The organism is Psychrobacter sp. Cmf 22.2 (assembly GCF_001921745.1).
Lineage (GTDB): Bacteria > Pseudomonadota > Gammaproteobacteria > Pseudomonadales > Moraxellaceae > Psychrobacter.
Genome location: NZ_MRYA01000004.1, coordinates 57672 through 173014 on the forward strand (window position 1 = coordinate 57672; position 115343 = coordinate 173014).

At 43.0% G+C, this 115343-nt stretch carries 91 protein-coding genes, 1 tRNA gene and 1 other RNA gene (1 of these 93 only partly in view); 63 read left to right on the plus strand and 30 right to left on the minus strand.

Translation table 11 applies throughout. The features are described 5' to 3' along the window. The 4 genes from gltS to BTV98_RS08935 all read right to left on the minus strand — a co-directional run. Positions 1–9: the start of a sodium/glutamate symporter gene (gene gltS, locus BTV98_RS08920; RefSeq protein ID WP_058368084.1), read on the minus strand. 1266 nt of this gene lie to the left of the window's left edge; only the first 9 of its 1275 coding nucleotides appear in the window; its start codon is at positions 7–9; its stop codon lies off the left edge, out of view. A gap of 88 nt (positions 10–97) precedes the next feature. Next, positions 98–442, minus strand: a complete 345-nt coding sequence (locus tag BTV98_RS08925; RefSeq protein ID WP_058368085.1) for a barstar family protein — start codon at positions 440–442, stop codon at positions 98–100. Between the two features lies 1 nt (position 443). Further along, entirely contained in the window at positions 444–1208 is a 765-nt protein-coding gene (locus BTV98_RS08930; RefSeq protein WP_075103428.1) for a ribonuclease domain-containing protein, read from the minus strand. Positions 1209–1412: 204 nt separating this feature from the next. Continuing rightward, positions 1413–2714, minus strand: coding sequence for a glutamate-5-semialdehyde dehydrogenase (locus BTV98_RS08935; RefSeq protein WP_058368086.1), 1302 nt, complete (start codon positions 2712–2714; stop codon positions 1413–1415). Positions 2715–3167: 453 nt separating this feature from the next. On the opposite strand from BTV98_RS08935, the gene BTV98_RS08940 reads away from it, so the two are divergent. The 10 genes from BTV98_RS08940 (at position 3168) to BTV98_RS08985 (ending at position 14580) form a co-directional block, all read left to right on the plus strand. After that, positions 3168–3545 (plus strand): hypothetical protein, encoded by a 378-nt coding sequence (locus tag BTV98_RS08940; protein WP_143505728.1) that lies wholly within the window; start codon positions 3168–3170, stop codon positions 3543–3545. Positions 3546–3861: 316 nt separating this feature from the next. After that, positions 3862–4659 (plus strand): ABC transporter ATP-binding protein, encoded by a 798-nt coding sequence (locus BTV98_RS08945; RefSeq protein WP_058368088.1) that lies wholly within the window; start codon positions 3862–3864, stop codon positions 4657–4659. A 348-nt stretch (positions 4660–5007) separates the two neighbouring features. Beyond that, positions 5008–5808, plus strand: a complete 801-nt coding sequence (locus BTV98_RS08950; RefSeq protein ID WP_178379374.1) for a transporter substrate-binding domain-containing protein — start codon at positions 5008–5010, stop codon at positions 5806–5808. Between the two features lie 32 nt (positions 5809–5840). Then, entirely contained in the window at positions 5841–6770 is a 930-nt protein-coding gene (locus tag BTV98_RS08955; RefSeq protein WP_075103429.1) for a transporter substrate-binding domain-containing protein, read from the plus strand. Between the two features lie 59 nt (positions 6771–6829). Next, a complete protein-coding gene (locus tag BTV98_RS08960; protein ID WP_058368091.1) occupies positions 6830–7741 on the plus strand; it encodes an ABC transporter substrate-binding protein in 912 nt (303 codons plus the stop codon). A 425-nt stretch (positions 7742–8166) separates the two neighbouring features. Then, entirely contained in the window at positions 8167–8886 is a 720-nt protein-coding gene (locus BTV98_RS08965) for an ABC transporter permease (RefSeq protein WP_058368092.1), read from the plus strand. A 13-nt stretch (positions 8887–8899) separates the two neighbouring features. Further along, positions 8900–9625, plus strand: coding sequence for an ABC transporter permease (locus tag BTV98_RS08970; protein WP_058368093.1), 726 nt, complete (start codon positions 8900–8902; stop codon positions 9623–9625). Positions 9626–9771: 146 nt separating this feature from the next. Continuing rightward, positions 9772–10512 (plus strand): fumarylacetoacetate hydrolase family protein, encoded by a 741-nt coding sequence (locus BTV98_RS08975; protein ID WP_082637951.1) that lies wholly within the window; start codon positions 9772–9774, stop codon positions 10510–10512. Between the two features lie 226 nt (positions 10513–10738). Next, positions 10739–12961: a PhoX family phosphatase gene (locus BTV98_RS08980; RefSeq protein ID WP_075103430.1), complete on the plus strand. Its 2223-nt coding sequence runs from the start codon at positions 10739–10741 to the stop codon at positions 12959–12961. Between the two features lie 125 nt (positions 12962–13086). After that, on the plus strand, positions 13087–14580 hold the full coding sequence (locus BTV98_RS08985; protein ID WP_058368095.1) for an alpha/beta fold hydrolase: 1494 nt from the start codon (positions 13087–13089) through the stop codon (positions 14578–14580). A 106-nt stretch (positions 14581–14686) separates the two neighbouring features. On the opposite strand, the gene BTV98_RS08990 is transcribed toward BTV98_RS08985, so the two are convergent. Continuing rightward, positions 14687–15664 (minus strand): Hsp33 family molecular chaperone HslO, encoded by a 978-nt coding sequence (locus tag BTV98_RS08990; protein WP_058368096.1) that lies wholly within the window; start codon positions 15662–15664, stop codon positions 14687–14689. A gap of 333 nt (positions 15665–15997) precedes the next feature. Between BTV98_RS08990 and BTV98_RS08995 the strand changes: the two genes are divergently transcribed. The 12 genes from BTV98_RS08995 to BTV98_RS09050 all read left to right on the plus strand — a co-directional run bounded on the left by BTV98_RS08995 (position 15998) and on the right by BTV98_RS09050 (position 32385). Further along, a complete protein-coding gene (locus BTV98_RS08995; protein ID WP_058368097.1) occupies positions 15998–16975 on the plus strand; it encodes a glutamate/aspartate ABC transporter substrate-binding protein in 978 nt (325 codons plus the stop codon). 98 nt (positions 16976–17073) lie between these two features. Further along, positions 17074–17820, plus strand: a complete 747-nt coding sequence (locus BTV98_RS09000; protein ID WP_075103431.1) for an amino acid ABC transporter permease — start codon at positions 17074–17076, stop codon at positions 17818–17820. After that, positions 17817–18488: an ABC transporter permease subunit gene (locus BTV98_RS09005; protein ID WP_058368098.1), complete on the plus strand. Its 672-nt coding sequence runs from the start codon at positions 17817–17819 to the stop codon at positions 18486–18488. Before BTV98_RS09000 ends, BTV98_RS09005 begins: the two co-directional genes overlap by 4 nt. 113 nt (positions 18489–18601) lie before the next feature. Next, the gene (locus tag BTV98_RS09010; RefSeq protein ID WP_075103469.1) at positions 18602–19333 is read left to right on the plus strand and encodes an amino acid ABC transporter ATP-binding protein; all 732 of its coding nucleotides are present in this window, start codon (positions 18602–18604) and stop codon (positions 19331–19333) included. A gap of 208 nt (positions 19334–19541) precedes the next feature. After that, positions 19542–20789 carry an FAD-dependent oxidoreductase gene (locus BTV98_RS09015; RefSeq protein WP_058368099.1) on the plus strand — a complete coding sequence of 416 codons (1248 nt, stop codon included), beginning with the start codon at positions 19542–19544 and terminating at the stop codon, positions 20787–20789. Positions 20790–21102: 313 nt separating this feature from the next. Further along, entirely contained in the window at positions 21103–22860 is a 1758-nt protein-coding gene (locus tag BTV98_RS09020; RefSeq protein ID WP_075103432.1) for an AMP-binding protein, read from the plus strand. 383 nt (positions 22861–23243) lie between these two features. Further along, positions 23244–25001: an AMP-binding protein gene (locus BTV98_RS09025; protein ID WP_058368120.1), complete on the plus strand. Its 1758-nt coding sequence runs from the start codon at positions 23244–23246 to the stop codon at positions 24999–25001. Between the two features lie 138 nt (positions 25002–25139). Continuing rightward, entirely contained in the window at positions 25140–26750 is a 1611-nt protein-coding gene (locus tag BTV98_RS09030; protein ID WP_075103433.1) for a carboxyl transferase domain-containing protein, read from the plus strand. A 231-nt stretch (positions 26751–26981) separates the two neighbouring features. After that, positions 26982–27776: an enoyl-CoA hydratase/isomerase family protein gene (locus tag BTV98_RS09035; protein WP_058368121.1), complete on the plus strand. Its 795-nt coding sequence runs from the start codon at positions 26982–26984 to the stop codon at positions 27774–27776. A 56-nt stretch (positions 27777–27832) separates the two neighbouring features. Next, positions 27833–29938: an acetyl/propionyl/methylcrotonyl-CoA carboxylase subunit alpha gene (locus tag BTV98_RS09040; protein WP_058368122.1), complete on the plus strand. Its 2106-nt coding sequence runs from the start codon at positions 27833–27835 to the stop codon at positions 29936–29938. Between the two features lie 36 nt (positions 29939–29974). Further along, positions 29975–30895, plus strand: a complete 921-nt coding sequence (locus BTV98_RS09045) for a hydroxymethylglutaryl-CoA lyase (protein ID WP_058368123.1) — start codon at positions 29975–29977, stop codon at positions 30893–30895. Positions 30896–31197: 302 nt separating this feature from the next. Beyond that, on the plus strand, positions 31198–32385 hold the full coding sequence (locus tag BTV98_RS09050) for an isovaleryl-CoA dehydrogenase (protein ID WP_058368124.1): 1188 nt from the start codon (positions 31198–31200) through the stop codon (positions 32383–32385). A gap of 382 nt (positions 32386–32767) precedes the next feature. Here the strand turns inward: BTV98_RS09050 and BTV98_RS09055 are convergent, their stop codons facing one another. Further along, the gene (locus BTV98_RS09055; RefSeq protein WP_058368125.1) at positions 32768–33496 is read right to left on the minus strand and encodes a pantothenate kinase; all 729 of its coding nucleotides are present in this window, start codon (positions 33494–33496) and stop codon (positions 32768–32770) included. A gap of 37 nt (positions 33497–33533) precedes the next feature. Beyond that, positions 33534–34481, minus strand: coding sequence for a biotin--[acetyl-CoA-carboxylase] ligase (locus BTV98_RS09060; protein ID WP_058368126.1), 948 nt, complete (start codon positions 34479–34481; stop codon positions 33534–33536). Between the two features lie 340 nt (positions 34482–34821). Here BTV98_RS09060 and BTV98_RS09065 point away from each other — a divergent pair, with 340 nt between their 5' ends. Beyond that, positions 34822–35625, plus strand: coding sequence for a sulfite exporter TauE/SafE family protein (locus BTV98_RS09065; RefSeq protein ID WP_058368130.1), 804 nt, complete (start codon positions 34822–34824; stop codon positions 35623–35625). Positions 35626–35633: 8 nt separating this feature from the next. Here BTV98_RS09065 and BTV98_RS09070 read toward each other — a convergent pair whose 3' ends face one another. Next, entirely contained in the window at positions 35634–35933 is a 300-nt protein-coding gene (locus tag BTV98_RS09070; protein WP_058368127.1) for a DUF4298 domain-containing protein, read from the minus strand. A 278-nt stretch (positions 35934–36211) separates the two neighbouring features. Between BTV98_RS09070 and BTV98_RS09075 the strand changes: the two genes are divergently transcribed. The 4 genes from BTV98_RS09075 to BTV98_RS09090 all read left to right on the plus strand — a co-directional run bounded on the left by BTV98_RS09075 (position 36212) and on the right by BTV98_RS09090 (position 45201). Beyond that, positions 36212–40135 carry an AAA family ATPase gene (locus tag BTV98_RS09075; protein WP_075103434.1) on the plus strand — a complete coding sequence of 1308 codons (3924 nt, stop codon included), beginning with the start codon at positions 36212–36214 and terminating at the stop codon, positions 40133–40135. A 216-nt stretch (positions 40136–40351) separates the two neighbouring features. Beyond that, entirely contained in the window at positions 40352–41371 is a 1020-nt protein-coding gene (locus tag BTV98_RS09080) for a cell division protein ZipA C-terminal FtsZ-binding domain-containing protein (RefSeq protein ID WP_058368128.1), read from the plus strand. A gap of 182 nt (positions 41372–41553) precedes the next feature. Then, positions 41554–43659, plus strand: coding sequence for an NAD-dependent DNA ligase LigA (ligA, locus tag BTV98_RS09085; protein ID WP_075103435.1), 2106 nt, complete (start codon positions 41554–41556; stop codon positions 43657–43659). A 618-nt stretch (positions 43660–44277) separates the two neighbouring features. Continuing rightward, positions 44278–45201 (plus strand): MauE/DoxX family redox-associated membrane protein, encoded by a 924-nt coding sequence (locus tag BTV98_RS09090; protein ID WP_143505730.1) that lies wholly within the window; start codon positions 44278–44280, stop codon positions 45199–45201. Positions 45202–45371: 170 nt separating this feature from the next. Here BTV98_RS09090 and BTV98_RS09095 read toward each other — a convergent pair whose 3' ends face one another. From BTV98_RS09095 to BTV98_RS09110, 4 genes are all read right to left on the minus strand, one after another. Then, positions 45372–45914: a hypothetical protein gene (locus tag BTV98_RS09095; RefSeq protein ID WP_058368132.1), complete on the minus strand. Its 543-nt coding sequence runs from the start codon at positions 45912–45914 to the stop codon at positions 45372–45374. Between the two features lie 391 nt (positions 45915–46305). Beyond that, a complete protein-coding gene (locus tag BTV98_RS09100; RefSeq protein ID WP_058368133.1) occupies positions 46306–46746 on the minus strand; it encodes a hypothetical protein in 441 nt (146 codons plus the stop codon). A 456-nt stretch (positions 46747–47202) separates the two neighbouring features. Further along, positions 47203–49653, minus strand: a complete 2451-nt coding sequence (locus BTV98_RS09105; RefSeq protein ID WP_058368134.1) for a YgiQ family radical SAM protein — start codon at positions 49651–49653, stop codon at positions 47203–47205. A 226-nt stretch (positions 49654–49879) separates the two neighbouring features. Then, positions 49880–50347 (minus strand): Lrp/AsnC family transcriptional regulator, encoded by a 468-nt coding sequence (locus tag BTV98_RS09110; RefSeq protein WP_058368135.1) that lies wholly within the window; start codon positions 50345–50347, stop codon positions 49880–49882. A gap of 215 nt (positions 50348–50562) precedes the next feature. Here BTV98_RS09110 and rarD point away from each other — a divergent pair, with 215 nt between their 5' ends. After that, positions 50563–51585, plus strand: a complete 1023-nt coding sequence (rarD, locus tag BTV98_RS09115) for an EamA family transporter RarD (RefSeq protein WP_075103436.1) — start codon at positions 50563–50565, stop codon at positions 51583–51585. Positions 51586–51718: 133 nt separating this feature from the next. Here the strand turns inward: rarD and smpB are convergent, their stop codons facing one another. Then, positions 51719–52195: an SsrA-binding protein SmpB gene (smpB, locus tag BTV98_RS09120; protein WP_075103437.1), complete on the minus strand. Its 477-nt coding sequence runs from the start codon at positions 52193–52195 to the stop codon at positions 51719–51721. A gap of 281 nt (positions 52196–52476) precedes the next feature. Between smpB and coaD the strand changes: the two genes are divergently transcribed. From coaD to BTV98_RS09215, 19 genes are all read left to right on the plus strand, one after another. Further along, on the plus strand, positions 52477–53067 hold the full coding sequence (coaD, locus tag BTV98_RS09125; protein WP_256713882.1) for a pantetheine-phosphate adenylyltransferase: 591 nt from the start codon (positions 52477–52479) through the stop codon (positions 53065–53067). Between the two features lie 26 nt (positions 53068–53093). Further along, entirely contained in the window at positions 53094–53342 is a 249-nt protein-coding gene (locus BTV98_RS09130) for a YfhL family 4Fe-4S dicluster ferredoxin (RefSeq protein WP_058368137.1), read from the plus strand. Positions 53343–53589: 247 nt separating this feature from the next. Further along, a complete protein-coding gene (bioA, locus tag BTV98_RS09135) occupies positions 53590–54891 on the plus strand; it encodes an adenosylmethionine--8-amino-7-oxononanoate transaminase (RefSeq protein ID WP_075103438.1) in 1302 nt (433 codons plus the stop codon). 47 nt (positions 54892–54938) lie between these two features. Next, the gene (bioD, locus tag BTV98_RS09140) at positions 54939–55658 is read left to right on the plus strand and encodes a dethiobiotin synthase (RefSeq protein ID WP_075103439.1); all 720 of its coding nucleotides are present in this window, start codon (positions 54939–54941) and stop codon (positions 55656–55658) included. An 86-nt stretch (positions 55659–55744) separates the two neighbouring features. Continuing rightward, positions 55745–56106, plus strand: an RNA gene (rnpB, locus tag BTV98_RS09145) — RNase P RNA component class A. Between the two features lie 121 nt (positions 56107–56227). After that, positions 56228–56304 (plus strand) — tRNA-Met (locus BTV98_RS09150). A 250-nt stretch (positions 56305–56554) separates the two neighbouring features. Beyond that, positions 56555–57367, plus strand: coding sequence for an ABC transporter permease (locus tag BTV98_RS09155; RefSeq protein WP_075103440.1), 813 nt, complete (start codon positions 56555–56557; stop codon positions 57365–57367). A 95-nt stretch (positions 57368–57462) separates the two neighbouring features. Further along, complete coding sequence (locus BTV98_RS09160; RefSeq protein WP_256713883.1) at positions 57463–58101, plus strand: ABC transporter ATP-binding protein; 639 nt, start codon at positions 57463–57465, stop codon at positions 58099–58101. Then, complete coding sequence (locus BTV98_RS09165) at positions 58079–59185, plus strand: capsule biosynthesis protein (protein ID WP_256713884.1); 1107 nt, start codon at positions 58079–58081, stop codon at positions 59183–59185. Before BTV98_RS09160 ends, BTV98_RS09165 begins: the two co-directional genes overlap by 23 nt. Positions 59186–59338: 153 nt before the next feature. Then, entirely contained in the window at positions 59339–61120 is a 1782-nt protein-coding gene (locus BTV98_RS09170; protein WP_058368143.1) for a polysaccharide biosynthesis/export family protein, read from the plus strand. 56 nt (positions 61121–61176) lie between these two features. Further along, positions 61177–63624, plus strand: a complete 2448-nt coding sequence (locus tag BTV98_RS09175; RefSeq protein WP_058368144.1) for a capsular polysaccharide biosynthesis protein — start codon at positions 61177–61179, stop codon at positions 63622–63624. Positions 63625–63755: 131 nt separating this feature from the next. Beyond that, complete coding sequence (locus BTV98_RS09180; protein ID WP_058368145.1) at positions 63756–64985, plus strand: capsule biosynthesis protein; 1230 nt, start codon at positions 63756–63758, stop codon at positions 64983–64985. Positions 64986–65410: 425 nt separating this feature from the next. Beyond that, positions 65411–67210: a translation elongation factor 4 gene (lepA, locus tag BTV98_RS09185; protein WP_058368146.1), complete on the plus strand. Its 1800-nt coding sequence runs from the start codon at positions 65411–65413 to the stop codon at positions 67208–67210. A 114-nt stretch (positions 67211–67324) separates the two neighbouring features. Then, a complete protein-coding gene (lepB, locus tag BTV98_RS09190; RefSeq protein ID WP_058368147.1) occupies positions 67325–68227 on the plus strand; it encodes a signal peptidase I in 903 nt (300 codons plus the stop codon). 176 nt (positions 68228–68403) lie between these two features. After that, the gene (locus tag BTV98_RS09195) at positions 68404–68799 is read left to right on the plus strand and encodes a DUF4845 domain-containing protein (RefSeq protein ID WP_075103443.1); all 396 of its coding nucleotides are present in this window, start codon (positions 68404–68406) and stop codon (positions 68797–68799) included. A gap of 202 nt (positions 68800–69001) precedes the next feature. Further along, positions 69002–69796, plus strand: a complete 795-nt coding sequence (rnc, locus tag BTV98_RS09200; protein WP_075103444.1) for a ribonuclease III — start codon at positions 69002–69004, stop codon at positions 69794–69796. Between the two features lie 187 nt (positions 69797–69983). Further along, positions 69984–71156, plus strand: a complete 1173-nt coding sequence (era, locus tag BTV98_RS09205) for a GTPase Era (RefSeq protein ID WP_256713885.1) — start codon at positions 69984–69986, stop codon at positions 71154–71156. A gap of 46 nt (positions 71157–71202) precedes the next feature. Next, positions 71203–71949, plus strand: a complete 747-nt coding sequence (locus tag BTV98_RS09210; protein WP_075103445.1) for a DNA repair protein RecO — start codon at positions 71203–71205, stop codon at positions 71947–71949. A 125-nt stretch (positions 71950–72074) separates the two neighbouring features. Next, positions 72075–72848, plus strand: coding sequence for a pyridoxine 5'-phosphate synthase (locus BTV98_RS09215; RefSeq protein ID WP_075103446.1), 774 nt, complete (start codon positions 72075–72077; stop codon positions 72846–72848). A gap of 62 nt (positions 72849–72910) precedes the next feature. Here the strand turns inward: BTV98_RS09215 and BTV98_RS09220 are convergent, their stop codons facing one another. After that, the gene (locus BTV98_RS09220; protein ID WP_075103447.1) at positions 72911–73552 is read right to left on the minus strand and encodes a GspH/FimT family pseudopilin; all 642 of its coding nucleotides are present in this window, start codon (positions 73550–73552) and stop codon (positions 72911–72913) included. 627 nt (positions 73553–74179) lie between these two features. Here BTV98_RS09220 and BTV98_RS09225 point away from each other — a divergent pair. Then, a complete protein-coding gene (locus BTV98_RS09225; RefSeq protein WP_075103448.1) occupies positions 74180–75487 on the plus strand; it encodes an OmpA family protein in 1308 nt (435 codons plus the stop codon). A gap of 355 nt (positions 75488–75842) precedes the next feature. Further along, positions 75843–77693: a translational GTPase TypA gene (gene typA / locus BTV98_RS09230; protein WP_075103449.1), complete on the plus strand. Its 1851-nt coding sequence runs from the start codon at positions 75843–75845 to the stop codon at positions 77691–77693. 81 nt (positions 77694–77774) lie between these two features. On the opposite strand, the gene BTV98_RS09235 is transcribed toward typA, so the two are convergent. The 6 genes from BTV98_RS09235 to cysM all read right to left on the minus strand — a co-directional run bounded on the left by BTV98_RS09235 (position 77775) and on the right by cysM (position 85815). Next, a complete protein-coding gene (locus tag BTV98_RS09235; protein ID WP_058368154.1) occupies positions 77775–78215 on the minus strand; it encodes a hypothetical protein in 441 nt (146 codons plus the stop codon). A 178-nt stretch (positions 78216–78393) separates the two neighbouring features. After that, positions 78394–79305: a bifunctional DNA-formamidopyrimidine glycosylase/DNA-(apurinic or apyrimidinic site) lyase gene (gene mutM, locus BTV98_RS09240; protein ID WP_075103450.1), complete on the minus strand. Its 912-nt coding sequence runs from the start codon at positions 79303–79305 to the stop codon at positions 78394–78396. Positions 79306–79451: 146 nt separating this feature from the next. Beyond that, on the minus strand, positions 79452–82010 hold the full coding sequence (locus tag BTV98_RS09245) for a bifunctional (p)ppGpp synthetase/guanosine-3',5'-bis(diphosphate) 3'-pyrophosphohydrolase (RefSeq protein ID WP_075103451.1): 2559 nt from the start codon (positions 82008–82010) through the stop codon (positions 79452–79454). Positions 82011–82374: 364 nt separating this feature from the next. Next, a complete protein-coding gene (gene rlmD / locus BTV98_RS09250) occupies positions 82375–83910 on the minus strand; it encodes a 23S rRNA (uracil(1939)-C(5))-methyltransferase RlmD (RefSeq protein WP_058368156.1) in 1536 nt (511 codons plus the stop codon). 71 nt (positions 83911–83981) lie between these two features. Next, positions 83982–84806, minus strand: a complete 825-nt coding sequence (locus BTV98_RS09255) for a 3'-5' exonuclease (RefSeq protein WP_075103452.1) — start codon at positions 84804–84806, stop codon at positions 83982–83984. 55 nt (positions 84807–84861) lie between these two features. Further along, positions 84862–85815 carry a cysteine synthase CysM gene (gene cysM, locus BTV98_RS09260; RefSeq protein ID WP_256713886.1) on the minus strand — a complete coding sequence of 318 codons (954 nt, stop codon included), beginning with the start codon at positions 85813–85815 and terminating at the stop codon, positions 84862–84864. 453 nt (positions 85816–86268) lie between these two features. Between cysM and BTV98_RS09265 the strand changes: the two genes are divergently transcribed. The 11 genes from BTV98_RS09265 to tsf all read left to right on the plus strand — a co-directional run bounded on the left by BTV98_RS09265 (position 86269) and on the right by tsf (position 100939). Then, a complete protein-coding gene (locus BTV98_RS09265) occupies positions 86269–89856 on the plus strand; it encodes an ATP-binding protein (protein WP_058368159.1) in 3588 nt (1195 codons plus the stop codon). 241 nt (positions 89857–90097) lie between these two features. Continuing rightward, complete coding sequence (locus BTV98_RS09270; protein ID WP_058368160.1) at positions 90098–90910, plus strand: crotonase/enoyl-CoA hydratase family protein; 813 nt, start codon at positions 90098–90100, stop codon at positions 90908–90910. 266 nt (positions 90911–91176) lie between these two features. Beyond that, the gene (locus tag BTV98_RS09275) at positions 91177–92436 is read left to right on the plus strand and encodes a multidrug effflux MFS transporter (RefSeq protein WP_075103454.1); all 1260 of its coding nucleotides are present in this window, start codon (positions 91177–91179) and stop codon (positions 92434–92436) included. Between the two features lie 346 nt (positions 92437–92782). Then, positions 92783–93664 (plus strand): ABC transporter substrate-binding protein, encoded by an 882-nt coding sequence (locus BTV98_RS09280; RefSeq protein WP_075103455.1) that lies wholly within the window; start codon positions 92783–92785, stop codon positions 93662–93664. Between the two features lie 501 nt (positions 93665–94165). Next, positions 94166–95047 (plus strand): ABC transporter substrate-binding protein, encoded by an 882-nt coding sequence (locus BTV98_RS09285; protein WP_075103456.1) that lies wholly within the window; start codon positions 94166–94168, stop codon positions 95045–95047. Positions 95048–95059: 12 nt separating this feature from the next. Next, complete coding sequence (locus tag BTV98_RS09290) at positions 95060–97231, plus strand: ATP-binding protein (protein ID WP_058368166.1); 2172 nt, start codon at positions 95060–95062, stop codon at positions 97229–97231. 20 nt (positions 97232–97251) lie between these two features. After that, the gene (locus tag BTV98_RS09295; RefSeq protein WP_058368167.1) at positions 97252–97614 is read left to right on the plus strand and encodes a response regulator; all 363 of its coding nucleotides are present in this window, start codon (positions 97252–97254) and stop codon (positions 97612–97614) included. 30 nt (positions 97615–97644) lie between these two features. Further along, complete coding sequence (locus BTV98_RS09300) at positions 97645–98094, plus strand: chemotaxis protein CheX (protein WP_058368168.1); 450 nt, start codon at positions 97645–97647, stop codon at positions 98092–98094. Between the two features lie 41 nt (positions 98095–98135). Next, positions 98136–98585, plus strand: a complete 450-nt coding sequence (locus BTV98_RS09305; RefSeq protein ID WP_075103457.1) for a chemotaxis protein CheX — start codon at positions 98136–98138, stop codon at positions 98583–98585. Between the two features lie 412 nt (positions 98586–98997). Continuing rightward, positions 98998–99807, plus strand: coding sequence for a 30S ribosomal protein S2 (rpsB, locus tag BTV98_RS09310; RefSeq protein ID WP_058368170.1), 810 nt, complete (start codon positions 98998–99000; stop codon positions 99805–99807). A 250-nt stretch (positions 99808–100057) separates the two neighbouring features. Beyond that, positions 100058–100939 (plus strand): translation elongation factor Ts, encoded by an 882-nt coding sequence (tsf, locus tag BTV98_RS09315; RefSeq protein WP_058368171.1) that lies wholly within the window; start codon positions 100058–100060, stop codon positions 100937–100939. A 172-nt stretch (positions 100940–101111) separates the two neighbouring features. Here tsf and BTV98_RS09320 read toward each other — a convergent pair whose 3' ends face one another. From BTV98_RS09320 to hflX, 4 genes are all read right to left on the minus strand, one after another. Continuing rightward, a complete protein-coding gene (locus tag BTV98_RS09320) occupies positions 101112–101930 on the minus strand; it encodes a lytic transglycosylase domain-containing protein (RefSeq protein WP_058368172.1) in 819 nt (272 codons plus the stop codon). A gap of 480 nt (positions 101931–102410) precedes the next feature. Continuing rightward, positions 102411–103100, minus strand: coding sequence for an LrgB family protein (locus BTV98_RS09325; RefSeq protein WP_058368173.1), 690 nt, complete (start codon positions 103098–103100; stop codon positions 102411–102413). A 16-nt stretch (positions 103101–103116) separates the two neighbouring features. Continuing rightward, positions 103117–103551: a hypothetical protein gene (locus BTV98_RS09330; RefSeq protein ID WP_058368174.1), complete on the minus strand. Its 435-nt coding sequence runs from the start codon at positions 103549–103551 to the stop codon at positions 103117–103119. A 246-nt stretch (positions 103552–103797) separates the two neighbouring features. Next, positions 103798–105246: a ribosome rescue GTPase HflX gene (gene hflX / locus BTV98_RS09335; RefSeq protein ID WP_075103458.1), complete on the minus strand. Its 1449-nt coding sequence runs from the start codon at positions 105244–105246 to the stop codon at positions 103798–103800. Between the two features lie 491 nt (positions 105247–105737). Between hflX and BTV98_RS09340 the strand changes: the two genes are divergently transcribed. Further along, positions 105738–106538 (plus strand): 1-acyl-sn-glycerol-3-phosphate acyltransferase, encoded by an 801-nt coding sequence (locus BTV98_RS09340; RefSeq protein ID WP_058368175.1) that lies wholly within the window; start codon positions 105738–105740, stop codon positions 106536–106538. A 133-nt stretch (positions 106539–106671) separates the two neighbouring features. Here the strand turns inward: BTV98_RS09340 and BTV98_RS09345 are convergent, their stop codons facing one another. Both BTV98_RS09345 and BTV98_RS09350 read right to left on the minus strand, forming a co-directional pair. After that, the gene (locus tag BTV98_RS09345) at positions 106672–107712 is read right to left on the minus strand and encodes an aldo/keto reductase (RefSeq protein WP_058368176.1); all 1041 of its coding nucleotides are present in this window, start codon (positions 107710–107712) and stop codon (positions 106672–106674) included. A 50-nt stretch (positions 107713–107762) separates the two neighbouring features. Beyond that, positions 107763–108260: a peptidylprolyl isomerase gene (locus BTV98_RS09350; RefSeq protein ID WP_058368177.1), complete on the minus strand. Its 498-nt coding sequence runs from the start codon at positions 108258–108260 to the stop codon at positions 107763–107765. 151 nt (positions 108261–108411) lie between these two features. Between BTV98_RS09350 and BTV98_RS09355 the strand changes: the two genes are divergently transcribed. Then, entirely contained in the window at positions 108412–109071 is a 660-nt protein-coding gene (locus BTV98_RS09355) for a DUF1294 domain-containing protein (RefSeq protein ID WP_075103459.1), read from the plus strand. Between the two features lie 9 nt (positions 109072–109080). On the opposite strand, the gene BTV98_RS09360 is transcribed toward BTV98_RS09355, so the two are convergent. Continuing rightward, positions 109081–109698, minus strand: coding sequence for an O-acetyl-ADP-ribose deacetylase (locus BTV98_RS09360; protein ID WP_082637961.1), 618 nt, complete (start codon positions 109696–109698; stop codon positions 109081–109083). Between the two features lie 176 nt (positions 109699–109874). Here BTV98_RS09360 and BTV98_RS09365 point away from each other — a divergent pair, with 176 nt between their 5' ends. Beyond that, positions 109875–110486, plus strand: a complete 612-nt coding sequence (locus BTV98_RS09365; protein ID WP_058368178.1) for a glutathione S-transferase family protein — start codon at positions 109875–109877, stop codon at positions 110484–110486. A gap of 127 nt (positions 110487–110613) precedes the next feature. Here BTV98_RS09365 and lspA read toward each other — a convergent pair whose 3' ends face one another. The 3 genes from lspA to BTV98_RS09380 all read right to left on the minus strand — a co-directional run bounded on the left by lspA (position 110614) and on the right by BTV98_RS09380 (position 115185). Further along, positions 110614–111240, minus strand: coding sequence for a signal peptidase II (lspA, locus tag BTV98_RS09370; RefSeq protein WP_075103460.1), 627 nt, complete (start codon positions 111238–111240; stop codon positions 110614–110616). After that, entirely contained in the window at positions 111233–114052 is a 2820-nt protein-coding gene (gene ileS / locus BTV98_RS09375) for an isoleucine--tRNA ligase (RefSeq protein ID WP_058368179.1), read from the minus strand. Before ileS ends, lspA begins: the two co-directional genes overlap by 8 nt. A 461-nt stretch (positions 114053–114513) precedes the next feature. Then, complete coding sequence (locus tag BTV98_RS09380; protein WP_227511700.1) at positions 114514–115185, minus strand: GntR family transcriptional regulator; 672 nt, start codon at positions 115183–115185, stop codon at positions 114514–114516. Between the last annotated feature and the right edge of the window lie 158 nt (positions 115186–115343).

Genomic DNA, 115343 nt, shown 5'->3' on the forward strand with positions numbered 1-115343 from the left:
AATTTCCATAGATCAATCCTTTTTCTAAATATAAATTAACCTAAATTTGGGACAAAATTATATTTATCTTAAATTTAGGTTTTGTGATAATTAGCGACTAATCCTTGTCTCTTGTCGGCACAACCACCCAAAGTTGCGGCTTGCCGAAGTCCTTATAGGCATCTTCAACGATACCTTTAAAAACGTTAAAGTCCTCAGTGTTTATGTTCTCTACCTCAGCCAAATTAAGCTCTAGATACGCAACTTCACTATCTGTCAAACAATCCCACGCACTATCCCAGTTATGAGCAAAGTAGCTGGGAAAATCGCACGCTTTGGCTAAGCTGATCAAAAGGGTGTTTTTATCAAGCGTTTTACCGATTGGGATGCTAACAGCCTGCTTAGGAATGCTGTCACTTAGTGCTGCACTGCTTTGATCAATAAAATAAATGGCTTGGCTCATATTAATTTACCTTAAGCTTTCGAAAGCTGTCGTAATGGTCGATGGTCAAGTAATAGACGGTAGGAGGGTTGCCCCCAGTGACAATACGCCGCGCTCCTCGATGAGACACCCCAGGCGTGGGTACTGTGTACTCGCGGTAGTACCCTTGGGACTCGGCAGGCAGTCTGCCTTCACGATTATAAAAGGTAGTACCGTCTTTATTCGGATACGGAAAAGGCCCACCTTGTTGAATCAGCGCAATGGTTTGGTCTACCTGAGGGTCGCCTGTGATAGCGCTTGTATCTGTCTCAACATAAGAAGAGGTTGACGTAGTATTAGATGGAGCATCACCGAGTAACGCAGGCTTTAATTCAGTATAGCCAAAGAATATAACGGCAATAAGAATAAGTACGCTAAGAGCAGTTGATTTCCAGCTTTTATTGCCATGCCTCTGATGTTGATTGCTAGAGGTATGATGGCGGTTACGGCTACTCACGCTACTTGGTCTCCGGCCGTCGTTCTGATTACTTTGGTTTGAATGTACTGACGTATGTTTTGATCTTGACGTACTCTGCTCGATACTCAACGAAGCATCAGTCACCTTAGTTGCTCTCAATTGACTTTTATCGTTACGTTCACTATTAAAATAGACTCGTTGACCTATAGTGATTGGTTGTGACAACCTCACTTTACTGACATGAAAGAAGACATCTTCATTTTGCTCATCGACATCGATAAAGCCATAGCCTTTATCGATGTTATAGTGCTTGATTTTGCCACTTTGCATAAGGCCACGTTCCTATATGGTTTTTTCGTTATGTTGCAACCTGACTTTTATCTTGGTTTTTTATTGAGTAACTGATTTTTTATGGCCCATTTACCATTAATAAAAAAACGCCAGCAATTAAGCTGACGTTTTTTTGTGGATTATACTTGAGGTTACGCCATAAATGGTAGGTTAAGGGGTAATAAGTTAACAAGAGACAACAAGTTAAGCGCGCGTCTCGCCATGTCCATAGACAATCCACTTCTGTGAAGTTAAGCCTTCAAGACCTACAGGGCCACGCGCGTGAATCTTGTCGGTTGAGATACCAATCTCTGCGCCTAAGCCATACTCAAAACCATCTGCGAAACGGCTAGAAGCATTGATCATGACACTGGCTGAGTCCACTTCACGGATAAAGCGCTGCGACTTAGTATAGTTATCAGTAATGATGACATCGGTATGATGGCTGCCATGGGTGTTGATATGTTCAATGGCTTCATCAATGCCTGACACGATTTTAATCGCTAAAATAGGCGCTAGATATTCAGTATCCCAGTCCTCATCAGTTGCAGCCGATAGATGACCTTCGAGCTTAGCATTATCACTTAAGATAGCTTGCGCCTTGTCATCGAGACGTAGTTGCATGGCGTCATCAGCTTGGATAATGGCTTCAGCAATCTGCGGTAATAGCTCGTCTGCAACTGTATCATCGAGCAATAACGTCTCCATAGTATTGCACGTGCCATAGCGATGCGTTTTAGCGTTGACGCTGACATCGATGGCGATTTTTGGATCGGCATCGCTATCGATAAAGGTGTGGCAATTGCCATCTAGATGTTTGATTACAGGCACTTTGGCATCATTACTGATACGGGCAATCAGACCTTTGCCACCACGCGGTACAATGACATCGACATATTCAGTCATGGTAATAAGTTCACCAACAGCGGCGCGATCTGTGGTTTGTAATACTTGCACGCTATGCTCAGAGAGGCCAGCTTTTTTTAGGCCCTGATGAATACATTTCGCGATTGCTTGATTGGATTCAAATGCTTCTGAGCCGCCGCGTAGAATAATGGCGTTGCCTGATTTTAGAGCTAAAGAAGCAGCTTCTAAAGTAACGTTTGGACGCGACTCATAAATCATGCCAACGACGCCAAGTGGCACGCGCATTTTACCTAGATGAATACCAGATGGACGATAGGTCATGTCTGTGACTTCACCGATAGGATCAGGTAGTGCTGCGACATCTTTTAGGCCTTGGAGCATGCCCTCAAACCGATCTTCATTTAACTCTAGGCGATCTAGAAGCGCTGTTTCAAGGTTGTTTTTTTGACCGTTATCCATATCGATTTTGTTAGCAGATAAAATATCTTGTTTTGCATCAACTAATACATCATGAATCGCTAACAATGCTGAGTTTTTATCGCCAGTATTAGCAGCGGCAAGCGTACGCGACGCTGCACGTGCTTGTTTGCCGACTTGTTGCATATAAGTAGCGACGTCTGCGGTATTTGATTGACTCATAAAAGATTTTCCTTGTGTCTGTGGATGAGAGTTTTTCATTAATAATTGAGTATCGTTGGCCAGAGTTTACGTTTTATCGGACTCACAGCGTTATGCTATTTAACATAGAGGAGTTACAGTCGATAGTAAAGATGAATTTGTGAACAGTAACTGCCTTTACTCAGCAATTCTTGTCACTTATGCTGACTTTATCAGTTTTTATAAACATAAGAGTTAATTCAAAATACTATCTATTTGTAAGAGTGTTAACTCAAAATAATAATACAAAAAACTTAATACGTACGTGGTTACGCACTTTTAACATAACTGTGCTGTAACTACTAAGGTAGTGACAAGCGGTTATCAGTATAGTTGAGTACTAAATCACCAAGCATTTACTAAACTCAATAATCACTGAATGCGTTTAGAAAATTTTCGAATCCTACCAGTGCCAAAGAGCCGCGGAGAATTAAAATGAAGACCATGAAAAAAACCAACACAATAGAGACAACAATGCATAAACCAATGCTCAAAAAGTGGTTGTTTGCTTCGTTAGCAGCATCTGTTTTAGCCTTAGGCGCTTGTGCGGACAATGAGACACCAGTGAACGAAGATGAGACAGCTATGGATGCTCAAGCAGAAGTGGAGCAGGGTGTCACCAATGTAGACGATGACACTGCCATGGCCACCAGTGAAGATACAGCATACGCTTCGGATGATATGCCTAGCGACGCTGATAGTGATATGATGAACAATGACGTTGCCATTGCTACGGCTGATGAGTCTGAAGTAGCTGACGAATCTGAAATACTAGATGGTAGCGAATCAGAAGAACATGTCTCAACCTACTAATTTTAACCTATCAAGTCATGAGTAATAAGCTTATAGAGTGTCTATTACTTGAGCTAGTAGTTGAACTGACTATTACTACCTTTGTATAACAAACGCTACTAATAGATGTGAGCTCAGATATGCCAATGCTATCTGAGCTGTTTTTATGGGTAAAGAAGCAAGATGTATCAATCATAAAAAACAGATAGAAAGTTTGCCTTTTGGTCCTGTTTTAAGCGACAATGTGGCGCAATAGCCCTATAAAACTTATTAGTATCATTTTAAGTTATTATGACGCTTCTCCCTTTATTTATTTTTATTGGAAATCTGCTAACCCATGCTTGAGACTGCCGCAAACTCGACTCGCCCTATTGCCTTAGAGTTACAAGATCTTCATAAAAGCTTTGGCTCATTGGCTGTGCTCAAAGGTGTATCGTTGACTGCCTACGATGGCGATGTCATCTCTATCTTAGGATCTTCTGGCTCTGGTAAATCGACTTTACTACGATGTATTAATCTACTTGAAAAGCCCACGCAAGGACATATCAGTGTTGGCAATGAAGAGCTCATGCTAAAGCCAACCAAGTCCGGTGAGATGCAGGCGGTAGACAATAAGCAGCTCGACAGCTTACGTGCCCGTGTGGGTTTTGTCTTTCAAAATTTTAATTTGTGGCCACACAAGACAATTCTACAAAACATCATTGAAGGGCCAACGCAAGTATTAAAAATTAAAAAAGAGCAAGCCATCAGTGATGCAGAGAAACTGCTAGATAAAGTTGGTTTGCTTGACAAAAAAGACGCTTATCCTGCCAACTTGTCAGGTGGTCAGCGTCAGCGTGTTGCTATCGCTCGTGCACTTGCTATGCAGCCACGCGTATTGTTGTTTGATGAGCCAACTTCTGCGCTTGATCCTGAGCTGGTCAATGAAGTGCTGACCGTTATGCGAGACTTAGCAGAGGAGGGACGTACGATGTTAATTGTCACTCACGAAATGCGCTTTGCTCGTGAAGTCTCAAACAAAGTGGTGTTTTTACATCAAGGTGTGATAGAAGAGATAGGCACACCTGAGCAGGTATTTGATAATCCCACCTCAGAGCGAGTCAAAGAATTTATGGCATCGCACAATCAAAATTAATTATTAAAAATACCCGTCAACTATTATCTATCGCGCTATGTTTTAACCTTATGTGTTAACTTCTCAGACAATCAGTCACCTTACCACTATCTGACATTGACAAACTAACAACGTCAGATAGTGGCGATGTCAAACGAACATCGAGCATGTTTTTTATCCTCATTTGATGCTTTATTACTCGATAATGACAGTCAATATGCAAAACGTTTGTTTTTGATATTTGAGTGAGGTATTATCGAGTTGTCTATAAAATGTCAATACTTGTTATTGTATTTATATCTGGCAAGGATGTCAGACGTTAAAACAACACAAATTTTTATCGAAAATTTATTAAAAAATGAGGAACGTATGATGTCGAACTCTCGCCTATTGTGGTCGTCGATGACCATCACCGCGGCCATTGCGCTTAGTGCTTGTAGTCAACCTGCTAATGAAGCCGCTGATACTAGCGCTGATGCACCTGCGGCAGACGCGACTGGTAAGACTATTCGTATCGCGACTGAGGGCGCTTACCCTCCTTTTAACTATACCAACGCTGATGGCAGTTTGGCAGGTTTTGATGTCGATGTTGCCAATGCTTTGTGTGAGCAGATGCAAGCCAACTGTGAGATCGTCGCTCAAGACTGGGACGGTATCATTCCAGGTCTATTGGCGCAAAAGTACGATGCCGTGGTCGCAGGTATGTCAATTACTCCTGAGCGTCAAGAAAAGGTAGATTTTACTGAGCCTTACTTCGCTAATACCATGGTATGGCTAACTGATACTAATGGCAGTTTTGATCCAATGGCAATGGAAAACCTGACATTAGGTGGTCAACGCTCAACGACTCCAGGCGCTTATCTACAAGATAATTATGAAGGTAAAGACGGCAATACAGTTCAGTTATACGATAATTATGACAACGCCTATTTAGATCTAAAATCAGGCCGTAGCGATGCAGTATTGGCTGAAAAAGTATCGGCCAAATCGTGGTTGGCAGATAACCCTGAAGGCTTTGGTATTGTTGGTGATGAAATAGATAACAACGACAACATTGCCATCGCTGTACGTAAAAACGACTCTCTTAAAGATGACTTTAATAAGGCGTTAAGTGAGATCCGCAGCAACGGTGAGCTTGCTCGTCTTGAACAAGAAAACTTTGGTCAATAAAATTCTGTTTTAGAAATAAGAGAGTAGCAATTATGACAACATCTATCGTAAGTAAAGCCAAATGGTTGGCACCGCTTAGCGCTGCTATGCTGATGCTGGCTGGCTGTAACAATAGTACTGCACCAGAAGAGAATGCTGTGTCAGATACTGCAGCTTCTGATGCCCCTATCAATGTAAAAATCGCCACCGAATCAAGTTATAAGCCGTTTAGTTACACAGATGCTGATGGCAAACTTATCGGTTATGAGATTGAATTGGTCGATGCGCTATGTGCGCAAATGAAAGCTGAGTGTGAGGTAATCTCTCAAGATTGGGATGGTCTTATTCCTGGCCTTAATGCACAAAAATTCGATGCGATTATCGCTGGTATGTCAATCACGCCTGAGCGTAAAGAAGTGGTAGATTTTACGGATCCATACTTTCATACTGGCATTATCTTGATCGGTAAAAAGGGCGACGATATCAGCGTCGCTGATCTAAAAGGGCAGCCTGTAGCTTCGCAGCGCTCAACGGTCTCATCACAGTATTTGCAAGACGAATATCCCGATGCTGACATCAAGCTTTATGATACTCAAGACAACGCTTATCTAGATCTGACATCAGGTCGCTTACGTGCCATGATGTCAGATAAAGTGACAGGCATTGATTGGCTAAAGACTGAAGCTGGTCAAGACTATGAAGTCAAAGGTCAAGAGATTAGTACTGAAGAAGATGCCATGGGTATTGCCTTTCGTAAAGGTGATCCTCTAGTTGCCAGGTTCAATGAAGCTTTGGCTGAGCTAAAATCCAATGGTGTCTATGACCAGATTACTGGTAGCTACTTTGGTACCAGCACGACCGCTGCTGCTCAACAAGCGGCAGCAACCGATGGTGTTGAAAAGGTAGTCGTCGTGGACGAAGGAAATGTCGATGCCAATGCTATGATTGCTGAAGAAGAGCAAGCAGAAGCAGCGACTAACTAATAGCGCATGTAATAAGTAATATCTGAGCTGTTTGTCTTTAGTAAATACCAAGGATGATTATGAGCAACCATTTTGTCCCCGCGATCGCAATGGCGAATATGTCTATCGTTAGATCGATTAAAGTGAATCGTTTATCCACCCCTTTACTGGCGGTGGCTGCTGTCTTTGCATTAGCTGGTTGTAGCAATAGCCAAGACAGTACTGATAACGTTGATGCAACAGCTGCTGAGACAACATCAGCTGCCGAGTCAGGTGAGGTATTACGTATTGGTACTGAAGGCGCTTATGCACCTTTTAACTATACCAATGCAGACGGGACGCTCGGCGGTTTCGATGTCGATATGGCCAATGCTATCTGTGCTGATATGCAAGTCACATGTGAAATTACAGCGCAAGATTGGGACGGTATCATTCCTGGTCTAAAGGCTGGCAAGTATGATGCGATTGTAGCCGCAATGTCTATAACGCCAGAGCGCGCGCAACAAGTTAGCTTTACCGATCCCTATTTTAGCAATACCTTGGTATTTTTGGCCAAAAAAGACAGTAGCTTTGATCCAAGGCAGAGTAGTGATATCAATACTCACTCTATTGCCGCCCAGCGCTCGACCATCTCTTCACAGTGGTTAGAGGATGCTTATCCAAAAGCCAATATGAAGTTATATGATACGTTGAGCAATGCGTTTTTGGACTTAGGATCAGGTCGTGTTGATGCAATGATCTCCGATAAACTGCCAGCGCTAGAATGGTTAAGCTCACCATCAGGTAGCGGGTATGTGATCAAAGGTGATGAGATCGATATCGACGATAACTTTGCAATCGCTGTGCGTCCTGGCGATGCTTTGCAAGCAAAAATTAATCAATCATTGGCGAACCTAAAAGCTGATGGTACTTATGATAAGCTCAATCAAAAGTACTTTGCTATGCCAAGTGTGGTAACCGATGAACCTATCGTAGATACTGCTACTCAATAGAGGTATCTTGCTCTAATGATTTATAAGCCAACCTCAAAATACTTATCTTATTAGTCAAAAGGATATTGCCAGACCGGTGATATCCTTTTTATTTTGTCGATGGTCTTCTATCGTAATATGTGCAGAAACACCTGCCAGTTATTAAAGATAACTGTAAACTGACTGTGCAGTCTTGCCAATTTATCCTAGTAGTAGGGATTTTGACAGTAGGAATGTTCATTTATAGATAGGTTTTGCTTATGAGCAGTAACATAGAGCTTGCCGATTATGATAAAATCACGGCGCATTTCTACCGAGTCAATCAATCATCGTCTGTGCGCAAGTTTAAATGCATTGCTGCTCTAGAAAATATAAGACGATTGGTACTGATTCTTTTAACTAACATTCTGCTAACTTGCTAATATAAAGAGACTGAGTGGACAACTGTGTTTGACTTACAAGGATTTGGCGCGCTCTTATTGAGCGGCGCAACCGTCACTATCAAGCTTGCCTTGACCAGCTTAGTTATAGGCATGGTCCTCGGGCTTTTGGGTGCGACTGCTAAGCTGTCCAAGGTTTGGATACTACGCAAAATTGCGACTGTCTATACAGCCACGATGCGCGGTATTCCTGAGCTACTATTGGTGCTGTTTATATATTATGGCGGCTCTATACTGCTGATGAGTATACTCAAAAATTTTGGTTATAACGACTATATTGAGATCAGTGCGTTTTGGGGCGGGGTCATGGCCTTATCTATTGCCTTCGGTGCTTATGCGACCGAAATTTTACGGATGTCTATTCAGGAGATTCCAGTAGGTCAGAGTGAGGCAGCACAAGCAGTTGGGATGCGTCCTTTTCAGACGTTTTATCGGATTACTTTACCGCAAGTATGGCAAATTGCCCTACCGGGTTTGGGTAACTTATTTTTGGTACTGCTAAAAGATACTGCTTTGGTATCAGTCATTGGTCTTAAAGATATTATGTATCAGTCATCCCGAGCCGCTCAGTCAACCCAGCAGCCTTTTACGTTTTATATGGCAGCAGCGATAATTTATTTAGGGCTGACGATGCTCATCACAGGCTTTATGATGTGGCTTGAATGGCGTGCTAACCCAGCAGCACGCTATGCCAAAAAGCTTAGCCGTCAATCGACCACAGGGTAGAGGAGAGATACTCATGGATTGGAATTGGCAGGTTATTTTTGATCATATCCCAGATCTATTGGGCGGAGCGGTATTAACTGTACAACTGGTCGTAATTTCAGGCATCATTGGACTGTTTTTAGGTTTGATTTTAGCGTTATTAAGACTGTCCAAAAGCTGGATGGTGCAGATCATACCTTTTTTGTATATTTTCTTTTTTCGTGGTACGCCGCTGCTGGTACAGATATTTTTGATTTACTATGGTCTTGGCCAGTTCGAATCCATACGTGATTCATTCTTGTGGGAGCCAGTACTTAGCCAAGCTTATTGGTGTGCCATCATTGCCTTTACGATGAATACGAGTGCATATCTTGCCGAGATTATTCGTGGAGCCATTCAAGCTATTCCAGTTGGCGAGCTTGAAGCTGCTGATGCGATTGGTATGTCGAAATGGCAAAAGCTCACTCGTATTACTTTGCCGCGAGCATTTGGTATTGTGATTCCAGCGTATAGTAATGAAGTGATTTTTATGCTCAAAGGTAGTGCCTTAGCATCAACGATTGCGCTGATGGATATCACTGGGGTAGCCCGTACTATCAGTGCCCGTACTTATACTTTGATGGAATTATTCTTCGCTGCAGGTGTCGTCTACTTACTATTATCATGGGTGATTTTATTCGTTTTTGGCAGGTTTGAAAAACGCATGAATCGTCATACCAGCTACGTACCACCAGATGTCGTGACACGCACTATCCCATGATACAAAACCATGTTTTTATTACGTAGATGATTACACATTACGATAGAGCGATTGATTAACCACTATTAAAAGATAATAATAAAAAATAGTGAGGAAAGCTGCTTGGTAAATAATCGTACGACTTCCTTTTATAGTGAGAACGCATCATGACTGAATCCCCCCATGTTTCTTTGATTAATGACATCGTTAGAGAAGATAATGAGTTTAGTCTAGACGATGATACCAGCGCTAATAACAAGCGCAATTTGATAGGTAAAGTCGTCTGTGTCGGTCGTAATTACGCCGCCCACGCCACTGAGCTTGGCAATGCTGTTCCAACGCGTCCACTACTATTTATAAAGCCTGCTTCAAGTATCATCTCTTTATCAGACGCTATTCCTAGTAGTATCCGTGATGTGCCCCGCGAAAAAGTATATCCAGTACATTATGAAGCAGAGTTCTGTATTCGTTTGGGTCAGGATTTGAAGTCAGCTTCGTTAGAAGAGGTTGTCAGTACTACTGGTTTAATTGAAGCAGTCACGCTAGGGCTAGATTTGACCCTGCGAGACTTACAAAGTGAGCTCAAAGAACAAGGCCATCCATGGGAGCGTGCAAAGTGCTTTGATGGAGCATGTGTGCTCGCTGACTGGGTCGATCCGCTGGCATTTGGCGACTGTAGCGATGTGCATTATCAGCTTTATATTAATGATGAGCTTAAGCAAGATGGTAATAGCGCGCTGATGTTATTCCCCGTTTATGAGTTACTTGCCGAGATTAGCCATGCTTTTAGTTTGCAAGCAGGTGATGTGATTATGACTGGCACGCCAAGTGGGGTTGGTATACTGCATGCAAGCGATGATTTAAAGTTGGTATTGGGCGCGCACGAGTGGCAAGCGCGAGTGCAATAGCGTTACTTTAAATATAAGTTTAAATAAAAATTTGATGTCTGAAAATACAAAATCCTGAGCCAATGCTTGGGATTTTTTGTTTAAATAAAGCCTGTTATTTAAATGTCATCGTATCGTCATGAAAGTTCAATAGACTCAAGTGTAATCCGCATTTTCGTAGTGTTAATTATAAAGCTGCGACTGATCCCATTTATACTAATCCAGCCTAACAGCAAGGTGACTGACAATGACATTACTAAATGATAAGCAAAATCTTGCCCACGAAGTTGTTGAAGATTCCAATCCTACTCATAATACTGACTTTCAAAGCATTATTAATCGTCGTCTTAACCGCCGTAGTATTCTAAAAGGAGGTACAGGATTGACAGCTGCTGCTTTTTTTGGCGCACTTCCTTTAGTCGGATGTGCTGACGATGATGAAAGTAGTATTGGAAGACCGATTGTCAATAATAATGCTGCTATCCCTGCGCAAGGTGACTTAAAGCGTCCTGATACTTTAAAGTTTAAAGCAGTCGCACACTCCACTGCCGAAACAATGAGCGTGGCAGAAGGTTATAAGGCCGAAATTATTTTGCCACTAGGCACGCCATTAATTTCTGGCATTGATGATTGGAAAGACAATCGTGAGCAGTCCGCTGAGTCGTTTGATTGGCGCATGGGTGATAACCATGATGGCATGTGGTTCTTTGGCAAAAAGGGTCATGGATACGATGCCAAAGCATCAGAGAATGGTCTGCTAGTCATGAATCATGAGTACGTGAATAGTGAGGAGCTAAGCCCGTTTGGCTACCATGTAATCCAAGATAATAATGCTGCACCTATATTCAAAAATCGCCGTCTCGCCAGTGATGTGCGCCGTGAAGCCAATTGTCATGGTGTGGCGGTAGTTGAGATGACTCGCCGTGCGGATGGCATAGGATATGAGATGGTGCTCAATTCAAAATACAATCGCCGCATTACTAGTAGTACTCAATCGCAGTTAGCGGGGCCGGTTGCGGGCTCCGATTTGGTCAAGACCAAGTTTGATCCGACAGGCTTTCAGACTCGTGGAATCAATAATAATTGCGGTGCAGGGCTATCGCCTTGGGGTACGTATTTGACGACAGAAGAAAACTTCTTAGGCGTCTTTGCCCGTGGTCAAGATGCCAGTCGATTAACTGCCGCACAGAATTATGGTCGTAAGCGTTATGGTGCAACAGAAAACTTTGCCAGCTCAGGGTATTTATGGCATACCCCAGAAGCCAAAGACGCCAAAATCTCTGATGAATTTTCCCGCTGGGACATGACAGCTGTCGGTGCAACAGCGACTGACGATTATCGCAATGGTTTTAACACCTTTGGTTATATCACCGAAATTGACCCTTTTGACCAACATTCTATGCCACAAAAACGTACAGCGTTGGGTCGTTTTGCTCACGAAAACTGTGCCTATGCACCTGTTGAGCAAGGCAAACCAGTGGTTTTTTATATGGGTGATGATGCTCGTGGTGAATATATTTATAAGTTTGTCTCCAAAGCCTTGTGGTCAAATAAAGATATAGGGGCGGGCTTAAAAGCTGGTGACAAGTATATGAATGAGGGCACGCTATACGTTGCAATCTTTCATGACGATGGTAGTGGTGAGTGGCAGCCGCTGGTTCATGGTCAAAACGGACTAGATGCCTCTAATAGCGTGCTGCTCTTCAATGGACAGGATGACGTTTTAGTGTTTGCGCGTGCTGCTGCTGACACGTTAGGGGCAACCAAGATGGATCGTCCTGAATGGGTAACGGTCAGTCCCATTACTGGTGAAGTTTATGTGACGTTGACTAATAATAAATATCGCGGTGAACGTGATGATCAACCAGTGTCTGCAACCAACCCGCGCAGTTATCAGGCTCGTGGTAAAGCGCGCGGTAATGACAATGGTCATATTATTCGCTGGGCAGAAGCAGGAGGGGATCATGCGGCAATGAGCTTTGAGTGGGATATTTATCTATTTGCTGCGCCGAGTGCTTTGTCAGCAGAGAACTTATCGCAATTAAATGATAATAACGATTTTTCTTCGCCAGATGGTTTGTATTTCGACCCACGTGGGGTATTGTGGATTCAGACTGATGACGGTGCTTATACCGATACCAGCAGTTGCATGTTGCTCGCAGCACTACCGGGTAATGTCAGCGATGGCACGCTCAAAACTACCTCGGCAGGACAACAAACTCGTGTCGGTATGAGAGCAAATAATGATAATATCAAACGTTTTTTTGTCGGTCCTGAAGGCTGCGAGGTGACGGGTATTACCCTAACACCAGATTTCAAAACGTTATTTATTAACATTCAGCATCCTAGTAATACGTGGGGTGCAGTCGCTGGTGGCAGTACTCCGCGCTCAGCTACGGTCATGATTACTCGCGAGGACGGAGATGTGATACTGGCAGAGTCGTTTGCAACGGATGTGAGAACGACATAGAGGGTGAGTTGTTCGTATTTATTGAAGATGAGTATAGTAAGCTTATGTGACAGTATAGAGGTTTTGTTTATCTGACATAGCAGATACTATGAGTAGGTACTCTTATCACCAGATACATCAAAACTATGAACAATCTAGATTCTATCGATTCGATTCACAATTTATTTGCCAAAAATAGGCTTGAGCCCACTACAAGCTCTGGCTCCGACGTTAACACACGGTTCCAAGGTGACCTATATGAAGAGCTGGCTAAGCTTGAATATATCTATATCGATGATGCGATAGAATTACAGGCAAATGATAATAAGACCCTCACTTCACCTAAGCCCATATCTTTAAGCGATTTTTTTGAAGGGTTAGCGCAGCTTGCGACGATGGGAGTGGTTGAAGTAACGGATATCGTAGAAGCCATCCACCGTGAGATTGTTTTACGTCCTTTGGGGCGTTTTAATGAAGGCAATGTCAGTAAATGGCAACGTGGCCTTACCGGGCGGATATATGGTGCGGTACGTCAAGTGGCGTTGTTAGTAGGTAATAATCTAGCATTGGCACTGCGATTGTATAAAAACGTAATCAGTCAAAAAGATGCCCGCCCGCTACCAGAATCTTTTAAGCAGCTTATTAACGTCCTAAATGGCGTGATGGGCGATCATCTTGTCAAACATGATAATCCCCTTGCTATTCCAATGACTCTATACGACAGCGCTTCATGTCCAAGAAGTGGACAGTCACAAAACAAAGAGATATCAGGGCGCGTTATTATCTTATGCCACGGTCTTTGTATGAGCTATTTAAGCTGGCAACCAATTGCTCATAATAGTCTTGGTGCACGTATTAGTCGCAGTCTGCCAGAATCTACCGTTCTATATCTTGATTACAATACCGGATGGCGTATCTCACTTAGTGGTCGTAACTTTTCTAAAGTGCTACAAGAGTTAGTAGATAATAATCCAAGCATCAGTCAGATAGACTTGGTTGGGCATAGCATGGGCGGATTGGTCGCTCGTAGTGCGCTATTTTATGGTAAACAGCAAGGCTTTGATTGGGTAAAGCGAGTTGGTAACCTGATTACTCTTGGCTCACCGCACCATGGTGCAAGCCTAGAGCGTATTGGCTATTTTGTGCAAGATATGATCGCCAAGCTACCTTTTGCAGGGTCGCTTGCCAAACTGGGCGATTTACGTAGTACAGGCATCATCGATTTGCGTTATGGTAGTATTCGTGACGATGATTGGAAGTCTTTAGAAGGCCGTAGTGTACTCCCACAAGAGTTTCTTCATCCTGCGCGTTTGCCGCTGCATGTGAATACGTATTTTGTCGCAGCCACGCTGATTGAGGCTCATTATGACTCTAAAGCGACAAGCTTATTGGGTGATGGTCTGGTAACGATACAGTCTGCGCTAGGGGAGCATGATGGCGAGCATGCTTTGTCGGTACCTGAAGGGCATAAGGCCATTTTTTATGGCGTGAGTCACTACAATTTACTTTATAACGACAGGGTACACAAACAGGTTGTCGCATGGTTGTTGGATAATGGCCAGAGTAACGCCAATCAAGAAGGGGATATCTTAGGCACTTGCATACATTCTTATCCCGAAAATATCGAGGTGAGGGTTTAGGTTTTTAGCTCTTTAGTCTTACTTATCCAGTAAAACAAAACCCCCGAGCATCACACTCGGAGGTTCTCATTATCGCTACAAATAAAACACATCAGGCTAATAACAACTATTCAGCAAATATCGCTGCCACATCGTCTTTGTCAAATTTATAGACTTCACCGCAAAATCCGCAATCCATCTCGAAAGTACCGCCTTGCTCTTCGATGATATCCAAAGCTTCTGCTTCACCGATTTGCTCAATGGCCATCTCTGACTTTTTACGTGAACAAGTGCAGCCAAAGGCTAGCTCGATAGGGTCAGGCGCGACGACGTTTTCTTCATTATATAAGCGATATAAGATTTCGTTGGTGTCAAGTGTGGTCAGCTCTTCAGCTTTGACAGTACGAGTCAAAACGCTTAGACGCGTCCACAAATCATCATCGATACCCGCGTCTTCGTTTTGCTCTACTTCATAGGTTTCCTCAGCAGTACGAGGCAGCATTTGTACCAATATACCACCTGCTTGCAAACCGTCAGATGCCAAATTAATCAGCGTTGGAATTTGTGCAGATTGCTTTTGGTAATGTGCCAAGCAGTCAGCCAAATTGTCATGGCTGCGCTCGACGATACCTTGATACGCCTCACCGCCGTTAGGCTGAATATTAATAAATAACACACCTTGACCCATAGCGCCAAGCTCAGCGAAAGCTTCATTAGCACGGGTCATGTTTTCCCACGCTTGTACTTGTTCATCTGTATCAGCTTTCCAGCTGGCAAGCGCGCGAATGATACCGTTTTGATCACATTCAGCCATTGCCCAATTCAACAAGCTGTCACTGTCTGATGACTGCAATTGAATAGACAAGCGGCCGTCTATTTTAACAGTACCGATAAGCAAACTGGCCGCCGTTAGCATTTCGCCCAACAAGCGTTTAATCGCTTCAGGGTAGGGCTTTTGAGCGATAGTACTGGCATAACTACGTGATAGACGGACGACGTCACCACGTACAGGCGAGTCTTGAATAAAAAAGCGCTGACGTACGTCATTATTGGTAGAAGCCGTGGCAGCTGTCGTTACTTGAGTATTGTGATTGGTTTGAGTCATAAGTCGTTAGTATGGTTAAGAAGTTGCTAACTTTATGGGGATTATTGATGAATTATCAACGATGAAAAAGCAGTAACACACTCTTCAAGCTTTAACACTAATGGCCGCTTAAGTCTTTAGATGTCGTTTCTTATGTGGTAAGAGATATTATCAGCGTATATGAAATATTATGAATATACGTAAGAAAAATTACCAACCTAGGTAAAAGTGTTGTACAGTAACATTAAGTTGCTCTATGATAACTGAAAGTAACAGCAAGGATGCTGGACAGTAGTATAGAAAATGTCCAGAGTTTTCACTGATTTGTACTAATCTGATAAAAGGATGTAACTTATGGCTTACTCGCTCTCAAAACCTCTAACGCTAGCTGTCGTTATGGCGCTTGGCTTAGCTGGATGTAATAATAGCAATCAAACCACCAGCGAAGCACCAGCAAATGATACTGCAACGACAGAGACTGCGGCAAACTCTAATGGTACCCTACAAAAAATAAAAGATTCGGGCACTATTGTCGTCGGTTATCGTGACTCCTCAATTCCGTTTTCTTATATCGCTGACGATCCCAATCAGCCAATGGGCTACGCGCATGATCTAGAGATGAAAGTCGTCGAAGCGGTTAAGCAAAAGCTCAACATGCCAGATCTAAACGTCCGTTACAACCTTATCACCTCGCAAACTCGTATTCCACTGGTCCAGAATGGTACGGTAGACTTTGAATGTGGCTCAACGACCAACAATGAAGAGCGCCAAAAACAAGTTGCTTTTTCTAATGGCTTTTTTGAGATTGGTACGCGCTTATTAACTAAAACTGACTCTGGCATTCAAAACTTTGAAGATTTGAAAGGCAAAACCTTAGTTACTACGGCAGGTACAACTTCAGAGCGTTACATTCGTCAATATAATGATGAAAACAATATGGACACCAATATCATCTCTGCAAAGGATCATGGTGAAGGTTTCTTGATGCTAGAGAATGGCCGTGCCGATGCCTTTATGATGGATGATGTACTGCTCGCTGGCGAGAAAGCCAAGGCCAAAAATCCTGATGAATGGGTCATCGTTGGTGAACCGCAATCGTTTGAAATCTATGGCTGTATGATGCGTAAAGATGACCCTGAGTTTAAAGCAGTGGTCGATGAGGCGCTTGCCAACACCTTTAGCTCAGGTGAGATTAACAACATCTATGATAAGTGGTTCTTAAACCCTATTCCACCGAAAAATGTCAATCTAAACTTTGAGATGTCAGACAACTTAAAAGCTTTAATTGCTAATCCGCACGATAGTGCCCAGCCAAAAGACGCGGCACAATAAGACATTTGTCCCTCAATATAGCTGGCTCATGCGCTTAGGAAAATCATTTAGATTGGCCTAACGCATGAGTCTATTTTCCGCTGCTCGGAGAGACAAAGATGAATTATAGCTGGAACTGGGGTGTGCTCTTTGAGCAGACTGGTATCGGTAATGAGCTGTACATACATTGGATGATTACCGGCCTTGGCTGGTTGTTGTTAATTGGTAGTATTGCATGGGCGATAGCCATGGTTATTGGTACCATCTTCGGTATCATGCGCACCTTGCCAAGTAAAACTGCGCGCAGTATTGGCACCGCCTATGTCACTTTTTTTCGTAATATCCCTTTATTGGTTCAATTATTCTTTTGGTTTTATGTCGCCCCGGGCTGGCTGACACCGGCCTTACAAGAATGGTGGTATAAAGACTTATCTCCAAATACTTCAGCCATGCTCTCAGCAAGTATCGGGCTTGGCTTATTTACCGCTGCGCGTATCGTTGAGCAAGTGCGTACCGGTATTGAGTCATTACCACAAGGTCAAATCAATGCCGCTTACGCTCTTGGGTTTAGTGTTCCGCAAGCTTATAAACAAGTCTTATTACCCCAAGCCTTTCGTATCATCTTGCCGCCATTAAGCTCTGAGCTGACCAACTGCTTCAAAAACGCATCAGTGGCCTCTTTGGTGGGCGTGATGGAGCTCATTAGCCAGACCAAAACCATCAGCGAATATACGCAAAATAACATTGAGATCTATACTTACGCGACTGTGATTTATTTGGTATTCAATCTATCCTTAATCGCTATCATGGGTTTGATTGAACGCAAACTGCGCGTGCCTGGGCTTATTGCAGGGAGTCAGAAATGAGTATGATGACCGAACTTGCAACGGCCTATCCAGGTCTAATGGGTGGTATGCTGACCACCTTAAAAGTATTGTTTTTAGCCATCCTCGGTGGTATCAGTTTAGGAACGGTACTCGCCTTGATGCGTCTATCTGGTATCAAAGTGTTAGAAGTACCAGCCAAACTATACGTCAATTACTTTCGTTCTGTGCCGCTGCTGCTAGTATTGTTATGGTTTTATTTTGCCGTTCCGATGATCTATTTTTGGGTAGCTGGTAAATACTTGCAACTTGATGCCGCTTTTGCCTCATGCGTCGTTGCTTTTATGATGTTCGAAGCCGCTTATTTTTCAGAAGTGGTGCGGGCGGGTATTCAGTCTATCGGTAGCGGCCAAGTCAATGCTGCAAAAGCTTTGGGTATGACTTACGGGCAGACTATGCGCTTAGTCGTGTTACCGCAAGCCTTTCGTAAGATGCTGCCGCTTATTTTGCAGCAGTGTATTATTTTATTCCAAGATACGACATTGGTATTTGCTATCGGTTTGACAGACTTTTTCCGTGCAGCCTACGTACGTGGTGAGCTGATGGGTTTATTGACGCCTTATATTTTAGGCGCAGGAGCGGTGTATTTTATCATCAGCTTAAGCGCTTCTATCGGTGTACAACACGTGCAAAAACGTCTGAGGTTTTGAATTTTTTAATAATTTTAAAATAATGTGGTTAGGAGCCAGTGATGAGTAGTGCTGATACGTATACAAATGACTTTGGCGGACTGGTTACGAATAATGGTCATGCTAGCGATGAGATGGTCATTCAAATGACTGACGTCAGCAAGTGGTATGGTGACTTCCAAGTTTTGAGCGATTGTACTGCTCACGTACATAGGGGCGATGTGGTAGTGGTTTGTGGCCCATCGGGTAGTGGTAAATCTACCTTAATCAAGACTGTCAATGGGCTTGAACCTTTTCAAAAAGGTGAGATTATGGTCAATGGTATCTCAGTCGGTGCGCCAAAGACTGACTTACCTAAACTGCGTAGTAGCGTTGGCATGGTGTTTCAGCATTTTGAGCTGTTTCCGCATTTAACCATTATCGACAATCTGACCGTCGCACAAATCAAAGTATTAGGCCGTAAAGAGTCTGAGGCCAAAAAGAAAGCGATGGCGTATTTGGATCGGGTAGGACTGACAGCGCAAGCGGCGAAGTATCCAGCCGAGTTGTCTGGAGGTCAACAGCAGCGGGTCGCCATTGCCCGTGCGCTTGCAATGGATCCCGTAGCGATGCTGTTTGATGAGCCAACCTCAGCGCTTGATCCAGAGATGATTCAAGAAGTGCTCGATGTGATGGTCGAGCTGACTCGCGATGGTATGACGATGATGTGTGTGACTCATGAGATGGGCTTTGCCAGTCAGGTCGCTAACCGTATTATTTTTATGGATGAGGGCTATATCGTTGAGAATTGTAGTAAAGATGAATTCTTTGAAGGCGCGAAAAGTGAACGCGCGCAGATGTTCTTATCGAAGATTCTTAATCATTAATGTACAACACTATATTTCGAGTCATTTCTAAAGCGTCTATAAATAGGCGCTTTTTTGTGTGAGTAAATATATATCTTCAATATTGATGTTGATATGAGTGACTACATTATGGGCTACGTGGGAGAATAGATGAGTGCATGGCTGTTTACTGATACAATAAGAGCAATCATATTCAACAAACATAATAGTTAACTTAATGGGAGCTTGTATGAGTGCAGAACATTCATCTACATCGAAAGGTGTGGTCATTGTAGGGGCAGGGCTGGCGGGTTGGCATGTCATTGATGCGATTCGGGCGAAAGATAAAGACATTCCAATTACCTTGATTACTGCTGATAGTGGCGATCGTTATCACAAACCAATGTTAACCATGGCGATTAGTCAAAATAAACGCGCCTCAGATTTAGTACGGGCTACAGGTAGTGATGCAGCTAAGGCTGCAAACGTCAATTTACTCGCCAATACCCAAGTTAGTGACATTGATGCCGCCAGTCAGCAATTACATCTTGTCTCTGCTACGCGCTCAGATCCGGCCAATGTAGATTACGCCACTATTGGCTATGATAAATTAGTATTAGCAATGGGTGCTCATCCTATCTTTCCACAAAGCTTACCAGAAGATTTGGTTTGGCATGTCAATCATATTGAGCGTTTTGGTCAACTGCAAGAGAAGTTGGCAACTGGTAATCAGCATGTTGCCATTGTTGGGGCTGGCATGGTTGGGACAGAAATTGCTGAGGACTTGCTCAAGGCTGGGCATGAGGTGACGCTGATTGATTTAAATGATGCACCGCTTTCACAAATGCTACCGCCAAAAGCAACAGCGCGTATCGCTCAAGCAGTCAAATCGCAAGGGATTAACTTTTTGGGCGGTTATCAAGTGTCTGACGTTATGCGAATTAGTGACAGCGACAATGATAATGAAAGCACAAGCAGTCATGATAAATTACAAGTCGATTATAAGCCGATAGCAGGTGCCGATAGTACGGCTGATCAGCAACCTGAACCTTTAATCGTAGACCATGTGATAGCTAGTACAGGCCTCACTGTCGATGATAAATTGCCCGCCGCTGCTGGTGTTGAGTTCAATCGCCGTACCGGTATCGTGGTCGATGCGACGACATTACGTACCAATGCTTCTAATATTTATGCCATTGGTGACTGCATGTCTATCAATGGGGTTGCCTGCCGTTATGTCGCGCCACTGCGGGCGCAGGCTGCGACCATTGCCGATGATATTTTAGGTCATGAGCACGAAGGCTATGAGCATAAGCCGCCGATGATTCGTCTAAAAAATAAAGCCATCTCTGTCATGGCGACTGGTGTACCACAAGCGACTGGCAATTGGCAAGTAAAGACTGAAACGGATGACGAGTTAATCATGGATTTGCTAGATGATAACAATGACGTCAGTGCGACAGTGACTATTAAAGCGCCTGTCACGCCTAAAGGGTAGCTATTAAAAATATCTACATCATATACATCATAGCCAGTGTTGCTATCTAAATGCAGCACTGGCTTTTTTTATGGCTATCGCATCTTTTGCATTAGTTATCGACTTGATAGTACGTTGTATCAATCATAATCGATACGTGCTGTATCAGTTATGATTGACAGTCTTTTCTTTTAGGCGCTATATTGGTTAGGAGGCAACTAGAAAGCTATAAATATAGCGATAAAGAGTATTCAAGGAAGAATATTTACCTTAGCAGCGCATTAAATGCTCATAAAACAGTAATAAAACCAACAGCAAAACGAAAGGACTCGTTATGACTCAGCACACCGATTTCGACAATATTCTCAATAATGTTCCCAAAGTTAATATAGGTGCGCGCTCAGCGAATGCGCCACTCACCCAAAGCCATGACAAAGGACTTGATGTACCGCTGATTGAGGCGACCATCGGAGATTTTTTCGATGCCATTGTCAATAAATATCCTGAGCGTCAAGCCTTGGTTTCTCGCCATCAAAATATTCGCTGGACGTATCGTGAGTTACAGGAAAAAGTCAGTCAGTTAGCCAGTGCCATGATTGAGATGGGACTTGAGATAGGTGATCGTATCGCTATTTGGTCGCACAACAATAGCGAGTGGCTGCTGATGCAATTAGCAACAGCAAAAATTGGCGTTATCTTAGTCAATATTAATCCTGCCTACCGTACCTTTGAGCTGCAATATGCGCTGAATAAACTGGGCTGCTCGGCCTTGGTATTGATGCGTCATTTTAAAACCAGTGATTATACGCAAATGATTCGCGAGCTATGTCCTGAAATTTATCATAAAAGCTATAATCAGCTTGATTTGGTCGAGATTCCTACTATTGAGCGCATTATTTGGATTGATGAGCCAGAGAACAATGAGGACTTTAATTTTATGCAAAAGTTCTCTACGTGGATGGCAGAGGGTGATGCAAACGACCCTCGCGTAGCGGAACGCCAAGCTCAGCTTAAGAATACTGACGCTATTAGCGTACAGTTCACCAGTGGCACGACCGGCACACCGAAAGGCGCCACCTTAACGCATCGTAATATTCTCAATAACGGCTATTTTATGGGCGAAGGAATGAGGCTGACAGAGGAGGATAGGCTATGTATCCCACTGCCGCTTTATCATTGCTTTGGCATGGTGGGTGGCAATTTAGCCATTTTAACTCACGGTGGTTGCGCGGTGTATCCTAATGATGGCTTTGATCCGCTGACAGTATTGCAAACGGTGGAAGAAGAAAAATGTACTGCCTTACTTGGCGTGCCGACGATGTTTATCGCAGAGCTTGATCATCCAGACTTCGATAGCTTTGATTTGTCCAGTTTGCGCACGGGTATCATGGGCGGCTCGAGCTGTCCGATTGAGGTCATGCGCCGTGTCATGGATAAGATGCACATGAGCGAGGTCACGATTGCTTATGGCATGACCGAGACCAGTCCAGCTTCTTGTCAGACCAGTTCGCAAACGCCCCTTGAAAAAAGAGTGTCTACAGTAGGGATGGTGCTGCCAGCGCTTGAGATCAAAATCGTGGATACCGAAACGGGTGAGGTCGTCCCGATTGGAGAGACGGGCGAGCTACTCACATACGGCTATGCGGTCATGAAAGGCTATTGGGGTAGCCGCTTTAAAACCCGAAAAGCCATTCAGGATGGTTGGATGCATACGGGTGATTTGGCAAAGATGGATGAAGATGGTTATATCACGGTGGTTGGACGTAGTAAAGATATGATCATTCGTGGCGGCGAAAACATCTATCCAGTAGAAGTCGAAAACTATCTCTATCGCCATCCTAAGATTCGTGATGTACAAATCGTCGGCGTGCCTGATAAAAAGTATGGTGAAGTATTGGCAGCGTGGATTATTGCCAAAGAGCTTGGTAGCTTGGGCGAAGAAGAGGTAAGGCAATTTTGTCGTGACCATATCGCTCATTATAAAGTGCCGACCTACTTTCGCTTCGTTGATGAATACCCAATGACCGTGACTGGTAAAATTCAAAAATATAAAATCGTTGAGCAAATGATAGAAGAATTGAGTTTGGAGTAGGCTGTAGTAGATAGACGGTAACAAACATAAGTCATTCATTTATAAGCGTTAATTTATAAGTGCTATTGTTATAAAAACTTACAACTGAATGCTAAAGATATAAAGACAGAAGTGTTAAACACTGATAAAGTCAGTTTTATACTACTATGGTATAAAGCTGGCTTTTATGATTTAAGCCATATAAAAGACTCGTCGTTTAATAATCAATAATACATTTATTTTATGTTTTCTTTTTAAATGATACATATTGTATCGCTATCATTGACAGTCTTTCATTTGAAGCGGTATAGTAGATAATAATATATGATATATATTCAAGGATGAAAGATCAGCTTATATGCTGTTTTTATATAGAATAAAAAAGTAAAACGAAAGGACTCGTTATGACTCAAAATATTGATTTCGATACTATCTTAGCTAACATTCCTAGTGTCAATATGGGCGCAAAATCTGCCAACGCGCCCCTTAGTGAAAGCTATGACAAAGGCCCCGATGTGCCACTCATTGAAGCGACCATCGGTGATTTCTTTGACGCTATTGTCCATAAATATCCAGAGCGCATGGCGCTAGTCTCCCGTCATCAAAACATTCGCTGGACTTATAAACAGCTGCAACAAAAGGTCAATCAACTGGCAAGCGCTATTATAGAGATGGGGCTTGAGATTGGTGATCGCGTCGGTATCTGGTCTCATAACAATAGCGAGTGGTTACTCATGCAATTAGCGACCGCTAAAGTCGGCGTTATTCTCGTCAATATCAATCCTGCCTATCGTACCTTTGAGTTGCAGTATGCCTTGAATAAACTTGGTTGCTCGGCATTGGTGTTAATGCGTCACTTCAAGACCAGCGATTATACGCAAATGGTGCGTGAGCTGTGTCCGGAGATTTATCATAAAACTTACAATCAGCTGGATTTGGTCGAAATACCGACGATTGAGCGTATCATTTGGATTGATGAGCCAGGTAATGATGAAACCTTTAGTTATATGCAAAGGTTCTCTGACTGGATGAGCGAGGGTGACCCTAACGACCCACGCGTTGCTGAACGGCAAGCACAACTCAAAAACACTGACGCTATCAATGTTCAATTTACCAGTGGTACGACCGGCACGCCAAAAGGTGCGACCTTAACTCACCGTAATATCTTAAACAACGGCTATTTTATCGGTGAGGCGATGAATCTCACTGAAGAAGACATATTGTGTATTCCTGTGCCACTTTATCACTGTTTTGGTATGGTACTTGGTAATTTAGCCATCTTGACGCATGGCGGTTGTATCGTGTATCCCAATGATGGTTTTGAGCCATTAAGTGTCCTGCAAGCGGTCGAGGAAGAAAAATGTACTGGTTTGCATGGGGTGCCAACGATGTTTATCGCGATGCTTGATCATCCGGACTTTGACCAGTACGATTTGTCCACTTTGCGCACTGGTATTATGGCAGGCTCTAGTTGTCCGATTGAAGTCATGCGCCGCGTCATTGATAAGATGCATATGAGCGAGGTCACTATTGCTTATGGCATGACTGAGACCAGTCCAGTGTCTTGTCAGACCAACAAGCACACACCGCTTGAAAAGCAGGTTTCCACTGTCGGACTGGTGCAGCCAGCGCTTGAAGTCAAAATTATCGATACAGAAACGGGCGAGACTGTACCGCTAGGAGAAAAAGGCGAGCTACTCACGCGTGGCTATTCGGTGATGAAAGGCTATTGGGGTGATCGCTTCAAAACACGCGCGTCCATTCAAGATAATTGGATGCATACCGGGGATTTGGCAACCATGGATGAAGATGGGTATGTCAAAGTGGTCGGTCGTAGCAAAGACATGGTCATTCGCGGTGGCGAGAATATCTACCCAGTAGAGATTGAGAACTATCTTTATCGCCATCCCAAGATTCGCGATGTGCAAATCGTTGGCATACCTGACGCTAAGTATGGTGAAGTATTAGCGGCATGGATTATTCCTAAAGAGCCTGATTGCTTAACCGAAGAAGAGGTTAAGGAGTTTTGCCGTAATAACATTGCTCACTATAAAATACCCGCTTACTATCGTTTCGTCGAAGAGTACCCGATGACCATTACAGGCAAAATTCAAAAGTATAAAATCGTTGAAATGATGAAAGATGAGCTAGGCCTACAGTAAACTTGCTGCTTAGGTCTGAAACATTTAGGTTTTAAACATCACGGATTAATCATGTGAGTAACGCTTAATATAAATAGCAGTTAGAATAGTTTGCATAAAAAAGCTACTCGCATTTACGCATCAAAGAAAAGGGATATCATGAGCACTATCATAACCAGTAAACTGAGTCCAAACGCCAGCGACTTTCAGCAAAACCGTGCCGCCATGCAAGAGATAGTCGATGACTTATATGTGCACTTGCGTAAAGTCGCTCAGGGCGGCTCAGAGCGCGCGCGCACCAAGCATTTAGCGCGTGGCAAACTGCTGCCACGTGATCGTGTCGAGCGTTTGCTTGATGTGGGTACGCCATTTTTAGAAGTGGCTCCGATGGCCGCGCACGACATGTATGGCGAAGATATTCCAGCTGCTGGCGTGATTGCTGGTATCGGCCGTATTAACGGCACTGAGTGTATGATCGTTTGTAATGATGCCACGGTAAAAGGCGGCACTTACTACCCAATGACGGTCAAAAAGCACTTGCGCGCACAAGAAATCGCCCAAGAAAACAACTTGCCTTGTGTATATTTGGTGGATTCAGGCGGCGCAAACTTACCCAACCAAGATGACGTGTTCCCAGATAAAGAGCACTTCGGACGCATCTTTTTTAATCAGGCCAATATGAGTGCAGCGGGTATTCCGCAGATTGCTGTGGTTATGGGTAGCTGTACGGCAGGCGGTGCTTATGTACCAGCGATGAGTGATGAGTCAATCATCGTCAAAGAGCAAGGCACCATCTTTTTGGGTGGTCCGCCGCTGGTAAAAGCAGCTACGGGCGAAGAGGTCACGGCTGAAGATTTGGGCGGCGGTGATGTGCATACCCGTCTGTCAGGAGTCGTCGATCATTTGGCACAAAGCGACACGCATGCGTTGTCGATTGCGCGTGATATCGTCAGTCATCTTAACCGTCCTGCCAAGCAAATCCCCAATCAAATCAAGCCGCGACCACCGCGCTACGATGCCAAAGAGCTGTATGGCATCATCCCCACCGATAAGCGTAAACCCTTTGATATCAAGGAAATCATCGCTCGTATTGTCGATGACAGTGCCTTTGATGAGTTTAAAGCGCGCTTTGGTACCACACTGGTTTGTGGTTTTGCTCATATTGAAGGTATGCCAGTTGGCATCATCGCCAACAACGGCATCTTGTTTAGTGAGTCGGCACAAAAGGGCACGCACTTTATCGAGCTGTGCTGCAAACGTAAAATCCCATTGATATTCCTGCAAAACATCACCGGCTTTATGGTTGGTCGTAAATATGAAAACGAAGGTATTGCCCGTCATGGCGCCAAGATGGTGATGGCAGTGGCCAACGCAAAAGTGCCAAAATTTACCGTCATTGTCGGTGGTTCATTCGGTGCCGGTAACTACGGCATGTGTGGCCGTGCTTATAGTCCACGCTTCTTATGGATGTGGCCAAATGCGCGTATCTCAGTCATGGGCGGTGAGCAAGCGGCCTCGGTACTGGCTACCGTCAAGCGTGACAATTTTGACCGTAAAGGCGAAGAGTGGAGTGCGGAAGATGAGGCTGCCTTTAAAGCACCGATTCTTGATATGTACGAAGAGCAAGGCCATCCGTATTATGCCACCGCGCGCCTGTGGGATGATGGCGTCATCGATCCTGCCGATACTCGTAATGTGCTGGCGTTAGGATTGAGTACTGCCTACAATGCGCCGATTGAAGAGACGACTTATGGTGTCTTTAGAATGTAGATTGGTAGCGACTTGAAAAGATAGTAGGGTGGGTTAGCGTAAGCGTAACCCACCAATATTAAATAGTCACAACATTAAATAGTCATCATGCAAAATGGCGGGTTACGTTTTATCCGCACTCTCTGAGAGAGTTTGAAAAACTAACCCACCCTACAGTTTTTCTAAAATATAATGACGGCTTTAAAAGAAAAGACATGCAAAAGTTACTACAAAACATTGAGATAACCCTATATGAATAATTATAAAAGTCTATTGGTTGATATCGAACAGCACGTGGCGACGGTGATGCTAAACCGTCCCGAGATACGTAATGCCTTTAACGATGAAATGATTGCTGAGCTGATGGAAGTTTTTACCACGCTTGGCACGGATGATAATGTGCGAGTCATCGTGCTAGCAGCAGCAGGCAAAGCGTTCTGTGCGGGCGCCGATCTTAACTGGATGCGCGCCATGGCAGATTATAGCTATGAAGAAAATCTAGCCGACGCCGATAAACTGGCGCAAATGCTCAAAACCATTTACGAATGTCCTAAGCCAACCGTGGCTGCCATTCAAGGCGATGTCTATGCAGGTGGCATGGGTTTGGTCGCCGTCTGTGATGTCGCTATCGCGGTGAAGATTGCCAACTTTTGCTTGAGTGAAGTGCGTCTGGGATTAGCGCCTGCCACCATTAGTCCTTATGTCGTAAGAGCATTAGGGGCTAGAGCTTCACAGCGTTACTTTTTAAGCGCGGAAGTGTTCGATGCCAAAAAAGCACTTAAACTAGGCTTCATTCATGAGCGCGTCAGTGAGGAAGCGCTTGACGATGCGGTGGCAACGTTTTGTGCCAAAATGGTCAAAAACAGCCCTGATGCGGTTAAAACTTGCAAGCAGTTGTTGCATGATATCGCAGGCGCGCCTATTAGCGACGAGCTGATCGCCGATACGGTAAAAGGCATCGCTGATATTCGCTCATCCACACAAGGTAAGGAAGGCGTGCAAGCGTTTTTGCAAAAGCGTAAGCCTGATTGGCTGACGGCAGACTAGCGACAAAAAACGACAGCCAAGCTGACAAATAAAAACGACAAGACACAGGGATAGTTATGTTTTCTAAAATTTTAATCGCCAACCGTGGTGAAATTGCCTGCCGAGTTGCAGCGACTGCCAAGCGTCTGGGTGTAAATACCGTCGCTGTTTATTCTGATGCCGACCGCGGCGCCAAGCATGTCGCTGTCTGTGACGAAGCGGTTTATTTGGGTGGTTCAGCGCCGAAGGACAGCTATCTTAAAGGCGATGCAATCATTGCGATTGCTCTCGATGTTGGCGCGCAAGCAATCCATCCAGGCTATGGCTTTTTAAGCGAAAATGCAGATTTTGCGCAGGCCTGTCAAGATGCAGGACTGGTCTTTATTGGCCCATCCGCTGATGCTATTCGCGCTATGGGCGGCAAGTCTGAGTCCAAGCGTTTGATGGAAGCGGCTGGCGTGCCATTGATACCGGGTTATCATGGTGACAATCAAGATGCCCAGTTTTTAAAGCAGCAAGCAGACAGCATTGGCTATCCAGTACTGATTAAAGCCAGTGCGGGCGGCGGCGGTAAAGGCATGCGTATCGTCGAGCAAAGCAGCGATTTTATCGAAATGCTAGACTCTTGTCGCCGCGAAGCCATTACCAGCTTTGGTAATGATCAAGTACTCATCGAAAAATACGCGCTAAAGCCGCGCCATATCGAAATCCAAGTATTTGGTGATACGCATGGCAACTATGTGCATCTGTTTGAGCGTGATTGCTCGGTACAGCGCCGCCATCAAAAAGTGCTAGAAGAAGCGCCAGCCCCAGGCGTTGATGAGGCTATGCGTAAAGCGATGGGTACAGCAGCGATAGAAGCCGCGCGTGCGGTTAGCTATGTTGGTGCAGGTACGGTTGAATTCATCGTTGAACAGCGCGAAGGCACGATGAGCTTTTATTTTATGGAGATGAATACCCGCCTACAAGTTGAGCACCCAGTCAGTGAAGCCATTACTGGTGTCGATTTGGTCGAGTGGCAGCTCTTGGTCGCGGCCGGTCAGCCATTACCAAAGACGCAAGATGAGCTTGCGATCAATGGTCATGCGATTGAAGCGCGTATCTGTGCTGAAAATCCTGACAATGACTTCTTACCAGCGACAGGTACTTTATTTACTTATCAAAAGCCTGAGCACAGCACTTTTACCATTACTGATGTACGTATCGACGACGGGGTACGCGAGGACGATGTGATTAGCCCATTCTATGATTCTATGATTGCCAAGCTTATCGTGCATGCACCCACTCGCGAGCAGGCATTGGCCAAACTCGATCGCGCATTGGCACAAACGCGCATCGTGGGCTTGCCGACTAACGTGGCATTTTTGCGCTACATTCTCAACACTGAGTCGTTTAGCCAAGCCAATCTCGATACGGCGCTTATCGAGCGCGAGGCGGACGAGTTATTTGATCAGCATCCGCTTGATTTATCGACGCTGGTTGTGACTGCTATCGCCCAGCAGCTGGCTAGTGAAGGTATGGCACAAGACGCCGATCCGTTTAGTAAGCCGACTGGTTTCCGTGCTTATAATGATTATACACGCACGTTTAGCTTGGTTTATGATGAGCAAGCTTATAGCGCCCGTATTAAGAGTTGGAAAAATGCTAATGCCACTTATAGCAAAAAAGGCACAGATAATCTGAGCAGCTTTACACTAGTGATTGAAAAAGAAATCGCGAATGCTGACGAAAATACCAATGCCAATGTTGCCGCGCAAACCGAAACGGTATATGAAGGTGAAGTCAGCTACGCCAGTAGTGACGCCCACAATCATACTTTATGGCTCGATGGCGCACGTATTAGCGCTCAAAGTTGGGTACATAATGAGATAGTCTATGTGTTTACAGATAGCGGTCGTGACGAGATTACGCTGATTGATATCATGGCGCACGTAGGCGAAGAGTCTGCGGCAGTCGGTAGCTTAAAATCACCGATGCCGGGGCAGGTCGTTGCCTTCAAAGTGGCTGTCGGCGATAGTGTAAAAAAAGGTGAGCCACTCGCCGTCATCGAAGCGATGAAAATCGAGCACACCATTACTGCACCCACCGATGGCGTGGTGGCAGAATTATTGTTTGCGGCGGGTGATTCGGTTGCAGATGGTGATGAGCTGCTGCGTATTGATACAGAAGCTAGCGAAGCTTAAGAGCCGAAGTATAAGAACAATGAAAGGATAATAACCATGAGCCATTCGTATCCAGAGCACGTCACCATCGTGGATGTCAGCCCACGTGATGGCTTACAAAACGAATCGATGACGGTACCGACTGCGGTTAAGCAAACGCTTATTAACGATTTAATCGCAGCAGGCGTCAAGAAGCTTGAGGCGACCAGCTTTGTCTCGCCAAAATGGGTGCCGCAAATGGGCGACAACAGTGAGCTAATGACCGCGCTTGAAGATAATAGGCATGATGACGTTATGTATTCGGTACTCGTGCCAAATATGCGCGGTTTTGAAAATGCCATTGTACATCGTCCTGATGAAATAGTAATTTTTGGCTCAGCCAGTGAAACCTTTAGTCAAAAAAACATCAATTGCAGTATTGATGAAAGTATTGAACGTTTTGCACCCGTTGCCGCTGCTGCAAAAGAGCAGGGCATCAAGGTACGCGGTGTTATCTCTTGCACGGTCGGTTGCCCTTATGAAGGCGAGATCGACCCAAGCCAAGTGGCTTATGTGACTAAGCGCTTGGTTGAGATTGGTGCTGAGCAGATTGGTATTGCCGATACCATTGGCGTCGGCACCCCGCTAAAAGTACAGCGCGCGCTACAAGCCGCTCTCGAGTATGCCGACATCGCTATGCTATCAGGCCATTTTCATGATACTTATGGTCAAGCCGTTAGTAATACCTTGGCCGCCTTACAGATGGGCGTTAGCGAATTTGATACCTCAGTGGCTGGGCTTGGCGGCTGTCCGTATGCCAAAGGCGCAACGGGCAATGTCGCAACCGAAGATGTCGTCTATATGCTGCATGGTATGGGCATCAGTACTGGCATTGATTTAGATAAATTGGTCGTAGCAGGTGAGCGTATTAGTGAGTTTTTAGGTCGCCGCAATGGCTCAAGCGTGGCGCGTGCGCTGATTAATAAGCGTCAGCCTTAACCAATATAGTCAATCTACTATAAAAGTGTTACAGCGTTAACCTCGCTTGAAGTATTCAATATACATCTACACTCGGTTGCCTTGTAGCACTTTTAAATTGAATTGATTATGGCATTAAAAATACAGTTAGTCATAAGCTAAATGAATAGATAGATGGATTTATGGCTGGTACAAATTTTCTTCGCTTGCTGTGCGACTTCGTCACTCCAGAGGCTTCAAAAAATTTGTCCCAGCCCTATCATCCCTTTTTAAATTGACACAGCTCTAGTAAGAAACTAAACATCAAAATACAAGGAATGGTTATGAGTTTACCCGGATTGAATTTTCAGCTTGGCGAAGATATCGACGCGTTACGTGACGTGGTACAGCAGTTTGCGGCTAATGAAATCGCCCCGCGCGCAAGCGAAATCGACAGTAGCGATGAGTTCCCAATGGATTTGTGGCAAAAGATGGGTGACTTAGGTTTGCATGGTATCACTGTTCCTGAAGCGTACGGCGGTTCAGATATGGGCTACGTTGCTCATATGGTGGCGATGGAAGAGATTAGCCGCGCTTCTGCCTCTGTGGCGCTGAGCTACGGTGCGCACTCTAATCTGTGTATCAACCAAATCAAACGTAATGGTTCAGAGGAACAAAAGCAAAAATATCTGCCGAAACTCATCAGTGGTGAGTTCATCGGGGCGCTAGCGATGAGTGAGACAGGCGCTGGCTCAGATGTGGTCAGTATGAAGCTAAAAGCCGAAGAAAAAGGCGGCCATTATGTGTTAAACGGCAGCAAAATGTGGATTACCAATGGTCCTGATGCGGACGTAATGGTGGTTTATGCTAAGACTAATCCAGAAATGGGTGCGAAAGGCATGACCGCATTTATCGTTGAAAAAGGTATGGAAGGTTTTGGTACCGCGCAAAAGCTCGACAAGCTCGGCATGCGTGGTAGTCATACTGGTGAGATGACCTTTAACAACGTTGAAGTCCCCAAGGAAAACATCTTAGGCGGGTTAAATGAAGGCGTTAAAGTTTTAATGAGTGGTCTCGATTATGAGCGCGCGGTACTTGCCGCAGGTCCTATCGGAATTATGCAAGCAGTGATGGATAATGTCGTCCCTTACATTCATGATCGCAAGCAGTTTGGTCAAGCGATTGGTGAGTTCCAACTCATTCAAGGTAAAGTCGCGGACATGTATACCATCTTGCAAGCGGGACGTAGCTTTTTATATACCGTCGGCAAAAACCTCGATATGTTGGACGCGCGCGGTGCCGGTCATAGTCGAGAAGTGCGCAAAGATTGCGCCAGTGTGATTTTATGGTGCGCCGAAAAAGCCACTTGGATGGCAGGCGAAGGCATTCAAATCTTTGGCGGTAATGGCTATACCAACGAGTATCCGCTGGGTCGCTTTTGGCGTGATGCTAAGCTGTACGAGATTGGCGCGGGTACCAGTGAGATTCGCCGTATGCTGGTTGGGCGTGAGCTCTTTAACGAGACCAAGTAACACTATAAAATGTTCGTTAGATATTAATTTCAAAATAAGATTGATGCATTAATATCCTCGTGCTAATGAGCTAAATTTTTCTGGCTTGCTGTTCGCAGGCGTGACAGAGGCTGCGAAAAACTCATCTCATTAGCACTCTATAGTCAGCGAAAAGTAATATCGATACATCACGCGCTGCTGATATCACTTTTTCTTGCTTGCTGTGCCTACTCAGACAGAGGCTACAAAAAATTGATATCAGCAATACCGTAGCGTTTTTAGGGTATTTTGACTATATATCGGTTTTGAATCAAATAAGCCATAGCAAAAAAGCAGGTCGCTTAAAACGTCCTGCTTTTTTTATGTTTATTTTATATCTTATAAAAATCTTAGATTAAAATTGCTATGTCTGTTTACTATGATCAAAATAACGTGCCAAACCATTTAATAGTAAATCATCGCGTAGTCGTACTGGGCGATTGACATGTTGCGCAATAATGGCGGCATCACCACCCGTCATAATGACTTCAAAGTTGGGATGACGATGGCTAATCTCATTGATCGCACCAACGATGGATAATAATATCCCGCGATGTACTGCATCTTGCGTGGTGACACCCTGACTGACGCTATCAAAAGTACCGTTAGAGATGGTGATTTGCTTGGTACCTGAGAATAGTGACTCGCGTTGCAAGTAAATACTGGGGAAAATATAACCGCCTAAATGCTCAGCATGATCAATCAAATCAATCGTCACCGCTGTACCGCAACCAATCACACATTGACGTTTTTTCTTATCGACCGCGCCCAGCATCTGCAACCAACGATCACAGCCGAGCTGCTCATCGTTGTAGGCGCTACGCATCAATGGGTGCGCGGCATCGACATGGACAAACTCAAACGGAATATCTAGACGACTTAAAGTCTCTGATACTTTTACGTTGAGCTCATCACCTAGTACAGACGAGATACCGATAAAGTCAGGGGCGTAACGTTCAAAGCGATCGGTTAGACCCATGAGTAATTCGGCAGGCGCTTGCAAGTGTTGCTTGGCATCGTGCGTGACTATCTGCCCAATGTCATCGGTGAGCCAGTATTTGAGACGGGTGTTTCCAAGATCTAACCAGAGCATAAAAATCCCTTTATATGGTGCTCGTTAAGTATGTGGTCTATGCCTCACGAATTACATCAATACGACCAGTAAAAAGCGCAGAAATCTTACCGTTATCTTGGCGCAATTGCAAACATCCGTTTGTATCGATACTACAAGCACGCCCAGTCACCACATGCGCTTTATCATCGTGGTCTTGAGTCACACGTAAACGTAGACCTGTCAGAGCATTTATCGTCGCAAATTCTTGCAGAAAGCCATCTAGATAGTAGGTATGCCCAGTTGGTTTTTCTATATCGAAGTGCTCAAAGCGCGTCATTGCTGCTATCAATGCTTTACTCATCTGTTGATAAAGCGTTTGTAAGGTTGGTAGGCGTATATCGTTGGTAGCATTATTGGTATCTGTTTCCAGTATTCCATAAATATCTTGTAAGCTAATTGCCTCATAGCTCATGCCCTCACAAGTTTGCGCGGTGAGCTTTGGTGCAGTTTGTACATTAAGACCAACGCCCATGACCACACCAACCAATTTTCCAGCCTTCCACACCGGTTCAATTAAAATACCAGCAAGCTTATTAAATTGAATGATTTGCGTATCGGGTTCAGCTTTATCTGATTTAGGTGAGTTTTGATAAAAGCCCAAGTCATTGGCCCATTTGACGCCAATAGGAGTTAAACCTTGTGCGCGCAGCTGCTCATTTAACGTTTGGATAATAGGCATTTTTGCCAGCTCGACGCCAATAATTAACGATAACAAACCGCTGATGGGCGTATACACTGGATGATATAAAGACAGATAGACATTACCGCGCGGTGATTGCCATGATCGTCCTCGTTGTCCGCGTCCTGCGCTTTGGGTCTCAGCCGTTAATAGATGCAGTTGAGTGGCGTTTAGTGTGCCGTCTTGGACACTTTGTATCAGCTCGCTATTGGTAGACGCGCTGCTGGTCACATGACGATGTGTAAGCTCAGATAAATAGACGGAAGTGTTGGCTGATGACGGCATAAATTTGGTCACTGTGGTTAAGGTCGCATGGATAATCTTTGATATACTGGGTACTTATCGTCAGTAAATAGTATAAGACAAACAGCATAAAGATCGGTTAATGGTTTGGCAAATATAATGAAGCCAACTCTAAATAAACAGCCTAAAATATATAACCATAAATAAAACAGATACATTTTTGTCCTGTACTGGCTGCACAACTTATATGTCAAAAGTAGATATTCTAATAGCACTGTATTGTTTTAAAATGGCTTAATTATAAAACGTCCGTCTAAGTAAGCAGACAAACAAGCAAAATAAAAAAACTCAAAAACAAGCAGAATAAAAGGCTGATTCGATGATGTTATATGTATGGTTTGTCATTGCAGGTGCATTTGCAGGGGTCAGTGCAGGCTTGTTTGGGGTAGGCGGTGGCATGATTATCGTACCAGCGTTGGTATGGATTTTTACTGCTTATAACTTTCCTCCTGAAGTGGTGACCCATTTGGCGGTTGGTACCTCGCTTGCGACCATTGTGGTAACGTCCATCAGCTCACTGACTGCGCACAATAAGCGCGGCGGTGTACGCTGGGAAGTCTGGCGAAAGATGGCGTTAGGTTTGGTCATCGGTAGCCTTATTGGCGCAGGTGTCGCTGATTTGATTGACGGTAAGGTATTGCAAGCCATCATCGGTATTGGCGCATTATTGGTGGCATTAAAGATGTTGTTCTTTTCTAATAAGGAGCAGCTGGGCAAGCCATTACCGTCAGCTGGTGTACAGTTTGGCGCAGGTACAGGGATTGGTATGGCATCGTCTATCTTTGGGATTGGCGGTGGGAGCCTGACTGTACCGTTTTTAAACTGGGCAGGACTGCCGATGAAGCAAGCGGTCGGCACCTCGGCCGCGTGTGGTTTACCGATTGCATTAGCAGGCGCTACGGGATTTGCTTGGTTCGGACAAGACGTGGTCAATCTACCTGAAGGGACGATAGGCTTTGTTCATGTTACAGGCTTTATATGTATTTCAGTCGTGAGCTACGCTATGGCAAAAGTCGGTGCTAAGCTTGCCCATGTATTACCGGCACTTATGCTTAAGCGTGCCTTTGGCGTGTTGCTATTATTTGCAGGCGGACAGCTTTTGTTAAGTGGAATTGGGGTGATTTAGGGCGATTTTTATTTCTTATCAAGCGCATCTAGTCCCAGACGCATCCACTTTCTTGCTAACTCATCATGGTTGGTCAACATACTCAACAGCGCATCTTCACTAAAGATTGAGTGCGCTTGACTCGAGTGCTCAATCGGCAAATCCGCTTCACGGTCTGCCATCCATTGCGGATTTAAATAGTAGTCTTTTAATTCGTTTTGCAATGCTTCAGCTTTTAAGAACTGCTGTTGCGCCTCTAGTTGCTGGCGGTATAACTTGCACCACTGCTCATATTTTTGCTGCAATTCTTGTGGATTATAATCAGCCATTTTATTTCTCTTTTTTAGTGGTTAATAATTTAGCTTTTGAGCAGTATCATATAATGAATTGAAATAAAACTAGTATATAGATTTGAATGTGCTACTGGTATAAATTTTCCTTGCTTGCTGTGCGACTTCGTCACTGTTCGATGCTACACAAAATTCATCCCAGTAGCACTATATACTTCTTAAAGTGAACATATTATAGCATTCCTCACAAACTCTAAAAACTCGTCACAATTTCAGGTAGAATAGCCGCCTGTTTTCGCTAAGTTTATTGATTATTCATGCGTTTAAAATCTTTAAAATTGGCAGGCTTTAAATCCTTTGCCAATCCAACAACTTTTACCTTCCGTCATGGTATCACCGCCATTGTCGGGCCAAACGGCTGTGGCAAATCTAACGTCATCGATGCCATTCGCTGGGTGCTTGGTGAGACCTCTGCCAAGCAGTTACGTGGCGGGGCAATGAGTGATGTTATCTTTGCAGGCACGCAAGATAGATCTGCCAAAAGTGTTGCCAGTGTCGAGCTGACTTTTGAGCATACGCAAGACGAGCAGACGGGTATTCGCCATGAATTCAATCTTTATCAAGAGTTGTCCGTCCGCCGACAGGTAAATAAAGAGGGGCGCTCAGACTATTTCATCAATGGTACGCGCTGTCGTCGCCGTGATGTAGTCGATGTGTTCTTGGGAACTGGGCTTGGCGCGCGCAGTTATGCGGTTATCGAACAAGGCATGATTGGGCGTATTGTTGAGTCAAGCCCGCTGCAGCTGCGTGAATTTATCGAGGAGGCGGCAGGCGTCTCACGCTATCAAGCGCGCAGGATAGAGACGCAAAAAAAGTTAGAGAAAACTAAAGATAATTTAGCACGTTTGCATGATATGCAAAGCGAGCTGGTCACCCAACAAAAACGGTTATCTAAGCAAGCAGAAAGCGCTCAGCGTTACGAAGAGCTAGCGTTAACACTTGCTGATATCAAGCAGCAACTTGCCATTCAGCAACTGTATCAAGCCAAGCATAATCAGCAGCAGCAAAAAATAGCTCATGAGCGTAGCGCTAGTGAGGTCGCCACATTACAAGCCAGCTATGAGACTCTAAAAGCCAAACAAGATAAGCTTGCTGCCCATATCAATCAAGAACAGTGGCTAAAAGATGATGCCCAAAGCAGCCATTATCAGCAGCAGCTAAGCTATCAACAAGCTGAGCACCAGCTAAGTGATGCCAAATCACAGCTAACCGTTATTGAACAGCAACGAGCTGGCTTAGAGCAGCAGCGTGAGCAAGCAGTCGATGAGATTGAGCGTTTAAAAGCTGAGCAAGCTGAGCAGCAACATGCGCTAGAAGCATTGCGTCCGCAGCTAATTGAACTGACAAATAAACGTGAAGCGTATAAACGCAATGAGCAACCGTTGCAGCGCGCATGGCATGAAGCGCAAAATAAGCTGTCACGCCTACAAGATAGTCATCGTGCGCTTGAGCAGCAGCAAGCGATTAATAGCCAAGCACAAAAACGGCGTCAGCAAAACCATGAGAAATGGCAGCGTCGCCAGCAACATTGGCAGAGCTTATGGCAGCAGCTACAGCAATCATTATCTGCTAAGACCGATGCGACCCTTACGCATGGCACGGAGGGACAAGAGCAGACCTTAGCGTCGCACATTGCTGAGCTTAATAAACAGCTACAACAGATTGAGCGTCAACAAGATAGCGTTGATGAAAGACTGTCTCAACTACAACCGCAAGCGCATGATTTACAACAACGCTTGATAACTCAGCAACGCGAGTTGAGTGAGAATGAAAAACGTCACGCAGTTTTAGCAGGTGAGTACGATACTCTACACCAGATATTACATCCTAAACCCACACCGAAATCGCAACAGTCTGCTAATGTAAAAACTACCGATATTAAAACTGACTTAGAAAATCAAGTATTAAATAACTATAATGACTTAGCTATCTCCACCTTACGTGAACAGATTGAGTTAAGCGCAGTAGGCAAGCAGCATGCTGAGCTGCTCGATAGTGTGTTTGCGTTATGGCTGGATAGTCATGTGCTGGTTTCTAGCCAATCAAGTAATGAAAAAGTTAACGGCGACGTTCAAAAAGCGAATAGCTTATGGCAAGCGCTTGAGCATGACTTAACGGATTTGTTTACTTATCAGACTGTGCAAAATGAGCGCACCAACGCAAAAAATAAATTGCCAGTAGAAAACGGCCATAGCTTGTGGCTATCTGCTAAACAAAACGAAATTAGAGACAATTCATTTGTTAGCGAGTTGCCTGATAGTTTGACTGATACAGTACTGCCTTTATCACAGATGATTACTGCCCCTAATTTAGTGCTTTGGCAGCAATGTTATTTATATATTGCGCAACCTGAGGCAGTTAATAAGCAAACGTTAGAAGCGCTTGCCGATATCTTAAAGGTATTACCGTCGTCAGCAATTCTGCTAACCTCGGATGGCTGGATTATCAGTCGTCAAGGTACGATAAACCTCAGTAAATTTATTGGTGCGCAAGATGGTCAAAACGACAGCAATAACCAATTCTTAACGCAGCGCTTACAGCAGCGCGAGCGTCTGCAAACATTAGAAGAGCTGCTTGATGGGCTTGAGGATAAAATAGAAGAGCAGCAAAAGGCCGTCGCTGATAACCAACGCAACTATGATGCGTTAACGATTGGCTTAGAAGAAACGCGCGCGCAAGCGGGGCAATTAACCCGCGATAAGCATCAATACCAGCAGCAGCTTACTACTCAGCACGCCAACGCTGAACGTCTACAAGCGGACAGCCAACGTCTAAACGCTGATAAAGTTGCCCTTGAGCAAGAGCAACAAGAATTAGAGCAAGAATTGCAAACTCTCAATCATGAGCAGCAGCATATTCAAAGTGAGATAGCCGCGCTGACGCCACAAATAGCGGATGCTCGAACATTGAGTCAGCAGTTGCAGTCCGAGCGTAGTGAGCTTACCCGCACACGTCAGGCAGATGATGACGCTTGGCAAGCATTGCAACTTCGTATGCAACAAAGCGAGATGCGCCTTGATCACAGTAGCAGTAGTCTAAAACGGGCAAGTGAGCAATATGACAAGTCGCTACAAAGCGAGCAAATCCTAAAGGCGAAGCATGAGCAGCAGCAAAATAAACTGCCAGCGCTGCAAACAGCGTTGCAGACAGTACAAAAAACGCGCGATGAGCAGCAATTGCTACTGGCAGAACGCGAAACGACATTGACGGCGCTTAAAGGTGAGTATAGTCAGCAGCAGGCAGAGCTAGATACGCTACAACAGTCATTGCAGACTCAGCAGAGTAAGCTTGCACATCACGCTACCGAGCTGGCATTAAGCGCGGCACGCTTGGAGGATGCCAGTACTCATACGCAAGAGGCGCTAGAAGCTTACTATAGCATTAGGCATAGATATAAAACTGATGAAGAGTTAACACAGCAACCGATTAGTGTCTCAAATTTATTAGCGGATTTTATCGCGCATGATCGCCGCGTACGTCCTGACAAAATCGCTGAGCTTGAGCGCGAAAAGTCCAAGCTTGAGCAGCAAATCAGCAAACTTGGTGCGGTCAATCTAGCCGCCGTGGCAGAGCTGGCAGAGGTCAATGAACGCTTAGAACCGCTGGCGCAGCAAACCGCAGACATTGCAGCCAGTATGGAGACATTGAGCGAGGCGATTGCCTCGATTAATGAGACCACTAAGACCTTATTTATCGAGACGTTAGAGGCAGTCAATACCGAGCTTGCTAATTTATTTGCCAAAGTCTTTGGCGGTGGGCAAGCCAGCCTAACGTTAAATATTGATGATATGCCTGCCAATACACCTAAGTCGGAGCAGTGGCGAGCAGGATTAACCTTGATGGCTCAGCCAAGGGGCAAACGTAATAGTCGCCTTGCTGTGCTATCGGGTGGGGAAAAAACCCTAACCGCGTTGAGTCTTATTTTTGCCATCTTTAAGCAGCATCCCGCACCATTTTGTGTGCTAGATGAGGTGGATGCGCCACTCGATGATGCCAATGTTGGCCGGTTTACCAGCTTGATTCATGAGCTGGCAGACGATTTGCAGTTTATTTTTATTAGCCATAATAAGTTGGCAATGCAGATCGCTGATGAGCTTAAAGGCATCACTATGCCAAATGCTGGTATTTCTACCTTGGTCAGCGTCTCGCTTAATGAGGCTGTCAGCTATATTGATGGCTAGTATCAGTGAATAGTGTTAAGAATTGATAATCGGTATCGAGTTTTATACAGACTCTAGTATTATAGTTAGGGTTAAGATTGTAACGTAATGCAACTATGTTGGGCTGACTATAAACAATTACTATATGGTGACGAGTTTAGTCAGCCATGCTAGACTATTGCCATTTATTCTATTTTGTGTATTCCCTTTTATCATAGTTATTAGGACATATTTCTCATGACCGCTATTCAGTTTATCTTGATTGCCATTGCTGCATTTATCGTGCTTGCAGGCCTGTTTATGGTCATTCGTAGCTTTAAACGTCGCAATAGTACGGAAGCCGCGACAGTCAATTATGATAAAAATGGCATTCCCATCATACCGCGTCACGAGCGCAATATTGTCGATCAGCCAGATTTTGATGATACGGTCGCCGGTGAGACCACCATTGCGCCCAATCGTGATTATCTCGATGCGGTTATCGAAGATGAGCCGTTAACCGAAACCCATACCAATGTCGATGCACAATTGACTAAGGGTCGCGATGAGACCGAAGCCAATGTCGATAATAAAAATGATGAGGACTATGCGCGCTGGCAAGCTGAGCAGCAACGCGCAGACAATGCTGAGTTTGCAGAAGTAGCTAACTACATGCAAGGTGGTAGCGAGCAAGAGCCTGATGCGTTTTCTAGCCTTATGTCAGCGACTGATAGCTTGATGCCAGTGATCGATACGGCTGAAGAGCCAAGCTTTGATGACAACAGCCCGATACTTGATCAGCATCTGTTAGAGCCTGTCGATGAAGCGCAAAATGGCCCACTTATTAATGCTAAAGACAACATCAACATTACTATCTTGCCGCGCCAGTACCGTGATCGCCCGGTAGAGATTATTCGCGGTCGTGACTTATTGGCTTTAATCGACAAGTATGGTCTACGCTTTGGGGCGATGAACATGTTTCATCGTTACGAGCAAAAAGATGGTACCGGCATGCTTTGGTTCAGTATGATGGGTATCACAAACAGTGGTATCGCGCCGTTTGATCCGCATAGCGTGGCGACCAACACTTACAATGGTGTGGTAGTATTTTTGTCCCTGCCGCATCCACAAGCGCTACGCAGCTTTGATAGTATGATGAGCATTGCTTATATGATGGCGGATGATTTAAATGCGCTGTTACTTGATGAAAACAACGAACCGATTACTCCTGAATATAAACAACAGCTGCGTAATCAAGTTCGCGACTATGAAATTTAATAAAGACAAAAGTTAACAGCAGTACTAACTGTATTCTAAAAGGCAAACAATGCAGCGTAGATAATATATCTATGGTTGCGTGATTTGCCTTTTTTAATCGTCCTGATTTTCTGCAAAATTATATCCGAGTAACCCGCAAAATTGTTATCATATCGGCATCTTGAATTATAAAGACGCTGACTATGACTGATCCTCTCTTATCGACCACTTCTCAAACCAAAACCAATCAAAAAGTAGCTTCACAACCTTCGATTAATTCTGATGCTCATCACGACATCATTACTCAAATGCGCACGCTTATTGATACCATCAAGACGCACAATTATGCCTATTACGTGCTCGACAACCCCGTTTTAGACGATAGCGAATACGATCAGTTGCGCCGCTCTTTACTTGAGCTTGAAGAAGGATATCCAGATTTGGTGCAGCCGGACAGTCCTATCAATCAAGTCGGTGATACGCCGTTGTCAGCATTTACCCAAGTGACCCATGACATTCCCATGTTATCGCTTGGCAACGTCTTTGATTATGATGAACTGCACGCATTTATGCGCAGGATCAATGACCGTCTAAGTGACGCCCAGCAAAACCCAGAATATGAGATAGAGCTTAAACTTGATGGCTTAGCAGTCTCGCTAAAGTATGCGTACGGCAAGTTTGTCCAAGCGGTGACGCGCGGCGATGGACAGACAGGCGAGGACATCACCCAAAACGCCAAGACCATCCGAAACCTACCATTATGGTTAGCTGATGCCGCTGATATTGAGCTATTAGAAGTACGCGGAGAGGTGCTAATGCCCAAGGCAGGCTTTGAACGACTCAACCGTCTAGCAGAAGAGAACGATGGTAAAACTTTTGCCAATCCGCGCAATGCCGCCGCTGGTAGCTTAAGACAACTTGATCCAGCTATTGCCGCCAGTCGTCCGCTTGCATTTTATTGTTATTCAGTTAATCAAGGTCTACCTGAAAATATCAACACCCAATCAGCAGCGTTAGCATGGCTAAAAGACATTGGCTTTACGGTCAGTGCGGTCGAGGTGGTACAGAATCCACGCGAAGCGCAAGCCTACTATGAATCGGTGATTGAAACGCGTGATGAGTTACCGTTTGAAATTGATGGCACAGTGATTAAGGTCAATAGCTTGGCATTGCAGCAGCAGCTTGGTTTTTTGTCCCGTGAGCCGCGCTGGGCAACCGCTTATAAATTCCCTGCCCAGACCGTTATGACACGCTTACACGCTATTGAATGGCAAGTCGGACGTACCGGACAAATCACCCCTGTCGGCAAGCTCGAACCCGTCAAAGTCGGCGGCGTCACTGTCAGCAATGTCACTTTGCATAACTTTGGTGAGATTCAGCGTTTGGACGTGCGTGCAGGCGATATGGTCAGCGTACATCGGGCAGGCGATGTGATTCCCAAAGTCACGCGCGTCTGGCACGATCAGCGTCCAGAAGACTCTGAGCCCGTTAAGCTGCCCTCTACCTGCCCTGTCTGCGACTCGCCTGTGGTGCTACCCGAAGATGAAGCGTTGGCGCGTTGTACTGGCGGACTGTTCTGTCCCGCGCAGCAGACCGAGGCACTCATTCACTTTGTCTCGCGTCGAGCGATGGATATTGATGGTCTAGGCGCAAGCTGGCTCATTAGCTTTTTTGAGCATGGACTTATCAAAACTGTCGCCGATATTTATAACTTGCATAATCATCGAGACGATCTCATTACTTATGAAAAACTGGGTGAGAAATCGGTACAAAACATCATCAGTGCTATCGAAGCCAGCAAAAAGACCACCTTGCCACGCTTTATCTACGCACTTGGTATTCGCGGTGTGGGTGAAGGCACTGCACAAAACCTTGCCCAGCAATTTGGCGATCTTGATAGCCTAATGGCAGCAGATATTGATACGCTACTACAAACACCTGATGTGGGCGCTATCACCGCTGAGCTTATCCATGAGTTCTTCCGCGCACCACACAATATCGAAGTCATCACCGCCTTGATGGAGGCGGGCGTACATTGGGATAAGGTCGAGCAAGTGGCATCAGAAGGGTTACCGCTTGATGGGCAAACTTGGGTCATCACAGGCGCGCTCGATAGCATGGCACGTGATGAAGCGAAGGCCAAATTGCAAGCATTGGGCGCGAAAGTCTCGGGTAGTATCTCGGCAAAAACCACTGCGCTACTGGCAGGTGATAAAGCTGGCTCTAAGCTAACCAAAGCGGAAAAATTGGGTGTGAAAATAGTGGATGAAGAAGAGTTTTTGGCGTTGGTTGGGGATGAGAACCGTTAAAAAATTGCACTGCTAACTGCGAGCATGGCTCTTGTCTTGCGTCGGGCAAAACAGTGTTTTGCTTATTCCTCCTCAGGTTCGCAAGTGCAAATCCCTTAGAGGGGATTTGCTGGTTAGGTCATACTTTAATAACATGCTCGTCCCTAGCGCAAGAGCAAAAGATAAAGATTTAAAAGCATGGCCTCAGCATTGCTTGCTTTAACAGTTAGCAAATATGCAGGTCATAGGTCGCCTTTCTTTAATGGTTTAGCTCGGCGCTCGTCCCTCGCGCACAGCTTTCGTCCTCCGCTTTAGTAGAGAGTTGCAGCTGCTTTACTCATCGCAAAAGAATAAGCGCTTTGTACATTTTTGAGTAGGGTGCTCCCTACTATTCTATTCTTCTTAGCAGTGTATTTAATATAAAACAAAGCATACGCTGCTAATCGGTACTTTCCAGTCTCTTTTATATATTAAAATCATCTTTATCAGTCATTCATCGATTAACAACAAACAGCATAACCCTTCGATAACTATTTAATTTAAAACCAAATATAAAAAAACTTAACAAAATTGGTCAAGATTATTGTTCCAAGCATTCATAAAATGAGAAGAGTAATCGTTGTATTCAAGGAGTAAGCAATGACTTCTCTGGTGAGCAAAACAGATGATAAAACAGAGCGCAAAGTAAACAAAGCGCCTCAATCGACTTCGAATGATAATAACGAAAAGTCGTCTACGCAAACAGTCGATGACGGTCACAGTCCTAAAGTTCAGCAGCTAATCGATAAACTGCCCGGCGAACATATTGAGGGTGGGGACAAACGCGCTATCATCTTTCGGATGGTAATGTCTGACCATTTATGTCCATTTGGACTAAAATCCCTAGATGCACTTAAGCATGCCGGCTACGATATTGTCGATCGACATATTACCAACCAAGACCAAAACAGCTTGGTCAAAAATACCTTGGGTGTTGAAACCACACCGCAAACCTTTATTGAAGGCAAGCGCGTTGGTGGTAATGAAGAGCTACAGGTATTCTTAGGTAACAGCGAAGCCACAAGTGATGATGATACTACTTATGCGCCCATCATCGCGATATTCTCTGTCACCGCTTTAATGAGTTTGGCATTATGCTGGGCTCTATCAGTTAGTGTATTGTCCATGCAAGCTTTGATGTGGTTTGTCGCCTTATCTATGTGTGTGCTGGCCATCAAAAAACTTGAAGATTTAGAAAGCTTTACGACTGGATTCTTGGGCTATGATTTATTGGCAAGGCGGGTAGTGCGGTATGGTTATGTATATCCGTTTTTAGAAGCTTTTGCAGGGATTGCCATGCTTGCCGATCAACCTTGGCTCAATCCTATAGCTGGTATAGTCGCACTTACGATTGGGTTAATCGGTGGCGTCTCAGTGATAAAAGCGGTATATATTGATAAGCGAGAGCTAAAGTGTGCCTGCGTGGGCGGAGATAGTAATGTGCCATTAGGGGCTATCTCATTAACTGAAAACGTGATGATGGTAGGTATGGGTAGTTATATGCTTATTCGTGCTTTGCTTTAGTAAATAGTTTCGGGGAGGGTGCGTTTTGCGTACCCTCTGATATTGGAAAACTATTAAGCTTCTATAACAGCCTGTCAAATACATAAGTACTTTTCTCGACATCAAGATGAAAAAACTGCTTCAGTAAAACTTACAGCGGATGGGGATTATTAGCATCCCTGCTGAATTCTCTATGGTGGCATCTCTCCATGCGTCTTCACTTTACCTTTCTTACCATCAGGTTTAATCTCAATAGGTAACACCAGTCCTTTAGCGAAGTCATCAGACAGCACATAATCATAACTACTGGCAGCGATGTCAGGCGTAGTATGGATGATAAGCGTCATATCCTTGTCATCAGTCAGCTCGTGAGAAGTATAGCTATCACTGATTTGATCGAGCACTTTTGACAGTGCTTCGTTACTTGCCATGCTCACGGTCAGGTTATGCTGGGCCGTGGCGTTATCTACATCGAAATACTCGGCGTAGTCGCGTACATTTTGACTATCGCGTGCAAATGGATAGTTGTAATCGGCGAGGTTAGCAGGCTCCTGACCGCTCGCTACCAAAGACCAGTCGATCGTTTTGTCTGGCGTTGATGAGTCTGAGGTTGAGACAGCTGGCTCGGTAGCTTTATCAGCGCTGTCAGTCGTATCAGCACTATTATCGCAGCCTGTTAGCGCCCACATACTAGCGGTAGCGATTATCATCATACTCATTAAACGCTGCGTCATCGACGTATCCTCTTTATTATTGGTCATAAATTTTTATATAAGCGCTATTTTGCCAGCTTTCGCTGCGCTTCTCTAGCGAAATGCAGCAAACGAGCGATTGTTACAGAAATATCGGCAAGACAGGTATAGTTGGTTCGCTTTAAAACTGATACGGTGCTGCTGAGGTAAATTTTTTGCAGCCTCTGTCATGCTTGCGAACAGCACGCAAGAAAAATTTACCCCAGTAGCACATCGCTATTAACGTATCAATTTTATTTCGAACTGACTATATGTTTTATGGACTAGACGCATAAAAAAACAGCCATCTTTCGATGACTGCTCTCGGTTTGCTGTTTCTTATTTTGTTTTTATATCGTTCAAATGCGCAAGGTTAACGATTCAACCTTAACCATTATCTACCGATCTGGCAGTTTACTTGGTATTCTTTACCATCAGCCCATTTCATAGCTAAGATACCTTTATCGCCTTTCATATGCCATGCATAGACAACTTCTGGGTTTGACTCATTTACATAGCTTGCGGTATCACCTTCTACGCTGCCATTTAAGATAATTGGCTGTTCTGACCAGTTTACTTTAGGGAGTGTGGCAGTTAGCATCACTTGCTTTTTATTGATAGATTGTTTGGCAAGAATTTGACTGTCATCAGTACAAGTATAAGGCGCTGGCGCCATGCGATCATAGGCTGCATCAGTTACGCTTTCTGAAGCAGGTGTAGTAGGACTTGGCGTTGTTGGAGTATTTGGTGCGGTAGGCGTTGGTGCGGTAGTCGCACAAGCGCTAAGTAAAGCAAGGGCAGGTAGGGCAGTGGCAATCTTAGTTAGGGTCTTCATAATTCTCTCCAAAAACATCCAGTCATATCATTTATTTGTATTTAACAATGCGTTAAGCATATGACGCACATATTAGCGAAAATAGAGACGATAGATTGTTAGAAATTGTTTGTTAGCTGTTATTCACGTTACGTAATCGCTGGCTAATGTAATTCATAATTTAGAGAACCTAAAAAACTCTAAATTAAAGTGGCATATATTTTATCTGAATGCGCGACTGATAGTGATTTTTGCAGCCTCTGTGTGCGTAAGCACGGCAAGCAAGAAAACTTTATCAGTCGCGCTGCGACATTTTTAGAGTGAATTGATTATATCGATAATTATCAGGCTCAATAAACCAGTTTAAATAAAAAGCGCACATCGGCTTGGGAGCTGATGTACGCTTTTATTGTCTTACTTCTATAGACTGATAAGGTTTAGCCTATCATTTGTACTATTTAATACGACTTATTAACGCTACTTGGTTTTACGCGGCGGTAAACCAGTATGCTGCGTTTGGAAGTTACCTTTGCTCACTCGTTTTGTATTTTTCTTCGCTGACTTCTTTGCTGAAGTGTTGTTGGTTGAGCCATTGCTACGCTTCACTGAGTCATTACCAAGGCGGCTGTTCTTTTTGCGCGCTGATTGATAGCTGTCTTGTGCGGCATCGCGACCTTCCAAACTGGCATTAAATGGCGGAATTAAGCAGCCACGGTTTTTACCAATCAAGTCACTACGTCCCATATCTTGTAATGCTTTACGCAACAGTACCCAGTTTTTCGGGTCATGGAAGCGCAAGAACGCTTTGTGCAATTTACGCTGCTTGCCAGACTTGACGATATCCATATCACCTTCACTACGGCTGATCTTATGTAGCGGGTCTTTATGCGTGTGGTACATGGTGGTTGCCGTCGCCATTGGACTTGGGTAAAACGCTTGTACTTGGTCAGCGCGGTAATCGTTGCGTTTAAGCCATAGCGCAAGATTCATCATGTCTTCATCTTTGGTGCCTGGATGTGCGGCAATAAAGTAAGGAATTAAATACTGCTCTTTGCCCGCTTCCTGACTGAACTGCTCAAACATCGCTTTAAATGCGTCATAACTGCCCATACCAGGCTTCATCATCTTCGATAGCACGCCTTCTTCAGAATGCTCTGGTGCGATTTTGAGATACCCACCGACATGATGACTGACCAACTCTTTGACATATTCAGGATCTTTTACTGCCAAGTCATAGCGCAAACCAGAAGCGATAAGAATCTTTTTGACGCCTTTGATATCACGGGCTTTACGGTATAGCTGAGTCAAATTACTGTGATCAGTAAGCAGGTTTTCACAGACATCAGGATAGACACAAGACGGCTTACGGCAATTTTTCTCAATGGTTTCATCTTTACAGTTTAGGCGATACATATTGGCAGTTGGACCACCAAGGTCAGATATCACCCCAGTAAAGTTTGGCGCAGTATCACGGATGGCTTCGACTTCACGTAAGATAGAGTCTTCTGAGCGGTTTTGGATGATACGTCCTTCGTGCTCAGTGATAGAGCAAAACGTACAACCACCAAAGCAGCCACGCATGATATTGACCGAAAACTTAATCATGTCATAAGCAGGAATGCGCGCATCGCCATAGCTTGGATGCGGCAAGCGTGCATAGGGCAGATCAAACACATAATCCATCTCTTCAGTTGAGAGTGGAATCGGTGGTGGATTGAGCCATACATCGATAGCAGTGTGCGAGTTGCCGCCGCCACTACCATGACGCTGCACCAGCGCACGAGCATTACCTGGATTGGTCTCTAAATGCAGGATACGGCTGGCGTGAGCATAAAGAACAGGATCAGACTTGACTTGCTCATAATCAGGTAGGCGAATGACAGTCTTTTCACGAGCAGGTAATTTAAGTTTATATTTACGCGCAGTCTTAGGCTTTTCTTTGACGTTGTCGAACCCTCGCAGCTGCACCACTTGAGTATCTTCATCGACTTGATCAGCGTTAATAACTTTATTGGTAACTGGCTCTGCGACGAAGCCAGCATATTGGGCAGACATTCCTGTCATGGCTTGCCCAACTGGCGAATCGCTAGGCTTTTCTTGCTCGATTTTACAGCTATCAACGTCTTCGGTCATCACATACGGATTGATAATGGGATCGACACGGCCGACGGTATCGACATCGTTGCTTGCCACTTCAGTCATATCCGCTTGCCAATGGCGACGGCTAGGCGACAGCAAATAAGCTGTACCACGTAGCTTGCTCATTTGCTCAAACGTATAGCCTTTTGAGAGACCATGTACCACATCGACGATGGCCCGCTCAGCGTTACCATACAATAAAACGTCAGCGCGAGAGTCGAGGAGGATACTACGGCGCACCTTATCTGACCAATAGTCATAATGAGCAATACGGCGCAGACTGCCTTCAATACCACCTAAGATAATCGGCACATCAGGATAAGCTTCACGGCAGCGCTGACTATAGACAATAGCCGCGCGGTCAGGGCGTTTATTGGCGACGTTTCCTGGTGAGTAAGCGTCATCACTACGAATCTTGCGATCAGCGGTGTAGCGGTTAATCATGCTATCCATATTGCCCGCGGTGACGCCGTAAGCGTAGACGGGCTTGCCAAGCTCCATAAAAGCGTCTTTACTCTTCCAATCAGGCTGGGCAATGATACCGACACGAAAGCCTTGCGACTCTAATAGACGACCAATAATTGCCATGCCAAAGCTTGGATGATCGACATAAGCATCACCTGAGATGATAATGACATCACAAGCATCCCAACCGAGCGCATCCATCTCAGCACGCGTCATCGGCAAGTAAGGAGCGGGCTCATAGCAGCTTGCCCAATGTTTATCATAGTCGTAAAGCGGTTTGACGCCTTGTTTAAAGGCGGTGCGGGCGATGGTATCGGCAGACATGGGCGGACCTATTAGCTAAGAGTTTGGCTGTAGAGCATAAAGAGGATTTAAAGGCAGACGGACAGGTTTTCTGTGCCTTTAAAAACCGCTCATTTTAACATGAATTACCCTCAGGTAGCGATAAGTTATTGATAGCGTGAGATAATATTCCAGTATTTACCATTTATAAGTGGTTAATAACGATAAGTCCGCTAAATGTATCGACAATACAACAGCTTATCTGCAGCTAATCCAACAAAATTTTCGTCCCACTCTTCGTAAAGTTCATCACAAACTGGCTTTTAAAGTTGCGCACGTTGTTTTCATAAGTGAGCAAGCCTGTGGTGAATTGATGATAATCCTGCATGTTTTTGGCATTGACCATCAGCATAAAATCCGCATCGCCCGACACTTCATAGCAGCTCATGACTTGAGATTGTGCATGCATCAAGCGCTCAAACCGATGTTGCATAGATGTATTAGAGCGCGCCATCTCTATCATTACTACTGCGGTAAGCCCGTAACCGACTTTATTGGGATCGACGATAGCGACTTGTTTGGTAATGACACCATTATTGGTGAGTGATTGAATACGTCGCTGGGCCGTAGCGATAGACACATGAACGCGTTCTGCGATTGTTTTTAATGGCAGCGTTGCATCATCTTGTAATAAATTCAAAATGGCTTTATCAATATCATCTAAAGTTTCGCTCATTTATAGAATCCTATAGTAATTATTATCACTATAAACTAATTATTGATAGATAATTTATTTTATTACCGTACTTATGATAAAAAAATTCAAAATGATATCCATATAGAGATAATATCTCTTTACATCTTAGTAGAATAAACCATATCAATAAAGCTTGTTCCATACAAAATAAAAGCTAATTTCTCTAACGTTTATTCAAACTTATGGTGCTGTTTATGACTATCTCAACGCTATCGACTGTCTTTGTTAATACATTCGCAACTACTGTTGCGCGCATGCCGTTACCTGCAATGTGGACAGTGGGCAGCGTACAGCAACGTACATTAATAATGGGCGTAGCACTGGCTGTATTATCAAATCTTTTATTCGGTGTGCTTTATGCGTACAGCAGTTTTTTGGCACCGTTATCAGGTACGCAAGTATTTATCTGGCGGATGTTAGCGATGTGGACGGCTTTGGTAGGGTATCTCATGGTTAGCGGCCGTTTGGGGAGGCATGTTGAAAAGTTAAAAAGCTTGCGCTCTGTTAAACAATGGGCATGGTTGCTATTGCCGACACCAATATTTCTTAGTCAATTTTGGCTGTTTATGTGGGCACCAGTCAACGGTCAAGGCGTCCAAACCGCGATGGGGTATTTTTTATTTCCCCTCATGATGGTGGTGTTCGGTTGCGTTTTGTTTGGCGAAAAATTAAGCCGCTTACAATGGTTGGCTGTTGCTTTTGCTGCCTTAGGTGTGGGCAGTGAAATTGTGCGCACCCAAAGCGTGTCTTGGGCGACCTTGTGGGTTTGTGGTACGTATCCGCTGTACTATATCATTCGCCGTCTGCAAGGTATTGGCGCAATCACTGGATTATTGGTTGACTTGACTCTCTTTGCACCATTTGCAATGGCTTACTTATTCTTCGTTGCACCGACCAGTTTGATGCTCGTTAGCGGTTCTGGGTTTTTTATTATGATGCTTATAGGATTAGGCGTACTTAGCGTGTTGGCAATGAAAACCAACGTCGATGCTAGCCAAATGCTACCAGTCAATGTCTATGGCATGATGAGTTATATCGAGCCTGCGCTATTATTTATCTTAGCTATCACGGTACTTGGCAACCCATTTGAGTCAGCGATGATATACAGCTACGGATTGATTTGGTTAGGGATAGGGTTTTTGATTATTCATGGCGTCCGTCAGTTACGTAAGGCAAATCGAGAAACAAAAGTAACGCTAACCACTAAAACCGCCTAAATAGTTGTCAGTATAAGTAGATTGCTTTTGTGAAATTATATTTATACCTAGAACGAAAAAAGGACAACACAGCTTAAAGTTGAATCGTCCTTTTTTTGAAGGCTAATACCGTAAAGTAAATTTAGTTAGGGTATTAATCCAAATGCTGTTTAAAGCCGCGCTGCTTATCACGTTCCCAATCACGGTCTTTTAAGGTTTTGCGTTTATCGTGTTGCTTTTTACCAACGGCAAGGGCGATCTGGCATTTCACCATAGAGCGCTTCCAGTAGCATGATAACGGCACGCAAGCATAGCCTTTTTGATTGACCGCGCCGTAGAGTTTATCAATCTCACGGCGATTGAGCAGCAGCTTACGCGTACGGATACTATCAGGGCTGACATGCGTTGAGCTTGATAATAGTGGCTGAATATGTGCCCCAAACAAGAACGCTTCACCGTTACGAAAAGTGATATAAGCTTCGGTAATGGACATTTTACCAGCGCGGATGGCTTTGACTTCCCAGCCTTGTAAGGACAATCCTGCCTCGAACGTCTCTTCTATGAAATACTCGTGACGCGCTTTTTTGTTTGAGCAAATCTGACTGTCAGGTTTTCTTGATTTTTTTGACATAAATTCTCCATAAGGACTACAACACACCGTGTCCTTGTCTAACTATTCCTCATCCTAACCCTAATACGGATTATATTTTTGTGATGCTAAGATGGATGAGTCGAACCGTCTATTGTAGCAAAGCTACTACTAAAAATGTTAGGGCAAATGTAGTCATGCGTGATCGCTGTTTAGTGCATTTAGATTAAAAATTATACTAAGTACTGACCATAGATAAGTATTATGTTTAACCAAAATTTGTTAGCATAAGCGCTACTATTAACCAATAAATTAGCCGCGCCATGAATCCAGTAACTACTTCTAATGACTTAGATTCTAATACCCCAAATTCTAATACGTCGGAGCTTTCGAACGCTGCCACATCTCTAGAATCTTCAAGGTCTTCAAAGCTACATACCAAAATTTTATACCCAGGTACTTTTGATCCTATTACGAATGGTCACGTCGATTTGGTCACCCGTGCGACCAAGTTGTTTGATGAAGTGGTGATCGCTGTTGCTTCAGGTCATCACAAAAAGCCGTTGTTTAGCTTTGAGGAGCGTGTTGGCTTGGTAGAGACGGTATTTGCAGACTTACCGCAAGTATCGGTGGTGGGCTTTGAAGGGCTATTGGTAGATTTTATGCGTGAAAAAAATGCTACCGCGGTATTACGAGGCCTGCGCGCCATGTCAGATTTTGAGTATGAGTTTCAGCTCGCCAATATGAACCGTGAGCTTGATGAGCGCTTTGAAGCAGTGTTTTTGACCCCATCTCAGCATTATTCATTTATCTCATCGACGATGATTCGTGAGATTGCCAAGCTTGATGGTGATGTGAGTAAATTTGTACCCAAGTGCGTCTCACAAGCTTTTATTAACAAACTTGGCTCATAGCCCTACTTATTTAATAGGAGCAGTTTATGGCTTTATTAATCACTGACGAATGTATTAACTGTGACGTATGCGAGCCAGCTTGCCCAAATGAGGCCATCTCAGAAGGGGAAGATATTTATGTCATTGACCCCGATCTATGTACTGAATGTGTCGGTCATTTTGATGAGCCGCAATGTGTGGTCATCTGTCCTGTGGACTGTATTCCTAAGGATCCAAACCACCTTGAGACCGAAAATGATTTATTGGCTAAATATAAACGTATCACTGGTCAGTGATGCGTTGTAGATTATGCTATTGATAAATACTCAGCTCAAAATAAAATCGTTACGTTAATAGTTGTATGCGACTGGTATAAATTTCCCTTGCTTGCTGCTATCACAGAGGCTACGAAAAATTCATCCCAGTCGCACTTTACCTATTTTAAATTGAGTTCACTATCTATATGGAAGTGCTAAAAACTAGGAATAATATGACGAATATGGACATTCAATCTGCCCCACGTTTGATGTTTAAGAGTGTGCTATGACGAAACCTGCTACCAGCGATTTTGATCAAAACCACCTTTGGCATCCTTACGCCAGCCTACCGCCCACTTATCCCAATATCGTTATTGACCATGCAGAGGGTATCTACATCGTCACCGAAGATGGTACGCGCCTTATCGATGGCATGTCGTCATGGTGGGCGAGCGTACATGGTTATAACCACCCCAAACTAAATACCGCTATCACAAAGCAGCTGGGCAAAATGGCGCATGTCATGTTTGGAGGCTTGACGCACAAGCCAGCAATCGATCTGGGTGAAAGACTACTAAACATTGTCCCCAAAGGACTTGATGCGATATTCTATGCTGATAGTGGCAGCATCGCTGTGGAGGTGGCGCTAAAAATGGCGCTGCAATACCAAATCGCGGTTGGACGTACTGATAAAAACCAATTTGCCTCGACCTATTCAGGCTACTATGGCGATACTTGGCATGCCATGAGTATTTGCGATCCGGTCAATGGCATGCACAGCTTATATGGCACGCAATTGCCGACGCAGCATTTTGTTTCTGCGCCGCCTATGGGGTTTGAGCATAAGTTAACGCAAGACGTGCGCGATGAATTAACCCAGTTCTTTGCTAACAATAGCGATAAGCTTGCCGGATTTATTATTGAACCGATTATTCAAGGCGCAGGCGGTATGCGCTTTTATAGTCCTGAATACCTGCAACTGTTACGTAAGCTATGTGATGAGTATGACGTGTTGTTAATCGCTGATGAGATTGCCACAGGCTTTGGACGCAGCGGTAAGCTGTTTGCGTGTGAACATGCAAATATCTGTCCTGATATTATGACCATTGGTAAGGCGCTAACGGGTGGTTATATGACATTTGCTGCCACCTTATGTACACGACAAATCGCGGATACTATTCATCATAGCGATTATCCAGCGCTGATGCATGGGCCGACCTTTATGGGTAACCCGCTGGCATGCGCGGTTGCCTGTGCGTCGATTGATTTAATCATGTCTTATGATATCGAGGCGCGTACGGCAAATATGCAAGCTGTGATGCAGCAGCAGCTTGCGCCTGCTATGGCTTTAGATGGTGTGAAAGAGGTAAGGTGTTTGGGGGCAGTTGCCGTAATCGAGCTAGAGATGGCCGTTGATATGCCAATTTTTCAAGCGTTGTTGATCGACAATGGTATTTGGGTCAGACCTTTTGGAAAATTGATTTATATTATGCCACCTTACGTGATGACAGATAATGAGCTTAACACATTGTGCCAAGCGTTGTTAAAGGTAGTGACAAACTATCTTCAAACCATGCAACTGGCTTAGTAAAAATTGAGAATACGTAAAAACCCAGTTTCTTATTAAGGTAAATAATGAGCGTCCTATTTATATCTGGTATTGATACCGACATCGGTAAAACTTATGCGACTGGCATGATTGCTAAAGCGTTAATGACGCAAGGTATCAATGTCATTACCCAAAAGCTGGTACAGACGGGCGTGACGATCGACAATAAAGGCAAAATGAGTATCGCTGATGACATCATAACCCATCGTAGGTTAATGGGTATTCCTCTACAGTCTTATGATTTGGATTTTACAACCTGTCCTTATCGTTATCGCAAGCCTGCCTCACCGCATCTGGCGGTAAAACTTGCCAACGCAGTTTTAGACCCTAAAGTCATTGACAATGCTACGCGTCGTTTGCAAGCCAATTATGATGTGGTGCTGTTAGAAGGCGCAGGTGGTTTGCTCGTACCTATTACAGAGCAATTATTAATCTTAGATTATATTGCTACTCAAGACTATCCTATTATATTGGTAACTTCTGGTCGTCTTGGCAGTATCAATCACACGCTGCTTAGCCTTGAAGCTATTACTCAGCGCGGTTTGTCTGTGCATAGTGTAATTTACAACCCCATTCATGATAATGCTGCTCAGACGGATGCTGAGATTGCTAATAGCACGATTGATTTTTTGAGAAAATACCTACAGCAGTACTACCCAGCTACGCATTGGCTTAAGTTGCCATATATAAAGGCTGAGCAACCTAGAGCCTTGCCAGATTTTTACCTGCCAAACGACTTTGTCTGAGACTGCTAAAGTCTACTGCTCGATGAGTTAAAATTAAACACAAAAGATATTTCCAGATAATCCTTTGGTTTGCTATACTAGCGCCCTTGGTAGACTAGGCGATCGCCGCTGCATACTGTTTAACAGACTTGCAGGGGAGGAAAGTCCGGGCTACATAGGGCAGCGTGCCAGCTAACGGCTGGGCGGGGTAACCCGACGACCAGTGCAGCAGAGAGCAGACCGCCTCGCGTCAGCACGTGAGGTAAGGGTGAAAGGGTGCGGTAAGAGCGCACCGCGTGGGTGGCAACATCTCACGGCATGGTAAACTCCACGCGTAGCAAGACCAAATAGGCATCGACATGGCGCGGCCCGCGTTCGATGCGGGTAGGTTGCTTGAGCGTATCAGCGATGATACGCCTAGAGGAATGATCGTCCACGACAGAACCCGGCTTATCGGTTTACCAAACCTTTTTTATTGTTTATGCTCTAATATTTACAACTAATTTGAATTAAATTTAGATTTTTTGCAAAAAAAGCCAATTAGGGGTTGACGATATCCACCTCTATCGGTATTATACCGAGCCTTAAATGGCGATGTAGCTCAGCTGGTTAGAGCGCACGACTCATAATCGTGAGGTCGAGAGTTCAAGTCTCTCCATCGCCACCATCTATATAGCAGTAATGCGTAGTATGAATAAATCCAATCCTTTGTGGTTGGTTTTTTTTTGTCTAAAATAAGCCGATAGACAGTGTCTATATCAATGATACAAGCTCAATAAAAAATCATTATTACTGCTATTTACTTGCCAATTTCTTGCTAAATCATAGCTTTATCTACCTACTCACAGATTATTTCTTGTAACTTATGTCCCTCTTACTTATCATAGGGGCTGTTTTTGGTGAAGTCCTGTAACGCTATGTCTGTACAATTGCCCCCTTATCGTCCTATTAAGCATCGCAGTGGCCTTAAAGTCATGGGCGCCGCCTTTCATGCTTTACTAATGCGTGAGCTACAAACACGCTTTGGTGGTTATCGTTTGGGCTACCTGTGGGCACCGCTGGAAATCATATTCCAAGTTGCTATCTATTTAGTAATTTTTGGGACTGTTATGACCCGTGTGCTACCAGGGATAGATTACATGCTATTTTTGGTTGCAGGTTTGGTGCCGTTTCGGATGATGAGTACGATAGCGACACGGTCTTTAGGAGCGGTAGAGGCCAACCAAGGCCTCTTAATGTACCGCTCTGTACGTCATATTGATGTTATCATTGCGCGCTCGTTTTTAGAGCTGGTTATTTACTTTTTTACCTTTGTACTTTTATTAGCAATATTACTTTTTATTGGTATTCCTATTAGTTTTGCGCAGCTACATATAGTGCTGTTTTGTTGGATAACCTTATTTTTATTTGGTTTTGGTCTAGCAATGATTATGATGGTCGTCGGTTATTATGGTGGTGAAATTAGTAAAATTATCAGTTTGATTTTCACTATTTTATATTTTGCTTCTGGGATTATCTATTCTATTCATATTATTCCAGAACCTTACTTTAGCTATCTACTTTATAACCCTTTTATCCATAATATTGAATTAATGAGGCATGCTTTTGCGCCTAATTATCCAGCTTATCATATCGACATAACGTATTTTTTAAGGTGGACTGTCGTAGTCAATTTCTTAGGTTTATTGATGTATAAAGCAGTAGAAAGGGATTTGATACGGTCAAAGTAAAACATCTAATAACTACCTAATATAGTATTTTATAGGGATTAGTTCTAACTCATGGTAAGTAAATGATTGAAATAAAAAACGTTTCGAAGTCGTTTATGACCAAGCAAGGTCGGCATTATCTATTTAAAGACTTAAACCTGACCATTGGTGATAAACAAAGTGTGGGTTTACTTGGCCGTAATGGTGCTGGTAAGTCTACCTTGCTACGCATTATATGCGGACTTGATGAGCCGGACCACGGTGAGATTATTACTGATTCAACGATTTCATGGCCGGTCGGCGTTGCAGGTGGCTTTCAGGGTAGCTTGACTGGACGTCAAAACGTCCGCTTTGTTTGTCGATTATATTCAAGCGGTCCTTATATTGATGAAAAAATTCGTTTTGTTGAAGAGTTTGCTGATATCGGTAATTATTTTGATATGCCGGTCAAAAGCTACTCATCGGGAATGAAGTCACGTCTGACTTTTGGTTTAAGTCTAGCGTTTGATTTTGATTACTATATGCTCGATGAAGCAGGTGCCGTTGGTGACGCCGCTTTTCGTAAGCGTAGTGAGGATATTTTGGCGGCTCGCCGTGCGCAAGCAGGATTTTTAATAGTATCGCATAATATTGGTGATATTAAGCGTAACTGCGATATTGGTATTGTGTTAATGGATCAAACAGCACTCGTGTTTAACGATACAAAAGAAGCGATTGAGGTATATGAAGAGCATGTCCACAAAGCGAAAAAATAAGATTATTGACTTCTCGCTGTTTATCGGCTTGGTAATCCTTCCATGGGTCTTGGTGATTTTTTATGTCATGACGCTCGCACATCCGCGCTTTATTTCGACTTCTGACGTAGTGGTCAAACAAGTGAGTGATGCAAGCGTACCCTCTGGCGGTGGCTTATCGGCGCTACTGGGCGTTAATAGCACCAGTAAGGAAGATGCCACTTATCTGACCGAATATATCTTGTCCAACGACATGATCAAACGTCTTGATAATAAGTTTCAGTTTCGAGAAGCATATTATGTCGATGGCTCAGACCCTATCTACGAGATAGACCCTGAAGCTTCACAAGAAGAATTGCTTGAGTACTTCAAAAAGCGCGTTCATATCGACTTAGATGAGCAAAGTTACATCCTTAGTGTCTCGACAGAAGCCTTTGATTCAGATTATGCTCATGAGCTTAATAAAGCCATCTTGGGTGAGTCTGAGCAGTTCGTCAACCGTATCTCACAAGAAGTCGCGCGCGATCAGCTGGTGTTTGCCGAAACCCAACTGGAGGAGTCACAAGATCGCCTAAATGAAGCCAAAGAGCAGCTACTCACTTATCAAAATACTAACGAGATCTACGATCCGCAAGCCAATGCGCAGATAGTGAATCAACTGATTGGCAGTTTACAAGCGCAGTTAAGCTCACTACGTACCGAAGAGCGGCAATTGCTTAGCTACTTGAACCCTGACGCCCCGCAAGTGGTGTCGCTAAGAAGTCAGATTAGAGCAGTAGAAGAACAAATCGGTCAAGAACAAACTAAGCTGACCTCGCCAAGTACGACCAAACTAAATCGTCAAGCAGTACAGTTTGAGACGATTAAAGCAGACGTCGATTTTGCGACCGAACTTTATAAGCTATCGCTATCATCGCTTGAAAAAGCACGTTTAGAAGCTTTTAAAAAGATGAAAAACCTGATCGTCATCTCCGCCCCTTACGAGGCTGAAGATGCGTTATATCCGCGCCGTGCTTACATTATCTGGACATCACTGGCATTATTACTGATGCTTTACGGCTTTGTGCGGTTAGTCATGGCAGTCATACGTGATCATCGTAGCTAGTTTGGCATTGGTGGTTAAAAAGAAACAACTGGTTATTAGTACTACAAGTTGTTAGAAGCTTAAAATACTTAATAACCGTAAACGATTTGATAAACTTGGCTTGTATAAGCAGATATCAGCAATGATCGACAGATCAGCAAAGGAATACCGCTCATGAACATGAAACCACGCCCAATCGTGATGATGATTAAAGTGATCAGTTTAACGATGGCTGCTACTAGTCTTCCAGCATTGGCCGCAACCAGTTATGCGGATCAAATAGCGGGGTCTAGCTTTGGGACCAGTGCCAATAATACTAGTCAAGATCAAAACCGTAATAATATCAATGTCTCGACTCAAGCATTCGCAGGCGGTGTTCCTGGTCAGGCTACGACGCAAGAGGCAGTCAATGCCGCCAGTTTACCAAGTCAATCAGTCATTAATACCACGCGTCCTTATCAAGACATCAATACGCAAGATCTGATGTTCGGTGAGCAATTGTTTCGCGGTGCGTTTTCTACCACATCAGGCTCTACCTTTAATGACAGCTACGTCATCAATCCTGGTGATAATGTACAAGTACGTATGTGGGGTGCTTATCAGTTTGCATCGACTATGACTGTTGATCCGCAAGGCAATATATTCCTACCCAACGTGGGTCCAGTACGGGTATCTGGTGTACAAAATGGCAACCTACAGAACGTCGTCAAAAGTGCTGTCAACCGTATTTATCGCTCAAACGTCGGTGTTTATGCTTCATTAGAGCAAGCCCAGCCTGTTAAAGTGTTTGTCACAGGCTTTGTTAAACAACCAGGTTATTATGGCGGGCTTGCAGCGGACTCAGTGCTCTCATATTTAGATCGGGCAGGCGGTATTGATCCTACACGCGGTAGTTATATTGATATTCAAATCAAACGTAATGGTCAGCTATTACAGCAAGTCAATTTATATGATTTTTTATTAGCAGGTAAGCTGCAACCGTTTTCTTTTCGCGATGGGGATGTGATCACGGCTGCGCCGCAGAAAAAAACTTTCGCTGTGAGCGGACAGGTTCAGAACGAATATACTTTTGAATTTGATGTCAATGACTTGACCATTGGTGACGTATTACAAGTTGCGAACCCAGCTGCCAATGCAACCAACGTCAGCATCACTCGCAGTGCAGGACGCGCACAAACGGCAGAATATTACTCGCTTGCCGACGCACAAAATGTACCTGTCTATAATGGTGATCAAATGGTCGTTACCTCAGACCGCTATGCAGGCACTATCGCGGTACAAGTAAAAGGTGCTCATACTGGTAATGGCGCTATGGTCGTACCTTATGGCGCTCGTCTAAAAGATATCATTCCGCAGTTACAACCAAGTCCATTAGCGAAGCTTACGCACTTGACTATTTACCGTGAGTCGGTGGCCGAACAGCAAAAACGCATGATTAATGAGTCACTTGATCGCTTAGAAGAATTAACGCTTGCCACTCAATCAACGACGCGTGAGGAGGCAGCGCTACGCCAAGACGATGCCAATTTGGTCAAGCAGTTTGTGGCCAAGGCACGTACTGTGAGACCTGACGGTCAGATAGTAGTTGTACCAAACTCTTGGCAGGATATCATCCTTCAGCAAGGCGATGTCATTGAAATACCTGCGCAAACATCAGTGATTACTGTTAATGGTCAAGTACGTTCACAAGGCGCGCTCACCTTTAATCCGGACTTTACCGCTGGTGATTATATTGCCAATTCAGGTGGTTTTGGAGACAATGCGGATACTAAAGAAATCTTAGTGATTCATCAAAATGGCGCGAACGAAGTGGTCAATACCGCTTATCGTATCCAGCAGGGTGATGAGATTATGGTCTTACCAAAGGTCAAAACCAAGCGCGTCGAAATTACCCGCGGAATATCACAAATTGTTTATCAATTGGCAGTCGCGGCTAAAGTTATTTTAGACTTATAACTATATAATGCTTGATATATAAGTTAAGACATAAATAGTTGACAAGGATATTAGAGATGGCAAAAAGCGTGGCACATGAAGGCAAGATGACCTTAACTTCTCCCTCTAATAATGCGCTACGTTTGTTATCAACTCAACGTCGATTGCCCAATAATTTGGCAGTCATTGGCAAAGGCATGCGTCGTAACAATGTACTGTTATCTCAAATATTACAAGCTGATGTTCAGCGCTGGTATCCATGGTCAAGCGTGCAGCAGCGTTTTAATTCGACCATTCAAACGCCCGGCGCCTTTATCGGTTGGGGGCACAAAAAAAGCTATCGACGAGCCAAAAAGATTGCTAATCGTCAACAACTAACAACTTTAAGTATTGAGGATGGCTTTTTACGCTCTCTAGATTCTGGTATTAGTAGTCGTCATGGACTGAGCGTGGTTGTTGATGACATCGGTATCTACTTCGATTTAACGCAAAGCTCACGCCTTGAGCAATTAATCGTTGCATGCGCTAAAGAATACGCTAACTCTGATAGTAATATTTTAAATAAAGTCCATGCTCGCCAGTTAATGACATATATTTGCGATAAACAGTTGAGTAAATATAATGCTGTGATTACTTGTCCCTCATTAGACAAATTGGTTACTGAAGAAAACACCAATCTAAAAGAAGACTCGGTAAAGTCGCATGTACTCTTAATTGATCAAGTCGCTGGCGATGCTTCTATCAAAGGCGCTGGTGCAAGTAAGGGTCAGTTTAAACGTATGCTAAGGACTGCCTGTCGCAATCATCCTGATGCCTATATATGGATTAAAGCGCATCCTGCGGCCAAGTCAGGTTACCTGACCCGTCTCAAGCTACCTAAAAATGTTCGTCTATTAACGCAAGCACTCAATCCAATTGCGCTACTGGTACAGGTAGATCATGTCTATACAGTCAGCTCGCATATGGGGTTTGAGGGGTTAATGCTAGGCAAGGCTGTACATTGCTTTGGGGTGAATTGGTATAGCGGTTGGGGGCTCACTGATGACAGCGGCGCACCAAAACGATTGCTAAAAGCAGTTAAAAAGCGCCGCCAAACCTCAACAGCAACGTTAGAGACGTTATTTTATAGTGCCTATATTGATTATAGTCGCTATGTCGATCCAGCCACGAGGCAGGCATGTGATATTGATACGGCGATTACTTGGTTGGTAACCAATCGCCATTGGCAATCGCGTCTTGAAGGTAATTTGACGGTATATGAGTTTAGCCGTTGGAAACTGCCTTTCGTTAAAGCCTTTACCAATCTGCCGCGTACGACATTGTTTGTCAAACCAAAACCGCGTCTAAAAAACTTGCTACATCCAGATCATTTTAAAGTTGATTATAACCAGCCTTTATTGGTATGGGGCTTAGCTAAACGTCAACAAGTCCATAAACGACTACAGAGTAAACTTACAAAACCGCCAAGATCAGATATGCCAGCTATTTATTGTATGGAAGATGGTTTTATTCGCTCAAATGGTCTGGGTGCAACATTACTCGCACCGTTATCGGTAGTAATAGACAAACAAGGTATTTATTATGATGCCACTCAGCCCTCAGATTTAGAAACCTTATTACGCAACTGTGATACCTTGACACCACAGCAACATGCACGAGTACAAAGGCTGCAAACCAAACTACTGACTCAGCGAGTAAGCAAATATAACGTTGGTACGGAAGTTAGTGCTGAAGTTAATGCTACTGATAAAACCAGCATTATTGATCAAAAAATGCAATGGATGCAGGATGCAAAGGTATCTGGTAAACCACGTCTCCTTATCATTGGGCAAGTAGAAGATGATCTGTCAGTGCAGTATTGCGGCTCGACTATTAAGACCAATCGAGGTCTGATTGAGCGTGTCAGACAAGACAATCCTGATGCCTATCTAATTTATAAACTGCATCCAGATGTAGAAGCTGGTCTACGAGCAGGCAAAGTTGACAAGGAATGCTTAGCAAAAGTACAAGCAGTTGCCTATGATACAGCGATGCCTGATTGTTTAGAGTGCGTCGATGAGGTACATACGATTAGCTCATTGACTGGCTTTGAAGCACTGTTGCGGGGGCTAAAAGTGACTTGTTACGGTTTGCCGTTTTATGCAGGGTGGGGCTTGACGACCGATATAGATGCGCAGTTATCACCAAAAGCGAATTATCTACAGAGGCGAAAGCGGGATACAGAATTATCGCTTGAACAACTACTGTACTGCGCACTCATACGATATCCACTATATCGCTTACCTGAGGGTTACGGACTTGCACAAGTAGAGCAAGTGGTTGATTACTTATATCCTGCTAAGCACCAAAATCAACAAGTGTCTCAAAATAAATCATATGACAGTGTGGCTCAAACAAACACTATTTTACCAGTAAAGTTATCTACGTTATCAAAGCTCACTAATCAGTTTAAACGCCATACTGCTACGCGCTTTATGCAACAGCGTCATCAATGGCAACAGCATCTACATCAAAAAAACCAGTAAGCCTAAAATAAAACTATTACGACAATTATGTTTTTTTCGGTATAATTTGTGTACAATTTAGCAGTTATTACATGATTGCTTTATCTGTTTATCGCTACTTTTTAACTTTCTAACCGACGGTACATACTCTTATGGCAGCTTCGATGCATCAATTGCTTACTCATCGACACGTCTTGCTGCTACAAGGAAAGATGGGCGGGTTTTTCAACCGTTTTGCAACATTCTTGCAAACTCAAGATATACAAGTAAGTAAAATTAACTTTAATGCTGGTGACGCGTTTTTTTATCGTCATCCCAACGCTCATGATTATGTGGGGACTTTGGGTCAGTTTTCCTCTTGGTTACAAGCTTTTATTGAAGAGCACAGCATTGATGCGATTGTCTGCTTTGGTGATTGTCGCCCGCATCATACGCAAGCTGCCTGCTTGAGTGAGAAGCTAGGCATATCCTTTTTTGTCTTTGAAGAAGGTTACTTACGCCCCGATTATATTACCTTACAAGAGCATGGTATCAATGGTTACTCACGCTTAAACATTGCTGATATTAAAGCGCTCAAAAAAGCCAATGATAAACCGTTATATACGCACAATCGCTTTTATCGATTAAGTGTTGCTGCTATCGTTTATTATGTCGTTACTCGTCTATACAAGTCGCGTTATCCGCACTATTCACACTATCGCGGAATGACTGCATGGCAAGAAGCAATCGCATGGTTAAAAGCGCCTTGGCGTAAATTGCGCGGATATCTACCAGATAAAAAACTACAAAACCATCTCGTCACTCAAGTAGATAACAACTATTTTTTGGTCAGCTTGCAAGTGCATAATGACTCGCAAATCACTCATCATAGTGGTTATCGTGATGTCGTGCAGTTTATAGACGAGGTCATTGTAAGCTTTGCAGACCATGCTGACACAAAGCAGATGCTCGTATTCAAGCATCATCCCTTAGATCGAGGTCATCGTGATTATCGCGAATTGGTAGCAAGCTTAGCAGCTCGCTATCAAGTTAAATCTAGAGTATTCTATGGTTGTGATATGCACCTACCAACGCTCATGAAGCACAGTATTGGTATGGTCACTATAAATAGTACGACGGGTCTACAATCGGTATATCATAAAAAGCCCACCAAGGTTATGGGACGCGCTATCTATGATACTCCTAAGCTGACAGATCCTAAGACGCTCGCACAATTTTGGCAGCAGCCTAAACATCCAGACAATGAGTTTTATTTAAGGTTTCGTGAGTATTTGATTGAACAGACACAGATCAATGGGGCGTTCTATGGTAAGTCGCCGTGGATGTATAAATATTTGCAGCGGCCAGTGACCACGGACATAGTATCTGACACGGCCAAATAATGTCTTAAACATAGTGGCCAATGTGTTTGATGCCATGATTCATAGCCAATTACCGAAAGCCATAAACCTTAAATCTTATGGCTGATACAACGGTCAACGCTAATCAGTCGTTGATTTCAACTTTTAACCAAATCGCTACTAACAAAATCTTCTTACTTTACAGTGGAAAACTGCTAGAATACGCTCATATGTCTGTGTACATCAGTAAGCGTCGTTCGTCTTGTTTTTAATAATTAATGTTATTAATTCAGTTTAACTAAACACGCTTTGGCTAGTATCACTGACCACACTAATCTTTGTTATTAACTCTTTTTTGCAATATTTTTACCATAATTAATATCTAATAACCGTCCGTTTTTTACTATTGTTCACGTATTGTTGTTCAATAACGGTTATCCAATCACCTTTTATTTAGTAGGCGCTTTGTGACTGCATTAGCCAATATTCGTAACTTTTCTATCATTGCCCACATTGATCATGGCAAATCAACGCTTGCCGATCGATTTATTCAAATGTGCGGTGCATTGCAAGATCGTGAAATGCAAGCACAAGTACTTGATTCCATGGATATCGAGCGTGAGCGTGGTATTACCATCAAAGCACAATCAGTAACCCTGTTCTATGACCATCCAAATGGTGAACGCTATCAGCTCAACTTTATTGATACGCCTGGACACGTCGATTTTTCATACGAAGTTTCTCGCTCATTAGCCGCTTGTGAAGGTGCATTGCTGGTGGTAGATGCCGCGCAGGGCGTAGAAGCGCAGTCCGTTGCCAATTGTTATACCGCAGTTGATCAAGGTTTGGAGGTAATGGCAGTTTTAAACAAGATTGACCTACCGCAAGTTGAGCCTGAGCGTGTCATTCAAGAAATTGAAGATATCATTGGTATTGAAGCCATTGATGCGCCGCGTGTGTCTGCCAAATCAGGGCTTGGTGTCGACAAACTACTAGAAACCTTAGTTGAAGTTATTCCTGCACCAACGGGTGACCGCGAAGCGCCGCTGCAAGCCTTGATTATCGACTCTTGGTTTGATAGTTATTTAGGTGTGGTCTCTTTGGTGCGTGTGCGCGAAGGCACAGTAAAAAAAGGCGATAAGATTTATATCAAATCGACCAAAGAGGCACATCCGGTTAGCTCTATTGGTGTATTTACGCCTAAGCCTGTCGATACAGGTATTTTGGAAGCTGGGGAAGTAGGCTTTATTATCGCGGGTATTAAAGATATTGCAGGTGCTCCTGTCGGTGATACGATCACCCATGCCAAGACGCCAGACGTTGATCGCATTCCAGGCTTTAAGCAAGTGACCCCGCAAGTATATGCAGGTATGTTTCCTGTCGATGCCAATGATTTTGAAAAATTCCGTGAAGCACTACAAAAGCTACAAATTAATGATGCCTCACTATTTTTTGAACCTGATACCTCTGATGCGTTAGGCTTTGGCTTTCGCTGCGGCTTCTTGGGTATGCTGCACATGGAGATTATCCAAGAACGTCTAGAGCGTGAATATGACTTGGATTTAATTACCACGGCGCCCTCTGTTATCTATGAGATTGAGAAGAAAGATGGTGAAGTAATCTATGTCGATAACCCTTCAAAATTGCCAGAACCGAACAATATAGAAGAGTTTCGCGAACCGATTGCCCGTTGTCAGATTCTAGTGCCGCAAGACTATTTAGGCAACGTTATGACGTTGTGCATCGAACGACGCGGGGTGCAGGTTGATATGCGCTTTATGGGCAAGCAAGTCCAGATAATCTTTGATATTCCGATGGGCGAGGTGGTCATGGATTTCTTTGACCGTTTAAAATCAGTCTCTCGTGGATTTGCATCACTTGATTATAACTTTGAGCGTTATCAAGTGGATAAGCTGGTAAAAGTTGATGTGTTGATCAATGGTGATAAAGTTGATGCCCTAGCGATGATTGTACATCAGGATCAAGCGCGTTTCCGTGGTAATCAGTTAGTGACCAAGATGAAAGAGCTGATTCCGCGTCAGATGTTCGATGTGGCCATTCAAGCGGCAATTGGTAGTCAAATCATTGGTCGTAGTACGGTCAAAGCCATGCGTAAAGATGTTCTTGCTAAGTGTTATGGTGGGGACGTGTCGCGTAAGAAAAAGCTGTTATCTAAGCAAAAAGCAGGCAAGAAGCGTATGAAGCAAGTCGGTAACGTCGAGATTCCTCAAGAGGCTTTCTTAGCGGTACTGCAAGTAGATAGTTAATGGTTTAAACTGTCTTACCTTGTTCTTGCAAAGTTTTTGCAAATAATACGTCGCATATCGTTATTCTTATCGTTAAAGTCGTGAGATAAGCAGCTTTTTAATAGGCAAATGAGTATGGATTTTGATTTTAATTTGATTTTGGTGCCATTAACGATAGGCCTAGGGCTAATATGGCTACTAGATAAGTTGGCACTAAAACAGCGCAAAACACGTGGGCATGGTAAAGAGAGCTTATTGGTACGCTGGGCTTACGACTTTTTCCCCGTCTTGGCAGTGGTCTTGGTCGTACGCTCGTTCTTAATTGAACCTTTCAATATTCCATCATCGTCTATGGTGCCAACTTTATATACTGGCGATTTTATCGCGGTTAATAAGTATGCTTATGGTGTGCGCTTACCTCTGACATATAATAAAGTATTGGACACGGGGAGTCCTGAACACGGCGATGTGATAGTATTTCGCTACCCTGAAAATCCTAGCATTTATTATATAAAGCGTGTAATCGGTTTGCCTGGTGATACTGTCAGCTACAGTCAAGGACAGCTTGCGATCAATGATGTACCAGTCGATACTAAGCCAGTAAATTTTGATGCCAATCATGATCTAACTGCGCAGCTTTATCCTGCTGGTCAAGTGACACCTAGCCAAGTATTGACAGAGTCTGAGGCTACGCAAATGGGCCGACAAGAAGAAGAGCAAGCTCAGTATTTTCAAGAAACACAAGGTGAGAATAAGCATTTAGTGCGCTATCTATCGGGTATGAATAGCTCGCAATATGCGCCGTTTTTGCAACAGCAAGCACCAGAAGTGGTCAGTTCGGCAGGGACAGAATGGCGCGTCACAGTGCCTGCTGATGAGTACTTTGTGATGGGCGACAACCGCGACCGTAGTGCTGATGGCAGATTTTGGGGATTTGTACCTGATGAGAATTTAGCTGGTAAAGCAGTGTATATTTGGATGCACAAACCACCTGGTCTAAATCTTCCCACTTTCGCACGTAATGGTTCAATTGATTAGTCGCTGTTCTATTGATTGATTATTGTGCTAATATCAATATCAACCCTAATTAAACTAATATATATACTGTATGTAATTCGCCAACCTAGCTGTGTAAGAGCACAGAAAAGTTAGAAAATATTAAGATATAAACCATAGAGTATAAAATACAATTATATTAAATATTAGGAGAATTTATGCTGCAGCAGTTAACAGGGTTGTCGTCGCAACGTGGGTCTGGTGTGACTAGCATAGTTTTATTGCTTATTATTATCGTTATTGCTGGCAAGTTGGTGATTGCCATTGTGCCTGCTCAAGTTGGGGATTATCAGCTGAGCAAAACATTAGGTACCCAGCTAAAAGAAGCCAATAATAATGGCGAGACTGCAAAACAGTTCGTTGAACGTGTCAATCGTCAACTGTCTATCAATGCTGATTATGACACGACTGCTGAAGAGGTATTTACTTTTACCAATAAACAACCAGGTCAGCTTGCTATCTATAAAGATTATGATAAAACCAGTAATTTCTTTGGTAACGTTGATATTGTTAATCGTTTTGAAGGTGAGATAAATGCCGCTTCAGTAGAGTAGACGTCTACATAAATAGCCGTTCTACCATTTATAGCAGATGAAAGTTAACTAATTAAAAAGCATTCACCTTTTGTAATAACTAGTCTGCAATGATTAGCAAAATATAGACTGCTTATAAGCATTTGATAGGTGTGATACAGCTACTCTATCAACTATTTAACCGTATAAATTACCAACATTAAAGGATAGCCAAAAGCCACGCATGAAATCAACTTCACAATCATACAAAGCGCTGCCTACCGCCAAAAAAAATAGCGCAACTATGGAGACTTTACCTAAAGGCTCAGATTTTGTTCAGCGTCTGGCAGTATTGACTCGCAAATTAGGCTACGAGTTTAATGATTTGAGTTTGCCGAATTTGGCCTTAACGCATCGTTCGTTTGATAGCAAAAAAAACTACGAACGTTTAGAGTTTTTGGGGGATGCGCTGCTTGGTATGATTATTGGTGAGGCTTTATACCATCGTTATCCAAATCAAAACGAAGGGCGCCTGACACGTATGCGTGCCACATTGGTACGTCAAGAATCACTGGTGACTATTGCGCAAAACTTAGATCTATCCAATCATCTGATTCTAGGTGTTGGTGAGCGTAAAGGTGGCGGACGTAACCGCGCCTCGATATTGGCTGATGCCGTAGAGTCACTAATTGGCGCTATCTATTTGGACAGTCAAGATATAGAGGTTACTCGCCATTGTGTATTGGCCTGGTATGGGGATCTCATTGATAACGTCAATGATCAAAAAGCCCTAAAAGATGCCAAAAGCCGTTTGCAAGAATGGCTACAATCTAAACAGTTTGATTTGCCTCACTACGAGTTGGTTGAAACACGAGGCAATGCCCCTTATCAGATATTTGTAGTACGCTGTCAGGTCAATATCAATAACTGTCCTGATATTACTGAATCTGGAGAGAGTCGCCGTATTGCAGAGCAAAAAGCAGCTGAATTAATGATTAATCAGTTACATAAGTTGCCAGGTGCTTTTAAAAAACGTTGATAGTTTTAGCTTTACGCTATATTTGATTCATATCGGCGCTAAGACGTTGATAAAAAATTTCCATCTTTCATGTTTTAATAGATGATATAAATCTTCAAACACCTTTAAATAAAAATTAGCTTAGTAAGCACCATCAGTATATAAAAGCGCTGCTAAGATTATTATCAAAACCCCACAGGATTACCTTATGAGCAATCATAACGACTTGCCATTAACTCCCAAAAATAATGCCCATAATATGACACAAAACACTGATACCCATCAAAATGATACCGTAGAAAACATTGAAGATATGCAAGAAACAAGAAAAATAGGTGATTCATTGACAGCTGTTCAGCCGCACGATAGTAGTGATGCTGACGAACATGATAATAGCATTGCTCTTGAAAACAATGCTGCGATTGATGGGTTTTTTGCGCCAAGTAATAACAATGGTGTTGCTAACGACTTTAAAGCCGGTTATGTAGCGATTGTCGGTCGTCCAAACGTTGGTAAGTCGACTCTGATGAATCATCTGCTGGGTCAAAAGCTATCGATTACTTCACGTAAGCCACAAACAACGCGCCATCGCATACATGGTATTTTGAGTACCAATGAGATGCAGGCGGTGTTTGTAGATACACCAGGTATTCATCATAATGAAGTACGTGCTATTAACGAGCGTATGAATAAAGCGGCCGTATCAGCATTGGTAGATGTGGACTTAGTATTGTTTGTAGTCGACTCAGACCAGTGGCGTGAAGATGACTTGTTGACGCTACAAAAGCTTGGCGAAACTGATTTGACGGTCGTGTTGGTCATCAATAAAGCAGATACGTTGAAAGATAAAGTCACGTTGCTTCCATTGATTGAAACGTTTAATGAGAGTTTTGACTTTGCTGACATCGTACCCGTTTCGGCTTTGAAGAATCAAAACTTAAATCGTCTTGAAGAGGTAATCGCGTCGCATCTACCGAATGCCATACCTATTTATGACACTGAGCAGATTACCGATCGCTCAGAGCGTTTCTTGGCCAGTGAAATCATTCGCGAAAAAATCATGCGTAGTGCAGGTGATGAAGTACCTTATGATCTCACTGTACAAATTGATGAATTCAAAGATGAAGCGGCTCATACAGATCCCAAAACTGGTCGTCCACGTAAAGCCTGTACTTTCATTGATGCCACAATATATGTAGAGCGCAATGGACAAAAAGCCATCGTAATAGGTGAAAAAGGTCAACGTATCAAGCAAGTTGGAATAGATGCACGTAAAGATATGGAGCAGTTATTTGGTAAAAAGGTCATGCTAACTTTATGGGTGAAGGTCAAGCGTGGTTGGTCAGATGATGAACGCGCGCTCACCAGCCTAGGTTATTAATACAAAATAAATATTTAGGCTATATATAGTGCTGAGGTACTAGACGATGCGTAATGAAGCATTAACAGGGTATTTATTACATCAGCGTCCTTATCAAGAAAAACGGGCACTTTACTATTTGTTCTCTTGGCAACATGGCGTAGTGCACGGTATTGGCAAAAAAGGTGCGCCTTTATTCGAGCCGCTCCAACTGTTTGCGACAGGTAAGCGGGATCTAAAGACCTTTAGTCAGATTGGTTTATTGCCAGCAGAGGATAGTTTTACAAAAGATACTACAATTACTGAGCCAACACGCTATCAGCAAATAAGCGGTCAGCAGCAGTATGCAGCTTTGTATTTGAACGAGATACTGTGGAAGCTATTGCCTAGCGAAGATCCAATGCCAGTATTATGGCAGCACTACCAAGACAGCTTGACGCAGTTAAAGCAGCCACTGACCGCAACTGCACTTAGATTATGCTTACGTCAGTTTGAGTCCCACTTGTTTCAAGAGTTGGGCTTTTCTTTGACACTAGCCCATGACAATTCATTAGCGCCTATCGAACCTGATACTGATTATCGGTTTTTATCTGATGTAGGTTTTGTTGCTACTCATCAACCTGATAAAACGACGATTAATTCGTTACAAACACTTTTTACTGGCGCTGATATTATCGACATGGCACGTCTAGGAATATCTGCGCCCACACTGAGTAATTGGTCACGGCTTCATAAACATCTGATTGATCACCTGCTTGATTATCAGCCGTTACAGAGCCGATTACTATGGCAGCAGCAGCAACGTTACCAATGATAGCGTCAACCTTTGGTCAAAGCATAGTCGTAAGAAGTATGGTCGTTTTAAAAGTATTTGAGCTAATGCTACTGTAGCGTCATTATCTATATATTAATAGGGTCTCGTTATCAAAAGGATTTCTTATGACCACATCTTTACAGCATTCATCGAAAAGTACAGTAAAAACACCTTTACTCGGTGTTAACGTTGATCATGTTGCAACCTTACGTCAAGCACGCGGGGTTGGCTACCCTAGTCCTTTAGAAGCAGTGCTATTGTGTGAGGAGGCGGGAGCAGATGGTATCACTATACATTTGCGTGAAGATCGTCGTCATATTCAAGACTCAGACGTCTATGAGATAGCAGAACAGTTAACGACCAGACTAAATTTAGAGATGGCGGCAACGTCTGAGATGTTATCTATTGCTCATAAAGTTAAGCCATATTGGGTTTGCTTAGTGCCTGAAAAGCGTGCGGAGCTAACGACTGAAGGTGGTTTGGATGTAGCAGGGCAGATCAGTCATTTAAAACCCTATATCCAAGACTTACAAGCAAAAGGAATTAACGTTTCTTTATTTATAGATCCAGATGAGGAGCAGATTGCCGCTGCAGTTGCCTGTAACGCTGATGCTATTGAGTTACATACTGGTACTTATGCTGAGTTAGGTCTGGCTGGGAATATTGAGGCGCAAAAGTCCGAATTAGAGCGTATTAAACAAGCTGTGACCATCGCAAAAAATCTAGATAACAAGTTGCTTATTAACGCAGGCCATGGCCTAACTCGTGATAATGTAAACGCTATTGCTCAAATCGATGGTATTTATGAGCTCAATATTGGACACGCCTTGATTGCTGACGCTGTATTTGTCGGCTTGTCGCAAGCAGTGGTTATGATGAAAACAGCAATGCATAAGTGACTTTTTAGATTGAGTCTAAGCTAATAGCGCCTCTAATAATGTTGCTACAATAAATAATGCATTTATACACAACCAGTAGGGTGTCTATCATTAGGTTTGTATTTGATATTACCATTTTGATTAAAAGAAATCTGATACATAGCCTGACTATAGGTCGGGCTTGGACAGTATTTTATGTGACCAAAGTGTCCTCGCGGTTTGCCACTATCTCCCCAAAACTTGGTGTAATGACGTTGGTTTCCTACTCGTAAACTCAATGTACTATATTTAGGGTTTAAAGTTTCTTCATTGACTAAAAGGTCTATTTGAGCATCAAAGTGCTTATTATTGTTGTTATCTACAAATAATAGAAGCTTTTGATCACTATCTCTATGACAGCGTCCTCCTGCATCAGATAAACATACTAATAAATTCTGCCGTCGAATAAAACTTTCAGCTTTTGCTATTTTTAAAGTGCTCTCTAGTTGATTCTTGATACGTTTGGCTTCCATACTTGCTAGTTGATCCACGATCGCTGGCGCTGCAATGGTTGCGATAATAGCTAGAATTGCCACTGTTACTATAAGCTCTACAAGATTAAAGCCGCTTTGTTTGTAAGGTTTTAAAGAGCCCTCGTTTGTTAAAGGTTTAACGAGACTTAGGTAAAATAGAGTAGGGTTTGTTACTTTATGAACGTTTAATAACGTATGACGTAGCTTAATCATATATAGTCATCGCCTATACTATAGATTGAATTATATAAGTTGATTTCATTAGCTTCATACGTTTAAATCAGGTCTTACGTTGATACCTTTTCATATACAAGACGTTAACTCTTAAAAATACCTGCGACTTTTAGATTCACAAACTTTTAACAATAATATCTTTAATATGTCATTTCAGATTAGCTTGGAATAACAAATATCCGTACTAGAATAATGTTTACTATTTAATATATACGAATTATAGTAGGACTGTCAAAATTTGTTTCAATTAGTGAAGACTAACCTTTTGTAATAGAGAAAAAAATTCGATTGTATTAAACTAACCGCAGACAATAAGTAGAATTTACTCTACTTCTATTGCGAATTAACATTCAAAAGACTAAAATTGCAACGTATGTTAGTTCTTAGTAAAACAAGCAGGCTATTGTGTTTGTGTTGCAACACTATCGTGTAATAATGTGTAGCTGCCTAACGAAAAAAGTTGTAAACTTAATAGATAGTCGATAAGCTACTTCCTAATTAGTTTTGTTGTATAATTATGCATTCGTAAAAGATGTCTACTTTTATTACATCTTAGGAAGCGGTTTTGCTTAATGCATCACTCAAATCATCCTTTGGAGGAAGTCCATGAAATTGAATAAAATTGCTCTAGCTCTGGTTGCCGTAGCAGCTGCACCTTTAGCAGCTAATGCTGGCGTTACTATTAGCCCGCTATTACTAGGTTATCACTATACTGACGAAGCGCACGATGAGCAGCGTGAAATCCTACGTACTGGTAAAAACCTTTATGTAAATGCTGATGGCCAACAAATTGGCGATGGCAGCCGTGGCAATGACAACGGTGGCGTAGCTAAAGAAAGTGGTCTATATACTGGTGCTGCTTTAGGTATCGAGCTGACTCCTTCTACTCAGTTCCAAGTAGAGTATGGCGTATCAAACACTAATGGTGAAGCGTCTGAAGATTCTGCAGATGCTGGTATCAACCGTTTTGACGTCGAACAAACGATGATTTCTGGTAACTTCTTGATCGGTACTGAAGAATTTACTGGTTATACTGATAGCGCGTTCAAACCATATGTACTAGTTGGTGCTGGTCAATCTAAAATTGAAGTAGAAAACCAAGAAACTTATGCGGCTAACTCAGCTGTTGCTGGATATGAAACTGGTGAAGATGTACCAGCTGGTACTGAAGTATCATCATCAAAAGATACTATCGGTAACCTAGGTCTAGGTGCTATGTATCGCATCAACGACGCGCTAAGCCTACGTGGTGAAGCTCGTGCGATTCACAACTTTGATAACAACTGGTGGGAAGGCATGGCATTGGCCGGTCTAGAAGTTGTACTTGGTGGCCATCTATCGCCAACAGTAGCAGTACCACCACAAGTTGAGCCTGAAGTATCTGTTCCACCAGTAGTAGTGGTTGAGCAAGACGTTGATTCAGACGGCGACGGTGTTCCTGATAGCATCGACGAATGCCCAGGCACTCCAATGAATGTTGTTGTTGATGAGCGTGGTTGCCCAGTAGCAGTAGATATTACTGACGAGCTAAAAATGGAACTACGTGTATTCTTTGATAACGACAAATCAGCTATCAAAGATCAGTACAAAACTGAAATCGCTAAAGTAGCTGAGAAGATGCGTGAGTATCCTAACTCTAGCGCTCGCGTAGAAGGTCACGCTTCTAAAACTGGTCCTTCAGCACGTTATAACCAACGTCTATCTGAAGCTCGTGCAGTTGCTGTGAAATCTATGTTGACTAACGAATTTGGTATCGCTCCAAACCGTCTATCAACAGTTGGCTACGGTTATGACCGTCCAATCGCACCAAACGATACTGAAGAAGGTCGTGCAATGAACCGTCGTGTTTATGCTATCATCACTGGTGACAAAACTATGACTGTTGAACAAACTAAAGACATGGTTATTCAATAATATATAGCCAATTAGTTATGTTCTAAATTATATAGTTACAAAAAAAGCTACCTATTAGGTGGCTTTTTTTTGTTTATACTGTGAGATAAATAACTTATTGCATAAATTTATAATCTAATAATGTTATACTAGCCGCCCAAACACTTTGTAGATTGACAAAGTGTACATTAGCATAGCTATCTGTATGATGGATTTATCAGTAGAAAACCTTACTTTGCCAGTATTTTTTATTTCACTACCCCTATTGCGTAGTCATTTTATAGTAAAGTAAAAATAACTATCTGCTTTATGATAAAAGATTCTCCAGCGGCGCTTACTGCTACTGCATTTTATTAAGACAAAACGAGCATTTTATATGGCGAACGATATCAAACATCTGCGTAATATTGCAATTATTGCCCACGTTGATCATGGTAAAACAACTCTAGTTGATAAATTATTACATCAATCTGGTACTTTTGGCGATCGTGCAAACATTGCTGAACGTGCAATGGATTCAGGTGATATTGAACAAGAACGTGGTATTACTATTTTGGCTAAAAATACAGCCATTCGTTGGACAGATAGTTCTGACGATACAGAATACCGTATTAATATTGTAGATACTCCAGGTCACGCTGACTTTGGTGGTGAAGTTGAGCGTGTCATGTCAATGGTTGACTGCGTACTTTTAGTCGTAGATGCTGTTGATGGACCAATGCCTCAAACCCGTTTTGTGACTCAAAAAGCGTTTGAGCAAGGCCTAAAGCCAATCGTTGTCATCAACAAAATCGACCGTCCAGGCGCCCGTCCTGATTGGGTAATGGATCAGATCTTTGATCTATTCGATAACTTGGGTGCAACTGATGAGCAGTTAGATTTTCCAGTAGTTTATGCATCAGCATTGAACGGTATTGCAGGTTTAGAAGCCGATGATTTGGCTGAAGATATGACTCCGCTTTTTAAGACTATCGTCGATGTTGTACAGCCTCCGCAAGTAGATGCAGATGCCCCGTTCCGTATGCAAATCTCAAGCCTTGACTATAACAGCTTCGTTGGTGTCATCGGTATTGGTCGTATTCAGCGCGGTAAAGTACAAACCAATACTCAAGTGACTGTTATTGATAAAAATGGCAACACGCGTAATGGCCGTATTTTAAAAATCATGGGCTATCATGGTCTTGACCGTATCGAAGTAGAAGATGCTCAGGCAGGTGATATTGTTTGTATTACTGGTATTGATGCACTGAATATCTCTGATACTATTTGTGACCCTAATCACGTAGAAGCGTTGCCAGCTCTGACAGTTGATGAGCCAACGGTTTCAATGAACTTCCAAGTAAACAACTCGCCATTTGCTGGTCGTGATGGTAAGTTTGTGACTTCACGTAACATTCGTGAGCGTCTTGAGCGTGAGCTGATTCATAATGTAGCATTACGCGTAGAAGATACAGAGTCTCCTGATAAATTCAAAGTATCAGGTCGCGGTGAGCTACATTTATCAGTGCTGATCGAAAACATGCGCCGTGAAGGTTTTGAGATGGGTGTTTCAGGCCCAGAAGTTATCGTTAAAGAAGTTGATGGTAAGTTACAAGAGCCGTATGAAAACGTGGTCTTTGACATCGAAGAAGAACATCAAGGCTCTATTATGGAGCAAGTAGGTCTGCGCAAAGGCGAGATGACCAATATGGAACTTGATGGAAAGGGTCGTATGCGCATTGAAGCGACCATACCTGCTCGCGGTTTGATTGGTTTCCGTTCTGAGTTTTTAACACTGACTTCAGGTACTGGTATCATGACGTCAAGCTTTTCGCATTATGGGCCACAGAAAATCGGTGATGTTGGTGGGCGTTCTAATGGTGTATTGGTATCTATGGCGACTGGTACTTGTTTAGGTTTCGCGCTATTCAATCTACAAAAGCGCGGCAAACTGTTCGCTGAGCCACAGCTTGAAGTATATGAAGGTATGATCGTTGGTTTGAACTCGCGTAACGATGATATGGCTGTTAATCCAACGACCGCTAAACAGCTTACTAACGTACGTGCTAGTGGTACTGATGAGGCTTTGACTCTAACGCCAGCGGTTAAGTTTACCCTTGAGCAAGCGCTTGAGTTTATTCAAGATGATGAATTGGTAGAAGTAACGCCAAAAGCTGTCCGTATTCGTAAGCGCTACTTGACTGAAAGTGAGCGTAAACGTCATGGTCGTAGTAAGAAAGGTGCTTAATACTTCCATGTAGTATGATGAAAAAAGGCTAACGTTGCGTTAGCCTTTTTTTATGTCTAATGACTCACATTTTATAGCAAATCACTTTGTCACTACGACATAGTCATTGGTATCAATGAGAATCTCCGACGGTTGATCGACGACGATGCGTACGATGTTGTCATTGACGTCTTGTGATTTATAAAAATTGTCTTCAGCGACTGTACAACCTAGGCAGCGAGCCATCGCATTCCAAGGTTCAACGAACAGTTTTTGCTGCGCTTGATCAGCGTTACCGCCGATAAGAGAAAAGGGCAGACTGACAAGATAAGCAGCAGTACCAGTGACAGCAGTAACCAGCTGTAATGGCTTTCCAACGACTGTATCAACGACCATCGTGTCATACGATGGGCCAAAATCACTCTCATCTATCTCTATAGCGGCCGAAGCTGGCTGTGTGAAAGCTATCATAAAACCCAAGCTTAGGGCAGCGGTCAAAAGCTTACTTTTATTGGAGCGTCGGTTATCGGCATTAACAGTCATTATGATTTCCTAAAACATGTAAGCGGTATAAGTAACGAACACTGCTATTGAAGATACTTACAAATAAAGGTACTTATAAAGCAGCATTGACTTCTTATTAAAGCAAGATGCGTGCCGATAAGCAACATGAAAACACGTTATACTGCTCTTTAATTTATATATTTTAATAAAATTTTGTTTATAGAATCGGCTGACAAAATGGACAAAACACGCTAGCACGTCCATTGAGTTTGATATTATCAAGTACAGTAGCGCAATGCGGACAAGACTCACCTTGTCTACCGTAGACATTGAAGGTTTGTTGAAAGTACCCCGTTTGTCCACTCGCTACTGTAAAATCGCGTAGTGTTGAACCTCCAAGCTCAATCGCTCGTTGTAGTATGACCTTAATATGTTCAACTAGTATGCTTATTTGTTCGTAAGACAATTTATGTGCTGGGGTGGCAGGATGAATAGCGGACAAGTATAGACTTTCTGTTGCATATATATTGCCTACGCCAACCACAACCTGTTGTTCCATAATGACTGACTTAATAGCACGAGTGATAGGACGCTGTTTGGTTGTTTTACCTGATATGTTATGGTCATCGCTACGTTGAATCAAACGATATAGATAATCAGCGGTGAAATCTTCTGATAATGGCTCAGGTCCTAGATGAGCCAAAAGCTTGGTATTGTAATCTTTATACCATAAAACTGCGCCAAAACGTCTAGGGTCATGATAATGAAGCTGTGTTTGAATGCCGTTGCTATCGTTAAAAGTCATTATTAAATGATCGTGTTTACGCTTGTCAGTACCTAAAGGATGCTGTTGTAAACTACCTGACATGCCTAAATGTATGATCAATTGACGTTGATGTTTAATTGCATTTTGACTGTTTTGTATTAGCTGTGCTTTGGGTACAAAAGTCAGAATTAGATACTTTGCGCGGCGCTTTACGTCTTGTAACGTATAATCAGTCAGCATATTTAAGTCATCAGGCACAGGCCAACGTAGTTTTGACTGAAACACTTGTATGGCAGTAAGTTTTTGTTCCAATAAGGGGACAAGACTTGTTTTTGTGGTTTCAACTTCAGGTAATTCAGGCATAAGGGCATTCTACAAAAAATTGGAAAATATAAAGGACAAATCACCATCTATTTATATTAATTGTCTTTAACGCTATGAGTTAGTTATCAAATAATAATATTTAGGTTTGACACATGTATAAAGCGCCAGGTATTACTTGTTAGCTGTTAGACAATGGTACGACGGGCATGCAAGATACCTGGCTGCTGCTCGAGCTTGGCTAGCAGTTTAGATAGATGCGCCAATCCTGAGACTTCAATATGGAATTTTAACGAAGCAATATTGTCATCAGTGCTCAAGGTCTCAACCTTGCGTATGTTGACGCTTTCTTTGTCAATAACTTGGGTCAAATCGCGCAATAATCCGCGTCGATCATAAGCTTCAATATGGATATCGACAGGTTGGTAGCGACCGGATTTAGACTTCCAAGCCGCACTAATCTCTCTTTCAGGGTCGCGTTCAATCAGGCGCATATATTCAGGACAGCCACGATTATGAATACTGACACCGCGAGACAAAGTAATGTAACCCGAAATTGGCTCGCCATGTACAGGATGACAACAACCCGCCAAATTTACCTCAATATTATCTAAGCCATCAATGCAGATTTTATACGCGTCAAGTTTACCTGTCGTCTTTGGATCAACGCTAGGCGTATATTCTTCCTTTTCTTTTTCAGGCTCTAGATGGAGCTGACGAGAAATGTGACCAGTTAATTGATGGAGTCCAATTTCACCTGTGACTAAGCCGACGATGATATCATCCGTATTATTGACATGAAAATACTGCGTATAGTCATTCAAATCAATGCTATTGGGATGTACTGAAAGTCGCTCAAGCTCTTTACTCAGCATCTGCTTACCAATCTCGATATTTTTATCACGGTCTTGCTTATTAAACCATTGGCGTAATTTAGAGCGTGCGCGATTGGTATGAATATAACCAAGTGATGCGACCAACCAATCACGATTAGGCTCGCGGGCGGCCTTGGTGATAATCTCGACCTGCTCGCCAGTTTTTAGCTGGTAAGTCAACGGCACGTAACGCTGATTTACTCGAGCTGCTTGAGCGCGATTGCCTACTTGCGTGTGTACATAATAAGCAAAATCAAGTACGGTAGCACCTTTTGGCAGCTCAGTGATGTCACCATCTCGGCTAAAAATATAAATCCTCTCGAGCTCATCAAAATCAACGATTGGCTCTTCGTCTTCTAGTTCACCTAACTCACGGTCATTGAACTCACCATCTGGCGTTATTCCTAAGCGATTTTGATTGCGGCTCTCATTATTGATAGAAAGCAGATGACGCAATGAGCTGATCTTTTGAGTGAGGTAGTTGTCTTTTTTCTTTTTGAGGCCTTCTTTATAGTTTACATGAGCGCACATGCCAAGCTCAGCTTCAAAGTGCATGCCTTGGGTACGTATTTGTACTTCAAGTGATTTGTTTTCGGCGATGACGGCAGTGTGCAAAGAGCGATAACCATTTGGCTTTGGATTGGTAATATAGTCATCAAACTGCTCAGGAATGTAACGCCATAGGCCGTGTACTAAGCCTAGCACATGATAACAATCCGCTGGGTTTTCTACCAATACTCGCAGTGCGCGAATGTCATAAAGCTGATCAAACGATAAGCGTTTTAGCTTCATTTTGCGATAGATAGAATAAATATGTTTAACTCGTCCTGAGACATCAGCGGTAATACCAGCTTCTGCTAAAGCTTCGTTGAGCTTGTCTTGCACTCGTTGAATATAGTCCTCGCGCTCGCTGCGCTTTTCGGACAATAATTTGGCAATCTCTTTATAACGCTCAGGGGCAAGATAGCGAAAAGCTAAGTCTTCAAGCTCCCATTTTAACTGAGCAATACCTAATCGATGAGCAAGCGGTGCGTAAATAGTCATCACTTCGCGAGCTACGCGTTGTTGACGTTCAGGTTTGGAAAATGATAGCTCACGCATGGCAAAGGTACGTTCGGCAAGCTTGATAAGCACTACGCGTACATCATTAGTAACAGAAATGAGCATACTATAGATGTTAGATAGCTGATCGCGTTGATTATTAACGAAATGATCTTCTAGGCGTTTATTGCTTTCTATAATGGCAGACAACTTTCCCATCGCCAAAGCGTCTTTGACTAAACGTGCAATATCAGCACCAAAGCTTTGCTCAATATCAGTCAAACTCACCAGCGACTTACGTGCGCTACGGTATAACATAGCAGCCACCAAAGCGTCTTCATCTTGATATAGGTAGGTCAAGATATCTGCCATACCAATACCCGTCACATAAGCACCAGAACGTTCAGACTCGCTAGTATTCATACGACTACGAATAAACTCACAAGCAGCCGCTAAATTAGGGACAGAGTCTTGATCGATACGTTTTGCGACATTATCAAGCCATACAGGCACATCAATATTGGCTTGATCTGAATCATCAGCGATAGATGCTTCTGTAAGCATCTGCATATCGTCTGGAAGAATAAGGTCCGAATATTCGTTTTCTAATTTAGGATCATGACTGTGATAAGAGTATCGGGCAGAGCGATCAAAAGTGGTATGCAGCTTATGGGTTGCCAGCTGTTGTTTAATATCAAGTGGCACTTGAGCGTAACTATTAGCAGATTGATGAGAACGCTGGCTTGCAACTAGCTGCGCTGCTATGGTCGCACTATCATTTTTTGTTGTTTGTCCATCAATAAGCGGTAGACCTTCCCGAATTTTTACCATAGCCGGCTCCTCTTAGCTATTTTCGAAATTTCTTATCGTCTTACCTGCTCTGCAAAAACGCTTGATCTACACAGTAATACATTATTATTAGATGTGATCAACACAGCTGCAAAAATCCGTTTTTTAGCAGCTGTTGTAAAGAGTTTATGCCCAGTATTTTGAGACGATAAGCGCAAATATGCACAATGTGCGAATAATACACATACAGCTTGTATGGGTATTATTATGTCACTTTAAAATGGTATTTCAAGCAAGGCTCTGTAGTGATAATGCATATAAGCGTAACTATATTCTGACGAAATTTTATTCGTTCAAAACCGTTCAATTTAGAGCAGTAAAGAGCCTAACGGTACAATTAATAAAATTAACTCGCTATCCTCTCAAAGCGAGCGATGGATTCGACATGACCAGTATGACAGAACATATCCATCACTCCAGCGTGGGTGAGACGATAGCCTTGCTCTAACAGGGCTTTTGTATCGCGCGCAAGGGTAGCAGGATTGCAAGAAACATAGACAATTCGCTTGGCATTAAATTTAGGCAAGTATTGCATGATCTCCCAAGCACCAGAGCGAGGCGGGTCGATGAGTAGGGCGTCAAAGCCTTGATTGGCCCAAGGTTCATCAGTACAGTCGCGAGTCAAATCTTGGTTATAAAACTCAGTATTATTGATACCGTTACGGCGAGCGTTGTCTGCTGCTCGGGCCGTCATTGCATCGCTACCTTCGACGCCTACCACGGCGCCAGTTTCACCAACAAGGCGAGCTAAGGGCAAACTAAAGTTACCTAAACCGCTAAACAAATCTAGTACCCGCTCGCCTGCTTTTAAATCTAACAAATCGCAAGCAAGTTTGGTCATCTGACGATTGACAGAGAGATTTACTTGCGTAAAGTCGGTCGGGATAAATTCAAAGGTAAGGTCATATTCTGGCAGTTGATAATATAAACGTCCAAATTGCTGGCTTAAGTCGTCTTTATCAGTTAAAGCAATACGTTGGATACTATCAGCGCCTTTGGACTGTAGGTATAGCTGCCAATGACGCGCTGCAAAAAACGTCTTTAGCTTCTCGATATCAGAGTCTGATAATGGGGCTAGATTACGTACAATAAGAGCAACTGGCTGATCGCCATCAGGCAGCTCTGGTAGGTATTCTCCCATTGCTAGCTCTAGTTGGGCAATCTTATCGCGGCTCTCAAGCGTACTAATAAGCGCTTTTAGGTTTTCAATCTCAAAGCCAATACGTGGATCTAAGATATGACACTCATTTAATTCAGCCAAAAAGTTGCTTGAGCGCTCACGAAAGCCGACCAAGGCAGTTTCTTTTTTGGCGACATAGCGTACGCCAAGTCGTGCTTTGGTACGATAGCCAAGGCGATCACCGACCACAGGGGCAAGCCAGCTATCAGGCTCAGCATTGGCTTGATGCATAAGCATCTCAGCAAGTACCGATTGCTTAAAGTTGATTTGGCCATCTGGCTGCCAGTGCTGCAAGCTGCAACCACCGCAAACGCCAAAATGTGGGCAGGGCGGTACAGCACGTTCAGGATTTGGATTGGCTGTGATATCAATCGCATCTCCCTCCTCAAAGCTGGCACGGCTATTGGTTAGTTTGACCAAGGCGCTTTCACCCGGTAAGGCAAAGCTGACAAAGACTTTTTTGCCATGCTTGTCTGCTACGTGTCCCTCTTTTTCATCAAAGCCATTGCCATATACGGCAACCCCGCGCCCATCGTGTGACAATCCATCGACATTGAAGGGTAGTGGTTCTGCCTCTTTTAAACGCCGACGCGTCTTTGACGATGGTTTGGATTTTTTCTTATTAGGCGGGATAGTAATCGTTTTAGTGTCGCGGGCTTGCGGCTTTGTGTCAGGTGCTGTGTGAGTATCGGTGGGTTGCATAAACCTGCCTTAATAATAAGTAACTAAAATGAGAGTAAGTGCTATTGTTGATAATACTATGTTTTGTCTTTTTATGGTTCGGGTGCAGATGACCAATCGGCAAGAAACTCGTGATGGCGCGCTTTGCCATCTGCTTGAGTAAATTTGATTAAATAGTCACGACTTTGTTGTTGCCAATGATTATAAGCGGGTGAAGATAACTTACCGGTTAGACGCAGCCAACGTAGATATATCAGCCATGTATTCATGACATCAGATTCGCAATATATCGATAACGTCTGCCAGTCACCATCATTAACCAGATCGCCTACCATGCTGCCATCCACATCGGTTTTGCCGGGTAGGCCATACAGGCTTGCGACCACATCCATCGCTTCACGGCGACTCGCACCATATTGGCTAAATCTGTCCATTAAATCTAGATGCTTGGTTTGAAAGCGATTGACATAATTATCAAAACGCATGTTTTTAATACGCTCGCCCTCTTCAAACAGCCATGGGGCAGACAGATCATACTGCATAGCGCGGTAAATGAGTACGGGTATATCAAAGCCTGAACCATTCCAGCTAATCAGCTGTGGCAGGGTTTCGATATCGCTGAAGGCGCGGAAAAACTTGGCAAGAATATCTTTTTCGCTAAACTTATCTGCCGTCAAAGAAAATAAAGAAAACTGTCCATCTTTGATGTATAGCGCTGAGATGCACACTATGCGCTGTAATGGTAAGCGCATAAAGTCATGCCCAGCCTCTTGTATTCGAATGGCAGTCAGGGCACTTAACGCATCAGCGTCGTTTAATTCAGCCAGTTTTGGATAAATACGGCGTGCAGCATCTGTATCTGCCACGGTCTCAATATCAAAGACCAGTACAGGATTAGCAGGTAGGGCATATGACATAAATAGTCCTAGTTACTGATTAGGCAAGCGTGACTCGGCAAGCGTGACGCAGACATTATGACTGAGTACTACTATCATCGACATCACTATCATCGACATTGTATAGGCCAGTCGATAGATAGCGATCACCGCGATCACAAACGATAAAGGCAATAACAGCATCAGGGTTCTCTTTGGCGACTTGCATAGCCGCCCACGCTGCTGCGCCTGATGAGACACCAGCAAAAATACCTTCAGTCTTCGCCAGTTTGCGCATATAAATTTCAGCGATTTGTTGATCAATATCCATGACTTCATCGACTAAATCTGCCTCAAAGATACCTGGCATATAAGCTGCAGGCCAGCGACGAATACCAGCGATGGACGCCTCTTCATCAGGTTGCAAGCCGATAACTTTGATCGCTGGGTTTTGTTCTTTAAGGTATTGCGATACGCCTGTAATGGTACCTGTAGTACCCATTGAGCTGATAAAATGGGTGATTTTGCCCTCAGTCTGCGTCCACAGTTCCGGGCCTGTCGTCAAATAGTGCGCTTGCTTATTGTCAGCATTATTAAACTGATCAAGCACAACCCCTTGTCCCTCAGCCTGCATCTGTAATGCCAAATCACGTGCAGCTTCCATCCCTTCATCGACTTCGATTAAGGTTGCGCCATAAGCTTTCATTGCATCTTTACGCTCCTGGGTTGAGCTTGTCGGCATCAATAGGGTCATCGGGTAGCCACGCATAGCAGCAACCATGGCTAAGGCAATACCAGTATTACCGCTGGTTGCTTCAATCAAAGTGTCACCTGGCTTGATATCTCCGCGCTGTTCTGCTTGATAAATCATGTTAAAAGCAGGTCGATCTTTTACAGAGCCTGCAGGGTTATTGCCTTCGAGTTTGGCCAGCAACATCGCTCCATTGGTAATGCTTTCCTCTATAGGCAAACGATGTAGCTTAACAAGGGGGGTTTGGCCGACACAATCAGCAAGTTCGGTGACTTGATTGATAAAATTGGCGTTTGGCATAGCGGTAGAGGACATAAGGTACCCTTATTTATTTTGGAATAATAGTTTGTAAATATGGTTCTAATTTTCGTTCTAGCCAATAATGAGCGGTTCGCTGTTACCCGAGAATTTTGACAAATTAAAAATGGCATCATTATATCATTTTGTTTTTGGCTACGCTGTTAGCATCAAGATATTTTGGTAAATGAATAAAATTAAAAGAGCTAAACCATAAACTATCTACTAATAACTTATCTACTAAAAAGAATAAGTAACTATAGATGGTGAGGCGATTGATAGCGATGGCAATGTAAAGTAGATATTTATAATAAGCTGATATGAAGGGCGAAGATAATACCTACACTTCTAAATGCTGCTAAAATAACGCAAGTACTTAGAACGTAATGGTTGAGTAAAACCGTTTATAGTAGCTATTTATACATAGCAAAGACATCTGTAGGGATAAGATTTAGCATGGCATACAAAAAACGCTTTGATACCAGTAGCGCCTATGGTCAGTTGATCATCTTGGTGTTTTTACCGATATGCGTATTGGCGGCAGTCGGTGGTATTCTCGTTTTTCATGAAACGATGCGTGCTAGTGAGTCAGAGCAAGAAGCATTAGCTGAGGCTGTATTGATTCGTTATAAGCCTATGGTTACTGAGCTGATCCCTGCATTGCTAGTGCAAGAACGTCAGCGATCAAAAGCCAATGAAAAAAATTCGCAAGATATGATTGATAATATGGCAGCAGCCAGTCAAGCAGCACTTGAAAACAATATTCGGCCTGAGTATCTGCCGTTATCACAAGTACATTCGGACCATTATATTAGTGCTCGCGGAGGCAGACTAAGTAGTACAGTGCTGTCAGAAGAAGCGCTTGGAGGAGTGTCTACCTCTCACTTATCGACTGCTGCAGTCATTGATGAAAGTCTCAATGAGACAGCAGACGCTCCGCAAGGGGCGATGGCGACATTGGTATCGATTCGCGATAGGCTCAGTCGTATGCAATCAGAGCAGCATGTACAACGCATCGCCATTATCAATGAAAATAATCAGGTACTTGCAACAGTCGGCTATGGGGTGAGTGAGAGTTGGCCTCTAATCGATGCGTCAAAGAGTTTTTTATCACAGCAATCAACGCCTATTGGTACAGCTTATGGCACTGTATTGGGTGATTTTGAAGGGCATAGATTGTGGTTGCTTGTCGATATGGATAATGAACCACTTTATATTGCACGTTATCGTATCGCGATGGCGCTGGTCATTACTGGTCTTTTCACTATCTTAATTTTGCTATTAAGTCTCAATATCTATGCTAAACGCTGGATTGCGCCTATTTATGAGCTGCGTTTGCAGCTGCAGCGTACTCATGTGGACAATTTATACAAGCCTATTCCCGTTGAGTCTGATGGTGAGTTAAACTTATTACAACAAGACTTGGTTAAGACGTTACGGCGCTTGCACAGCAGCTTTCAAGACTTAAAAGACCACGCTGAGCAAACCGAAGACGATCTGCGTCTGGCTTTTGACGAGATGGAGATGCAAAATATTTCTATCAGAAATGCTCGAGATGATGCGATCTCAACCAGTCAAGCCAAGTCTGCATTTTTAGCCAATATCAGTCATGAGCTGCGCACGCCGCTAAATAGTATCGACGGATTTATTAATTTGTTGGCGCGTCACGGTGAGCTAAATCCTGAGCAAGACTTGTATGTGCATACCATTCGTAAATCGTCCGCACATCTACTGGCACTGGTAAATGATGTCTTGGACTTCTCCAAAATTGAAGCAGGAAAACTGGTACTTGATCGTCACGAGTTTGACCTTTATGACACCATTTATGACGTGGTCGATATGCTCTCTCCTGTATCGGCAGAGAAAGGCCTACGTATGGCTGTGCTATTTTACAACGATGTGCCGATGCGAATCGTGGGTGATGCCCTGCGCCTCAAACAAGTTTTAACCAATCTTGTCGGCAATGCCATTAAATTTACTGATAGCGGTGATGTCGTGGTGCGCGTAAGCTTAGATGATCATCGCGATAATCATCTAATGATTAGCGTCCAAGATAGTGGCAAGGGGATATCTCTTGCAGACCAAAAGATGCTGTTTCAAAGCTTTAGTCAAGGCGATCCCTCTATCACGCGTCAGTATGGTGGCACAGGATTGGGCTTGGTCATCTCTAAGCAATTAACACGTCTTATGGGCGGTGATATTGGGTTTTATGACAATGCACAAGAGAATATAGCCAATCAAGGAGCAACATTTTGGTTTCGTATGCCAACTCATATCGATGTATTGGAAGCTGCTACTGGTCAAACCATTGCCTTACCAGTACTTGCGCCACTGGCTAGTGCAAATGACGAATTCAATGTATTGGTCTGGATCAATCACATTGCTTCAAGACAAGTCCTCAAAGCCAGTCTGCAAGCTCTACCTATCAAACTTACTCAAGCCAACTCGCTACCTGGTGTGCTTGAATCTTTAAAAGAGCGTGGCAATTATTGGGATTGGGTAATCGTCGATAATGATACGCAAGATGACATGACAGCACTGCTCAAGCAAATTCGTTTGCACTATCAAGGTAAGCTTGCTGTGTTTGGCTATCAAGTTGCCGCTGATCAGGCATTATTAAACCGCTATCATGCCAATGTCTTATATGAGCCATTGGATAAAAGGCAGTTATATGCCATGCTCGATACTCAAAAGAAAAGCGAACCGGTCGCAGCGCAAGCACCGCGCTGGCATGGCATAACTGTGCTGGCGGTAGACGACCATCTGCCCAACCTTTTGGTATTAGATGCGCTTCTTAGTGAGCTTGGTATCCATGTCATCACTGCCAATAGCGGCTTTGATGCTATCGAATTGATCAGCAAGCAGCAGGCCAAAAATATAAAAAACGCCAAATCTGCTCAACAAAGCTTATCCAACAAAACACAGATATCAAAAGCTCAAGCTCGCGCACAAACCCATGTGTCATCCAATGCTGCCTCAACGATAGACGCAAATACAGAAGATAAAACATCGACCCATTCAAAAAGCAACTCACAAGATAGACTACAGGATAAAGACCGTATCGATCTTATTTTTATGGATATTCAAATGCCGCGTATGTCAGGTCGTGAAGCGGCGCAGCAAATCCGTAAAATAGAGGTTGGTGACAGCTATATTCCTATTATTGCCCTAACGGCTCATGGATTATCTGATGAGCGCGATAAGCTGCTTGCAAGTGGTATCGATGATTATGTTGGCAAACCAATTAGCCAGCCGCAGTTATTACAAGTGCTACAAAAATGGTTGGGACGCACGTCAACGTCGCAGCATTTATTACAAATAGCATCTACTGATGCTGCAGATAGTATGGCGTCCAATGCTGTAGACGATACCAAAGTCAAAAGTCCACCTGTAGATAAAACCGTACCACGGCCGCTCTCTTTAAAGAAAATTCGTGACGACTATATGCGAGATATTCAACCTCGCGATGAGTATAGACGAGAACCCCAACGGGCGACTCAGCCTCGTTATCAAGGCTTACAGTACCAAAACCAGCTGCATGAGGACACTCTCATCGAACAAGATGAGCAGTCACAAAGCTACTCATCAGAACAGGCACAGCAGGAGTATGGTCCAAAAAACAGCAGTATAGAAGGGTTGGAGATACTAGATTGGCAAGATGCGTTGACACGTTCGGCAAACAAGCCGGATCTGGCCGCCAAGCTAATCATTATGATGATCGATACAATAGCAGATGAAAAAGAAGCCTTAGCTCAAGCATGGCAAGCACGCGATCGAAACATGCTGGCGCAAGTTGCACATCGTATTTTGGGTGCCAGTCGCTATACTGGTGTACCGCAGTTACGTCAAGCTAGTCAAGATTTGGAAGATAAATGTCTATTAAATGTCCAACATACTACGCCAGCACAGTTTGCTATGCTCAAGCCATATTATGAAGATTTGTTGCTTGCGCTTACCAATTTACAAACGCTTGATCTGTCGCCATATCCGCAATTGAACTATCATCGCTTAAGCGAAAATGATATGACTTGGAAGATGATATGATTTAAAAAAGGATCTGATTTAAAAAAGAATCTAGTGGAAGAAGTTATCAAAGTAAATGTCTGGTTAGCGGCGGCTTGAGCAAAGAGCTAGATATTATAGAACGTTATGGCTAATAGAAAATTGCTACCTTCACAGTCAGTTATTCGCACGGCATAGCAGATATAAGCCTGTTAAGATTAATAAAATATAACTGCTAAAACGAACATCAAATTATCATCCAAACTGCTTATTAAGGATTGTTATGCATGCTATCGCCGCTTATCAATATGAAACCCTACAAGTTAGCGTTACCGAAAATATTGCCACCGTCACTATAAATCGTCCTCAAAAAAAGAACGCTATGAGCTTTAAAGTGGTTGATGAGCTGATTGCTGCTGCTGGACATATTAGTAAGGATAAAACGCTACGTGCTGTCATTCTTAATGGTGCTGAGAGGACGTTTTGTGCTGGCATCGATTTGGGTGATTTGAATCATCCTAAAAATCAAGCGTACGCTTTTTGGGAATTAATTAAACCTCACCAAAGCCTATTTCAGCGGGTTTGCTTGGTCTGGCGCGAGGTGCCAGTTCCTGTAATCGCTGTATTAGAAGGATACTGTATCGGCGCAGGATTGCAGCTGGCACTGGCTTGTGATGTGCGTATCAGCCATCCTGATTGCAAACTATCTATTATGGAAGCCAAATGGGGGTTGGTACCAGACATGGGACTGACGCAATCGGCGCTAGGGGTCGTGCGTGCAGACGTGCTAAAAGAGCTGGCAATGAGTGCGCGTACCATTGATGCTGAGGAGGGGAGAGCATTGGGGTTGGTTAGTCATTGTAGCGAGTCGCCACTACAACAGGCACAGCTGCTGGCCGCTGAGTTCGCTGAGCGTTCTCCTGATGCGGTGCTCGCAAGTAAGCGTGTCATCAATGCCATGTATCAGCAGTCGCATACCACGCTATATAAAGAAAAAATGTGGCAGTTAAAACTTATGTTAGGACGAAATCGTAAGCTTGCGCTCAAAAAAGCCAAAGAAGCCAGTACAGCATTTAGCAAACGCCAATTTCGTTAATTTGACTCCCAACTTATGGCGTTATCTTGGTTAGTGTTTAATTATTGAGGTTTGTTCTATTAACGGTGTACGTCTATTGAAATACAAGCAGATAGTACGATATAGGACTGTCCGCTTGCATATTTGTAATGATAATAAATTAGATATGCATCATTGTTTTTATCAGTGATTTCTGTCAACAAATAGGATCATTTTATTGATAAAGTTTATATTGGATAAAAACAATCGAAGTATCAACGACAATCTTTGTATAGAATGGTCTCACTATGTCTGCTCCAAAATCCTCTTTGCCCAATAAACCTATTACTGCTGAGCGTGTGCGTTCTGCTGATCTGCCTGTTGCCTGGATTATGATGCTTGGGCTGATTGTGGCAATAGGGCCATTATCTATCGACATGTATCTGCCGGCTCTACCATCGATGGCAGATGATTTTGCTGTAACCACAGCATTTATGGCCAACTCTGTACCGGCTTACTTTTTTGGTTTGGTATTTGGACAGCTGTTTTATGGTCCTTTTAGTGACCGTGTTGGTCGTGTCAAACCTTTATATATTGGCATGACCCTATACGTTATTGCATCGATAGTTTGTGCCACGACCAGTAACGAGTATGTGTTGTTCGCTGGGCGGACGCTACAGGCACTTGGCGCTTGTGTGGGTGCTGTCGTCACTCGCGCAGCGATACGTGATCGACTTACCGCCAAACAAACTGCCAAAGCTTTTTCTATTATGATTTTGGTAATGGGACTGGCACCTATCTTAGCGCCATCTCTTGGCGCGCTATTCTTACAATTCTTTAGTTGGCATTCTATTTTTTGGTTTTTAGCGGCTTTTGGAGTGCTTAACTTACTGTTAACTAAGTTTTTCTTTTTTGAAACTCTCACAGAAGAAAATCGTAATGTACGTCCTGCTAAAGAGGTGCTCAATCAGTATTGGAGCCTATTAAAGGATCAAAACTTTAACTATCCAGCGATTGGTGGCGGGCTGTTGATGGGTGCAATGTTTGTCTATATTAGCTCAGCTTCTGAATTAATTATGGACACGTATGGTGTGTCAGCGACGCATTTTGGTTGGCTCTTTGGTATGAATGCTGCAGGGTTTGTGGCGTTAACTCAGCTTAATCAATGGCTCACCAATCGCTTTCGTATTTTGAGTATCTTACGTTTTGGTGCGATGATGCAGGTGATTTCTGCAGGCGTACTATTTTTAGTTGGGATTTTTCTTGGTACGGATGCTTGGCTACCGCTTGTTTTAAGCTGTATCTTCTTTTGTATTTCAGGTCTTGGTCTGACTCAGCCAAACGCTTCTGCCATTGCGTTGGCGTTTCAAAAACACCGTGCTGGTATGGCGAGTGCATTACAAGGCTCTTTGATGTTTTCAGTCGGTATTTTTGGTGGGTTATTATTGAATCTGTTTCCAGTCAATCCTGTACTTAAGATTGGTATTGCAATGTTTGCCTTAATGAGTCTGGGCTGTTCTTTAATTTGGAAAATAGATCGTAACTTAAATCTTGAAGATACAGATTGAAAATTTTATTTACAGTTTTTATTTAAAAGCATTCAAGTGACTAATAGGTGATGGATGCTTTTTTTATACCTTTAATAAAAGATATATTACAATAATTTATATATATCCCAAAAATTTATTTTATTCAAATAGATGGGTAAAACTTCCAAATAACTTGTGTTATCTGCCTTTTATCATACTATTCGTCCATTCATCTAATTCTTTCTATGTTTCTAGCTATCCTAAAATTACTGAATTAATATCGAATGTAACGGTTTGTATTTCTTATTACAAAAAAGTTATATACAAATTTGTTGGTTTGTTAAGGAAAAAGTTACTAATATCTTTTAATTTTCAAGGATGAGTTATGAAGACATTATATAAAGTACTTCCAATGATGCTAGGCGTAGGTTTGTTTGGTTGTAGCAATGCTAACAACGCGACCACTCAGGACAATGTAAATACCAACAGTACTACAGCTATTAAAGATAACAATGCGTTTGTAAGTAAATTGCCTGATACTGCACCGACAGTCAAGCTATCCACTGACGCGCAGTTTGCTCCTTATGGTTTTAATGATGAGTATGGAAGTGTTACTGGATTTGATATTGATCTTATGCGTGAGATTGGTGAGGATCAAGGATTTAAAGTTGAAATCTATAGTGATCCATGGGAAGAGGTATTTGAAAACTTAGATAACAAAACTCGAGATATGCTTGCAGCGGCTGTACCATATAGTACGGAGCGTGACAAAAAGTATTTACTGTCTGACCCGTATGCACCGCTACCATCAAGCTTAGTGTATTTAGATGAGTCCTTAAATCTCACCTCTGTAGACGAATTAGACGATGTAAAGATTGGGGTGCTTAGCGATACCGTACAGTATGACTACTTTAGTAGTGGTGAAATCAATGTTGAATCTGTTAGCCCATATCCGTCAACCTTTTTAGCAGTAAAGGCTATGGTGCGAGGTGAAGTTGATGCAGTTGCCGAAGATGCGGGTGCCCTTCGTTATCTTATGAATGATTTACCTGATTTGGAGCCAAAATATTTTGATTATGAAGATATCCATGCAGAGAGTGCATACAAAGTACTGCTCGTTGAAAAGGGACAGCCTGAGTTACTTGAAAAGGTAAATGCTGGCTTAAAGAGTCTAAAACAAAATGGTACTTATGCCACTTTAACCATAAAATGGTTTGGTGAAGATCTGACGCAAGCTGTATCGGAACAGCGTAAACCAAATACTTAATATCAACAAACTTAAAAATACTCAATTAACTAAAAGCACTCTGCTAAAAAGCATTCATACGTATTAATCGTATGAATGCTTTTTTTATCACATTTGAACTTATCTAATACTGTTTATGTATACATGAACGTTATTATATACAAATTTATCAGGTTAATGATAACGATTATCAATTACCACTCGCTTACCTTGATTGCTATTACAAAGTTACTTGAGTATTATTCATTGTAAGTTTGTGTAATAAATGTACTGCGAGTTCAACGTGTTATTTACCTATTCATTCTATATCGTATTAGGTGAAAAATATGGATTTGATATTTATTTTTTGAAGCTGTAACAGTCAATATCTATTCGAGCTTATGACAGTTTATTAATTCAAAAATACAAAAGATGTTTATAAAAAATCATTTTGTATTAAATAAAGAGTAAATGTTGAATACGAAAGCGCGATAAGTGCGATTTATTAAACCGTAAAACCTCCCTATTTTTCAAGGATAGATCATGAAACAGTTATACCGAGTACTTCCTATTGCATTAAGTGTGGGTTTGTTTGGTTGTGGCAATTCTAACAACGCTAGCAATACAAGTACGCAAGAAAACGCAACAACGACCAGTCCAACAGTGGTAGAAAACAAAGATACTTTTGTTAGTAAATTACCTGATGACGCACCAGTAGTTAAAGTGGCGACGACAGGTACAATGCCTCCGTTTTCTTTCCAAGATGACTATGGAAATATGCAAGGTATCGATATTGATGCTATCCGTGCTATTGGAGAAGAGCAAGGCTTCAAAGTCGAGTTTTATAAAGAAACTTGGCAAGACATGTTTGATAGCGTAGAGTCTGGTGGCCGTGACTTAGCGGTATCAGGTATCTCTTATAAAGACGATCGTAACGTAAAGTATGGTTTATCCACACCTTACTTTTTTAACCCATCAGCCATGATGTACTCAAATAAAGACTTAAACTTAAAGCGTTTAGAGGACTTAGGAGGACTACATGTTGCTGGTATGGAAGGTGCAAAACCTGTAGAGCAACTAAAAGAAATTGGCAAATATGGTGAGCTTTCTACAAGAACCACAGCCTTTTTACTATTTGAAGACCTACTGCAAAACAAGGTCGACGTTATCCTACATGATTTGCCTATTTTGCAATATACCGCTAAAACTCATCCAGAATATGAAGTGACTATCGTACCGTATGAAGGTGAAGATACGCCTTCAGCGCAGCAAGTTGTACTAATGGCAAAGGATAACACTCAGCTTATCGACACTGTTAATGAAGGTATCACCAAACTTAAAGCAGAAGGAACGTTTAAGACAATCGAAGAAAAATGGTTAGGTGAAGCTCAACCTGACGCCCAAACTACTGAGCAGGCAAACTAAAGGACTTTTAACATGGCAACCACACATAATGTTGATAATAAACGTTATCAAGGTCTGATTATATCAATTGCATTGTTCTTGTCGTTGATTGGTGCTTTACTTGCATTTACGTTTTATACCTCAAGTTTATTAGAAAGAAACACCGTACTAATTGACCAAACCAACCAAGTTGCTAACAGCGCACAGGCGGTGATTAAAGACTTGTTTGACTTGGACAATAGCTATGGTGAGGATACCAACTCTCCCCACATGCAGCGAGTTTTTGAGCGTTTAGAACAAAATACAGCATTGATTACAAACTCTATTACTGCTATCGGACAAGGTGGTACGATTACTGATATCGACGGCAATACCTATGACTTACCGCAAGTCGATAGCAAGGCACAGGCCGATATCGCTGCAGCCAATGAGCAGTGGCAGCTTTTAGAGCCTAAAATTCAGGCGTATCTAAAAGATGCTGATAACATCATGGTTGACTCTGCTGATGAGTTGACCCAAGCAGTTGAGCAGGCAAAGACGTCAAGTTTGTTTATTAACGACTCTTTAGATGACCTAACTGATAACGTATTTACGAGTGCTGAAAACCAAGCCAACACTATTCGTCTAGTGCAGATACTTGGTGTTGCAGCTATCTTCGCTTACTTCTTGATCTTTGTATTCTTCTTTGTACGTCGTCTACGTGAAACAGATGCTGAGGCATTAGCAGCACGTCGCGAAACCCAAGAGATTATGCAAACGGTTAATACCGGTCTGTTCTTGCTTGATAAAGATCTAAATATCGGTCAGCAGCATTCAAAAGCCCTCAATAAAATCATTGGCTCTGATAACTTGGCAGGAGAAAACTTTGCCAGTGTATTACGTGGGCGTATCTCTGATAAAGATCTCACGACCACACGTCAGTTCGTTGAGCAGCTATACAACCCACGCGTTAAAGAAAAACTTGTCAACGATCTAAACCCGCTGCATAAGGTATTACTACATAATACTACTGGCGAACATGGTTCAGACAGCCGCTTCTTAGACTTTAGGTTTTCACGTGTTTATGAAGATAAAGATATCGCTCGTATCTTGGTCAACGTCAACGATGTATCGGACGCTGTTCATCTAGAACAACGTCTAGAAAAAGAACGTTCACAAAATGATATGCAGATTGAGATGTTAACGACCATCTTAAACGTAAATCCAAAAATCATTAATGAGTTTATCACTAACACCAAAACGCATATTGAAAAGATCAACAATATCTTAAAAAATCCTGGCAGTACGCAATATGAGCTTGAAGTTAAATTAAACGCTATCTATCGCGAAATGCATAGCTTAAAAGGTGAGGCCTCAGCATTAAAGCTACACAGCTTTACTAAGATTGCATCAGAAGCAGAAGATCAGCTTAATGTGCTACAAAATCAAGGCAAGCTATCTGGTAATGACTTCTTACCTCTAGCGGTGCATTTAGATGACTTACTGAGCTTGTCTAACACTATTGAAACACTGGGTGAGCGTATCAACCGTACAGCGCCAGCGAGTACAGCGTCAGATGTGCATGAACCAGTAGTTCAAAACCAAGCAACAGATCTGTCAATAGATGGTTCAGAAATTGCAGGCAATGAGATTGACTTAGATGAAGAAGCTGACAATCATTTGTTAGATTATTATCATGACTTTGCACAAGACATCGCAGCCAGACAAGGCAAGCAAGTACAGCTTGATAGTGCGACTTTAGGTCAAGTCAAGATACCAGAACGCCTTAAAAAGACTGTAAAAGAAATCAGTATTCAGCTGTTACGTAATGCTGTGGTACATGGTATTGAAGCGCCTGATGTACGTCAATCAGCTGGCAAGCCCGCTGTCGGTACAATTGGTCTTGAGATGCAAAGTAGTGGTCAAGATTTTATTGTGACTCTACAAGATGATGGTCAAGGTATCGACTATGATGGTATTCGCGAGAAGTTAGTCAAACAAGGTCGTTTCGATGTTGAAGAGGCGAACCAACTTGATCGTAATGGTCTACTAAAACATCTGTTTTCTTCTGGTTTTTCTACAAAAGAGGATGCTGATGAAGATGGTGGTCGCGGTGTTGGTTTAGACATCATCAAAGCTCAAGTAAAAGAATATGACGGTAAGCTCAATGTAAATAGTGAGCACGGTAAGATGACACGTTTTGTCATTACGCTGCCTAACGCTTAATTAAGGATAATAAATACGTTATGTATAAACTAATGATTGTTGATGATTCCAATATCATTCGAAACCGCATCCAACGGGCTTATGACTCAGGGAACTTTATGTTGGTTGCTACGGCCACCAGCGGCGTTCAAGCTATTGAGAAGTTCAATACACACCGCCCTGATGTTATTACTATGGATTTAACCATGCCACAAATGGATGGTCTTGAATGCATCGAAAAAATCATCGCTATTGATCCTAATGTACGAATCTTGGTGGTATCGGCTTTGTCAGATAAATCTACGGGGATTGAGGCGTTATCGCTTGGTGCTAGTGGGTTTTTGTGTAAACCCTTTTCAGAAGAAGATCTCGTAGAGTCTTTGTATGAGCTGGTGCAAGACTAATATCATCCAACGACCTAAGCAGATGTCATTATGAAAGAACAAAAGCTACAGATTTTTTTGAGTATTATTAGTAACTATTTCAATCAGTTTGGTGGATCAGAGCTTATCGCTGATACGCCTTATCTGTTAGAAAACAAGCAGCCAAAGGTCCATGACTACACAGGTGTGATTGGAATATCAGGCGTCCAAAAAGGCGTGGTATATTTTTCGGCAACGCGCGAATTACTGTCCTCTTTATTAAGTAGTATGGGCGAAACTGAAAATAGTGAAGAAATTTACATGGACCTTGCAGGTGAGGTTGCCAACACTATCGCTGGCAATGCGCGTAATGAGTTCGGAGCAGAGTTTCATATCTCTGTACCATTCGTGTTTAAAGGAGCACCGCAAAGTATTGTATTACCTAGCGATGAGCGTTCTTTTATTATTCCTATTACTTGGCTGTCACAAGTTGGCGAAATTGTGGTCTGTCTGCAGGATTAATCATATTGCTGACATGTGTTGAATATGGACAATAATATATTATGGTTAAAGTAGAAAAGTTAGGTGTGTTCCTAAGTTCGATTAATGCATTTTTTGCACAAATCGATGACGCACAGGTGGCTGTTAATACCCCTTATTTGAATAACAACAAAACCACTATCGGTTATGATTATAGCGGTGTTATTGAAATATCAGGTCCTCTTGAAGGCTGCGTTTATGTGAGCGCTCCTAGCAACATGTTGCGACAAGTGATTAAAATAATGGGTGAGCCTGATTCATCGATTACAATGATGAAGGACTTACTTGGCGAAATGGCCAATACGATATCTGGTAATGCTCGTACCGAGTTTGGTCCAGAGTTTATTATCTCACCGCCTCATATCGTTGAAGGTGTACCAAGTGTGTCCTATTTGCCAAAAGAGCGTCATAGTTATATTACAACCTTTACATGGCGTGGTTATGAAGCAGTCATAGGTATTTGTATTGCTTAATCCAATTAACAAACTGGTCATCATCAAAAAACGACGTATAGACGTCGTTTTTTTGTGCGTGCTTAATTTTTAGTGTTTTCTAAATAAGTTATTGGTTTTATTGCCTGTTATCTGAATATAAAGAATATATCGTCAAAGTAGTTGTTTATAATTGATAGCCAATTATGATAAAATACAGCGCAGCTATTTTTAGAGTTTGCTTGTTTTTTAAGTAATAGCTCAATTTTTAAATCAACCAATGACACACACATCACGGTAAAAAATTACTGGGTGTTTGGCGACTTGATTAATTTGCATATAGTAGATAATGACGATATGACTCTAAAGCAGAGGGTATCGCCAGCGAATGCGTGTCGCTAGATAGGTAATTTTTGTGATGTGGAGGCATAACCCAACCAACAGGACATTTAACATGGCTACAAATAATCCAACCAAAATTGAAATGCGCGACTTATTACAAGCCGGTGCTCACTTCGGTCACCAAACACGCTTTTGGAATCCAAAAATGGGTCCTTACATCTTTGGTGCACGCAACAAGATTCACATCATCAACTTAGAGCATACTGTAAAAGCATTTAACGAAGCTTTGACTTACGTAAATGGCTTAGCTGCTAAGAAAAACAAAGTATTGTTTGTTGGTACTAAACGTGCTGCGAGCGGTATCATCCGTGAGCAAGCTCAACGTGCCGGTATGCCATACGTTGACCATCGCTGGTTAGGTGGTATGTTGACTAACTGGAAAACTCTACGTCAGTCAATCACTCGTCTAAAAGAACTTGAGAAGCAAAGCGAAGATGGTACATTTGCTAAGCTAACTAAGCGTGAAGCGTTAGAGCGTACTCGCGATATGGAAAAACTTGAGCGTTCATTAGGCGGTATCAAAGATATGGGCGGCCTACCTGATGCAATCTTTGTCGTTGACGTTGATCATGAAGCGATTGCAATCAAAGAAGCTAAGAATCTAGGTATTCCAGTTATCGGTATCGTTGATACAAACTCTAACCCAGACAACGTTGATTACATCATTCCAGCAAACGACGATGCTATTCGTGCTGTGACTCTATATGTGTCTTCTGTTGCTGATGCAATTATCGCTGGCAAAGAGTATGCACAGACTCAAGCTGGTGGCAAAGCTGACCAAGAGCAAACTGCACAGCAAGCATCTACGACTGAAGAAGCATCAGCTGAAGATAAAGCAGACGCCACAACGCCAGCAGAATAAATAGCTAATCGTTAAGGTCTAACGTTATAAGGATGTTTTGATAGTGTATCTATCTGCATCCATATTAGGTTATTAACAACGTACAAGCTTACAATAGGCATGATGCAGTTTTACTCGTCATGCTTTGTTGTTGATGGATAGCTCGTTAATAGCTAAATATTATCGTCTATGTTTTCTTCTGTTATATGTAGATAGTAAAACATCAGCAAAAGTTAAGCTCCTCATACATAACAATACTAAGGTGACTCTTATGTCAGAAGTAAAAGTATCCGCCAAAATGGTAAAAGAATTGCGTGACCGTACTGGTCTTGGCATGATGGAATGTAAAAAAGCCCTACAAGAAGCCAATGGTGATGTCGAAGTTGCCATCGATAACTTGCGTAAGTCTGGTCAAGCGAAAGCGGCTAAAAAAGCAGGTAACATCGCAGCTGACGGCGCTATTATTATCGCTCAAGGTGATAAAAAAGCATTCTTGTTAGAAGTTAACTGCCAAACTGACTTTGTAGCAAAAGATGACAGCTTCACAGCGTTTGCAGAAAAAGTTGCAAACCTTGCTCTAGAAAACAACGTGACTGACGTGGCTAAAATCTCTGAATTGCCTTATGGCGACGGTCAAACGGTTGAAGAAGCACGTGTATCTTTGGTACAAAAAATCGGTGAGAACATTCAGGTTCGTCGTGTCGAAACTATCGAAGGTGATAACATTGCATCATACCGTCACGGTCTACGTATCGGTGTTGTAGTATCGTATGAAGGCGGCAGTGAAGAAACGGGCAAAAACCTTGCTATGCATATCGCAGCGTTCAACCCTGCAGCTGTCGATGCTGAAGACGTCTCAGCTGACGTACTAGCACGCGAAAAAGACATCATCGAAGCAAAAGCTAAAGAATCTGGTAAGCCTGACAATATCGTTGAAAAAATGATCGAAGGTGGCCTACGTAAGTACCTAGACGAAGTAACTTTGCTACGTCAACCGTACGTCATGGACAACGACAAAAAAGTTGGCGATGTATTAAAAGCTGAAGGCGTAAAAGTACTTGGTTTTAAACGCCTAGAAGTTGGTGAAGGCATCGAGAAGAAGCAAGAAGACTTTGCCGCTGAAGTTGCTGCTGCTCAAGCTGCTAGTAACTAAGAGATACTGTCTATTAGAGACTATGAATGTTAAATGCTAAGTAGATTTATATTTAACATCATAAACTGGCTCTATTTGAATGACGAAGTAAAAAATGAAAAGCCCGCTAACGAATTAGCGGGCTTTTTTGTGGGCGGGTTTTAATGTTGTAATCTGTATCCCACTTTTAGTATCAGCGCAGCGCAGCATAGGCAGAGTTAGCATAGCTGGTACTACCAATGTTATTACTAGTGCCATAACTGATAGTTTGCATCCCACCATTATTGTCATTACTATTGATGGTAGCATTATTGTTAGCGCTCATAGTATTGCCAGTCAGACCTGAGTCATTTTTATATAAGCTATGATAACGACTCATCACTTTTTTGACATAATTACGAGTTTCTTTAAAAGGTGGTATACCATTGTATTTATCGACGTTACCTTCTCCTGCATTATAACCTGCAATCGCAAATTCGACATTATTATTAAAGCGGCGCATAAGCCAAGCGATATATTTGGCCGAGCCTTCAATATTGTCAGCAGGGTTCCAAGGATTGCTAACCTTAAATCGTCTAGCAGTAGCTGGCATCAATTGCATAAGTCCTTGTGCTCCGACAGGAGAACGAGCGTTTGGATTAAAAGCTGATTCAGTATGCATCATCGCTTTCATCAGACCTGGATCAACGCCATGCCGCGCTGCAGAGGCGCGAATATAGCTATCATAAGCATTGCGACTACTACTTCTGCTAGCAGAACTACTACCATAGTTATTGCTATTACTATCACCGTCATACATCTTTGAATCTTTATAATAAGTCACTTTTACTTTCTTAGTAAACTTATCAAAATTACCAGTCGGATTGACGTTTGTTAAGAGAACTTGGCCACCCTTGTCTTTATATATATACATATTACCAGCATGAGCGGTAACTGACAGAGTAGATAGAGTGATAGCAGTCAATATAAAAGGAGACAGAAAACGATTAAATAGAGGGGCAATGTTTATCATAGAAAATATCACTTTTTATCGAATAACAGCAAATTGCTCTGCTTATAAGCGCAACGTTTTGCTTAATAAAGCTATCATTGGCGACTACTAAAATTCATACTAAAGACAACGATAAATAGTCGACAAAAATTACGTCTAACAAAAATTACTTGTAATAGATACAAAAGATAATAGTTGCTTACTATAACATAAAATAATTTTCGACCCTATAATTTTGATTAAAAATGCTTACTCAGTATTCTTTGAATTTGTAATAAAAGCTTAGGAAAATCAAATATTAACATTATTATTGTTTTAGATAAGGTGAACGATAAAGAGTAGGTACGTGTGTATATGACGTGGTTATAAGGCAATAAAAAAAAGTCAAGGACAGATGGCTATATAAAATCATGTATTTTTTACAGACATAAGTTTGCAAATTAACACAGCCTGTATCGGTTTTGAGAATAAGTAACCTTATATACTTCGTGAGCTCAGATTTTAGATACCTAAGGCACTGATAAAGATAGGTACCCAAACCGCTGTCAGTAGACCATTGACCGCCAGTCCAAAGGCCGCGTAACGCCCAGCCGTATGGCTGATCTGCCAAGCTTCTACTGTACCAAAAGCATGGGCTGCCAATCCCAACGCTAAGCCTTTCGCACGGTCATCATCTATACCACGAAATAAGAACCGAGCTAACATCCCACCTATTAATCCTGACACAATGATAATTAGATTGGCCATTGCTAAAGGTGCTTTTATCAGATCTGCCACGCTAAGGCCAATAGGAGTCGTCACAGAACGGGTAGCAAAAGCCAATAGAGTGTCATGACTTAAGGAAAACATATAGGCCAATGACATAGGTAGCAGCGCGCCGACCACACTAGCGATGACTACAATCACGATCAAGCTTTTGACAGGCAATCCTTTAAAGCTCATGGCTGCTAATGGTACAGCTAATAGCACGGTTACGTAACCTAATAAATGGTCAAATACAGGCTTGGCAACCGCGTAATAATTGTCATAATCCCACTGTAAAATAAACAAAAACACAATGACCAAAATAAGCGCAGTAATGACCATTGGTAACCACGATATTTTCCGTGCCAATACACGGGCTATCACATGGGCCGCTAGCGTTAGTAATATCGCTGCAAAAGTAGCTATAAATACACTATCAAAGCTCATACTTTCTCTCCTAAGCTTATTGTGATTCTTTATGCTGAATAATAGTGTCGTTATCGATACTTGCACGGTTACTTAACCAACGATTGGCAAGTAGACCAAGTCCCCAAAGCGGTAATAGTGTGCTGATCAAGATAGTCATCATGACTCCCCATAGCTCATCACCTAACGCGAAAAGCAATAAACCTGCGCCAGCTGAGACGGGTAAAAAAGCAAAGCCACTATCGACCAATAGTGTGTTACTCGCTTTGGTCAACCAGTTTGGTAAACCTTTGAGCATACGCCATGCAATAAGAATAAAAAACATCGCCACCAGCCCAACCACATTAGCGGCTTTTTCAATACCTGCCCACTGACAAACTATAACAGAGGACTCACGAACCACAATAACCATGATTAACGTCAATATTAAGGCAATCCATGGAGGCACAGTCGAGGAGTGGGTAGCTTTCATAAACAATCCTTGCCGAAATAGCAATCAATCGGTGTCATCAATAAGGTAGGAGTTGCATTATTAGCGCAGAAGAGGGCGCCATAGCATAAAGTGATAAGCAAATCGCAACAGTAACGAGGTAATAGTACTTCTATCGACTTTGTGCTTGATTATATACATGTTGGATAGACTAAAAAAGGCTTGCACAAGCGAATGTCGCAAGTATAAGCCTTCTTTAGACTAATCTTATAGATTTCATTTGGCTTATTAAGACGATGAATCGGTAGCTGGTGCATCATCAATATCAACAGGCTCATGGGTCTCTTGGCTATCCGTATTTTTAAAACCATTGTCACCATCACCTGCCGCCTGCTCAGCGCTAATAGCCTGTTCAAATGGTTCAAGTGTAGGCATTAATAGGGATGCCTGCGCTAATGGTAAGACATCCAGTGGTGATAAGTTTGCTTGCCCTAGTATTTGCTTGAGCCTGTCACTTGGCAGACGAATGGTTAGGCATTCGTGTCCTGTCTCATCGTAGCTTTCTGCTTGAATAACCCCCAACTCATAAAGCGTGTTTTTGAGCTGACCGGCATCATAAGGAAGCGTCAAGTCAAACGTCGTCAATGTGCCCGTCAATAATTGCTGCACAGCAAGTGTCAACTCTTCCATACCTAAGTTATCTTTTGAAGACACATAGACGCGGTTGGGTTTACCTTCAGTTGCGTAGCCTATATGCGCAGGCTCACCGGTTATATCGATTTTGTTATAAACATTGAGTACGGGAACATCGTTATCAATCTCAGCCAAGACATCTTTAACTGCTTGAATTTGCTCATGCATATCTTCACTAGATGAATCAATAACATGTAATAATAAATCAGCTTCTAATGTCTCCTCTAAGGTTGCATGAAACGACTCTACCAACTCATGCGGCAGATGACGAACGAAACCTACAGTATCAACAAGCACAACTCGACCAACACCTTGCCAGTCCAAGCGGCGTAGCGTAGGGTCTAAGGTTGCAAACAGCTGATCTGCTGCATAGATGTTCTCATCAACCAAACGGTTAAACAAGGTCGACTTACCCGCATTGGTATAGCCGACCAAAGAGATGGTAGGTACATCTGACTTTTGACGTTTGGCTCGACCTTGAGCTCGAGTTTGCTTTACTTTATCAAGCTTGTTTTTCAACTGATTGACGCGCGTCTGTAACAAGCGGCGATCAGTCTCAAGCTGAGTCTCACCCGGACCACGCAGACCAATACCACCTTTTTGGCGCTCCAAATGCGTCCAACCGCGTACCAAGCGAGTAGACAAATGGTTTAACTGCGCAAGCTCTACTTGCAGCTTACCTTCATAAGTACGCGCACGCTGAGCAAAAATATCTAAAATTAAACCGGTGCGATCAAGTACGCGGCATTTTACTAAAGTTTCGATATTACGCTCTTGTGAGGGTGATAAGCTGTGATTAAACAAGACAATATCGGCATCATGTTCACGAACCAGTTCAGCGATTTCTTCAGCTTTACCACTGCCGACGAAGTATTTGGCATCGGGTCTTGAGCGTGACCCAGTGACTAGTGCCAGTCGATCAGCCCCTGCCGAATCTGCCAACAACTCAAATTCACTTAGATCATCAGGATCTTGGATTTGACGAATGTCTAAATGTACGATAATGGCGCGTTCGCCACCTGAGTGTCTTTCAAAATATTCCAAAAATTCTCACCTATAAATAGAGTAAATAAATCGCTACTATTTTATAAAAATATAGCATGTAAGCAGCGTTCAGTTAAAGCCTATATGTGGCCTGATGTCTTGATATTAAAGCGTATAAAGATAATTAGCGATGTTTTTATGTTACAGCGCTCTTAGTACGACTTGTTACAAGTAATATTGTTGTTTTAAATTTTTTATTAATAGAGGTAAAAACTGCTGATAAAACGGTACTACATTTTAAGAAAAGAAGAAACACGCTTGCTTTAAAGCAGTGTAAGGAGACTGACGATAATGGAGACTAAGAGCATAAGGAAACTGAGTGAACAAATCATCACTGACTCACAAAACTTTGTTATACTTACCTCGTTTTTTGGCTTAAGTTTATCAAGATAAGAATATTAATCTTTAGGCTGAATCAAAATTTTAATTTATCTAATTATGAGTTTATTCAGATAATTGTTCAAACCGTTATCTAATCATGAGGGGCACAGATGAGCCAATCTAAATCGAAGTTTTCGCTCAGAAAGCAAGTGGGTCGCGGCAAAAAAATAGCTGGCATGACAACGACTATCGCGGGCGGTATGCGCACAGCACAGCGTATTGGTGCTTTTCGTGAACCACCACGTGAGACGCTACCACGTTATATTCAGACTTTTTGCCGTAAAATGGCAAGCTCTTTTGGTGTCAAGATTGTCCAAGTCGAGCCTGTGCCGCAGTATCATGGGCTATGGGTATCTAACCATGTTTCGTGGATGGATATTCCTGTAGTTGGTACTGTCAGCCCCGCTTTCTTTTTGTCAAAGGCCGAGATTGGCGATTGGCCCATTTTTGGTAAGCTTGTCCACGCGGCAGGTACAGTATTTATCAAACGCGGCTCTGGCGACGTAGGCTCAGTGACCACACAAATCGCCAGTTTTTTAAATGAAGGTTTTTCAGTTATATTCTTCCCTGAAGCGACCACCACTGATGGCAAAAAAGTGAAGCGTATCCATGGTACTTTATTACAAGCAGCAATCGATGCCGATGTACCGATTCAACCGCTCGTACTATGCTATGCTAATCAAGATGGCACCTTAAGTGAAGCATTGCCTTATCATGGCAAGCTTACGATGAAAGACAGTATCAAACGTGTCCTTGATAGTAAAAACGTGACCGCTTATGTACTACCACTTGAACCGTTAGACCCAAGTGGCCGTAGTAAGAGTGAGCTGACCAATGAGCTACAAAAGCGTATGCAAGAGGGGTTGGCTGAATTGCACTCAAGAGTACTTAGCACGTCACCTGACGCCTAAGACCTCACGTTTGACGTTGAGAGTAAGAGCATATAAAAAAGGCGCGGATCGCTATCATTATAGCGATTTGCGCCTTTTTGATGTCAGTAACAGACAACATCATATTAGTAGTGTAAATACTAGTATGAGCCATTTATGGAGATGGATTAGGCTGGCGTGTGTGTACCGCTTCAATGGCGTCTAGTACATCAGTGGTTAAGGTAAGATGAATACTGTCAATATTCGACTTTAGCTGCTCAAGGTTAGTGGCTCCGATGATATTACTAGTGACAAATGAGCGTGAATTGACAAAAGCTAGTGCCATCTGTGCCATATCTAAGCCTGCATCTGCGGCTATCTTAGCGTACTGGGTAGTTGCTTGTTTTGCCTGCTCATTAACGTAACGCTCAAAACGATCATATTTCGTCAGGCGAGCGCCCTCTGGACGTTTACCATCTAAATACTTACCTGATAAGACGCCAAAACCAAGTGGAGAATAGGCGAGTAGACCAACGTTTGAGCGATGTGCAATCTCTGCCATTCCTACTTCATATAAGCGGTTGAGTAGGCTGTACGGGTTTTGTACCGTAATCGGTGCCTTTAGACCATGTTTATCCGCTTCCCACAAATAGCGCATCAGCCCCCAAGCAGTGTCATTCGATAGTCCATAAGCGCGAATACGGCCTTTTTTAATTTCATCGTTTAAAGCTACGATGGTTTCTAGAAATGGTGTCAAGTCTTCTAATGGCTGTGCGGCCATATCCTCAGTGTAACCGCGTTTTCCAAAATAGTTGGATTGGCGTTCAGGCCAATGTAACTGGTAGATGTCGATATAATCCGTTTGTAGACGCTCAAGATTACTATCAATCGCGCTACTAATTTGCTCAGCGTTAAAACGCGTCTGGCCATCGCGTAAAAAGCTCATCGGTGACATTTTGCTGGCAAGTATAACCTTGTCACGCTGTTTGGTCTTGTTAAACCATGTACCTACGTAACGCTCTGTATCACCTTGCTTGTCTTTGTCTGGCGGCGATGGATACATCTCAGCCGTATCCCAAAAATTCACTCCTTCGCTGAGCGCCATATCCATTTGCGCGTGTGCTTCAGTTTCGGTGTTCTGTTGGCCCCATGTCATCGTACCTAGACAGATTTTGGAGACTTGTTCATCGATTTGCGGAAGCGTCTGATATTGCATATAAATGTCCTTTTGAAGATTGTTTTTGTTGTCTATAGTACGTTTACTCATTACATTAGCTGGACGCCAGTCACTCCAGGTGGGGTCACTTTAAAGACTTTGACTTTAAATAGCACAGATTGACCAGCAAGAGGATGATTGAAATCCACCTCTATCTCATCGTCGTTGATAGCGCTGATCGTACCAGGTAAGGTGTTTTTGCCTTTGTCTTCAAATTCGACCAACATGCCAACTTCTGGATTGTCGGTGACTAAAGCGAACTGAGTGCGACTAAAGTGCTGGATGTTTTCAGGATTCCATTCACCAAAAGCCTGTTCAGGCTCAAGATGGGCTGAGCGAGTGTCACCCGCACGTAGATTCATCAGTACCTGCTCAAACCCTGGCAATAGACTCTCATCGCCAATCGTGAGCTTAACAGGTGAATCACGGTGGAAGGTTGAATCAACGATAGTACCGTTCTCTAGAGATACTTCAAAATGAAGCTTAACAAGACTGCCGTAGGCAATACGTGTGTCTTCATTTGGATTGATAAATTGGGAGTCAGTCATAGTCAAGGGCCATTAGTCGTTAAAATAATTAGAGGTTATATAGTGTATATAGTGTAAGAAATGATAAGACAATTAACCATTAATGTAAGCGTTAATAATGTAACCTAAATAGTGTACAATATTTGACTGTTTAGGACATAGGCCAAAAGAGATGACAGATAGACAACAGGGCACGATTAAAAAATGGCAAGATGATAAGGGTTTTGGTTTTATCGAAACCCTAAGCGGTAAGTCATTGTTTTTTCATATCAGTGAATTTAAAGCACAGCGTCGTCCTAAGATTGGTGAGTCTGTCATCTTTACGCTGGGGCAAGACAACAAAGGTCGTATGCAAGCAAGACAAGTACAAGAGCTTGAATATGTACAACAACAAATGGCGAAGAAAAACAGTCAAATCCGTAAACGTAATCAACAACGCACGGCACAAGCTGAGTTTGAAGACGGACAAAAAAAACGTTTGCTCCTTGGTGTCGGCTTTTATGGTGTGCTTATACTACTTGCACTGACCAGTGAGATAAGTTGGCTGGTGGTTGCTTGGTACGCCGCACTAGGATTCATCACTTATATGATGTATGCCAAAGATAAAGCCGCTGCCCAAAGTGGCGATTGGCGTACGCCTGAATCAACACTGCACCTGCTTAGCATGTTTGGTGGCTGGGTCGGAGCGATGGTCGCACAGACGTATCTGCGCCACAAATCACAAAAGCCTGAATTTCGTATGACCTACTATTTAACGGTCATTATCAACTTAGCAGGATTACTCTTTATCATAGTGGGCGGCGGCTTAGATTTTTTAACCGAGTTATTGTAGAGCGTTGAATTAAATTTGCGCCAGTACTTGCTCATAAACGGCTGCATCTGAGGCTGAAAAACAGCAAAAAATCACTTCACGTATTGAAAAATCATCCAGTGGTTCTAAACCGTTTTGCACATACTCTTTAACAGTATCAATTGCGACTTTGGCCGCTTTATCAATGGGGTAGCCGTAGACGCCTGTACTAATAGATGGAAAAGCAATACTAGTGAGACCTTTTTGAGTCGCCAATTCTAAAGATTTTCGATAACAGCTGGCAAGTAGTGCTTGTTCGCTACTATGACCTCCATGCCAAACAGGGCCTACAGTATGAATCACATACTGGGAGGGCAAATCAAATGCCGGACTGATTTTGGCATCGCCAGTCTGGCAACCATTCAAAGCACGGCAATACTCAAGCAGCTCAGGCCCCGCCGCTCGATGAATCGCGCCATCAACACCGCCGCCACCCAGTAAGCTTGAATTGGCAGCATTAATAATAGCATCTACGTCTAAAGTAGTGATGTCTGCTTGTCGCACAGATAGAGTGACAGCGTTGTCATCAGTGTGCTGAGTGCTAGGGCGGCTAGCCGCGAAGACTGTTTTTTTAGAGTCAGGTTCTGTTTTATCGTTTGGCTTTGTCATCGTAGTTACCTTTTTAATAATTTAATAATCGTCTTTTATTCCTTATTCTAAATGATTGTCATCGTTGGCTTGTATGTTATATGGTTATAATAAGTTGTATTTTATCAGCTCAATTTTATAGAACTATAAACAACCAAACAGGTAAATGGACTCTAATTATAACGAGGTAAATAATAATGATTACTCTGTACAAATATACTCAGCCAAGTCGAGCAGAGACTGTGATTTGGGCACTAAGCGAGCTTGAGCTAGATTACGAAGTTAAAGAGATAGACGCCAAAAAAAACGAGCAAAGAAGTCCTGAGTTTCTAGCGATTAATCCCTTTGGTAAAATCCCAGCATTAACCCATAACGGCAAAGTATTTACAGAATCATTGGCCATCATCGAATACCTTAATGACTTGCATCCTGATAAACCACTCACACCTAACAAAGACGATGAGGATTACGCGGAGAAAAATTATAAACTGCGTCAAGTCATCTCCTTTGGCCTGATCGAGATGGAAAGTTATCTATGGATACTGACCAAAATCAAAGTATTACAAAACTTTGAGAGCTGGCCCGAGGGTACAGCTGAAAACTGCATGAAGTGTATCCAAAATGCGCTACCCATTGCTTACGCTTGGTTAGATGAGCAGGACTATATAGCAGGGGACAGCTTTACGTTAGCAGACATTTATTATCAGCAGCTGTTTACGTGGGTAAAAATGCTAGGAGTTGAATTACCAGAGCATGTTAAGGCTTATCTTAAGAAGTTATCAAAGCGTGAGAAGTTTCATGGGAGGTAGGATAATAGCGTGTAGCAAGAGCCGCTCCAACACGTTAATTTATCAAAAACAACAGGCAAAAGAAAAGGCGGGTTACGTATTCGTAAACCCACCTTCCCAATCTAAAAACTATCTACGATTATCATTGCTAAATTTCACGCTTCTTTTCTAAAAACAGCATATCAATGACAATCATCGCTACACCGATACTGATGCCCATATCGGCAATATTAAAGATTGGATAATGCCAGACATCCGCGTTGTGCACATGGATAAAATCAATCACATGACCGTGCAGTAAACGATCGATTAAATTACCAACCGCACCGCCAAGTACCAGTGCTAGCCCTGTAGATAGCAGCTTGGCTTGGCGCGGGGCTTTTATCAGATAGCCGATTAAAAACAGCGACATGATCAATGCAAGTCCAGCAAAAAACCACTTTTGCCAACCGCCTGCATCGGCCAAAAAGCTAAAAGCCGCGCCATAATTGTACGCTAAGGTCCAATTAAGAAAGGGTTCAATAACGGGTACTGGCTCATGGAAAGTTAGCTTGGTTTCAGCCAGCCATTTTGTCCATTGATCAATGATAAGCACGGCAAGCGACAGTAGATACCACTTAAAAGCACGACTGCCATTAGCGATAACTTTTGGTGTTTTAGTCAAGCGTCCTTTGGGCGTTGATGAACTACCCGTGGTCGCGTGAGCAGGTTTGGGCGAGCCGTCGGCCTCAACCTGCGGTGACTGGTTTTCAGTTGAGTCCGTTGGGTTAGGCATAGTGACGCACCTCGCCATCGCCTACGACGTTGGTTACGCAGCGCGCACATAATTCAGGGTGTGCTGGATCTGTACCGATGTCATCACGGATATGCCAGCAGCGTACACATTTCGTGCCAGTGGCAGCGCTCACATTTACAGTCAAGTCGGCTGAACTGTCTTCTATTTGCTTAGCCTCGTTAGGCGCTTTAGCTAGTGGTGCTAAGGTCGCTTTGCTAGTAATCAAAACAAACCGTAGCTCTTCGCCAAGCTTGGCTAGACTCTCATGCATTGCGCCATCAGCATACAGAGTGACATCAGCGGACAAATTAGCATTGATGATCTTATCGCCGCGTGCAGTCTCAATGTTTTTATTGACCATGTCTTTGGCTTGCATGATACGTTGCCAGTCCTCACTACTGATGGCACTGAGCTCAAATTCTGGGAACTCGTACCATTCTTGGGTAAACACATAGCCGGCATCTTGCTCGTTTTTACCTTGCAATACTTCCCAGGCTTCTTGGGCAGTAAACGACAAAATCGGTGTAATCCAGCGAATGAGTGCATGAGCAATATGATAAATAGCCGTTTGGGCAGAGCGGCGCGGCTGTCCGTCAGTTTGAGTGGTGTACTGACGGTCTTTAATAATATCTAAATAAAAGCTGCCCAAGTCTTGCGAACAAAACGCAGCAATATGCTGGGTGACTTGGTGAAAATCCATAGCATCATAAGCACTGACGATTTGTGCTTGTACCGCTTGTGTACGTTTAATAATAAATTTATCAAGGCTGACCAGATCATCCATAGCAATGCTATTAGTCTGAGGATCAAAGTCGTCGGTATTGGCCAGTAAGAAACGCAAGGTATTACGGATACGGCGATACATGTCAATTGCGCCTTTAAACACCGTCTTACCTGCGCTCATCTCATAACGATAATCGCTAGACGCAATCCACAAACGCAGCATATCTGCGCCCGTTTTATTAATCTCATCTTGTGGCGTGATGATATTGCCAAGTGACTTACTCATCTTGCGACCGTTTTCATCAACGACAAAGCCGTGGGTTAATACTTGCTTAAACGGTGGGCGCTCGTACATCGCTTCAGACGTAAGCAGTGAAGTCTGGAACCAACCGCGATGTTGGTCAGAGCCTTCTAAATACATATCAGCAGGGTTGGTCAGCTCTTCGCGTTGTTCAAGTACCGCAAAATGCGTCGTCCCTGAGTCAAACCAGACGTCCAAGGTATCGGTAGACTTGTCGTAATCAGCAGCTTCATCGCCTAAGTAATCTTCACAGCTCGCATCAAACCATGCTTCAACGCCACCTTTGGCGATGTTTTGTGCGGCCATCTCCATCAGCTCAAGCGTCTTTGGATGCAGCTCGCCTGTTTCTTTATGAGTGAAAAAGGCAATCGGTACACCCCAGGTGCGCTGACGTGAAATACACCAATCAGGACGACCTGTCATCATAGATTCAATGCGATTTTGACCCCAAGCTGGTGTCCACTTAACGGTTGGAATGTCTCTTAGAGCACGCTCGCGCAGACCTTTGGTTTCCATATTGATAAACCACTGCGGCGTTGCACGGAAAATAATGGGCGATTTATGGCGCCAGCAATGCGGGTAACTGTGTTCAATCTTGGTATGACTGACGAGGTGGCCATTTTCATGCAAAGTGGCAATGATCTTTGGATTGGCCTTATAGATGTGCTCGCCGGCGAATACCGCCGCGCTGTCTAGATACACGCCCGTACCGCCCACTGGGTTTTCAACTGGCAGATTATACTTAAGACCCACGATATAATCGTCAAGACCGTGACCAGGAGCAGTATGTACCAGACCCGTACCGCTATCAGTAGTCACGTGATCGCCCAAGATAAATGGCACTTGACGATCTGCAATCAATGGATGCTGAGCACGCAGACCTTCAAGCTCGCGTCCTGATACGGTAGCCAATACACCTTCATCACTGAGTTTAAGTTCGGTTAATGCTGTTTCAACAAGGTCAGTCGCTAATAGGAAGTTACCTTTGTCAGTTGCGACTACACTATAATCATGCTCAGGATGTACCGAAATCGCTTGGTTAGCAGGCAGTGTCCAAGGCGTGGTGGTCCAAATGACAGCTGCAATGTTGCCATCAATTTCACTTAATGCCACAACCTTTTCGGTATCAAGTACATCAAAGCTAACGTAGATAGCATCAGAGACTTTATCTTGATATTCAACTTCTGCTTCAGCTAGAGCAGAGCTACAATCCAAGCACCAGTTCACAGGCTTCATACCGCGGGTCACGTGCCCATTGTCATAGATTTTGGCCAGTGCGCGTACGATGTTAGCTTCCTGATGAAAGTTCATGGTGAGATAAGGGTTGTCCCAATCACCAAACACCCCTAGACGTTTAAAGTCAGACTTTTGCAATTCAATCTGAGTACTTGCGTACTCACGACAAAGACCGCGAAATTCAGTGGCAGAGACTTTTTGTCCGACTTTACCGACCTTGGCTTCAACCTTTTGCTCGATAGGTAGGCCGTGACAGTCCCAACCGGGCACATAAGGCGCATCAAAGCCTGATAACGTTTTTGACTTAACGATAATGTCTTTAAGCACTTTATTGACTGCATGACCTAAATGAATCTGACCGTTTGCGTATGGAGGGCCATCATGCAAAATATATTTGGTTGCGCCTGTACGTGCCTGACGGATTTTACCGTATACATCGTCAGCTTCCCATGCTGCAAGCCAATCAGGCTCACGTTTGGCAAGATTTGCACGCATGGCAAAAGGTGTGTCAGCAAGATTTAGTGTGTCTTTATAGTCGATAGATTCGGTCATAGTCTTCGTCTTTGTCTCTATTTATACAGTGGAAAGATAAGGGTTGGGATGCGATATATTATGTGATGACTCATAAACCAGCAGACATATTTAGCAAAATCAAAGCTACTCATTATAGGATAAAAAAGGGACTAAAAATAGGGGCTATCATGTATGGATCTGACCGACAGAATCAAGCAGTTATTAGAACAAAAGCAGTCCAAATGATTAAGTTGTGGTTAAGTGATTTGCCATGATAATAGGCTAGAAGAAGAAGGTTTGATTTAGCTTACAACAGAATGCCAGTATAGATCATGCAGTCAACAAACTGTTGTATGGCTAGAGGGAAAGGAAGGGGTTGGCAAAAAGCAGAAAAGAAATATCTTCTACTATAGTTCGTTTAAAGCTTTAAGAGCACGTGATGAATACAATCAAAAATTTGACACCTGCAATCTGTCAGTATTGTAGGCTCTTCTAACCAACTAAACAGGTACGATGGTTAGATGCTCTGCCAAATTAAAAAAAGGTTTGGTTGAGGCATTAAAATCAAGGCCAGCTTCCAAATGGTTTAAGTGCTGATCAATAAGTAGCAAAAGGCGTTCTTCATCCTTATTTTCGATAGCTTGTACTATTTCGAGGTGCTCATCTTCGGCACAGTGAGATGAGCCAGCCGTATTGTACAATCCGATAATTAAGGTAGTACGTAACGTCAGCTCACTCAAAAATCTCTCTAGGACTTGATTGTCAGCGATCGTCGCCAAACGCATGTGAAACGTACGTGATAGGCGAAGCTCAGCAGGTTTGTCTCCCTTGGTACGCGCTTTGGCTTCAGCGGCTATCGTAGCACGCATGTCAGCGATATCTTGTGACGTGAAGTTTTCGATGACTTTACGTGCCAGCATGCGCTCAATCGTTCGACGCGCTTCAAAGACGTCACCAGCTTCTTTAGGAGAGGGCGTTGAGACAAATGCGCCTCGATTGGGCTGCAATTGTACCACATGCATCGTAGCAAGCGTAGAGAGCGCCCGCCTGACATTGGCCCTATTACAGTCGAATAGATCACTTAGTACCTGTTCACCCAGTTTTGTTCCAGCTGGCAACCGCTGCTCTGACACGGCCGCAGTAATTGAGTTAATAATCGTTTGCTCTGGCATCGCATCGATCCTAGAAGCTGTATTTTCAGTTTTTATATCATTCATAGGCGCAATTATAGTGTGCCACTGTTACCTCCACAACAAATATTATAAATTTTTGATTGTTTTGTTAACAATAATAGTTAACAATGCTTGTTAACAACGGTTATTTCACGCTT

Bases quoted from the DNA above. Each gene is read 5' to 3' on its own strand.
- BTV98_RS08925 (WP_058368085.1), bottom strand. From the start codon at position 442: ATGAGCCAAGCCATTTATTTTATTGATCAAAGCAGTGCAGCACTAAGT.
- BTV98_RS08930 (WP_075103428.1), bottom strand. From the start codon at position 1,208: ATGCAAAGTGGCAAAATCAAGCACTATAACATCGATAAAGGCTATGGC.
- BTV98_RS08935 (WP_058368086.1), bottom strand. From the start codon at position 2,714: ATGAGTCAATCAAATACCGCAGACGTCGCTACTTATATGCAACAAGTC.
- BTV98_RS08940 (WP_143505728.1), top strand. From the start codon at position 3,168: ATGAAGACCATGAAAAAAACCAACACAATAGAGACAACAATGCATAAA.
- BTV98_RS08945 (WP_058368088.1), top strand. From the start codon at position 3,862: ATGCTTGAGACTGCCGCAAACTCGACTCGCCCTATTGCCTTAGAGTTA.
- BTV98_RS08950 (WP_178379374.1), top strand. From the start codon at position 5,008: ATGATGTCGAACTCTCGCCTATTGTGGTCGTCGATGACCATCACCGCG.
- BTV98_RS08955 (WP_075103429.1), top strand. From the start codon at position 5,841: ATGACAACATCTATCGTAAGTAAAGCCAAATGGTTGGCACCGCTTAGC.
- BTV98_RS08960 (WP_058368091.1), top strand. From the start codon at position 6,830: ATGAGCAACCATTTTGTCCCCGCGATCGCAATGGCGAATATGTCTATC.
- BTV98_RS08970 (WP_058368093.1), top strand. From the start codon at position 8,900: ATGGATTGGAATTGGCAGGTTATTTTTGATCATATCCCAGATCTATTG.
- BTV98_RS08975 (WP_082637951.1), top strand. From the start codon at position 9,772: ATGACTGAATCCCCCCATGTTTCTTTGATTAATGACATCGTTAGAGAA.
- BTV98_RS08980 (WP_075103430.1), top strand. From the start codon at position 10,739: ATGACATTACTAAATGATAAGCAAAATCTTGCCCACGAAGTTGTTGAA.
- BTV98_RS08985 (WP_058368095.1), top strand. From the start codon at position 13,087: ATGAACAATCTAGATTCTATCGATTCGATTCACAATTTATTTGCCAAA.
- BTV98_RS08990 (WP_058368096.1), bottom strand. From the start codon at position 15,664: ATGACTCAAACCAATCACAATACTCAAGTAACGACAGCTGCCACGGCT.
- BTV98_RS08995 (WP_058368097.1), top strand. From the start codon at position 15,998: ATGGCTTACTCGCTCTCAAAACCTCTAACGCTAGCTGTCGTTATGGCG.
- BTV98_RS09000 (WP_075103431.1), top strand. From the start codon at position 17,074: ATGAATTATAGCTGGAACTGGGGTGTGCTCTTTGAGCAGACTGGTATC.
- BTV98_RS09005 (WP_058368098.1), top strand. From the start codon at position 17,817: ATGAGTATGATGACCGAACTTGCAACGGCCTATCCAGGTCTAATGGGT.
- BTV98_RS09010 (WP_075103469.1), top strand. From the start codon at position 18,602: ATGGTCATTCAAATGACTGACGTCAGCAAGTGGTATGGTGACTTCCAA.
- BTV98_RS09015 (WP_058368099.1), top strand. From the start codon at position 19,542: ATGAGTGCAGAACATTCATCTACATCGAAAGGTGTGGTCATTGTAGGG.
- BTV98_RS09020 (WP_075103432.1), top strand. From the start codon at position 21,103: ATGACTCAGCACACCGATTTCGACAATATTCTCAATAATGTTCCCAAA.
- BTV98_RS09025 (WP_058368120.1), top strand. From the start codon at position 23,244: ATGACTCAAAATATTGATTTCGATACTATCTTAGCTAACATTCCTAGT.
- BTV98_RS09030 (WP_075103433.1), top strand. From the start codon at position 25,140: ATGAGCACTATCATAACCAGTAAACTGAGTCCAAACGCCAGCGACTTT.
- BTV98_RS09035 (WP_058368121.1), top strand. From the start codon at position 26,982: ATGAATAATTATAAAAGTCTATTGGTTGATATCGAACAGCACGTGGCG.
- BTV98_RS09040 (WP_058368122.1), top strand. From the start codon at position 27,833: ATGTTTTCTAAAATTTTAATCGCCAACCGTGGTGAAATTGCCTGCCGA.
- BTV98_RS09045 (WP_058368123.1), top strand. From the start codon at position 29,975: ATGAGCCATTCGTATCCAGAGCACGTCACCATCGTGGATGTCAGCCCA.
- BTV98_RS09050 (WP_058368124.1), top strand. From the start codon at position 31,198: ATGAGTTTACCCGGATTGAATTTTCAGCTTGGCGAAGATATCGACGCG.
- BTV98_RS09055 (WP_058368125.1), bottom strand. From the start codon at position 33,496: ATGCTCTGGTTAGATCTTGGAAACACCCGTCTCAAATACTGGCTCACC.
- BTV98_RS09060 (WP_058368126.1), bottom strand. From the start codon at position 34,481: ATGCCGTCATCAGCCAACACTTCCGTCTATTTATCTGAGCTTACACAT.
- BTV98_RS09065 (WP_058368130.1), top strand. From the start codon at position 34,822: ATGTTATATGTATGGTTTGTCATTGCAGGTGCATTTGCAGGGGTCAGT.
- BTV98_RS09070 (WP_058368127.1), bottom strand. From the start codon at position 35,933: ATGGCTGATTATAATCCACAAGAATTGCAGCAAAAATATGAGCAGTGG.
- BTV98_RS09075 (WP_075103434.1), top strand. From the start codon at position 36,212: ATGCGTTTAAAATCTTTAAAATTGGCAGGCTTTAAATCCTTTGCCAAT.
- BTV98_RS09080 (WP_058368128.1), top strand. From the start codon at position 40,352: ATGACCGCTATTCAGTTTATCTTGATTGCCATTGCTGCATTTATCGTG.
- ligA (WP_075103435.1), top strand. From the start codon at position 41,554: ATGACTGATCCTCTCTTATCGACCACTTCTCAAACCAAAACCAATCAA.
- BTV98_RS09090 (WP_143505730.1), top strand. From the start codon at position 44,278: ATGACTTCTCTGGTGAGCAAAACAGATGATAAAACAGAGCGCAAAGTA.
- BTV98_RS09095 (WP_058368132.1), bottom strand. From the start codon at position 45,914: ATGACGCAGCGTTTAATGAGTATGATGATAATCGCTACCGCTAGTATG.
- BTV98_RS09100 (WP_058368133.1), bottom strand. From the start codon at position 46,746: ATGAAGACCCTAACTAAGATTGCCACTGCCCTACCTGCCCTTGCTTTA.
- BTV98_RS09105 (WP_058368134.1), bottom strand. From the start codon at position 49,653: ATGTCTGCCGATACCATCGCCCGCACCGCCTTTAAACAAGGCGTCAAA.
- BTV98_RS09110 (WP_058368135.1), bottom strand. From the start codon at position 50,347: ATGAGCGAAACTTTAGATGATATTGATAAAGCCATTTTGAATTTATTA.
- rarD (WP_075103436.1), top strand. From the start codon at position 50,563: ATGACTATCTCAACGCTATCGACTGTCTTTGTTAATACATTCGCAACT.
- smpB (WP_075103437.1), bottom strand. From the start codon at position 52,195: ATGTCAAAAAAATCAAGAAAACCTGACAGTCAGATTTGCTCAAACAAA.
- coaD (WP_256713882.1), top strand. From the start codon at position 52,477: ATGAATCCAGTAACTACTTCTAATGACTTAGATTCTAATACCCCAAAT.
- BTV98_RS09130 (WP_058368137.1), top strand. From the start codon at position 53,094: ATGGCTTTATTAATCACTGACGAATGTATTAACTGTGACGTATGCGAG.
- bioA (WP_075103438.1), top strand. From the start codon at position 53,590: ATGACGAAACCTGCTACCAGCGATTTTGATCAAAACCACCTTTGGCAT.
- bioD (WP_075103439.1), top strand. From the start codon at position 54,939: ATGAGCGTCCTATTTATATCTGGTATTGATACCGACATCGGTAAAACT.
- BTV98_RS09155 (WP_075103440.1), top strand. From the start codon at position 56,555: ATGTCTGTACAATTGCCCCCTTATCGTCCTATTAAGCATCGCAGTGGC.
- BTV98_RS09160 (WP_256713883.1), top strand. From the start codon at position 57,463: ATGACCAAGCAAGGTCGGCATTATCTATTTAAAGACTTAAACCTGACC.
- BTV98_RS09165 (WP_256713884.1), top strand. From the start codon at position 58,079: ATGTCCACAAAGCGAAAAAATAAGATTATTGACTTCTCGCTGTTTATC.
- BTV98_RS09170 (WP_058368143.1), top strand. From the start codon at position 59,339: ATGAACATGAAACCACGCCCAATCGTGATGATGATTAAAGTGATCAGT.
- BTV98_RS09175 (WP_058368144.1), top strand. From the start codon at position 61,177: ATGGCAAAAAGCGTGGCACATGAAGGCAAGATGACCTTAACTTCTCCC.
- BTV98_RS09180 (WP_058368145.1), top strand. From the start codon at position 63,756: ATGGCAGCTTCGATGCATCAATTGCTTACTCATCGACACGTCTTGCTG.
- lepB (WP_058368147.1), top strand. From the start codon at position 67,325: ATGGATTTTGATTTTAATTTGATTTTGGTGCCATTAACGATAGGCCTA.
- BTV98_RS09195 (WP_075103443.1), top strand. From the start codon at position 68,404: ATGCTGCAGCAGTTAACAGGGTTGTCGTCGCAACGTGGGTCTGGTGTG.
- rnc (WP_075103444.1), top strand. From the start codon at position 69,002: ATGAAATCAACTTCACAATCATACAAAGCGCTGCCTACCGCCAAAAAA.
- era (WP_256713885.1), top strand. From the start codon at position 69,984: ATGAGCAATCATAACGACTTGCCATTAACTCCCAAAAATAATGCCCAT.
- BTV98_RS09210 (WP_075103445.1), top strand. From the start codon at position 71,203: ATGCGTAATGAAGCATTAACAGGGTATTTATTACATCAGCGTCCTTAT.
- BTV98_RS09215 (WP_075103446.1), top strand. From the start codon at position 72,075: ATGACCACATCTTTACAGCATTCATCGAAAAGTACAGTAAAAACACCT.
- BTV98_RS09220 (WP_075103447.1), bottom strand. From the start codon at position 73,552: ATGATTAAGCTACGTCATACGTTATTAAACGTTCATAAAGTAACAAAC.
- BTV98_RS09225 (WP_075103448.1), top strand. From the start codon at position 74,180: ATGAAATTGAATAAAATTGCTCTAGCTCTGGTTGCCGTAGCAGCTGCA.
- typA (WP_075103449.1), top strand. From the start codon at position 75,843: ATGGCGAACGATATCAAACATCTGCGTAATATTGCAATTATTGCCCAC.
- BTV98_RS09235 (WP_058368154.1), bottom strand. From the start codon at position 78,215: ATGACTGTTAATGCCGATAACCGACGCTCCAATAAAAGTAAGCTTTTG.
- mutM (WP_075103450.1), bottom strand. From the start codon at position 79,305: ATGCCTGAATTACCTGAAGTTGAAACCACAAAAACAAGTCTTGTCCCC.
- BTV98_RS09245 (WP_075103451.1), bottom strand. From the start codon at position 82,010: ATGGTAAAAATTCGGGAAGGTCTACCGCTTATTGATGGACAAACAACA.
- rlmD (WP_058368156.1), bottom strand. From the start codon at position 83,910: ATGCAACCCACCGATACTCACACAGCACCTGACACAAAGCCGCAAGCC.
- BTV98_RS09255 (WP_075103452.1), bottom strand. From the start codon at position 84,806: ATGTCATATGCCCTACCTGCTAATCCTGTACTGGTCTTTGATATTGAG.
- cysM (WP_256713886.1), bottom strand. From the start codon at position 85,815: ATGCCAAACGCCAATTTTATCAATCAAGTCACCGAACTTGCTGATTGT.
- BTV98_RS09265 (WP_058368159.1), top strand. From the start codon at position 86,269: ATGGCATACAAAAAACGCTTTGATACCAGTAGCGCCTATGGTCAGTTG.
- BTV98_RS09270 (WP_058368160.1), top strand. From the start codon at position 90,098: ATGCATGCTATCGCCGCTTATCAATATGAAACCCTACAAGTTAGCGTT.
- BTV98_RS09275 (WP_075103454.1), top strand. From the start codon at position 91,177: ATGTCTGCTCCAAAATCCTCTTTGCCCAATAAACCTATTACTGCTGAG.
- BTV98_RS09280 (WP_075103455.1), top strand. From the start codon at position 92,783: ATGAAGACATTATATAAAGTACTTCCAATGATGCTAGGCGTAGGTTTG.
- BTV98_RS09285 (WP_075103456.1), top strand. From the start codon at position 94,166: ATGAAACAGTTATACCGAGTACTTCCTATTGCATTAAGTGTGGGTTTG.
- BTV98_RS09290 (WP_058368166.1), top strand. From the start codon at position 95,060: ATGGCAACCACACATAATGTTGATAATAAACGTTATCAAGGTCTGATT.
- BTV98_RS09295 (WP_058368167.1), top strand. From the start codon at position 97,252: ATGTATAAACTAATGATTGTTGATGATTCCAATATCATTCGAAACCGC.
- BTV98_RS09300 (WP_058368168.1), top strand. From the start codon at position 97,645: ATGAAAGAACAAAAGCTACAGATTTTTTTGAGTATTATTAGTAACTAT.
- BTV98_RS09305 (WP_075103457.1), top strand. From the start codon at position 98,136: ATGGTTAAAGTAGAAAAGTTAGGTGTGTTCCTAAGTTCGATTAATGCA.
- rpsB (WP_058368170.1), top strand. From the start codon at position 98,998: ATGGCTACAAATAATCCAACCAAAATTGAAATGCGCGACTTATTACAA.
- tsf (WP_058368171.1), top strand. From the start codon at position 100,058: ATGTCAGAAGTAAAAGTATCCGCCAAAATGGTAAAAGAATTGCGTGAC.
- BTV98_RS09320 (WP_058368172.1), bottom strand. From the start codon at position 101,930: ATGATAAACATTGCCCCTCTATTTAATCGTTTTCTGTCTCCTTTTATA.
- BTV98_RS09325 (WP_058368173.1), bottom strand. From the start codon at position 103,100: ATGAGCTTTGATAGTGTATTTATAGCTACTTTTGCAGCGATATTACTA.
- BTV98_RS09330 (WP_058368174.1), bottom strand. From the start codon at position 103,551: ATGAAAGCTACCCACTCCTCGACTGTGCCTCCATGGATTGCCTTAATA.
- BTV98_RS09340 (WP_058368175.1), top strand. From the start codon at position 105,738: ATGAGCCAATCTAAATCGAAGTTTTCGCTCAGAAAGCAAGTGGGTCGC.
- BTV98_RS09345 (WP_058368176.1), bottom strand. From the start codon at position 107,712: ATGCAATATCAGACGCTTCCGCAAATCGATGAACAAGTCTCCAAAATC.
- BTV98_RS09350 (WP_058368177.1), bottom strand. From the start codon at position 108,260: ATGACTGACTCCCAATTTATCAATCCAAATGAAGACACACGTATTGCC.
- BTV98_RS09355 (WP_075103459.1), top strand. From the start codon at position 108,412: ATGACAGATAGACAACAGGGCACGATTAAAAAATGGCAAGATGATAAG.
- BTV98_RS09360 (WP_082637961.1), bottom strand. From the start codon at position 109,698: ATGACAAAGCCAAACGATAAAACAGAACCTGACTCTAAAAAAACAGTC.
- BTV98_RS09365 (WP_058368178.1), top strand. From the start codon at position 109,875: ATGATTACTCTGTACAAATATACTCAGCCAAGTCGAGCAGAGACTGTG.
- lspA (WP_075103460.1), bottom strand. From the start codon at position 111,240: ATGCCTAACCCAACGGACTCAACTGAAAACCAGTCACCGCAGGTTGAG.
- ileS (WP_058368179.1), bottom strand. From the start codon at position 114,052: ATGACCGAATCTATCGACTATAAAGACACACTAAATCTTGCTGACACA.
- BTV98_RS09380 (WP_227511700.1), bottom strand. From the start codon at position 115,185: ATGCCAGAGCAAACGATTATTAACTCAATTACTGCGGCCGTGTCAGAG.